We start from the raw sequence: 115,343 nt of genomic DNA, 5'->3' as shown, positions 1-115,343 counted from the left end.
GGTGCAGCCGGTGTTCCAGGACCCCTATTCGTCGCTCGATCCTCGCCAGAAGGTGCTCGACATCATCGCTGAGCCGCTGCAATCGCTGCGCATCGCCGGTCCACGCAAGGATGCGGTGGCGCAAGCCCTGGAGGCTGTGGGCCTGCCGCTCGATGCCATGCAACGCTACCCGCACGAATTTTCCGGCGGACAGCGCCAGCGCATCGCGATTGCGCGCGCAATCGTCGCCCGTCCACAGATCATTCTTGCCGACGAAGCCGTCAGCGCTCTCGACCTGTCGACCCGCATCCGGATCGTCGAACTGTTCAAGACGCTGTCGGCAACGCTGACGCTGGTGTTCGTTTCGCACGACCTTGGTGTCGTCGCATCGCTTTGCGAAGAGATGGTCATCCTCGAAAAGGGACAGGTGGTCGAGAGCGGCAAGACGCGCGATATCCTGACGGCGCCCCAGCATCCCTATACACAGCGGTTGCTTGCCAGCATTCCGCGCATGCCGGCCTGAGCGCTTCGGTCACTCACGAATCTACCGTTAGCGACCCCCTCACCAACGAACAAAGTACCTTGATCTAGAACAACCCCCCGTCGAGCGGAGTTGCCCATAGTGCCGCCGGCCGCAGATTCCCTGCCGCCGCATGCCCTGAATGGCAATTTTCAACTTCTTCTGGGGGTCCGGAATCATGTCTACTCGCTCCATCCTGCCAACCGCCGCCGCACTCGTTTTGCTGGCGGCCTCGGTCACTGCGGCTCAAGCCGCGGACCTTACCGCGCCGAGCGAGGCCGCCGCTCAGCTACCGGCTGCAAGCGAGCAGAGCCCATGGATGATCCGCGCCCGCGCGCTTGCCGTTTTACCCGAAGACAAGGCATCGCTGCAGTTGAATGGCACGTCACTTGACGGCGAAAAAGTCGGCGTCAGCAACTCGGTCGTGCCCGAACTCGATATCACCTACTTCTTCACCGACAATCTTGCGGCGGAACTGGTCCTGGGCACGACCCCGCACAGCGCAAGGGGCAGCGGTTCGATCGCCGGTCTCGGCGAGATCGGCAAGGCCTGGTTGCTGCCGCCGACACTGACGCTGCAGTACCACGTCAATCTCACCGACACGATCAAGCCCTATGTCGGCGCCGGCGTGAACTACACCATCTTCTACAATGAAAAAGCCCAGGGCGACTTCTCCAGCTTCAACCTCAAGAACACCTTCGGCGTGGCCCTGCAGGCCGGTGTCGACATCAAGCTCGACGATCACTGGGGTATCAACTTCGACGTGAAGAAACTGTTCCTCGAGCCAGAGGTCAACGCGACCCTGCCGGGCGCCGGCACGGTGACGGGCAAGGTCAAACTCGATCCCTGGCTGATCGGCACAGGCATCACCTACCGCTTCTGACGTTTTTCGCCAGCGGATGACACCGCTTCAGGTCTACAGCGCCGCGCGCCATATTAGACGCGCAAAGGTCGCTGTAGCGCTTTGAATGGCTGTATGTTTTTATCCTTGAATCGAATAGGATTTAAGGAAACATGCAGTGGAAAATCTCCGCCCTCGCCGTTACACGGCGAGGGCAGCAACCAAACGGACAGTCGTACGTCATGCGTGATGGGCGGTGACGGCCTTGACCAATCCGGTCGTCAATTCACGGCTGCTCGCATGCGAAATATCGCCGAGCGACAACATGCCGACCATTCGCTTTTCGTCATCGATCACCGGCAGGCGCCGTATCTTCTTGCTCTCCATCAGGCGAACAGCCTCCTCGATCGTTTCGCTGGTGCGGCAGTAGACGATATCCCTTGTCATGACATCGCGCGCAGTCAGCAACGCAGCGTCGTCGTGCCCGTTTGCCCATGCCCGCAACGCAATGTCCCTGTCCGTCACCATGCCGATGAGGCGATCGTTTTCGCCGACCGGCAGAGCGCCGATGTCTTCGTCACGCATAATCCTTGCCACGGTGCGCAAGTCCGTTTCAGGCGCTATCCAGCGCGCGCCGGGGTGCATCGCTTCCCACGTTCTCATTGCATCCTCCTACGGTTTGGAGGAATGACGATAGCCGAAGATCGTGGCCAATCATTGATCCTGACGGCCGACTTGTTCGCCGAACGTCGCTTATCGCAACTCCAGCAGGAAGTAGGTCGTCGGGCCGGACGGGCCGTCGTTGCTCAGGCGAAATTTAACCGCACCGGCGCCATCGACGACCGGTGGGTGAACTGTTCCGTCAAGACCCACCGGTGAAATGCGCCACTTGGCCGCCGTCTTCGACAGGGAGAGATCGACAGTCCCCTGCTGGATCAACACCGGCAACCGGCCAAAACTCTCGATGACCTTCTCTTCACTGTCACGGAACGTCATGTCCGTGTTCTGGGCGTCGGTTGCAAAGATCAACAGGAAACGCCGGCTGTCGGACAGGGTTGCCGGAGGATCGAGCGCCGAGAGAGCGACAAGACCGTTGCCGTCGGCGCGCTCCACCCGCAGCACACCGAGGTCGACCGGTTCGCGCAGGGACGCAAACGCCATCGCTTCCGTCGCCGGCGTCGCTACGCGCAGCTGCCTGGCGAAACGATCGAGAACGATTTCACCGGTGCTGCTTTGATAGATGCCGGCATCGACGGTCGTTGCGTTGTCCGGCTTCAACCTACTGCTCGCACGCAGCAGCGCCAGCACATTGTCGCTGCTTTCCCGCCGCGGCTGGGTAACCGCGATCGCATCACCCAATCGCTCGGCGCGTTCCAGACCGATACGACCGACCAGGGCAAGATCGGTCAGAGACTCCGGCTCGCGCGCCTGCATGTCGTCCGTCAGATCCTCCTCGCCGCGCACGGAAAATGGGATCGTCACATCCGAGGTCGCGACATCGCCGCGCCGATAGAGCAAGGCGGCCAGGGTTTCGCCCGCGCGCGCAACCGGATCGAGGGCGATCGCGTAGGGCAGCATCGCTTGCTTATGCGGAAACGGCTCACCATAGGCGAGCGCGATCGGTCCATGGCCGTGGCGGCAAAGGGCGTCCCAGCCCTGAAGGGCGGCATAGGCCGGCATGGCAAGACCACCCTCGTAGCGGTAGCGGTTCCAGAACAGGTGGTCGTATTCGCTGACGACAAACGGTTTTCCGAGCCAGCGCGATGCAGCGATCATCCTGATGTAGTTGACGCTATCGGCAATTGAGCTGGTTTGAAGGAGTTCGCTGCCCGGCGTGTAGCCGCCGACCCAATCGTGGTAGGTGTTCGCCGTGATGACTTGGAGGTCGCGCCTGCTGAGGGCCATCTGGCTCGACGGCCAGTTGTTGTAGTTGGTGATCAGGCCCGTGTAGCCAAGGTCGCGCAGAACCTTGCTCATGCGTGCGGTGGAGGCACGCTCGGTTTCGACAAAGAATGCCTGAAGATCGCGCAGACGCGGGCTGTCGTTATAGCGGTCCCGAGGCAACCTGATCCCGCCGGTTTCAAGCACTTCCCCGGAATCAAGCACGCCCCAGACCTTCGCCAGGCTCGCCGTCGTGCCGTAACGCTTCTTCAGCCAGAGATTGAACGGCTGAGCCAACCGGTCGTCATAGGGAGCCCGGCCGGGCCGATCATGAACCATCGCCTCAAACTCCAGGCCATTCTCATTGGCCAGAATGACCAGGGCCAGGGCCTCGTCGCGGATCGGAGCTTCGCCTGTGTAAGGGTTCACGCGCCCGAGGACCGCCTGCTGCAACCGCCTCCAATGCTCAAAGGTCCGATCGTCCAGATGTAGCATGAGTTTTACATCGCCGGCCGTGTCCCAGCGGTCATCGAAACCGCCATAGGCGCCACGCGGCGACGACAGGCCGTCGATAATCCAGTGGATGCCGTTGCGCTTCAGGGCCGCAAGCAGATACTGGATCCGATCGAGCGTTTCCGGGTCGAAATCGAGATCCCGATCACGCCCGAACATCAGACTTGCGTCGACGAAATGCAGGCGCGCGATGTTGTAGCCATGCATCGCCAGCTGGCGCGCATAACGGTCCGCGCCTTCATGATCGGGGAAGCCGCCGGACGCAGGGCTCCAGGCAAGCGAGGCGCACAACATCCTGACCGGCGTATCCGGCGCTTTCGCATAGGCGAGACGTCCCTCCTTGCCGACAACCAGTCTATGACCGCCATCGATCCGGCCGTTGGGCAGGATGGACGAGAAGTCGAGCGGGCTGCCTGGTCGCAATTCGAGGGAGATCTCCTTCACCGGAACCCATTGATCCGCGGCGCGCGCAGGCACGCACATCACCGCAAGCGCCAGCACCGTAGCCAGACATCTCTGGCGCATCAAGCTACCGCTCCAAGCAACTTGCTCTCGATCGGAACCTCCGGTCTTCGCCGCCGCCCGAAAAAACCGACAGGCAGTGCAGCGGCGTGGAAGAACCAGGCGACGACCGTGTACAGCCCCATGTTCAAGCTGCCTTTGCGAATGCTCATCAACACGATGACTGCGGCGAGGACAGCGAAGACGATGCCCAGGCCGACAGCCAGGCTCGGCGAGAACAAAAGCACACAGAGCGAGAGCGCCCACCACAGATAGACGAGACACCAGAGCTTCAGCTCGGGCAGCTCACGCAGCAGCTGGAAGAAATACGGCCGACCGAGCGACGCGCGCAGAAGTTCGCCGATACCGAAGAGATATTTGCTTTTCCAGCGTCGAACCAGCAGGCGATAGGAATTGACAGTATGTCCGAAGTGCTGGACGAAACGCCGGTCAAGGCGATGCAACCCCCATCCAGCGCTTCGCAGCCGGATGCCGAGATCGAATTCTTCGTATCCATGCAGGTTGCGATCGGAGAGGTAACCGACCGCTTCGATCGCATCGCGCCGGTAGAGCCCACCGCCGTTCATCCGGTCGATCGATCCGATCCGGTTTTCCGGCGAGTTGCGATTGACGCGACGCGAGAACTCGAGATTGGACGTCAGCATCTCCTGGACATGGCCGGTAACGCCGGCAACCTCAGGATTGTCGGCGAGAAACGCCACGGCGACGGCGAGAAAATCACGGTCGAGCAACATGTCTCCGTCAAGCAGACAGAGATGGTCGCCTTTGGAGTATTGAAAGCCAAGCTGCGGGCCAATGCCGCAGCTTGGCCGCGCCGGCGGGCTGATCTGGGCGATGACGACGGGATATTGCGCGGCAATCTCGACCGTTCGGTCGGATGAGCCGCTGTCGGCGACGATGACTTCGCCACCTGTCGCTCCGAGGGCAGCAAGCGCACTTTCAATCGTGGCCGCTATTCGCTTCTCTTCGTTCAGCGTCTTGATGATGACGGATACTGACAAGCGCGCCTCCAAAATCACCGGGGCGTCTACAGCGCCGCGCGTCAAATATGACGCGCGAAGGACGCTGTAACGCTTGAATCCTGCTGCATAATTTTCTCCTTAAATCGATTCCGATTTAAGGAATTATGCAGTAGCCAAGCGTCCCGGCGCAGCCAGTTCTACCCGCGATACTTTGAGTTTTGGTTTATTTGCACCAGCAATTGCAGCAGACGCGACCGATTGCGGATAAGGACCCAACCCGAAGCCACGCCGCATGCACCGCCAAGCAATTTGATGGCGAGGTCCCCGATCCGGGCGTGACGGTCTGCCGACACCACCTGCAGCAATTCGAACCCGATGGCGGTGGCCAAAACGAGCCCGAGGACAAGCAGGAGCCGCCGGGGATAGGCAATTGCAAAGAGCAGCCCCATCAGCCCGAACGCGCCGAACCGCTCGACATGCACGAACGTGCCCATACGCGGGCGCAGATCGAGTGGTGATAGGGTCGAATAGGCGATCACGGCGAATATGAGCCAGCCAAATAGGCCAGCGGCGCGTTTGATATTCATACTGTTCTTGTCTCTCCGCACCGCACACAACACGGCAAAAATCAGCCCGACGGCAACAGGGATGTCGCGTGCGATCGCGCGCGATCTACTTTGCCACCAACGCGCTATACACCGCGACGGTCTTTTCCGCCACGCTTGTCCAGCTATAGGCGGCTTCGGCGTGCGCCGCACGGGCGCGCATCTCGCTTTCACTGGGCGGATTGGCAAGCTTCGCCGTCATGGCCGATGCCAGCGCCTCGACATCGCCGAGCGGGAAATATTCGTCGCGTGCAAGGCCAAGCTCGACATTGGCAACGATATCGCTCGCAAGAACCGGCAAGCCGTAGGCCATGGCCTCCAACAGCGCGATCGGCATGCCCTCGTGGCTGGAAGGCAGAACGAACAGGGCCGCATTGCCGAAAAGCTCCGCAAGCCGGTCACCGGACTGAAAGCCCGTTAGAACGACACCTGCGATATCACCTGCCAGCCTTCTCACCTCCTCGGTGTAGGACGTCTCGAACTCCGCACCGCCGGCCAGAACCAACCGGAACTCCGGACTGGAACATTTGGCATAGGCGCGGATCAGATCGAGCTGGCGCTTCTCAGGCACGATCCGTGCGGCAAGCAGAATGTACCGCCGTGGCGCAAGGCCGAACTCGGCAAGAATGCCGGTCTCACCCCTGGACGGCGTGACCGACACCCCGTTGGGCACAAGGGCCATGGACACATTGTGCCGCGCGCCCATGGTCTCAGCGATATCCTTCGAAATGGCGATCCGCCCGCTTGCAAAGCGCATGCCCAGGCGTTCACCGAGCTTCAGCGTACCCTTGGCAAGAGCACCCCATTTTTGCCGGTCGTAGTCATAGCCATGATGGGTCACGACCACCTTCAGGCCGAGCATTCTCGCAAGCGGGACGAACAGTGCTGGCCCGATCGCATGGATATGCAGCACGTCGGGACGCTGCCAGCCCGCGTAGCAAACACCCATGAAAGTGTGAACGATGGCTTCCAGCGCCATCCGGCGCGGCGCCCAGAAAGGAACGACACGAATGCCATTCCAGCTGAAGGGGACAGATGCCGGAAGATATCGGCGCCGCCCGATCACGTCGACGTCCCAGCCGTGCTTCGTGAGCTTGCCGGCAAGGATCTCGACATGCTTTTCGATGCCGCCCTGCACATCCGGAATTCCGCGCAGGCCCAGCATCATCACGCGCCGCCGTCCGGTTCGCGCGCTCAGCCGACGATCTTTGCCTGTCAGCTCGCGATGATTGTGCACGAGGTGGACTCCACGCTGGGCAGTACCGCCCTTCCCGTCGACGCCTTCCAATATTCCAGATTGTACAATCTCAGTGGAAACCGACGGCTGTTGCCGACGATCAACTTGCGAGACTCGTAACTTCCTGCCCATGGCGTGGCCTCAAAGATTGCGCACCCAAGGCCATTTACGTTAACAATACTTAATAAGATCGTAATTAAATCGTTAAATATCTAATTGTTCGATCAATAAACGAACATATTTAATGCCGCGGTAAGTATATTCGCAAGCCTTGGTTAATGACGCAAGGATAAATCTGCCAACTAGGTCGCCCCGAGCGCAGCGTAGAGATCAAGCGTTCTGTCGCGATAAGCATTGGCGGAGAAATCTCTGGATATCCACGCCCTGCCGGCAGCGCCCATGCGGGCGCGCGCTGTCGGCCCAAGAGCCGTCATGTCGGCCAGCGCCCTTGCCAGATCATCAGCGTCTCCCGACGTTGCCGTCATGCCCGTTTCCCCGACCTGGATCATTTCCGGAATGCCTCCGACGGCTGAACCGACCACCGGCCGTCCCAGAGCATAGGCTTCCAGCAAGCTGATGGGCGCATTTTCGTACCATTCCGACGGCAGTACGAGTGCCCTGGATGATCCGATCAATTTGTGCAGGCTCTCGCCTGAGAGATATCCGGTGAACGTCGCGTCTGCATTAAGCTCGCTCGCGAGCCGACGAAGCGATGCCTCTTCGGGGCCTGTACCGGCGACGACCAACCGCTGTTTCGAAAGTGCCGCCGCCTTGATCAGCGTGGCGATGCCCTTTTCGGGTGCAAGCCGGCCTGCGAAAACGAAATAGTCGCCCTCGTCCCAGGCGCTGCTGTAATCGTCCACATCCACGAAGTTCGGAATGTGCACCATCTGCTCACGCGGCCAGCCCCATTCGACAAGCTTCTCCACGTAGAACCGGCTCGGAACGACGATCCGGTCGACCTTGTTGCGATAGAGGCCCAGCGTACGATGCAGCACCGTTTCTGCCAGCACGACACCGCTCAAGATCGCCGAGCCCTTGACGCAGCGGTGACGCAGGACGTTGTAGACCCGTCCGCCGCGACAGTCCTCGCAGATCTTGCCGTCGCGCAGCATCTTGTAGGAAGGACAGGCAAGTTTGAGGTCGTGAGCCGTCATGACAACCGGCACGCCCGCTGCCTTCAACGTCGAAAAGATCGCCGGCGACAGGTGGTGATAGACGTTGTGTGCATGGGCAACCGACGGACGCGCGCGGTCAATCAGCCTGGCGATGTTGCGCTGGCCTTCGCGCGAATAGATCACGCTTGCCGCCTGCTCTATTTTCCGCAGAAAGCTCGTTTGCCGACCAAATTCGATTTCGGAGACGAAATACTTGGACCATTCAGAGCGCTCGTTGTCCTCGTGCTCCATGGCAAAGGGCACGACATCCCAGCCAATATCGGCGAACATCTTCATATGGTCGAAGAACACCGCTTCGGCGCCGCCGCGTCGATAGAAGTAGTTGTTGATGGCGAGAAGTCGCTTGCCGGCGGCTATCGTGTTGAGCACATCGTTCTCCTCATCCGCCAAGCCGATCGAGTGCCTTGTCGACCGGCAGGACGGTGCATCCCTTCTCGACCGCATAGCGGACCAGATGCTCGAACGTCTCCGGCGTGCAGCCATAAGGCGTCGGTCGTGGCGCGATGTCGTGCGTGAAAAAGACCAGCCATCCCGGCTGCGCGACGAGGTCATCGATCCAGCGGGTCAGCGCAAGAGCGTGCGCCTCGGGCTGGCGGATCTCGACCGCCTTCAACATCATTGGATCGACTGCACCGCGGTTGATCGCCTCCCCTGCGGCCCGGCACGTTCGGTAGCGCCGCCCCAATTCCCTGCGTGCCATCGGCCAGGCGGCGTTGTAGGGAAACGCAAAGTTCCTTGCCGGCTCAGCGACGCCACTGGCTGCCAGATAGTCCGCATTTCGGTCGAGGTCGCGCGCAAGCGCCCCCCCGGTGAGACGTCTTATCTTGCTGTGGCTGAAGGTGTGGCAGCCGACTTCGTGTTCGCGCTTGGAGAGAGCCTCACAACCCGCAGCGGTGATCAAGGTTCGATCCGGCTCAACCCGCCCTTCGAGCCCCCCGGCAATGTAGAATGTGCCGCGGACGCCGTGCCGTTCAAGGATTTCGGCACCCTGGTGCAAGGCGCTGTCAGGCACATCGTCGAAGGTGAACGAGACGAGCGGAACGTCGGTCGCAACGGCGAGCTTCTTCTGAGCAAGGCGCCAGATCAGACGATTTGCCAGCCGGTCGACAAGGCCGTCAACCTTTTGCAAAAACTCAGGCATAGGCCACGCCCCTTTTTTCGGCAGATTGAGACGGCAAGGCAAGGACCGCGCGGGCCTGCAAATGCAGACCGTAGAGCGAAAACAGGAAGGTGAACCACAGCAGGTTGCCGCCCTCGTAGAACAAGCTCTCAAGGCCGGCGTTGAAGATCGTATAGAGCCAGACGCGCGTAAAGAGCCGCGTGAGATGTGAATGCTGCTCGGCGGACGCCATGCGGGCAATATTGCGCAGCGGCAGGATGAGGATCCACAACACCGTGAGCAGCAGCCCGGGAAAGCCCGTCATCAAGGCGATGTCGAGATAGGAATTGTGGCCGTTGGCAGCCGCCACCGCCCAGGTCTCGATCGCTCCGCCGCTGTGGACCAGCTCTTCCGTTTGCCAGAATGCCTTGAAACCGTAGCCGGTGATAGGCTGCTCGGCGAGCGCGGTGAACGCGAAGCGCCAGATATCCGCCCGGTTGGTGAACGTCGCGTCGATGCCAAGTTCGGTGATGAACTCGCTGAGCGGCATGAATACGGCTGATCCGACGGCAAACAGATTGAACAGCCCGACGCCACCGATGACGATCGGGATGCGCAGGAGACGGATCTTCTCGAATATCCAGGCAAGCAACAGGATCGCCGGCAGCATCGCGGTCGAGGTCTTGCCGCCGGTATGGATGAGGAAGTTGAACGACAGCAGCACGATGGCGATCCCGGCCAATCGCGACCAGCTATTCATGACGAAAAGCCCGAAGAAGGCCGCGATCACCATCGCGGCGGCCGCACTGTTCTTGTGCGGGAAATGGCCGCGCCATAGACCCGCATTCATGGGCTCGCGCAGTTCTGACGCCTGATGAATAGAGAGCATCGGCTTAAAGGCGATGCCGTAATAGGCAACGCCGAGCATGATGAGCGTACCGATGCCCAGCATTTTGGCAAAATGCCGTTCGCTGGCGGGCAACAGCAGGTAGATGCTGGCATTGACCGTGACCATGATGGCAAGAACGGTGCCCTTGATCCCAAGCATTGGGTGGGCTGAGATCACCGATACGAAAAGGAACCAGGTAAACAGCACTGCAAGCAGCGGCCGCGGCTGCAGGATGATATTTCGCATCGGATGGCATAGGCCGTAACCGAGCATGCCCGTAAACAACAAAAGAGAAACGATCTGGTTCAATCGGTTCGAATTACCGGCCGACGGATCAAGCACTGCTGCTCCCGTCAGGTCGACGAACGGGGTGATCGATATCCAGAAGAACAGAAACGTCGTCATGAACAGGACGGTGCCGACACGCAGCCGCAGCGTTTCGGCGGCATTGGTTTCGGCGTAGGCGGCGCTCGTCATTGGCGCGCTCCCGTCAGGCAGTCGCCGGCTGCGGGCGGCGAATATATCTCCACAGGCCGAGGGCGATCGCTGCCGACACACCAAGGAAAAGGCCGAGCATAGCGCCGGCGACCAGCAGGGTCACCGTACGTGGCGGCCACGTGCGTGCGTTGGGCGGCAACGCCCGCGAGATCACCCGCACATTGGTCGTATCGATCTGCTGCTGTTCGGTAATTTGCTGGGCGCGCGCAAGATGCGTCTCGTAAATCGCCGCTTTGGCACGGGCATCGCGCTCCAGATCGCGCAGTTGCACCTGAGACTCATTGTCGGTGAAGACATTCGACTTCTCGACGTTTGCCTTACCGCGCAAGGCTTCAAGCGCCTGCTGCTCGCGATCCATGTCCGCCTTGGCCCGCTCCAGAATGCGCCGGGCCTCGTCGGCAAGCGCACCCTCGATCGTCGCGCGCTCGGATCGAGCCGACACCAGACGGGGATGCCGTTCGCCGAACGTGCGCTGCATCGAGGCAATCTGCTGCTGGAGCAAGTTGTACTGCTCGCGCAGGTTCGTCATGTTTTCGGACTCGAACTCCGACGCGCTGGCGGTTCTCCCTTGAGCGATTGCCGCACTCATCTGGTTGTAGCGTGTCTCCGCCTGGATGAAGCGCTGCTGTGCGTCCAGGACCTGGGTGTTGAGTTCACCGGAAAGCTGGTTGCTGACCAATTGACCATTGGTCGACTGCAGGCCGTTGACCCTGCGGAAATCTTCCACCGCCCGCTCGGCATCGGTCACGTTGCGGCGCAATTCGTCCAGCCGGGCGTTGAGGTTCTTGGCGACACGCCCTGCACTTTCGGCCGCCGACTGAAACAGCTCCTGCTCGAAGGCATCGACGATCGCGTTCGAGAGGGTCACGGCCTTTGCCGGCTCCTCGCTCCAAACCTTCATGACGACGACGAAAGAACGCTCCTCGCGCCGCGCCTCCACGCGCTCCGAAAGCCCGCGCATGGCTGCAAGCTCGTTGTTGACCTCTTGTTCCTGCTTCGATGAAAACAGGTTGCGCAGCGATGCAAAGGATGCCGGCTTGACGAACTCGGGATCGCGCGTGAGCTGCAATTCGTCGATCACCCGCGCCAGCACATTGCGTGACGTCAGGATCCGGAGTTTGCTCTCCACCTCCAACAGCTGCGCGTCACGCTGCGGATTGCTTGTAAAAACATCGTCGCTGACAACGTTGAGATTGGACGGGTCGACGACGATATCCGTGTAGACGGTGTATCGAGGCGACGCAGTCATTGCATAGACAAGGGCCGCAAATGTGCAAATCGTCACTGCGGCGATGATCCAGAGCATACCGTCGCGCAGCCAGCGAATACCGTCGTCTACCCCGATCTGGCTGACGAGGTGAAGCCGCGGGAAGAACAGGCCACCGACATGCGGCGTCGGCTGCGTCTCGGTCTGTGCCCGCGCAACCACCTGGGAACGCCGGACTTCCGGCTCTCTTCGCGGCGCTTGCTTTTCTTCAAAAGGAGGGAGCGCGTCCTCGTCGTCTGTCGGCAGAAGGTTGAGCAACGAACCGCCGCCGACCATCGCACGTTGACCGTGCGCTGGCTGAGGCGACCTTTGTTGTCGGGGCTCGTTCGGCCTATACATCCGCATCCCTCACGCCCGCTTCAAGACGCAAAAATCGCCGGCTTGCGCGTCTCGTATCTCCAATGAAGGATTAGAGTTGTACGGTGAAAATTCCGTTAATCGGCCCGGCAGCCGTTTACCTTGACGCTTAGAAGTCCGTCAGCAACCGGCTCCAGCTTTCGGATGCCAGACCGCCGATATAGAGGTCGTTGCGCAATGCCGCGTCCTTGAGATCTCCATGGCGCGTTACCATGCAGAAATAGCCACGGTGGCGGAACGTCAGCCAGCGTTGGCGCGAGATCGCGTTCATCAGAAATGGTTGTGCGGCGCCTGTGGCCTGGGCGTAACCTTCGCGGTCGAGGCAGGCAAACATCTCGGCCGTCACCTCAAACTCCCGACCCGGTTGGCAAAGCACATTCAGAACCGTCGCAGTCCTGTTCGCCCTGCCAAGAAAGAGGAAAACGCCAATCGCTCTTCCATCCGCCGTTACTTGTCGGAAATGCACTTCACCGAGGCCTTGGTTCCTACCGGCGATCGCGACGAGCCAATCGAACTCCTCGGTTGACCAAACGGGCCTGACCGAAAACCGTTCCATCATCGGTCGGGCGCAACCGAGAAACTCGCCGGCCCCGATCACCTTCGTCATACATCCTGAAGCCGGGGTGGGTTTGACGGATGGTCTTCGCCAGCGCAACACCCTGTCGAATGCACCAAGGACACCGAGCACCAATTTCGAACCCAATGCCGGAAATTGACGGCTGGCACGAATGGCGCTGCTGGTAGCCGGTCGAAACGATCGCTGCCACTCCAGGCTTTGTATCGGAAGCACGACCCCGCCCCCGGCAACCCAATGGTCCGCACTCACCGGCGACGAATTATCCGAGAAGCACATGTCCTGGCGCGCGGAGCGCATCGTACGAGCGAGACATGCCGCACCAACGGCACCCGCCTTGCCGTCTGACATGAACGCGCAAAGAAGCTTGCCGACGGTATGGCGACCGTGGATCGAGAATTCCATCGGCAATGCCAGGATTGCGCTGGCGATGGTGCCGTCATCGTAGACGATACTGCCATGCTCGGGAGAGTAAAGCGGACTGCCGAAGAAGACCGCTTCAAGATACTGCCGGAGGTCACCACTTGGCTCAATGTCGCGCTTGCGGAAAATCTTGCTGAAGAGCGAGCTAACTGCAGGGATATCGCCCAGCTCCATCGGTCTCACGCGGCCCGGGTGCTGCATGCGATGCCCGATGGCTGTGGCAGTTTCCAGTTCCCTCAGCTCAGCCTTCATGCGCCATCCTCGCCGGGACGACGTGCTCAACCGCTCCCTCCCTGTCGCGCCGGACGAAGCGCAGGAAGACACTCCAGGAAACGATGACCATCGCGATCTCGATCACATAGAAGGAGATGAACGTGCCCGCAGGTGGCGCATACCAAGTCGCCCACGCTGTCAACGCAGCGCCAAGGACGCTGCCGAGACCCATAACAGAGGCACGCGCAGGGTGATGCCCGGATGCTCCGAGCGCTTCCATTGCGACCGACCACATGGCAATCGGCACGACGACCCAGCAGAGAATTCGAACGAAGGACACCAACGAGACATAGTCCTTGCCGAAGAGGTAAGGCAGGACCGGCGCAAGCACGAAGACCGCGATCGCCGCCGCAATACTGATCGAAGTGGCAGCAACGAGCACCTTGCGTACCCGCTCGAAGGCATGGTGCAGGCCGGAGGCCGTTGCCTTGGCCGAACCGGGATAAATCAACCGGTTCAGCGCCTCGACCGAGAGATAGCTGCTCTCCAGCATGCGCCGCGCGACGCTATAGCTCGACATCACTTCTGCGGAGGCAACGAGGCTCAGGACGAGCAGGTCGGCATTCTGGCGCACCGCGCGCAGAATGAAGGGGATGCTGAAGTAGAGCCCCTGCGGCAGCTCTTCGCGCACGATCCCATAGACGGGCCGGCCAAGGCCCTTTACGGCATACCAGCAACCGATGGCGACAAGCACATGGCATACGAACTGCCAGACCGCCCAGGAGGCAACGGTCGCCACGCCAAAGACGATACAGGCGAGCGCCGCGGCGATGGTGCGGGCGATGGCGAAGCCGACGACAACCTTGTTGGCAGATGCGAAATTCGAGTGAGCGAGAAAGATCTGCTCCGTCAGCACGATGACGCGAACGAAGATGATGTTGGTGATCAGCATCAGCGTAATCACGGCAATGTTGGTAGCCGGGTCAGCTGACAGCGTGAAGAAGAACGGCAGCGCAATCGCGCCAAGCAAAACCAGAACGATGCCGCTGATGGCGGTCAAGATGACGTTGTGACCGAGCATGCGAGAGTACATGCTCCGATCGCGTGCGACGCGGCGCACGAGGCACTCCATCGCCCCCAGCCCGCAGAGATGCACGGCAATATTGGCAACCGCCGTGATCGCCACGAAGACACTGAACTCATGAACGCCGAGCCAACGTGCGAGGATCGCGAACGTCAGAAGCTGGGCAGCGGATCCAATGATGAGGCTGCCGCCCGAGGCGGCATAGGACATGATCATCGACAGGAACGGTCTGTGCGCGCCCGGTTCTCTGAGACCTTCCGATGCCATCCCGATCTGCCTTTGACAACAATCCGACGAAATGTGCGTCCGATGCCGGATGGGCGTTGCCGCAACAGCCGAGCACACGCTTCCGATCATCGCAAAGAATAGCACTTAGAAATGATTGCGCGGTTAACACTCCCGCATCAATTGCATTTTAGCTTCCGTTTACCTGATTGCAGTAGTGTGGATCGTGCAGCCATCGATCGACGCATGAAGGAGAGGCCGTGCCGCAAAACAACAATCCCCTTCAGGATGATCAGGCAAGCGGCGAGGCGCCGCGTCTGCACCGTTTCATGGACGTCGAACTCGAACTGGCACCCGATGTCTTGGTGCCACGAGAAGAAACGGAGCTGCTCGGACGCACGGCTTCAAGGATCCTGCATGACCGGCCATCCGGCGCAACCGTCATCGACATGTGCTGCGGCTCCGGAAACCTGGCGCTCGGGCTTGCGGCCGATGTCGTTTCCGCCCGCGTCTGGGGTGCGGACTTGACCGATAGCACCGTTGCGCTGGCCCGCAGAAACGTCACTCGCCTGAACGTCGCCGATCGCGTCACCATACGACAGGGCGATCTGTTTGGTGCGCTGGCCGACGACAATCTCGAGGGCTCGGTCGATATGATCGTCTGCAACCCGCCCTATATTTCGACATCTCGGCTCGAAGGTGACAGCGCCCACCTGCTTGAAGCCGAACCGCGGGAAGCTTTCGATGGCGGCCCATACGGCATCTCGATCCATCAGCGCCTCATCCGCGATGCTGTGGCTTTCCTGAAACCGGGCGGCTGGCTGCTCTTCGAGTTCGGCGCTGGCCAGGATCGACAGGCATCCGCCCTTCTCGCCCGCACCAAGGCCTATGAGGCCGTCACCTTCGCCACCGATGTGGAAGGCCGGCCACGCGTCGCCATCGTCAGGAAACTTGTTGCTCAAGCATCCGTTGCGGCGGGTGCCGGGGACGAGGAACGATGAGTAACATCCGGCCGCTTGAACCCGCAGACATTCCTGCGATCGCTGGAATGTTCCAGAGGGTTTTCTGCAAGGATCAGACGGAGCCGCCAGCTGCGCTCGTCGACTATATGCGGCAGCTCTACCTGGACGCACCTGGCTGCGATCGCGAGATTCGGCCCCTCGTCCACGTCAACGGCGACGGCCGCATCTCCGGTTTCGTTGGCGTTAACGCGCTGCCGATGACGTTTAACGGTCGGCCGTTGCGAGCCGCCATATGCGGCTCCCTTATGGCCGAGGATCGTGAAAGCGATCCGATGGCGGGTGCACGGTTGCTGAAGGCCTTCCTCGCGGGTCCACAGGATCTGTCGTTCAGCGAGACCGCAAGCGAAGTATCGACTCAGATGTGGACGAAACTGCGCGGTATCGTACTGCCGCAATACAGTCTTGATTGGGTGCGTGTCATCCGGCCATCGGCATTCACGCTCAGCGTCGCCGAGCACCGGATCAAGCTCGCTCGGCTGGTCAATCCGCTCGCGCATGCGTTTGATCGTTTCTATCGCAACAGGATGGGTCGCGGGGAGCGGCGCTGGTCGGCCGTCCCCGAAAGCGGAACGGGACAGGCAAATTTTCGCGTTGGTGAAATCGACAGAAGCGGTTTCGCCGATCTCGTCGGTCCGCTCACTGCCCAATTCCCTTTGCGCCCGGATTGGGCGGAAGGGCAGCTCAACAACATCCTCGCAGACGCGGTGCAAAAACCTGATCAGGGTAGCGCAATCTTCGCATCCGTCACCGCGCGCACCGGAACCGTCGTCGGCGCCTTTGCCTATCACGCTCGCTCCGGCGATATCGGCCGCGTGCTGCAGATCCTCGCCCTTCCCGGACAGGCCGGCCCCGTCATCGATTGTTTGATCGACCACGCAGCCGCGCGCGGTGTCGCGGGTCTGCGTGGTCGGACGCAGCCAGCTCTCCTTGAGGCCATGCTCGGTCGTCGCATCGCCTTTGTGCACATGGCGTCAACCGTGATCCACTCGCGCGACGACGAACTCGTTCAGGCGTTCCGCCATTCGCAAGGATTTATAAACGGGTTGGCCGGCGAACATTGGAGCCGACTTATGGGCGGCCGCTTCGACTGACCGATGCGGCCGGATTGGCCATCGCACCCTATGCCAATCAGTCAGCAATCTCCTCAACGGTCTGGACGAGTCGCGGCCCGAGATGAAGGTAGCGCGTCGCCTTGCGTTTGGCGGCAATATCCGCCCAGACGCGATCGACCTGCGTTGCCGTCAAGCCCGCAGCCTGCGCAACCGCCTCGATCGCCAGTCCGTTGTTGAGGCCATAAAGGCATAGATCCATGCGGTCGTAGGGCAGCGAGAAATAGAACTCTTCCTGCGTCTGCTCCAACGAATAGGTATCCGTCGTCGGCGGGCGGCGGCGGATTTCCTCGGGAATGCCGAGAGAGGCCGCCAACGCGTAGACCTGCGATTTGTAGAGATGCGCTATCGGCTTGACGTCGGCGGCGCCATCGCCGTTCTTCACGAAGAAGCCTTGGTCGTATTCCAGCCGGTTCGGCGTGCCGAGGACGGCGAAATTCAGCCGGTCGGCATGGTAATATTCGATCTGCTTGCGCGTGCGCTGCTTCATGTTGGTGGCGGCAACGATACCGAGATAGACAGGCGGCGGCATGCGCAGCTTGGTCTGTTTGCCCTGTGGATCCTGGACCACCAGCGACGAGATGTTGTAGCCCTCACCTTCGAGCGCGTTGGCGATCACGATCTTCGATGCCCAGCCTTCGCCGTAGGCAGGAACAAGTTGGCGGATGAAGGCGTCGCGACGCTCGTAGCAGCCCATTGCCTGCAAGATCGGCCCGATATCCTCAACCACGGCATCGACGCCAAAGGTTTCGGCGACCAGACGGCCGAGCCTCAGGCTTTCCGGGTCGCTGTCGTTCTCGGGCATGAACAGACAAAAGACGTTCTTCGCACCCACAGCTCGCACAGCCAGGGCGACAGACACGCTGGAATCGATGCCGCCGGAAAGACCTAGCACGAGGCCGCGCTTCTTCATTCCACGCAGCTGCTCACGCAGCCCTGCCACGATGCGGTCGGTTTCAGCCGCATGGTCGATATCAAGCGTTTCGGCCGAAAACGCAGCCGTGTCCTGGGTCGGGCGAATGTTCATTCTGCAGGCTCCATCGTCTCGGCCGCAAGTCGGCGGCTAACCTTACCCGTGTCCGTCTTCGGCAACTCGATGCGAAATTCGACAACCTTCGGGACCATGAAGTCCTCCAGATGGCGCGAGCAATGACGGATGATGTCCTTGTCGCTGAGCGTCTGGTCCGAGCGCACGACAAGTGCCGCGATCGCGTGGCCGAGAACCGGGTCGGGCACACCAAGCACGACGGCTTCCGCAATGCCTGGATGGGAATGCAGGACCGTCTCGACTTCCTTCGGCGCAACTTTCTCGCCGCGGGTCTTGATGATATCGTCCTTGCGCCCGACGAAATAGAGGAAGCCCTCCGCATCGGCCTGAAACAGATCGCCGGTGTAGAGCACCTTCTCCCAAGGGTGCGGTCCCGGCCGAAGCATGCGTTCGGTCGAGGCATCGTTGCGCCAATAGCCCTGCATGACGTGCGGGCCACGGATGACGAGTTCGCCGGGCACGCCCGGCGGAACGCGCTTACCCTCATCGTCGACCACAAAGGCCTCGGTGTTGGGGATGGCGATGCCGACGGAGCCCGGCCGACGATCAAGTTCTTCGGGCGGCAGATAAGTGCAGCGCTTGCATTCCGTCAGCCCGTACATCGAGTAGAGCCGCGCGCCGGGAAAGAGTTCTCTTAGCCGGGCAATATGTGCCGGCGGCAGCGCCGCGGCAGTGTTGGAAAGATAGCGAAGGCTGGGTAGAAAACCCGGCTCCAGATCGCGCATCTGCAAGATCATCGCCGCCATCGTCGGCACGAGCGGAAATCCGGTGACACCCTCCTCGCGAATGCGCTCGAAGATCGCATGCGGAAACGCGAAGGACTTTTCGAGAACCAGCGTCGCTCCGAGCCGGACCGCCATCAGCAGCTGATAGAGGCCGTAGTCGAAGGCGAGCGGCAGGACGTTGAGGATGATGTCGTCGTGCTGGTTGCGCAGATAGGTGGTGATCGATCCGGACGCCGCATCGATATTGCGATGTGTCATCATCACGCCCTTCGGGCGCCCAGTGGAGCCGGAGGTATAGATCAGCATCGCCAGGTCAACATCGATCCCGCCGTGGACAACCGGCTGCGGCTCGCCTTCCAGGCATGTGTCGAATGCGGTGGCACCCGCAGGCACCTGGCCGTTGGGCGCCGCCGTGGAAGCAACGAACAGCATCGCATCGCCGGCAAGCGCACGGGCATCGCCCACGACCGGCATCAGTTTTGCCTGTGTGAGGATGGCGGCTGCCTCGCAATCGCCGATGATGTAGGCCAGCTTGTCTGCCTTGGTCGACGAATTGATCGGACTGAAGGTCGCGCCTGCCTTCAGCACGGCAAAGATCGAAACAGCGGCTTCCCAGCAATTGTCCATGAACACCAGCACGCGGTCATTGCGCTTGACACCGTTCCTGGAAAGCGAGGCCGCCAGTTGGCTCGAAAGCCGATCGAACTCGTCATACCGCAGCCGCTTGCGGTCGGTGATCAATGCTGTTTTCGCCGCATGCGCCGCGGCGTTGTCGATAAGGAATTGCTCGAACCGCATCTGCGTGGACCTCACCCGTTGTCGCTTACGCCGCTACCGTCGCGCCAGATTTGGCTTCGATGAAAGCCGAGATGCGCGCGAGCGAATCCAGGTTCGCCGGTACGATATCGGCGTCCGCCATGGCGATGCCGTAGTGATCCTCGATGAATGCGACCAGCTCCAGCACGCCGGTGGAGTCAATGATATCGTTCTCGATCAGCGATGCCGTGTCGGCAAGGTCGTAGGACGTGTCGCCGAACAAGAAGTTCTCGATGACAAAGGCCCTGACCTTGTCCTTGATCGTCTCCGTCATGTCTTTTCCTTTCCTTTCCTCAGTCGTTCAGGCCGCCTGGGCGGCGTGGATGCTCGTGCCAGTGAATGTCTTCAGCCATAGCTGTGTCGACAGGATTCCGACGAACGCTGCATTGTCGCGGAAGCCGGATACCGGTTGGGATTGGCACTTTTCGTAGAGTTTCGTGACCGCCTTCGGGTTGAAGAGACCACCCGCGGCAATTCTGTCTTGGCTCATTGCCTCGCGGACGTAATCGAGTTCACCGACGCCGGTGAACGAAAGGCTATCGGGTGCTCGATAGGGTTGCTTGGTGCGCTTGCCGATCGCTTCCGGCATCAGGTCCTTGGTTGCCTCGCGCAGGATGTGCTTTTCCACCAGCCCCTTGAGCTTCATCTCCGGCGGCAGACCGGACGCAAACTCGACCAGCCGATGATCGAGGAACGGGAAACGCCCTTCGATGCCATGCGCCATCGCCATGCGGTCGCCCTGGCTCGAAAGGATATAGCCGGGCAAAAGGAACCGACCCTCGAGATACTGAGCCTGATGCAAGGGATGCCAGCGGCCGAAATCCTGAGGCAGACGGCTCGCCAGCTCCTCTGCCGCGTCGTAGCCGGCAAGGCTGGCGCGCAGATCGGGCGAGAAGAAGATCTTCGTCGCCGCCGTGCTCTTGAAGCGGGGGCGATGGGAAAAGAGCGGATCGTCTAGCGCAACGTCTCCCGCCCCGAAGAACGCGGCGAGATATTCAGCCGACTGCTGCTGTAGGCCAGGGAGATAGGGATAAAGCTTGCGGAACAGATGCGGGCGGATGTGCGAGCCAGGCTGACGCCCGCAGAACCGACGCACGCGCGCTTCCTTGAAGATATCATAGCCGGCAAAGACCTCGTCGGCCCCCTCGCCGGTCAGTACGACCTTGAGCCCCTGTTCGCGCACCAGGCCCGAAAGCTGATAGAGCGGCGCCGGCGCCGTCCTGATGATCGGCCTTTCAGCAAAACGTACCACATCCGGGAACACCCTGGCGATATCGCCGGCACGGCAGGCAACGGTGCTGTGCTGCGTGCCGAGGGCCGCGGCCATCTGCATCTGGTAGGCGCTTTCGTCGTGCTCGACGCTGTCGAACGTGACGGAGAACGTGCGCAATCCTTGCGGCGCCATACCCGCCGCCAGCGCCGCGACGATGGAGGAATCAAGACCGCCCGACAGATAGGAGCCGACCGGCACATCGGCCCGCATGCGGATCCGCGTCGCGTCGCTCAACAGCGCCCGCAATTCGTCGGCGGCTTCGTCTTCATTGACGAAGCGTGAAGTGGCCTCGCGATCCGGATAGTCGAGACGCCAATAGGGCCTGATCGTCTGACGCCCCCGCTCGGCGATCATGAAATTTGCGGGTTCCAGCTCGTGGATATCACGAAAGCCTGTCCGCGGCGCGATCGGCGCCCAAAGCGTGAAGATCTGGTCGAGCGCGATCGGGTCGATCTCGGCTACGATGCCGGGCACCTGAAGCAGCGCCTTGATCTCGGATGCGAAGTAGAGTGTGCCGCCTCTGGTCGTATAGAAAAGTGGACGCACGCCCATGCGATCGCGAGCGAGCATCATTCGGTGGCGGCGGGCGTCCCAGATTGCAAAGGCAAAGTCGCCATTGAGGACGGACAGGCAGTCCTCGCCCATCTCATCGTAGAGATGGAGGATAACTTCGGTGTCGCTCGAAGTCCGGAAATGCCGGCCCTTGGCGCGCAGTTCCTCGCGTAGTTCGACATAATTGAAGATCTCGCCGTTGAAGGCGATTGTTAGCTCGCCCGTCGCATCTGACATTGGCTGCTGGCCGTCACCAAGCCCGACGATCGAGAGCCTGACATGACCGAGGCCGGCTTCCGGCGCCACGAATGTGCCATGCTCGTCCGGTCCGCGATGCGCGATCGCGGTCACCATCCTCTTGAGAAGGGTTTCTGCTTCCCGGACCGAACCGAAATAGCCGCCAAAACCGCACATGTTCAGAACTTTCACACGGGTCAATCACAACCGAAACATAATCCGCATGAAGAGTTCATGGGTTAACCGCCGGCGTTTTCTGGTTGTATGGTAAATTCTCCAGGAAGACAAAAATACGTCATCAAAACATCACAGAAATACCTTTACCCCTGCGGAATTTTTCTTTTCGTTACAATTTTAAACATTAGATAGAAAATGAGCACCGGCCAGAAAATACAGATCACAATGCCGGCGACACGATAGACATTCCAGGGCGCGTGCGCCTGCAGACCTTCCAGATAGGTCATCGCCAACAGGAAAAGCGCAGCGATACAATAGGTTGCGCCAACAAAATACATCCAGGACATCTGACCGCTCTCATGGCACAGCAGAAAAACCGAGGAATGAAAATAGAAACTAGCCGCTTATACCAGCAGAAGTAACATTCTTAAACCAAGAATTAACCTTGTTGCAGACGTGGTTAATTCGTGGACTCAGCGCCTTTCAGCTAAGTCCTGCTTCCACAAGGCATGTATTGGCTGCGGCCGTGGCTCAGAACGTCAGCGACTGTTTCTCTTCAGCGCGCATCGTTACGGGTCGCTGACCTTGCAACAAAGAGTAGATCGAACCCGCGGAATTCACGCCGGAAGGTGGATTTCTTGAGGGCAGTCCATATCGCTGATGGATTGTCGAGGCGGAAGCCGCGAAAGCTGCGCACGAGCCCGAGGGTGGCAACGACGGTGCGCAATGCCCTGACGATTGCCGGCCCGCTCAGTGACGCAAACAGGATCTGCGGATGAACGGCGAGCAAAACGCCCGTCGTCCGCGTGCGGTCGATATCCCGGAACTGGGCCAGGGAACGGTATTCGTAGCCTTCGATATCGATCTTGAAGCATAGCTTCTCGGTTCGCGCCAGCGACTGCAGTTCGGCAATCGTGATCGTTTTCGCCTTGATCGCCTGCCCCGTGTCGTCGGCGATCAGCGCTGAGGTCTCCGAGCTACCAAATCCGCCGACCGAGTTCAGCACCAGGACGTCATCCTCGGAAAGTGCAGCATTGATCAGCGCGACCTCCCCTTCGTTCTGCGGTTCCATTTCCTTGAGGATGCCGAAGCAGACGGGGTCGGGTTCGACCGTAATGACGTTGTCGGCTATCTGAGCTGCCCAATAGGGCGTCACGCCGATCCAGCCGCCGATATCGACAAAGGTCGTGTTGCCGTCGACCAGCCGCTCGATGTTTTGAAATGTGCACGGCTCCCACTCGCCGCTTTGAAGCCGCGCAAAGAAGCGCTTCTTCTCAGGCTTGTCAGGGAAATGGACGGTCTTGCAGAAGTAGGTGATCGCACGCATGGCGCTTCTCTAGCCCATATCCCGGTCAAGCGGAATCGTTTTTGCGAAGGTCTTCCATGCGGCCAGGACATGCCAACGACGGGCGCCGCCGGTTCGATTTCACGCTTCCATGCGCTCGTTTCGGCTGCGCGCTTCCGTAAGTTCGGCCGTCGTCTGGCTGAGGCGGTCAGCGAGCACGCGCATGATTTCCACCGCCATTTCGGGGAAGTCGGCCAGCAGCTTCAGGAAGTCGTCCTTGCGGATGCGCAGGGCTTCCAGCGGTGTCGTGGTGCGCACGGTCGCCGTGCGCGGGGTGTTACAGAGAATGGCGATTTCGCCGACGATCGAATTCTGTTCCACTTCCGCAAGCTTCAGCGGCCCGCTTGCAGTCGTCACCAGCACGTCGGCCTTGCCTGAGAGAATGACATAGGCGGCATCGCCAATATCGCCCTGATAGAAAAGGGCCTCCCCGGCGCTGTACATGACCCGGTCAGAGGTGAAGGCAAGGAGTTTCAATTTTGCAGGCGGCAATCCTGAAAACAGGGTTATCCGGCGCAGCATTTCGACTTCATCCTTGAGCAACATCACAATCCGTTTCTCCGAGTATCCAGCCGGGGCGACCTGCCTCCCGCGTTGCCGCGGGACCTTATGCTGGTGCCCTGACATTAATATTACATCAAGATGCCATTTCCTTATAGTCGGGTCCTTCGTTAGCCCCCACTTCCGTTTCGTTGTCGCGAACCAGTCGGCCATTTTCGAATACGGCGACACGATCGAACAGTTCCATCACCGCCGGATTTGCGACCACCCAGACGATTGCCGGATTGCGCCCGCCCTGCCGCAAGAGCGCAAAGACGTTTCGGACCACCTGCTCCTGGACCCGTTGGTCGAGCGCCAGCAGCGGTTGGTTGAAGATATAGAAGTCGCAGATGCGGATGAGCGCGCGGGCCAGGTCAAGCTTCTGGCGCTGGCCTGCGGTCAAGCGTTTGCCGCCGGCGCCGACATTGAATTCGAAGCCGAAGGCCAGCACCTCGTTATAGAGGCCAACGGCTTCGAAAAGATCGCGCACGATCGCCCGGATTTTCTCCGATCCATCGGCGTGCTTGTGACCGATGCGCCCGAAGAGCACGTTGTCGATGATGCTGCCGGACGCGATGTAGCGGTTCGGACGATAGTGCTCGATCATGCCGGCGAGGTCCGTCGGCAGGCCCTCGTCGAACTCGCGCCGGGCAGCTACGATCTTGGACATCAGTTCGTCGGTCAGGAGACCAAAGCGGTGTCGAGGCTCGATGTAGCCGAAGCACAGCCGAATGATCTTGACTTGGTCATCCTCGGCAACGTCCGCGCGTGGTCGCCCACGGACCTTTTGCAGCAACGCCTCATAAACAGGAATTTCTTCGGCCGTCATGAATGTCAACTGCTGGAAGAACGGGTGATCCGGCGGCAGGTCGCGGAACAGTTCGACGACGTTCTCGGCGATTTCCAGCCCCATTTCGTAGAAGACGTCACGCAAGCCGACGCGCTGAAGCACGGTCTTGAAGAACGGGTGTCCCTCGAGCGCACCGTCCCACATCACCTGATCGGTAATCGTGCCGAAGAGCAAGTTTTCGCCGATGGTCGCTTCGATGTTGTACGAGCCGGGCTCGAAGAACACCACGAGATCGCTGAGCTTTTCCTGTTCAAGGCGCTCCCGAAGCGCGCTGCGCATCTCGACGATACCAGAGGCAAAGGCCGCATTGCGGTTCGGGTCGATGGTGGAGCGCACGGCAAGCGCCAGAACGTCATTGGTCAGGAGGACAGCATCAAGGACAGGCCTGATCTTGATCAGAAGATCGTCTGGTCCGGTCGCCCCGGCTGCCTGATAATCGACCCAATCGCTGTTGACGTCGAAGGATGGATTGCCTGCAAGCTTGGCTTCGACCAGCTCCCACTTGCGATGGGCCGCCCTTTCGCCTTCATACCGGACCTCGGTCATTGGCGCGTGCTTCAAGCCGTAGAGCAGGTTGTCGCCAAGGCTGCCCTGAAACACATACACGTCTGAGGAGGCATAGGAAATCCGCCGGCCAGTGACCGACTCCGGCATCTCCAGTATATCCTGACCGCCGATGACAACACGACCGCCAGCCGGCCAGATCAGTCGAGCGAAGGCCTCTGCCAGAACTTCCCCGCCGGCCTTGAGTGCGACCGCCTCGCCGGGCTGCACCTGCAGCGAGACGTGGTCGAGGAGTGTCACACCACCATCATCGGTCACCGTCAGGTTGACGGCCGCGAGCGAGCCGTTCAGCGGCGCCGGACTTGCCGCTGCGAGGGCGTGGACCTTGGGATCGAGCAGCGGTTCGATGCTGAACTGCTCGACCACCTGGGCGTACTTCACCTGCACGTCCTGGCGCGCCTGGTCCCAATCGATGAGCTCTTTCAGCGGCCCGGGCAGGTCCTTGTAGGCGCCGATGACGGCGACAAGCTGGCCGATATCGAGGCGGCCCTGAAGCGCGAAATAGCCGCCGATCGAATAGAACATGAACGGCGTCACCTGGGCGAGAAAATTGTTGATGAACTTGACCAGGAATTTCCACTGATAGAGGTCGTAGCGGATCTTGAAGATGCGCGCGAGCCGCGACGCGATGTCGGCGCGCTCGAGATTGGAGGTGTCGTGGCCGCGGATCGTGCCGATGCCGTCAACGATTTCGCTCACCCGGCCAGACAATTCGCGCGCAGTCAGCTGGCGCTCGCGGCCAAGGACGAGCAACCGCTTGCGCATGCGCGGGATGATCACCGCCTGAACGGCGACGATAACAGAGGCGATCAGCCCGAGCCAGAAGCTCTGTAGCAGGATGAAGATCAGCGCCGTCAGCGCCTGACCGCCAAGCAGTGCGGGCGACACGAAGGCATCGCCGGTAAAGCCGCCGAGCGGCTCCACCTCGTCCTTGATCATCGTTGAGATCTCGGCCGGTTTCACCCGTTTGAAATGCGTCGGTGGAAACCTCAGAACGCGATCGACAAGCTCGAAGCGAATCCGCCGCAGGAGACGCTCGCCGAGCCGCCCCTTGAAGGTGTTGATATAGAATTTGAAGAGGCCGTTGACGACAACCAGCAGCAGGAACACGAGGCTCAGGGCCAGCAACATGCCTTCGCGACCGAGTTGGAAGCCGTCAAAAAGATTGATCGTCCCGAGATAGGGCAAGTCAAAGGAGATCGCCAGGAACGCCTGCGTCGCTTCCGGGCTGTCAAAACCGTCGCCCTGAATTGGTCCGTTGACGATCTGCTTGGGCAGATCGAAGGACAGGAAGTAGGGGACCATCGAGAACGCCACGACCAACAGGATCCAGAGCTGGTCCTTGCGCGTATGAGTCCAAATGTAGCGGGAGAGGCGTGGTTCCATGTTTCTGGCAACGAGACCTTATTGAACACTGCGTTGTTTGCGGCGCGGGCAGCCACCGATACCCGGCCACGATATGCTTGCTTGTGGTCCTTTCCGACTGAACTGCCACGGGCGGCCGGTCGCGAAGGCGTTTCGGCAAAAATCTGATCCGGTTTCGAATCCGGTTTATTAGATTATGCAGGAGCGCGAGAAAACCGCAATGGACGCCTGAACGCACCTTCAAGATCGGCGCTCATGCCTCCCTGCGGCGGATCAAGGCGTGGGGAACGAAAAATGCCCATATTGCACTCGATTGTCTGCCAGCTTACAACGAGTGCATGAAACACACCAGCCATCCCCCTACTCCTGCGAGCGACTGGTACGAAAACGCTTTCGACCTGACGCGCGGTATCGCCGCCTATACCGGAAGCCCGCTGATCGATGGCATCGCCAAGGTGATTGCCAGACACCCTGACGCCGATATAGCCAATGCCTTCAATCATAGGCAGGTTGCCTGCAAGCTCTGGGCTCGCGACACGCTGCTGCAAGCGGCGGGCAAGTCTTATAAGCGGATCGTCGTTCTCGGCGGGTGGTACGGCATCCTTTCGGCGATGTTGCTTGAGGATTGTCGCTTCGAAATCGCAATGGCTGAGAGCTACGACATTGACGCCTCCGTCGAGGCTGTCGCCCGCACCCTCAACGCGACCTTTGCCGATCGTTTCCGGGCCATCACGGCCGACATGTATGCGATCGACTACGCAAGCCTCGACGCCGACCTGATCGTCAACACGAGTTGCGAGCACATCGCCGATCTGCGGAGCTGGCTTGCGCTGATCCCATCAGGCACACGTGTTCTCCTGCAGTCGAACGATTACTTCAGCGAACCGACGCACATCAACTGCGTCGAGTCCGTCGATGCTTTCGCCGACCAGGCGAAACTCGCGACGCTCGATTTCGTCGGTGCGTTGCCGACGAAGAAATATACAAGGTTCATGCTGATCGGGACGGTTTGACCGCCACTTGCGAAAGCCGCTCACGCAGGATCGCCGCCGTGTGGGCGGCGCCTTCGAGGTCGAGCGGCGGCATCGTGGGCTTGGCCCGTGCGAGCTGCGTTTCAACGTCGCGCGCCAATCGGGCCGGCGTTACCTCGCTCTCCGGCAGGACACCGGCAAGCCCGAGCTTTTCCAGTCGAACCGCACGCGTTGATTGCTCCGTTTCCCCGCCCGCCGTGAACGGGATCAGCAGCGACGCACAACCGGCGCGAATGATGTCACACACCGTATTGTAGCCGGCCTGCGAGACGGAAAGCCGCGCACCCGAAAGCAGACTGGCAAAATCCTGCCGGAAACGGAACAGCTTCACATTGCCAGGCGCGGCGGCCTCGAATGCGTCATAGTCGACCTGCGGAAGGTTTGGCCCGGTAATCATGCACCATTGCAGCCCCGGCGGCAGGAGCTTCGCAGATTCCAGACCGGCGCCAATCAGCTCCTTGCCGACTGCGCCGCCACCGGCCGAGACCAGCACATCGAAACGCTCCAACGGCGGCGCCGGCGGATCGCCCGCGACCAGACCGGTATAGGCAACCTTGTCGGCGATCTCCTGCGCGTAAGGGAAGGTCTCTTCAAGCCGAGCGAAGGCGGGATCCCCATGCACGAGTACAAGGTCAAAATGCTCCTGTACCAGATCCAGCATCTCCTCGGCACGGCCGGGCTTCGTCCGCTCCTGCAGGATATCGCGAAGGGATGTCGCCACCAGTGGGCGCGGGCTCGATGCCTCGATGAGGTCGAGCAGCGGCATCAGTTCAAACCGCATCTGGCGGCGACCGAACGGAAACGCCTCGAAGATCACGACATCCGGGTCGCAGGTGCGAAAAGCGTCAAGCAACATCTTCCGTCGGCGGTCCTTGAAGTCATCATCGACCGGATTTCCGGTTTCGTCCGCCAGGCCGGAGAACCCCTTGTCGCCGGCAACAACCGGCGGCAGGGCTACGTGTTTGAGGTCGGCGCTTGGAAAGCCGGGAACGGCCGTGCCTCCGGTGACAACCGTGACGTCGAAACCATCGGCGGCAAGTGCGCTGGCAATGCGGCTTGCCCGCGCGAGGTGGCCGATCCCCAGCAGATGCTGGACATAAAAGAAGACCCGCCGCTGCCGCATCACGCCGCTTTCCATTCGTTTGCAAACAGGGTCGTCAGTTGTTCGATGCTGGAGTGGTGGTCAAAGTGCGCCCTCACCCGTTTCTCGGCGGCAGCGCCCAGCCGGCGGCGACCCTCTGGGTCGCGGATCAGCTGTTCCAAGGCGAGAGACAGTGCCTTCGCGTCCTCGGAGAGCACGATACGACCGTTTTCTCCGTCGACCAGGAGTTCCGGCACGCCCGAGATTGCCGTAGACACACAGGCGAGCCGCTGGCTCGACGCTTCGACCAACACGTTCGGCAGTCCGTCACGGTCGCCATCTGCCGTCACCCGGCAGGCGAGCGCAAAGATATCGCTGGTGCGATAGTGGGCGAGCACGTCGGTCTGATCGAGCGCACCCTTCCAGGCAATTCTGTCCGAGATACCGAGCTCGCTACCCAGGACCTTGAGCTTTGCTGTCAATTCGCCGGCGCCGATATGCTCGAAGCGCCAGTGAAGATCCTCAGGCAAGAGGGCTAGAGCTTGAAGGAGAACATCGTAGCCCTTCTTGCCCACCGCCCTGCCGACACTGACGATGCGCACCGGGTCTGCCTCATCGGAACCGTCGCGGCTCGAATGTTCGCCGTCGAAACGCGGGAAACGCTCGAGATCGAGGCCGTGATAGCTCAGATGCACTCTGGCCTTTTGCGAGGTCAGGCTCTGCAGATGCTCGTAGCCGGTCCGGGTGCAGGTCACCGTCCAGCGCGCGCGGCCGAGCTTTTCGGAAAGCTCCCAGTCGGGCGATGTCCAGATATCCTTCGCATGCGCCGAGCACGTCCAGGGCGTACCGGCGATGACGCTGGCATAAGCTGTGACGGAAGCCGGCGTGTGGATGAAGTGGGCATGCAGCCAGCGCGGATCGCCCGGCCATTCCGATGCCAGAACCAGCGCCTGCCCGAAACGGCGGAAGCGATTGCGCGTCAGGTCCCGGCCCAGATCTTTCACAAACAGCCCAAGCGCCTTCCAGAATCCGGGCTTCGGCAGCGAACGCACCAGACCCTTGAGGACACGCAATGGCTCCTCGTGCAGGTACTCCGGCAGATAGTGCACGTCGGCGCGGATCTCGTCATGCACGGGATGGCGCTTGCCGTCGGTCGGGCGCCTCAGCGCGATCAGGACCAGCTCATGCCCCGCTTTCTCAAGTCCGAGCAATTCCTGCGCAATGAAGGTTTCCGAAAGGCGCGGATATCCCTTCAGAATGACGGCAATCTTGCGGTCCGTTGGCAATGCTTCAGCTCGATTTCTTGACAATACTCAGGTGCTCACTCGACTGCTCGTCGAGCCACCCGCCTACGATTTCGGAGATATGCACCAGACCCTCGAGCCGCAGGCCGTTGGCACAACTTTTCGACGGCGGCGCGCGTTGCGGCAAAGCCTTCAACGCGGCGGCGAAACGCAAGGGATCCACCGCCTCGTCGGGCAGCAGCATGTCGATGAGACCCCACTCGGCGGCACGACGTGCACGGATCAGTTGCTCCTCGCGCGGCTGAATCCGCGGGACGATCAGCGCCGGTTTATCGAAAGACAGGATCTCGCAATAGGTGTTGTAACCGCCCATCGCCACCACGCCCTTGGCGCCGGCAATCAGCTCTTCCATGCGATTATCGAACTCGATGATCTTGATGAAAGGGATCTTGCTTCCTTTTTTGATCAGCTTTTCGCGCTTCTTGACCGGCATATAGGGGCCAAGGACCACAAGCGCCTTATGCGTCAACTCCGGATCCTGCTGGTAGGCGTGAATAAAATCGTGGATCAGGTCGGCACCATCGCCGCCACCGCCGGTGGTGACGAGAATATAGTCGCCTTCCGGCTTGTGACCGGGCAATTCCTCGCGCGGTACGCTCCTCTGCAGGAAGCCGACGAAGTTCATGCGCTCGCGCACGGCGGGCGGCACCTCGAGTTCCGTCAGCGGGTCGTAGAAGTCGGGCGGCCCATAAACCCAGATCGTATCGTAATACTGCTCGATCTTGCGCATGGTGTCGCGGCGTTTCCATTCCGCTTCGAGCAGATGCGGCGCATCCATCACCTCGCGCAGGCCGAGAACGAGCGTCGTGCCATGGGCCTTGAGATAGGTGAGCGTCTCCTCGACCTCGCCTCGCAACCCCATCGGCTCCTTGTCGACGATAAAGATGTCTGGCTTGAAGGTTTCCGCCGTGTGACGGATGATCGACTGGCGCATCTTCAACGTCTCGTCCAACTCGATATGGCGATCGAGAGACGTGTAGTCGCCGTTGTGCAGCTTGATGACGCTCGGAATCTTCACGAAATCGACGCGCGCGCGATAATCGAAGGCGCCGGCAATCGTCGCACCCGATATGATCAGGATATTCAAACCCCGATAATCTTCCACCAGCGAATGCGCAATCGTGCGGCATCGGCGCAGGTGGCCGAGCCCGAAAGTGTCATGGCTGTACATGAGTATCCGGGCATCTTCTAAGCGCCGCGTCATGCCAGAAACCTTTCGCTCAGGAAAAAACGAATCAAAACTCGCGACGCCGGCTTGCGGCCGGCGTCGAAACGAACCTCATTTGTAGGGATCGGCGGCATCGCGCAACCCGTCTCCCAAGAAGTTGAACGCCAAAATCACAAAAATGACCGGGATCGTTGGGAATAGCAGCCAGGGGTAGAAGGCGATGACGCTCACGCTTTTCGCCTCCGTCAGCAGGATGCCCCAGCTGGTGATCGGGGGGCGCAGCCCCAATCCGAGGAAGCTCAGCGCCGTTTCGCCGAGGATCATCCCTGGAATGGAAATGGTCGCAGTGGCGATGAGATGGGACATGAAGCCCGGAACCAGGTGTCGACCGATGATGCGGCCGCTCTTTGCGCCCATCAATTGCGCGGCAAGAACGTAGTCCTCCTCGCGCAGCGCAAGCAGTTTCGAACGCACCGCTCGGGCAAGCCCGGTCCAGTCGAGAAGCCCGAGGATGATCGTGATACCCAGATAAATCAGGATCGGGCTCCAGGTCGCAGGCATGATTGCGGCCAGCGACAGCCAGAGCGGAATGCTCGGGATCGATTGCAGCACTTCGATGATGCGCTGGACGATGAGATCGAAGACACCGCCGTGGTAGCCGGCGAGACCGCCGATGACGATGCCGAGCACGAAGCTCACCGTAATGCCGAGAAGGCCGATCGTCAGCGAAATGCGCGCACCATAGATGATGCGCGACAGGACATCGCGGCCGAGCCGGTCGGTGCCGAGCAGGAAGAGCTGACCGTCCTTTGCCGGGCATGCCAGGTGCACATTGCTTTCGAACAGGCCCCAGAAGCGGTAGCTGTCACCGCGGCAGAAGAAGCGGATCGGCTCGACGTCCTGCAGGTTGTCGGTGTAGTTGCGCTTCAGCGTCTCCATATCGAGTTCCATCGTCCGCCCGTAGACGAACGGGCCAACGAACTTCCCCTCGTGGAACAGGTGCACAGACTGCGGCGGCGCATAGATGTAATCCACATTGCGCGTGTGCAGATTGTAGGGTGCGAGGAACTCGCAGATCGCGATCATCAGGTAGAGCGCGACCAGGAAAATGCCTGATATCAGCGCCAGCTTGTGCCGGCGGAACTTCCACCACATTAGCCGCAGCTGCGAAGCCTGGTTAACCCGCACCTGTTCTTCCGTCATCGCTTCGACGGAATAGGGATCGAATGGTGCTGTCGATACGTAGTGCGGCAGCGGTTCGCCGGGCGCCGGAAGGAATGACGTCACTTGGTGCTCCTGCCTTGCAGCCGTATCCGAGGATCAAGAATGGCGAGCGCGAGATCGGAAATCAGCACGCCGATGACGGTCAGAAATGCGAGGAACATCAGGAACGAGCCGGCCAAGTACATGTCCTGGCTCTGCAACGCCTTGATCAACATCGGGCCGGTCGTTTCGAGAGACAGCACGATCGCGGTGATTTCCGCGCCGGAAATGATCGCCGGCAGGATGGAACCGATATCCGAGATGAAGAAGTTCAGCGCCATCCTGAGCGGATACTTGACCAGCGTACGCATTGGCGAAAGCCCCTTTGCGCGGGCGGTCACGACATACTGCTTCTGCAATTCGTCAAGCAGGTTGGCGCGCAGACGCCGGATCATGCCGGCGGTCCCCGCCGCACCAACGATGATGACCGGTATCCAGATATGTTCGAGGATCGATTTCGCCTTCGCCCAACTCATGGGCTCTGCCAGATATTTCTGGTCCATGAGATGGCCGATCGAGATGCCGAACCAGATATTGGCAAAGTACATCAGGATCAGCGCCAGCATGAAGTTCGGAATGGCGATGCCAATCAGCCCCACCAGCGACAGCCCATAATCGCCCCAGCTATACTGGTGAGTCGCGGAGTAGATGCCGATCGGGAAGGCGATCAGCCAGGTAAAGATGATGGTGACGAACGAGACGAGGATCGTCAGCCACATCCTGTCGCCGACGACGGCGCTGACCGGCAGTTCGTACTCGAAGGAGTAGCCGAAATCGCCCTGCAGCATGCCGCCGAGCCAATGAACATATCTCAGCAGCGGCGGCTGATCGAAGCCGTATTCCTTCCGGAGAGCCTCGATCTGCTCCATGTTGACGCCTTCGCCCTGCGCCCTGATCTCGGCGACGTAACTCTCGAAGTAGTCGCCGGGCGGCAGCTCAATGATGGTGAAGACGAGCGCTGAAATGATGAGCAAGGTCGGGACCATCGCCGCGATGCGCCAGAGGATGTATCGCAGCATGTCAGCCTTCCTGCTCGATCCAGAACGTATCGGGTTTGTAGACGCCGAAATAGCTCGTCGGATCGAATCCGTAGAGCCCTGCTTCCGGGACATTCTTGATCTTGTTGGCAACGAGAATTGGCTGCAGGGAGGCATTCACGATGCCGATCGAGAAGACCTGGTCGGTGTAGATCGACAGCATCCTCTCCCAGACCTCGGTGCGCTCGGCATCCTCGGCCGAGTGCCGCCAACGCTGCAGAAGCTCGGTTAGCTCAACGACGGCCGGAAGATCGGGCGCCTGCCCCATCTCACCATGCGAGAGATAGTTGAGCCCCCAAACCGGCCATTGCAGCTGATCGTCCGCAGTCGGCGCCAATTGGCCTGGGTTCATGTCCGCAGTCGGCACACCATTGTCGAGTCCGAACCACATGGACATGACGATCTCACCGCCGACGGCACGGCTGCGGAAGGTGTCGCGTTGCGACGTGCGGATGAAGAGCGAAATGCCGATCTTCTGCCAGTAGTCGGTGATCAACTGCAGGACATCGGTCTCCAGGGTGCTTTCGCCTGCGGTCTCAACGACGATCTGAGCGGCACGGCCGTCAGGGAGAATACGAATGCCATCGCTGCCGCGGTTCGTCAGGCCAGCCTCATCCAGCAACGCATTGGCCTGCACCGGGTCGTAGGCGATCCAGGCGGAGGCGAACTCCGGCCGGAACAGCGGGCTGTCCGGCAGGACAGTGTCGGCGCTCTCCTTGGTCAGTCCGTAGAAGACGGCCTTGTTGATTTCAGAACGATCGATCGCCAGCGACAGCGCCCGGCGGACGCGCACATCCTGCAGCAACGACCGCCAGACCGCATCGGAGCAATTGAGATTGGGAAGCAGCGCGACCCGTGAGCCTTGCGTCTTCTTCCAGAGGAGAACCTTTACCGGATAGCGCTTTTCCGCATCTTTCAGGAAGGTGTAGTCGATAAAGTCGATATTTGTCGCCTGCAGGTCGCTCTCGCCGGTGCCGGCCTTCGCCGGGATCAGCGCCGGAGAACTGACGTTGAGCACGAACTTGTCGATGTAGGGGAGCTGCAACCCGTTCTCATCGACCCGATGATAGAAGGCGTTACGCTCGAAGACAAACTGCTCGGCCGGCAAGGATGTTGTGTTGCGCCACGGGTCAAGCGTCGGCAGATCGGGATTTTCCGGGCGGTAGGAACGGGCCATGCGCATATGCAGCTGGTTCCACTTCTTGACCCTTTGCTCCTTCAGAAGCGCCTTGAGTTTGTCCTCATCCTGATATTTATCGTGGAACTGCTTGAGGTACGTCGCCGGCATCACCAGCACCAAGGGCTGTGGTGCGGCGAGCTTTTGCAGAAAATCGGGATTGGGCGTGGACCAGGTGTAGCGCACGGTCCGCTCGTCGAGCACCTCGAACTTTGCCGCCTCGCCGTCGATCACCAGCGCCATCGGCAGGCCCGCCGGGCTCAGTTTCTCGTTGAGCAGAACATCTTCCCAGCAGTAGCGGAAATCGTCCGTCGTAAGCGGGCTTCCGTCCGACCACTTGTGTCCCTCGCGCAGATGGAACGTGAAGATCCGGTCCTCGACCGTCTCGAAGCTTTCGAGCACGTCCGGCTGCAGTTCGAGTTCTTCGTCGTAGCCGACCAGGCGTGAGTAGCCGTAAACGGTCATCAACCGTATGTCTTTCGCGCTGCCAATCAGGCTCTGCACGGTGCCGCCGTGTTTGCCTGGCTGGCGTCCCATGGCCGCAACGTTGATGACGCGCGGGGTCTTCGGCAACCGTTCATTGACGGGTGGCAGCTTTCCCTCGGCGACAAGCGCCTCGAAAAATTTCGGCTCGCTTGCCGCTGCAAGAAGGTACTTGGGAAACGCCACTGTTGCGAGCAGGGCGAGCGCAGTTCGGCGAGTGATCATGGCCGTAACTCCCTTGCATCCACTGACTTGCGCGCGAGAACATAGTGGTCGCCACCGAGGTCAGCAGGAAAAAGCGCACCTTCCTCGCCGTCGTCGCTGAACTGCGGTCCCCAGCGCCGCATGTCCGACCCCTCAATGGCCTTGAGCAGATCGAAGTCCAGCGGACGATCGAGATCCGGATAGGGGACGGCAGCGAGCAGCGACTTCGTATAGGGGTGCACCGGTTTGCGCATCAGAACTTCGCGCGGCGCGAGTTCGACGATGCGCCCCGCACACATCACCGCGATCCGGTCGGCCATATAGTCGACCACCGCGAGATTGTGCGAGATGAACAGGCATGTAAGCCCAAGTTCCTTCTGCAGATCCTTGAGCAGATTGAGGATTTGGGCCTGGACGGAAACGTCGAGCGCCGATACCGGCTCGTCACAGATCAGCAGTTGCGGCACCAGAGCGAGCGCCCGCGCGATACCGATGCGCTGGCGCTGGCCGCCGGAAAAACTATGCGGATAGCGGTTGACGAACCGCTGGTCGAGCCCGACGGCCTGCAGCAGCGAGCGCACCGTCTCGACACGCGACTTCGCCGTTCCGCGCCCGTGGATTTCGAGCGGCTCGCTCAGGATATTCCTGACAGTCATGCGTGGCGAGAGCGACGACACCGGATCCTGAAAAACCATCTGGATCTTCGAGCGCAGCGTCTTCAGCTCATCACCTTCCGCCTTGAGCACGTCGATCGGACCTTCGCCGTCATCGAAGCTGACGCTGCCGCCATCAGGCGTGATGGCCCGCATCAAAATCTTGCTGACCGTCGTCTTGCCGCAGCCGCTCTCGCCGACCAGACCCAGACACTCGCCACGACGGATATCGAAGCTGACATCGTCCACCGCGCGATGGCGAGACGGGTCCTTCTTGCCGAACCACGAGGTCTTGCGCGTTCCATAGGTCTTGGAAAGGTTGCGTACGGACAGGAGAACGTCGGGGCCAACCGCCCTAGTGGAGGCCTTGGCACCCAGCAGTGTCCCAGCCTTGACCGGCACCTCCCGCAATGCCTTCAACCGCTCGCCCGGCTTCATGTCGAAATGCGGGACCGCGGCCATCAGGCCCTTGAGATAGGGATGCTGCGGATTGCGGAAGATCGCATCGACCGGACCTGCTTCGACAATCTGGCCGTGATAGATCACCACGACTTCGTCAGCCATATTGGCAACCACGCCGAGGTCGTGGGTGATCAACAGCATCGCCATGTTGAGCTTGACCTGCAGCTCGCGCAGCAACTGCAGGATTTGCGCCTGCACCGTCACATCGAGCGCAGTCGTCGGCTCGTCGGCGATCAGCAGCGCCGGTCGGCAGATCAGCGCCATGGCGATCATGGCACGCTGGCGCATGCCGCCGGAGAGCTCGAAAGGATACATATCATAGGCACGCTTCGGGTTCGAAAACCCGACATAACCAAGAAGCTCTTCCGTTCTGGCGCGCCTTTCAGCTTTTTCCGCATCCGTATGAATTTTCAAGACTTCGGAGATCTGGTTGCCGATCGTGTGAAGCGGCGACAGCGACGTCATCGGTTCTTGGAAGATCTTGCTGATGCGGGTGCCGCGCAAGGCACGTATTTCTTCACCTTCGCGCTCCAGCGAAAGCAGGTCGATCGGCTTGCCCTTGGCCGCCGGATCGTTGAACAGGACATGTCCACCGACCCGCGCGACATTCGGCAGGATACCCATGACGGCCTGACTGATGGCCGATTTCCCGGAACCGGACTCACCGACGAGGGCGGTCACCTTTCCTGGCAAAATTCTGAAATTCGCTTCCTTGACGGCTTCAACTTCACCGCCGAGCACCGAGAATGTGATCCGCAGACCTTCAACTCGAAGCAGGTCCGCCCCTGATGTCATCACAACACACTTCCCTCATTGCCCTTGTATCCGCCGCCTCTAAAAAAGACTATCGCAGCTTCAGGGGGCTGTCCAGCTTAGCCCCTTGCAACCACAGCATAGTTTACGGTCGCGTCGCAATCTCAGGGAAGAGGGCAAGTTTCTTGGGGCAGCACGTCGGCGCAGCGCGGCGATCGACGGAAATCGTCATAATAGAGCGTCCAGTCGGTCGCATCGGCCGCGCGATAGGGGCCGAACTTGAAATACTGATTATGGCCGAGCCCCTTGTCAGCATGCCCGACGTGGCCCTTGACCGTGATGATCGGCTTACCATTGGCAAAGAGCTCGATATGGCCGGTGCCGTCGGCGCCCGGCTTCGTATAAATCGCGAAATCGATCCAGCCCGACTTCGGATCGGGCAATGGATTGCCGTGGTTCGTCACCGTGATCGCATCTGTGCAGCCATTGAACAGATTGCCGTCATCCGCCTTCCACGCCGGATCAGCCGCCACGAGCATGCGCATCTGGTTGACGCCCGGGCGTCCCCATACCGGCACTTCACCCGGCTTGCAGGCGGCGGCGACCCCGTCCGGCCCGGTGGAAACCGGCGCGATATAATTGGTCTCGATAGTTGCGAACAACTTTCCGAAGTTCATGCGCAACGCCAGGAACGGGCTGAAATCGCCTTCAGCACCCGGGTCGATCTCGCGTTTCCATTGCGCCACGAGATAACGATGATCGCCTGAGGGGATCGGGTCGGCAAACTTCATGGAGAACCCGTACCAAATACCCTGGTCGTAGGGCACCCGCAGCGCCGTCTTCTCCCAGATTTCCGCTCTCTCACTGCAGCCGTCGAGCGAATCCGGACAGATCGGCACGACGCTCAGCTTCAGTCCGCCATTGCCGTTGCGCTTGACGATGCTCTGAAACTCGGCCGTCCCCGCGCTCTGCTCGAAATTCTCCCGGTAGTAGAGCCCGCCGTCCGGCGAGAAATCCTTTCCCTCGAACCCGTCGAAAAGCTTGGTTTCCCACGGCTGCGCTGCTGCAACGCCAGTGATGAAGAAGCTCGCGACGATGAGGGCTGCCCGGAACATTGAGGTCCTTACTGAAGCATCTTGTCGATAAGGCCACGCGGCGGTTGCAGCGGGCGTGTGTTGCGATGGAGCAGCATGACATGCTCTGCTTCCGAAAGTCCATCCTGCAAAACATCATCGAGGCGCTCATCCGGCTTTGGCAGAAGCGCTGCCTCATTCGGGTAGAGAATGGTGAATTTCTGGCGCACGCCGCGCAGCTTTTCCTGTCCGAGCGCGGTCCAGTCGCCGCCGCAATAATTGGCGAATGCCTCGCTGGCGACAACGCTGTGGGCGTATTTCTTCGTCAGGTTCTGCAGCCGCTGCACCTCATTGACCGCCGAGCCGAAGGCCGAGAACGTCAACCGGTCGCGAAGGCCGACATTGCCGAACATTACATTGCCGACATGAAGCCCGACGCCATAGCCGATCGGGTCACGCCCTTGCTTGCGCCGCTCGGAATTGAGCAATTCCATGCGCGCGGTTGCGGCGCGCACCGCGCCGAACGCCTCGCGCGCGGCAAATTCGGAAGGTTCCTTGTGCCGGCCGCAGGGATAGACTGCCAGGAAACCATCACCGACAAAGCTGAGGATATGGCCGCCGTTGCGGTTGAACGGCGCAGCAATCGCATCGAAGTAACCGTTCAGCGTTTCGATATAGGATTGGCGGCCCTCCTTTTCGGCAAGCATGGTCGAGCGGCGCATATCCGCCATGACAAGGATCGCACGCACCGTCTCGCCGTCGCCGCGCCGGACCTGCCCGCTCATCACGCGGCGGCCGGCGCTCGAGCCGAGATAGGTGGTCAGCATGTTGTCGGCGAGCTTGCCGAGAACGGCCATCTTGGCCGCAACAGCGAGATGGTTCTGCAGGCGCAACAGCGCGCCGATGACGTCATCGGTGAAGCCGCCGTGGCGGTCCGTCGTCCAGGAGCCGACCATACCGTGGCCGGAATCGGCGCCGAGCGACTGCATGAAGGCGATGTAGTCGGTCGCCCCCTGTTCCTTCAGCTCGTCGAAGATCGGGAACTCGGACGGCGTATCCTTGTAGAGGCGCCGACGGACATGATCGAGATTGTTGTTGAGCAGGTAATAGTAGGGGCTGCGCAGGAACCGCTCCGGATTGAGCGCGAGTTCCTCGTGCCGCAGGCCGCTGACCTCGACGCCCTTGCCGCGCGCCCAGGTGAAGCCGAGCGCGTCATAGAGCGGATGCAGCATGGAAAAGGAAAGGTGCACGCGCATTAACGGCAGGCCGGCAGCTGCCAGCCGCTCGCAGAAGCCCTTGACGATCGTCTCCAGCGACTCGTCGCTGAGCGACGTCCGCATGAGCCAGTCCGCGACCTTGTCGATCAGGATTTCAGATACGTTATCGTTTACCGGGCCCATTTCGCGTCCTCACCGTGACAGACAGTCCAGCACCATGCCCAATTGCGATGGGCGAACGGCCCGACGATGTGTCGGCGTTCGCTCGCGGCGGCTGATGATGATACGTGCCCGTTAAGAAAATGCTCCAACCGATTCCGGCGTCGATGACGTGCAGGCACCCGGAATGCGGCACTTATATACTGCAGATATTGATGGCCCTCTGCAATTTCCAGAGGCGCGCGAATTTTTTGTTTCGCGCCGCGGCCACACGAAGATTTGATGGCACGCCAATGCACCGCAGTCAGGGGAAGGCATCCGCGCCACGCTTGACTTGTACCTTGTTTCTATCCAACAAACCACGACATGTCGCCAGGCTGGCGCCTCCCGTTCACAAAAGCTGGAACCGAAAATTGACCTCACCCCATCACGAAAGGCTGCTGGCGTCGATTTCGGCTCGCACGGCCCATGTCGGCGTCATCGGACTTGGTTATGTCGGCCTGCCGCTCGCAGTTGCGGCGGCACGCGCGGGCTTTTCGGTGACCGGATTCGACATCGACCCGGCAAAGATCGTCGCGCTCGACGCGCACAAATCCTATATCGCAGCCGTACCGGACGCCGTGCTGGCCGAGCAGGCGACAGCCGGGCGCTTCAGCTCCACCACCAATTTCGGACAGCTGGGCAGTTGCGATGTCATCGTCATCTGCGTGCCAACGCCCCTGACGAAACACCGCGATCCCGACCTTTCCTTCGTTGAGAATACGGCACGTGCGATTGCAGCAACGCTCAGGGCCAGCCAGCTCGTGGTGCTCGAATCGACCACTTACCCGGGAACGACCGACGGCGTCGTGCGCACGATCCTCGAGGAGACCGGCCTCAGGTCGGGCGTTGATTTCTTTGTCGGCTTTTCACCCGAACGCGAAGACCCCGGCAACCCGGTCTACGAGACGACCAGCATTCCGAAAGTTGTGGCAGGCGACGGGCCGCTCGCCGCAAGCCTGATGGAACGCTTCTATGCCGCGGTGGTCAAAACGGTCGTACCGGTATCGTCCAACGCCACCGCCGAAGCGGTCAAGCTAACCGAGAACATCTTCCGCTCGGTCAACATCGCCCTCGTCAACGAGCTGAAGATTGTCTTCGAGGCGATGGGCATCGACGTCTGGGAAGTGATCGAGGCGGCGAAGACCAAGCCGTTCGGCTACATGCCGTTTTATCCTGGGCCAGGGCTCGGCGGGCATTGCATACCGATCGATCCCTTCTATCTCACCTGGAAGTCGCGCGAATACGAATTGCCCACCCGGTTCATCGAGTTGGCCGGAGAGATCAATTCGGCAATGCCACGCCACGTAGTCAGCCGGCTCGCCGAGGCGCTCGATCGCCATGCGGGCAAGGCGCTCAGCCGTTCGAAGGTCCTTGTCATCGGCCTCGCCTACAAGAAGAACGTGCCCGATATTCGCGAAAGCCCTTCGCTGAAATTGATCGAACTGATCGAGGAACGCGGCGGTCGGTGCGAGTACCACGACCCCTATGTCGCCGAGATCCCATCGACGCGCGAATACAGCGCTCTGAAGGGCAGACGGTCCGTGACGCTCGACGAGCAGTCGATCCGGCAGTTCGATGTCGTGCTGGTGGCAACCGACCACGACCAGGTCGACTACGCCGCCCTTGCTAGCGCCTCACCGCTTATCGTCGATACGCGCAACGTGTTTCACCGCCACGGCCTGACCGGCGCGCACATCGTCAAGGCCTAGCCAAGGCCGCCTTCAGCTTGCTGGCGGCAACCGCATAGCCGCCTGAGGCTCCGTCCACGAAATGCATGTGATCCCGGCTCATCGGGGTGGGCACGATGCAGGTCATCAGTGCAGAGTCCTGTTCGTGCAGGCCGTAGCGGCCGACGCCGGCCGCCTCGGCCCGACGCAGCCGCGCCTCGATCAAGGCGAGGCGCGCGGCGCTGATATCGATCGTCATCTTGAGGCCGTCATCGAATTTGCGGAAATCGGTGTTGTTGGCGAGATCGCGCCGATAACGGGTCGTATCGAACGTGCCGAGGTTCCAACCCATGCGAAAACAGACGAACAGCGCCAGTGTCTGTAGCGTGATCCAAAGGCGCGCCAGAAGCCGCCCTCCCCGCGGCGCCCTCGCCCGCGCCTCGGCTTTGATGCCTTGAGTGGAAAAGCGTGGTTCGGGCCCGAGCTCGGGAACCGGATGCGCGTGTCGCTCTTCCTCGTCGGCAAGAGCAACGATGTCGGCGATCAGCGCCTGAAATTCCGGTCCGCTGCCTTTTTCGCCGGGCACTGTAATGATCGAGGCGATCGAGCCGTGTCGTGACTGGATTGGGTTCCATCGGCACGACAGACCTGTGAGATCGGGCCGCGTGCCCGGCGGTGCTGCCTCCACCTGGTAACGCCCCGCCTTCATGGCCGCTTCCGCCCAGCTTGCACCGCCGCCAGCAAACATCGCGTAGGAAACCTCCTCGCTCGCCTTGAAGCGGGCGACGCGCATGTCGAGGCCATCCGCCCTGATATCTCTGACCGGCACCAGTGCCGCGCGCAACTCGAGCCCGAGTTCTTCAAGGACCCACGTTTTCACCGCGGCAAGCGCCGCTTTCGCGCGCTCCGCCATCGATGATGGCAGGACCGCCAGCGCCCCGTCGCCTCCGAAAACAAACGGCATGGATTTCTCGTCAAGCCCGTTCATCAGCGCGGAGATGACGCTAGCGCCGGCCATGTTCACGGTCTTGTAGCGGCCCTCGGCGATCGCACCGGTTGAATTGACGATATCGGCGAGCGCGAGCATCCAGTCGTCCGGTAAGGCACGGTAATTCGTTTCGTCGGCAACCCCTTCGAACGCGTCGAAGAGCGGCACGCTGTCGTAGAATCGTGTTCCACTCGTCTCTGCCATCGATGCTCCGAGCTTTTACCCACTGGCTATGTCGATAGATGTTCCACGCAAGACCGCAAGAAAAAGTTTCAAATCCCGATACCCGTGTTGAGGGAACCTGCGACGACCCCGGCAACGCAAGAGGCCCGCGAAGCGGGTTTCAGCATCAGCCGTCAAAGACCTTGGCAACTGGACGTAACGCCTTGGCAACAATCCTCGATTGTCCGAGTTTCCTCCTAAAATTTGACGGTTGTCAGGTCTCGGCACCCGTGGCCCTATCCATGTCGCTAGAACAATCGCCGATCATCAGCCTTGGATTGAAAACGGCGTATTGGAGCAGGGGGGGGGCCATCATGCATCTTGTAACGCAAGGCCGCCCAGACGGCATACCCCTCTCTTTGCTGCGCTTTCGGCGCCAACGAACGGAGGACTGTCCTTGCCGGCCCTGGCGTCGCGTCGCCCTAATGGCCTCAACCGCGCTCGGCCTCATTCTGATCCAGGACGTAACGGCTAACGCTGCTTGCACGTTCGCCCCTACCGCGGGCGACGACGTCTATGTCTGCGACAGCGGTACGTCGGGCAGCCTCAGCGACCTCGGCGGCAACAACAGCCTCACGCTTCCCGCCGGTGGCACCGGTACGATAAACGGCACCGTGACCTTCGGCCCCGGCGCCGACACCGTCGCGATTCACAGCGGCACCATCACGGGCAACCTGCAACAGGGTGACGGGATCGACGATTTCACCATATCCGCCGGCGTTCTCCAGTCGCTCAACCAAGGCGGTGGCTTCGACACATTCTTCATGTCCGGTGGCAGAATCGTGAATTTCTTCGACGACGGGGATCATGCGGTCATGACCGGCGGTCGGATCGGCCGCGTCAACATGCTTCTCGCAGATAACGTCTTCGACATGTCCGGCGGTGCGATCGACAACAACCTCGTCACCGGCTTCGGTAACGACACAATCATCCTTTCCGGTGGCACGATCGGCGGCAATATCAGCGTCAGCGGCGGCACGGACAACGTCACCGTGACGGGTGGATCCCTCGCTGGCGACGTGTTGATGAGTTTCGGGGCTGATACGTTTACCTGGGATGGCGGCGGCGTCATCCAGGGCACAGTCGAACTCGGCGCTGACAACGACACCGCGACGCTGCGCAACCTCACAAGTGCGAATCTTGGCGGCACGGACGCGATCACGGGCGGCCTTGGCATTGACAACCTGACACTCGCGAATGTCACGACAAACGGCGTCGCTCGTCTGCAGAACTGGGAAACCATCGCTGCCACCAATGGCACAGTACTGACTTTCGATGGAAATCTGACGCTTGGCGACAGCGGCACCGGAACGGGGACACTTGATGTCGATTCATCAAGCACCCTTCTGGCGGGCGGCACCAATGTCGCGATATCAGCTGCCACAGCCGGCCAATTCGCAAATCTCGTCAACAGCGGCAGCATCGACCTCACGAATGGCGCAGCAAGCACGAGCGACACTTTCACGGTCAACGGCAACTACACCGGCAATGGCGGCCTGCTCCTGCTCAACACCGTGCTCGGCAACGATTCTTCGCCGTCCGACCGACTGGTCGTCTCGGGGGGCACGGCTTCCGGCACCACCGGCATCGGTATCGCCAACACTGGCGGGCGCGGAGCATCGACGTTGCTGGACGGCATCATGGTGGTCGAGCTTACCAATGGTGCAACGGCGGCCGCCGGCGCGTTCGGGCTCAATGGGCGGGTTGCGGCCGGCGCCCGCGAATATTTTCTCTTCAAGGGCGGTGTTTCAGCCGGCACGGAGGAGAACTTTTACCTGCGCTCCACCCTCATTGCGCCTCCGGTTGTCACACCACCGGTGATCGTCCCGCCGGTAGAGATCGTCTCGCCGCCGGTGACGACCCCGCTGCCGGAGGTCGTGACGCCGGAAGTGGTCATCGTACCGCCTGGACCTGGCGTTACGCCCCCTTCAGAGGATGCCACGCCAGTACCCCCCGAGGTGGTGGTTGTGACGATAGACGGTACGCCGACAGCTGTGGAAGTCGTTCCACTCTACCGTGTCGAGGTGCCTACCTACGCGGCCGTGCCGCCCGTTGCCCAGTATCTTGCCCTCTCCAGCCTCGGCACGTTCCACGAACGTCGCGGCGAGCAGGCATTGCTTGACGGCGCAGGAGCGCTGCCGACAAGTTGGGCGCGTGTTTTCGGCCAGAACACCGAAATGGAGTGGGATGGAACTGTCGCGCCGGGATTCGATGGCAACCTGTTCGGCTTTCAGGCCGGTCAGGACCTTTTCGGATGGGAAACCGATACGGGCCATCATGACCGCGTCGGTCTTTTCCTCAGCCACGTCCGCGCCGACGGCGACATCACCGGCCAGGCGCTCGGCTGGAACAATCTGAGCGTCGGCGACATCGAGGTCGACGCAAACAGCCTCGGCGGATATTGGACCCATATCGGCCCCAATGACTGGTATCTCGATGCCGTTTTGATGGGTACCTGGTTCGACGGAGATGCGAACTCCAACGGCGGCACCGGCATCGGGGTTGACGGAACCGGCATTACGGCATCGCTGGAGGGCGGCTATCCGATAGCCTTGACCGAGAGCTGGACGCTCGAACCGCAGGCACAGTTGATTTGGCAACATCTCTCGCTGGACGAGCAACAGGATGCATTCTCGACGACGTCCTTCGACAGCGAGGACGCTGTTACCGGCCGTTTGGGCTTTCGGTTGCAAGGCGACATTCCGACAGAAACGGCAACGCTTCATCCCTACGTCAAAGCCAATATCTGGCACGGCTTCGATGCGGACCAGCGCATAAACTTCGGCTCAGACGCGATCGTCACCAAAGTCGGCGGCACCGCTTTGGAAATCGGCGGTGGTCTCGTTGCAAAAATATCGGAATCGACCAGTCTCTTCGCGACGGCGGACTACACGACCAACCTCGGCGGAGACAAAACGCAAGTGCTGGAGGGGAATATCGGCATCAGCATAAAATGGTGACATCGTGACCAGACGCTGCCGCAAACGTCATGAGTAGAGGCAGAAGCAACGCTTGGGATGTGCCGCTTCATATCCGCTGGCGATTGCAAGAATTCGCTGCATCAGCTCGAGGAGGAGCAACAGCTGCGATGGCCACGTCGCCGGATAAGCTCCCGAAAAGCCTGACGATTGTTGCAAAACGGCCGTTGGCCACTGCCCGCAACAAGGCTTCGGACCACCCGACACAACATCGAATATGCCATCGTCATTTGTGGGCATTGATAAGGTTAATGTCTAAACAATAACCCATGCCATTGCAGGGGGGTGGTCATATGTGCTTGTCTATCAGTTAAGCGCAGGCAACTAGGCTTGCGCGGACAGCGTGAAGCCGAAACAGGAATGCAAGAAGACAATTTTCGAGTGCGGTTCTGGGGCGTAAGAGGGAGTTTGCCGGTATCCGGCGAGCAGTTCCTGCGCTATGGGGGAAATACATCCTGCATCGAAATTCGATGCGGCAAGGAAGTGTTGCTCTTCGATGCAGGATCAGGATTGCGCGAAGCGGGCGCCTCTTTGATTGCCGAAGGCGTCGATAATTACGACCTCTTCTTTACGCACAGCCACTACGACCACATCATCGGCCTTCCGTATTTCAAGCCAATCTACAAGTGTCAGTCGTCGGTGCGGTTCTGGTCGGGGCATCTGCACGGCTTGACGACGACCAAGGAAATGATCCGCGATTTCATGCGGCCGCCATGGTTCCCCGTCGATCCGGATATCTGTCAGGCAAGCCTTGAAGGCGTCGACTTCAAGCCCGGAGACGTGCTGACCCCGCGCGAGAGCGTGACGATCCGCACGACGAGCCTTACCCATCCCGGCGGCTGCGTCGGCTATCGCGTCGAATGGAACGGCCGCGCAGTGGCGCTCGTCTACGACACCGAACACGAACCCGGCATCCTCGACCCGGCGGTCCTTGAGCTCATCGCCGGCGCCGAATTGGTGATCTACGACTGCACTTATCTCGAAAGCGAGATGACGCATTTTCGCGGTTTTGGTCATTCGACCGGGATGCATGGCGCGCGCCTTGCGATGGCCGCCGGCGTCAAGCGCTTGGCAATGTTCCATCACGACCCCGCGCGAACAGACGCACAGCTGGACGCGATGGAAATCGACGTACAGTCCATGTTTGCCGGTGCGTTCGCTGCCCGTGACGGTCAGATCATCGATCTATGAGGTCTTTCGCCTGACGCCACTGGCAACCGGGGTGCCCGGCCGTGACGGTGAAGAGCTTCTCGAGAAAATCCCAGACGGCCTCGTCGTGCACGAGGTGATGGGTCAAGAGACCGACCGTGCGGCCCGACTGATGCTCCTTGCCCTCTATGTCGCCGCTGACCTGCCGCGTGCGCGAGACGATATCGGCAATGATAAGCCCGTGGTCCCGACATCCGCGCGTACCGCGCCAATCCATGACGTCAACATGAGTGTTGACCAGCGGGAAAGGCGACGGCTTCTCCGGTCCGAAAACCGAAAGGGCGGCAAATCCAGCCTCGGGCAGTCGTTGCAGCAGGGCCGGATCGATCCGGTTCCACGGCGGGACGAGCATCGGAATGAAATGTTCGGGAAAGAGCGTTTGCAGACGCTCGACGCCGCATCGCAATTCATCGAGGATCAAGACGTGCGGCCGGTGGGCACCGAGTTCCTGCTTTTTCTCGCCAGGCGGCGCATGATTGCGGTGCGCCCAGCCATGCACCGTCACGCAGACATCGGCAAGGCCGGCGAGACGTCGCGCCAGCGCTTCGGTTGCCGGCGCAGGCGGCACGGCGAGCGTCACCGGCACCGCATGGCTTGCGGCAAGTAACAGAAGCCGGTCGAGCGGAACACTCGGCTCGATGGCATCGTCGTCCCTCAGCCAGAAGTCGACCTTTCGTCCCCGCACGTGCGCGCGATCGAGTTCATCGACGAGTAAGTGCCAGTTGGCATCAATGGTCACGCGGGCTCCTCCAGAAATTGATCGAAAATCTCGCCCAATCGCCGTGCTGCGGCGGGGAAGGACCGCTCTTCGTGGACGAAACGTCGGGCATTTTCGCCAAACCGTTGGCGGGTCTCTGGGGTGTTGATCAGACAGCGGATCGCTGCCGCATAGGCATCGACGTCGCCCTCGGGTGTCAACAGCCCGGTCTCGCCATCCCGCACCACCTCGGGCACGCCCGCTGTGCGCTGCGCAACGACAGGCAGTCCGGCAGCCTGTGCCTCGAGATAGGCCAGCCCATAGGCTTCACCGCAGCCCGGCCAAAGATAAAGCGCGCTTTCACCGAGGATGCCTGGGATGTCGCTCGCATCTTTTTCGCCAAGCCAAATCAATCGGTCTGCCGGCAAAGTGGAAAAAACGTCGTGGACATCCTGCCGGCACGGCCCATCACCCACAACGGTCATCGTCCACGGCCGATCGACAACCAGCGACAGGGATCTGGCAAGCATACGATAGCTCTCCATCTTGTCGCCGCTGCGCATCATCGCCACGGTGACGAGGCGACAACCATCCGCAGCACTGCGGAATGCCCGTGTAAACGGAGCCGTATCGATGAAGGGGGGAAGCATCGCCTGCCGGCAGGTGGGTGCTGCCTCGACCAGGCCATCGCGATCCCGCTGCGTCAGGCAGATATTGACCGCGGCCTGTTCAATGGCGCGCAGTACATGCCGTTGAGCAACAGCGCGAACGCCTTCATTGCGGCGGAAGGAGTAGGAGGCCTCGGCTGTGACGTAGGGAATGGAAAACTCGGCAGCAAGCCCTGGCCCGATGAGATCCGGCGCCTTGTAATAGGGGTGATAGCAAAACCAGACATCAGGTGGCGTTAGGGACTGCCAAAGCGTGCGAAGACGCTCCGTTTCGCTGGCCGCGGCTGCCGCCAGCGACGCGAATTGTACCTCGCTGGCATCCGCCATGAAGCTGCGCAAATCGCTGGCAATCCACACTTCATGTCCCGCCTGCCGCAGCGCGTCGATCAACAGGCGCGCCATCAGCCGGTCACCGGATGGAACGGGGTGGCTGGGGGATTTCAGCGGTGCGTAGAAGGCGATTTTCATGCAGATCGAGCTATCGCGTCTTCGTTTGACACTGTCAACGGCAGCGGCAGTGCAAGCCGGCCTTCGGGCCGCACACGGACCTTAACCGGATCAATTGACAGGTATGTCGAAATAGTCCCTTCGAACAAGCCTGAGCGATCGATCCGGCTGGATAATGTATGTCTCTTTGACAAAGCTGTTCCCGCTCACGAAAGTATGCGGCACCATGCTGCCCACCGGCGCCTTCGTCAGCTTCGTCCTCGGCTGGCCGCCATAGGTGATGCTTCCCGGTATCGGCTCCAGATCCGGAGTGGTGCAGCCGGCCAGAGCCAGGCCCAACACTGCAAGCAGCACCAATGGCCCGCAGGGACGGAACGCGCGTCTCGATACAACCATCACCAAAACCTCCTTCGGGCCGGCCCCGGACGAGGCGCTCGTGACCCAGTATCCAGCGCCTCAAAAACGTACGTCATGGTCGCCGCAACATTTCACACTCGCCCAAAAATGCCTTCATCCGATTGATTGAAGGCATCATTCAATAGGCCGGTCGGCACCATCAGGTCCAGTTGGCTTTCGGGTCTCTGTCATCAGGAACGCCTCGGGCCACTCAAGACGACGTGATGCAAATCTACTGCGCACTGGCATTGGCAGCGGCCGAGGATTTTATTGTGGTGGCTTCCTGAGCCTGCTCCGCCAGCAACCCGTAGGCAACGTAGTACTTGTAGATATTGCTGACATATTGAACCGTCTCGCGCCCAACGATCGCGGCCGCGGCATTTTCGACATTGCCGAACCACAAATTCGGATCGAGGCCCATGTCCTTTGCCTTTGCACGGAACTTGTGCAAATTGCCGGGGCCGGCGTTATAGGCCGCGAAGGCGAAGAGCATGCGGTTGCGCGGCGTGACCGCCGGGTCATCGAGATAGGTATCGATCAGGTACCTCAGATACTTCGATCCGGCCTCGACATTCAGGTTCTGGTCCTTGTCGATGCCATGGATGCCGACAGCCTTGTCGGCGGCGGTAGACGGCAGAAGCTGCATGATGCCGACTGCACCGCGCGGGCTGCGCCGGGACTGGTCAAGCTGCGATTCCTGATAGCCCTGCGCCATCAGCATCAGGTAGTCGAAGGAATAGGTACCGCCGTGCTTGCGGAAAATCTCGACCAGCTGCTGGAAGCGCTCCATGTCCTCAGGCGCATAGGCACGCTTCAGCATCTTGTCGCTCTTGTAGTAGGTGTTCTTCAGGATGTTGCCGAAGGTGGTGCCGACCCGGTGGGTCTTGACGAAGGCATCGAGCGCGGTCTTGAGCCGAGGACTATCCTTGCGGATCGCCCAGGCAATCTGTCCGTGATCGGACACAACGATATCGTCACGCATCTTGATATCCGTGAACACCGTAGCCCAGATGCTGCCTTTGTATCTGTCGACCACCGCCCAGGGCAAAAGGCCGGCATTCACCATCTCGAGAATGTCCTCGTCTTCGAGATTGTCGTCCATCTCCTTGATCGTGATCGGCGCGCGCCCAGCCTTGACGAAACCATCGCTCAGCGCGACCAGATGCTCGTGGTAGCTGCTGGACGTACGAACCCGGACTTCCCGGCCGCTCAGATCGTCCAGATTGGCGATCGCCGGCGCCGACGGTCCCGTAACCAGTACTTCCTTGGCCTCGTTGAACAACGGATCGGTGAAGTCAACCTTGGCCAGCCGTGCCTCGGTGATCGTGAGATTTCCCATGACGATGTCGCCAAGGCCTTCCTCGAGCGCCGTCAACAGGTGCCCACGTGCCATCGGCACGAATGCGACCCTTATCTTTTCGATCTCCTTCTTTCGCCCGGCATTCAGCTCTTTTTCGAGCGCCGTTCCGAACTCGACTGCCGTGCCGAGCTGCCGACCGCGATCGATGAAGTAGATGGTCTTGCTGAAGGGCACGATGATCCGCACCAGCCGCCGCTTCTCCATGACGTCGAGATCACCCATATGCGGGGCGATGATCGGCTGGAATGTGCTTTCGTCCGATTGAGCCCATAGATGACCGGTCCCCGCCACGGCGAAGAACAGCAGAAACAATGCGAGGCGTCTCATTGATGGCCTCCCCAGCCAGAGAAAACCCTATTCCGGTGGTGCACCCTCGGCGAGCGCTGCCGCTGCATTCTTCTTGGCGATCGCATCGCGCGTCGCGGCTGCCGCAGCCGCGTTCTGTTCGTCGCCGGCCACGTGCATTGTCGGCGAAGCGAAGGAGATGCCGTTCTTGTCAAAGGCCTCCTTGATCATCGCCTGTGCCCGGCGCCGGACCTGTGTCTGATGTCCCGGCTTGGTCGTCATCGCAAAACTCAAGGTGATGCCATAGTCACCGAAGCTCTCGACGCCCTTCATCTTCACCGTCTCGATAATCGTCGGCCCCAAGTCGGGATCATCGAGAAGCGCCGCGCCAATGCCCTTCACCACCTTCTTCACCTTGGCGATGTCGGCCTCGTAGGACACATTGATCATAAACTTGTCGATCACCCAGTCGCGACTCATGTTCTGAACCGCACCAAGAGACCCGAACGGCACGGTGAAGACCGGACCGCGATGATGCCGCAGCTTCACCGAGCGTATGCTGAAGGATTCCACCGTCCCCTTGTAGCTGCCGCTTTGAATGTACTCGCCAATGCGGAAAGCGTCATCCATCATGTAGAAGATCCCGCTGATCACATCCTTGACCAGGGTTTGAGAACCAAAGCCGATGGCGACGCCAAAAACGCCGGCGCCGGCAATCAGCGGGCCGATCTGAACGCCAAGGCCGGAAAGCACCATCAGCAGCGCCACCACGAGGATGAAGGCCGCAAGGAAATTGCGCAGGATCGGCATCAGCGTCAGCAAGCGGGTGTTGCGTGCGCGTTCGGAGGGGTCAGTCGTTTCGACGGTAGCGTGCTTGACGCGCAGGCTGATCAGGCTCTTCGTCAACTGCCATATCAAGTCAGCCGCGAGCAGAATGACGACACCGGCAAGCGCACCACGGAAAATCCGATTGAAAACGTCGTCCTGGACCATCATCGCTGCGTTGACGCGGAAGACAAGCGCGAGCCATCCGGCCGCCAAGGCAATGATCGCCAATCTGGCGCCGCGTTCGATCAGCACATTGCGCATGACGCGCATATCGTCGTCCGCCGATACATCCAGCATCGTGCGGGCAAAGGCACTGGTGAAGCGCAGGAGCGGCGGCAAGCCGATGAAGTAAAGGCCGATCCAGAACAGAACCCTCATGTCGGCCACCCACAGCACCCAAAGCAGCACCAGGAAGGAGACCAGCAGAATGTTGCCGACCACACGGCGCGATCCTGTGGTTGCGGCTGGTCTCCTCAGCACGGTGAGGATTGCAAGTGCAAGCACGATAAGACCGAGCGCGGCAGCCACAAGGTTGCGAACGTCGGGGGCGACAGAAAGGGCCTGCATGGCGTCGCCGATACCCCAGATGGCGGCGGCGGCACAAATGATTGCCACTGACGAGCGGTACCAAAAACGCGCATCCTCAGCCGTCAGCGAGAGATAGCCGGCTCGACCGGATGGATCGGTCGCATCGACCGCTCCACCAGACATTACTGCGGCCCCATTGGTGATCAGCAAGCGGGCTCCGATCCAGGCAACCAGGAGCGGCGCGATGGTTTCTTCAAGCCGCGATGGCCACTCAGCGACGGCGAGCACGGCGGTCGTGGCAATAGCGAACACCAGGAGCGGCAGCACCTTGACCAGAATCGTGCGCGCCGCCCCGGTCAAGGCCGCCGAACGCAACGTCCGCCTCAAAAGATAGCGTAGCGCGTATTCGGCGCCGTACCCGACCAGCAAAATCAAGAGGAATCCCTTGAGGATCGGGGCGGAGCCATGGTTTTCCATGTCTCCAGCGAGGCGGATGCGCGCCGCGTCGAACTCGGGGCCAATGCGCGGCACGGCGTTGGTGATGCCGGTCAGATGGTGGCGGATCTCAGCCGTCCAGCGGGCCGCAAATCCGGGCTCCGGCTTGGCATCGGCCGATGTCGTTGCCGCCGGCGCGGTCGCACCGGGCGCCGCCGGCTGCTTGGTGGCCAACCATTGCCGCACTTCCGGATCATCGAGCAGCTCGATCAGTTGCTGAACCTTGGCCTGCTCCGCAGCGGACGTGGAGCCTTGGCTCTGCGCGTGGCTTGCGGACGCAAGTCCTAGGAACACCATCAAGAAAGCGAGAACGCGGGCCATCGGCCCCCAGAATCCACGCAACGAACTGACACCGACCATGCTGACCATACCCCCAACGACCGGCGAGAGCCGATCGATTCCTGTTCTCATTTGCACAAACGCTAACACAGTCCCCGACGTTTATACCAACTTCCGTTTTCGGTGCACATTTCTGCGGTCAACGGCGCCGGAAACCACCACCACCGTGGAAGCCACCACCTCCGTGAAAACCACCGCCGCCGGAGAATCCGCCGCCGCCGCCGTGGAAGCCACCGCCACCAAATCCGCCGCCACCACCGCCAAATCCGCCGGGGCGATCGAACCCGCCCCCTCCGAAGCCGCCGCCGCTCGGGAAATTCAACGGCCGCTGGTCGAAGGACTGATGTTCGAATGAACGCTGATTGCCGATCTGGCGGCCCGCACGGTCGATTGCCAGATGGTCGGGTGCACGGTCACCAATCGCGCTGCCGTCGCCGATCTGACCGCGATTGTCTATGCGCTTGTTCAGGTTCTGCGCCGCATCCGGGTGCTGGGTCGCGAACTGCTGGCCGGCTTTCTTCGCATCCTGAATCGATGGCTTTTGAACCGGTTGCCATCCGTCGGGCGTATGCTTCTGCCATTGGCCATCGTCGCGGCGATAGACATTGCCGTCGCGTCCGGCATAGACGTCGCCGCCCTTGCCTCCTGCGACAAATCCGTGGCTGCCATCGGACGTGCGCCAATGCGCACCGGCGCCGCCAGCGGTCGACCCGCCGCTGATACGGGCGAAGTCCGAGCCATGCTTGACGGCGGCCGTCCCCCAGCTGCCGTAAACATTGTTCCCGCCGCGAGCAATTGCAGCGTTGCCGGTACGGGGATTATAGGCTGCGACAAAGCCGCGTTCACCCGCAGGTCCATAGCCTGCCGCACCGCGGATATAGGTGCCGGTGCGTGGATTGTAGGCAGCGCCGGCAGCGATGCCGCGATAGGGGCCATAGGCGTAGCCGTAACGACCGAATGTGCCTACCGCCGGATTGTAGAATGCGCCGACGCCATAGGTTACCGGGCGCGGATAATATGGCCAATAGCCGCCACCGGCCCAGCCGTAGTCCCAGTAGTCGTCATAGTACCAGCCGGTGCCGTAGACGAACGTGTCCCAGGCAAGATACGCGCCGAGATACCCCATGGTATATCCGAACCAGACTGCGTCCGGCTCGGTCTCGTAGATCCGGACATAGGTGGCATTGTAGACAGGCGACGACGGCGGGATCGTGTAGACTTCGTCCGGAACGGCCTTCGCAACGGTGAACGGCCCGGTCGGCGTATCGCCGACAAACCACACTCCATCCTTCAACACGAAATACTTGTCGGCAACCTTGATGACCGTCTCATTGGTGTTGACGGCGTAGGTGAGCGACGTTCCGTCGATTTTCTCGAATTTCGGGTCTCCGCTATAGGCGACGTCAACCTTGACCGAGCCGTCCAACGAAACGCGAGCCTTTTCGGGGATGCTCGCCTTCAGTCGCGCTTCCGCATTCTCCGAGGTGCCGGGAACCGAAGAGCGGACCGTATAATAGGAGGCATCCTCCGGAATATTCTGGAAATCCTGTGGAAGGTTAGGCGTGGCGAAGGTCCAGGGACCATCAAGCGACGCGGCAGAGAACCAGCGGCCGGAGACAAGAACGTACCAGTTCGAATCCGCGGGCAGATAGAAGACATCGCTCTCGGTGTTCGTCGCGATCTTCAGGCCGATCCCGGGCACCGCCTCGAGCTTCGGTTCACCGTTGAAGACGAGCAATTCTGACGGCTTGTCGGAATAGATGACCTTTGGCGTCACGCCCTCACCGGTGGCAAGCGGGATTGCCGCCCTGGCGTCCTTCCAGTTGTCATCATCCGGCAACTTGCCGAAGATATTCGGCAGCGACGTTGCGGCCTGCCAGCCGCTCGACAGGTCTTTCGACTGCAGCCACGCCTTTTCGTTGCGAAGGTAGTAGGTGCTGTCGGCGTCGAGCTTGAACAAGTCCCAATTGGTATTGACGGCGAAGGAAAGACCCTCGACGGCCTTGACCGGCGCAAACACCGCCTTGCCGTCGGTCTGGACAAGCACCGCCGGCTCCTTGCTGACATAGATCGGCGGTGGATCTGCTTTCAGCCCTTCGACATTGCCGAGCCGCTCATAGTCGGCAAGGCTCGCGGTCAGCTTGTCCTCCGACAGCGTTATCGTGCCTACAGGCATCAACTTGCCGACTTCCAGTGCCAGGTCGGCGAGTTCCGGACGATCGAGAACCGAGAAGTTGATCTCGTTGACCTTGATATCGGAGACGACGACCTCGTCCGAGCCACTGTCCGTCACGGTCTTGCCGGTGACGCCGATGACGCCGAAAATCGGCTTGGCATCGTCGGACTGCTTGTATTCGGCGGCGATCAGGGCGTCGAGATCGACGAAATTCTTCCAGGCGTTCACCTGTGGCTGGTAGAGTGTGATCGTCGCTCCCTTGTCGGTCTTGTAGGCGCGTGGCCAGCCAAGGGCTTTCGGATCGGCAGCGTTCAGATACTTGCCGCTGACGAAACCGTCCTTCCCCTCAAAGCTGACGGCGCACCAGGTGCCGGAATCGTCACATTCCTTGACGTCGACCTGTCCGCCCTCGTCTATCTTCCCCATGCTGTCGAAGCCGGTGCCGGGGCCTGCCCGAAAATTGACCGATGCAGTCGTCGTGGCCGGACCAGCCAACGCCGGCGCAGCGGCTATGGAAAGTAGCGTCAAGGTCAAGGTTATTCCGCGCATCTCGCATCTCCGACGTTGCCGAAATGGACTTCGTTGCAGGCGGGCATGGCCCACATTGCTCAACAGCAACCCGCTGCCCCGGCCGGGCGCAAGTACGTAACAGTAACAACGGCCGTAACGCCTGCCATCCAATGGGGAATGAGTCGTGCCATACAGCGCAATTATCCGTGTTTTGGCGCGTAGTGATTGCATCGAGTCATTTATTCGAGCAAACTCATATGTATGATTTGGTCACGCCTACATGCGGAGGAAACACACGTGAACACAAAAGCACCCAGCCAGATTGATGTCTTTGTCGGTTCCCGCGTCAGGATGCGTCGGTTGATGGCCGGGTTGAGCCAGGAAAAGCTCGCAGACGGCCTCGGAATTACGTTCCAGCAGGTCCAGAAGTACGAAAAGGGCACGAATCGCATCGGTGCCAGCCGGCTGCAAGCCATCGCCGACGTTCTCGGCGTTAATCCGAGCTTCTTCTTCCAGGAAGGCGAAGAGGGTGCATCCCCGAGGGCAGGCCTCGGCGATGTCCGCGAGCCGAACGAGATCTCGTCCTTCGTCTCGTCAAAGGAGGGCATTGCGCTCAATCGGGCCTTCCTGAAGATTACCGATCCGGTCCTGCGCAAGAAAATCATCTCGCTGGTGGCTGCCGTCGCACAGACACCCGAGGCGGAAACAGTCGCAGCCCACGGCAGCACTGCGCCCGCCCCAGACCTGCATGGATAGCCGCCACCGGTTGCCGATGAGATAGCCAGATGAAATTTAGATTGCAGACCCTCGGGCGATTACGTCTCGTTGACGAAGACGACTGCGATGTCGCTTTCCCTGAGAAGGGTCTGCTCATTCTCGCTCAGGCGATCGCCGGCGGCCATCGCGAGCAATCCCGAAACGAAGTCGCCAAGCTCTTGTGGAACGAAGTCGTTCCGAGCCAGGCCTTGGTCAATCTGCGCAAGACAATCTCCCGCATCACGTCGCGTCAGGAAGAACTCGGCCACACGTTCCTCAGTTTTTCGCCATCGACTGTTCGGATGCAGCCGGATTCGATTGCGAGCGACCTCGACGACATCGGCCGGAACGCCGAGCAGGACGCGCTATCGCGCTTCCAATGGGCCGGGGAGAAATTCCGTGACGATTTTCTCAAGGATTTGAAGTCGCAGGGCCGAGCGCTTCACGACTGGATCGAGCAACGGCGCGCCGATCACGCAGCCCTGCTGCGCGAGTGCCTGATCAATGCGGCCGAGATTGCGACCGGCCCGGATCGAAAGCTCGTCAGGTCCGCTGCCGTCAAGCTTCTGGAGAAGAACCCCGACGACGACGAGGTTCGCAAAATCCTCAAGACCGTCCTGACGCTGGAGGGCCGGCACTATGACACGCGCCTTCTTTCGGGCGGCGGACTGGTGGCCGCAACCGCCAAGGCGGCACCACCGTCTAGCTTGACCAACACCCAGCTGCTGGAGACCATGGGCGAAACCCGTCCGCCGCGTGTGGTACTGCTGCCGCCGGGTGCCGGCAATGCCGACGCTGCTGCCACGCTGTTTGCTCACTCCCTGATCGAGGACGTGACCATCGGCCTTTGCGCGCTCCGCTCGGTTTCGGTGATAGCGCCCTACACGGCAGCGCAGATCAGCCTGCAGGCGGACAAGGCCAGCACCTACGAACAACACGCCATCAGCTATATCCTCGATACGCGCCTGACGAACGAAGGCAGCCGACAGACACTGTTCACGCAGCTGATCTTCTTTGCCAACGACGAAGTGATCTGGGCCGATCGCTTTACGCTCGATGACGATGGCTTGATGAGGTCACGCCAGGAGATTGCGCGACAGATCGCGTTTGCCATTGCCAGTCAGGTCGAGCGCAACGAGACCATGCGCAAGACCTATGAAAGCAACGGCAGTTCCTATCGCAGCTACCTGCTCGGCCAGCGTTATCTCAAGCAACTCAACCTGCCGGAGGTTCGGCGTGCTCGAAAGAGCTTCCGCGAGGCACTCAGCCAGAATGCCGATCTGGCTCCGGCGATGAGTGGACTTGCGCGAAGCTATTTCGTCGAGTGGCTTCTGACTGCCCGCGGCGACAGCGAACTTCTGGCGCTTGCCGAACAGCACGCCCGTGATGCGATCGCCATCGACGATACACTTGCGGCGGGCTACCGCGAGCTCGGTGTCGTCAAACTCTACAGCCGGCAATTCGACGAAAGCATCGAATTCCATGAGAGGGCCGAAGCGCTCAGCCCGCAGCATGCCAATGTGATTGCCAGCTACGCCGATACGCTTGTACAGGCCTCGCGCCCGGATGGCGGCCTGCGCAAGATCGAAGCGGCAATCAATCTCAACCCGATGGCTCCGGACGAGTATTTCTGGACCGCCGCCGGCGCCTGCTACTCACTTTCTCAATACGATCAAGCACTTGACTATATCGAGCGCATGCGCGATCCCACCCCGGCCGATCGTCTCGCCGCGGCGAGTTGGGGTATGCTCGGCAATCGCAAGAAGGCAGGACAATACGTGCGCAAGACGTTTGAGGTCCACCCGGACTTCAACCTGGACAAATGGATTGCAATCGTTCCGTTCCGCGAGGAATGGCAGCGAACCCATTACTGCGAAGGCCTGCGCAAGGCCGGATTCTAAGTATCATCACCACATGAGGGACAAGGGGAAAGATGATGACGACGACTCAGGTAGTTGTATTTGGCGTTGAGGGCGACGATGGCCTGTGGCTGGCCGATCTCGGGACGGGAACTGTCACACGCATTGTAGATCCGCTCACGGGCGCCCTGGCTTCGGCCAATGAGCACAGAAATGCCGGCGCCACGGTGGTCAAGGGCGTCAACTTGGCCGTGCGTGCAAACTCCGCGGGCTCCGTGTCCGGCGGGTTCATGGACGGCTGAGTCTCAGCGCGCTTGCGCATGGTTTCGGCCACACATCCAGATCGGGCGAGCGAAAGCCGCCCGATTTCAGACAGTCCCTGCATTGCAGATCATTACTCCGACCGCGTCTGCGCGCCCGAAGAGACCTTCGCGCGCGTCGCTCGTCTGTTGCCCTCATTCGGCATCAGCAGGCTTGCCCGTCTGACCGGGCTCGATAGCATCGGCATACCCGTCTGGAACGCGGTTTCGCCGAATGCGAAGTCGATCGTCATCAACCAGGGCAAAGGCATCACCGATATCGACGCGAAGGTATCGGCGGCGATGGAAGCGCTGGAGCGCGCGGTCGCCTGCAACCCGTCAGCACCAACAACGCACGCGACGCGGCGTGCATTGCTGGAAAAGGGCGAAAGAGCGCTCACCCTTCCGGGCCTTGTAGCGGCCGGCGAAGCCGATCTTGACGATGACGAAGCAACGGCGTGGCTGCGCGGCTTCGACCTTCTCGATCAACAGGCGACCTTCGTTCCACTTCAGGCGGTACTGCTCGATCGCACGCTCGAGCGCTGCCGCTACTGGCAGTCGTCGGACGGGCTTGCCTCCGGCAACACCGAAAGCGAGGCAGTTCTGCACGGCCTGCTGGAGCGGATCGAACGCGATGCCGAGACCCTGTGGCGGCTGCTGTCCCTGACGGCGCGACTGCGCACCTGCATCGACGCCGATCTGCTCGACGATCCCATCATTAACGACATGACGCGCCGCATTGCTGCAGCGGGCCTGACGTTCCGCCTGTTCGACATGACCAGTGACATCGGCATCCCATGCCTGACCGCCGTTATCGCGGATGCGGGCATTCTGGCGGCGAAAGAGCCGCGTTACCATGACGTCACCGTCGGGCATGGCGCCCATCCCGATCCGCGACGTGCCGCAATCCGCGCCATCACAGAGGCGGCGCAATCGCGTCTCACATATATTAGTGGCGCACGCGACGATGTTTTTCCGGAAACCTTCACACGCAGGCTGCCGCGCGAGACGCAGCAACTGTTCGAGGCAGCGCCGGGCGCACACAACCCCCTCGCCTCGGTCGCTGGCAACGGAGCCAACTCGCTGCTCAAGCACGTGCTCGAAGCGCTGAAGCACGCCGGTATCGGGACTGTCGTTGCGGTTCCACTACTCGCCGCGCCGCTACCGTTCTCCGTGATAAAAATCTTCGTACCGGAACTCGAAAATCCGGACGGAGCACGCAAGCGCCGTTTTGGCGCAAGGGCACTGTCGCGCGCGCTGGAGGTCGCATGAAGATCCTCTTTGCCGGCCCGACCTTGCCGGACGCGCAAGCGCTCATCGACACCGACATCGTGTTGCGCCCGCCAGCCGTACAGGGCGACATCCTGCGCGCCACGCAGGACGGCGCCACTGTCATCGGGCTCGTCGACGGTCACTTCGAACAGGTCGCACCCGTGTGGCACAAGGAGATCCTGTTCGCGTTATCCGAGGGTGTGCGCATCTACGGCGCCGCCAGTATGGGCGCGCTTCGCGCCGCCGAATGCGCGACCTTCGGCATGATCGGCGTCGGCAGGATCTATCAGCAATATGCGACGGGCGAGCTTGAGGACGATGCCGATGTCGCCCTTCTCCATGGCCCGGCGGAACTGGGCTATCTGCCCTTGACCCTGCCGCTGGTCAATGTCGTGGCGACCCTTGAAGATTTGCGCGCACGCCAACAGATCGACGCGGCGTCTGCCGCGCAACTGCGGATGGCGTCCGCCGAGATCTTTTACAAGCACCGCAACTGGTCGGCGATCGTGGCGCGTGCCAACCTTCCACCCACCACGGATTTGAAACGGATAGAGGCGCTTCTCACAACCGGCTCGGTAGACCAAAAGCGCCTCGATGCCCTCGATCTGCTCGACATTATGCGCTCCGCCCCCGCCCAAAAGACGAAGGCCCCGGGAGGCTGGGCATTCAATTCTACAAGCCTTTGGAAGCGGTTGCTCAATCAACTTGTCGCTTCATCCTAAGAATGCAGATTTCCCATGCAACGTGTGTCACGCTGATGTCACGCGCATCAATAAAAAGTCACGCTATGATTTGCCATGTTGAAGCGGATCGGGCCGATCCGTAGGGAACTGGGGAAAATCATGCAATCTTCGATCGCCATGTCCTTTGAACCTGAAGACAAGGAGAAGGAGCTGCTCGCGCTGGCCCGCCTTGTCACCTACGCGCGCGATTCTTCGCGCACACTGAATGTCGAAGGTGTTCAATATTGCCTCGAGCTGGCGCTCGCCGCGCTGCTTAAGGAAGTCGAGGAATGCGGCGACAAGACCGCACTGCTGACCAACGAACTCATGAGCCGCGCCAGCCTCGGAAACTGCTGAGCAGACGAGGTCGACTTCAATTTCGCTGGTGGCACAGAAAAGGGCCCTGCTTCGCGCTCCCGCAAAGCAGGGCTTTTCATTTTAATCGGCCTGGCAATCCCACCAGAAGCGCGAAAAGTTCAGGTCCCAGCTCTGCATCGGGATATAGGCGTAACCCTGCAGGCATTTGCTTGCTGCATAACGCTGAGACTCCACCGTCAGGAATACATCGGTCTGTGCATCGGCGACCTTGCGCTGTATCTCCTTATAAAGATCGTTTTGCGTGGCGGGGTCCAGCGTCTCGCGTGACTTGTCAATCAGGGCGTCGATCTCAGGATCCTGCAGCCATTCCATCGAGGCCCAAGTGCCTTTCGCCTTGGAGTGATACTGCACATAGAAGACGCTGTCGGGTGACGGATAGGTCGGGCCGTAGAAGACCTGCGTGGTCGCCGGCGTCGTCTCGACCTTGGCCGCCAGTTCGGTGATGCGGTTCCACGGTTCCGGCTTGATGTCGAGTTCGATGCCGATCTGCTCCAGATTGGCCTGCATCAGCAGCGCCATATCTTCTTCGAAGGCCAAGCCCGTGACATAGGTATGGCTGAGCTTGATCGGCCCCTTGCCGGCATATTTCGACTTGGCGAGTTCTTCCTTCGCCTTCTCCAGGTTGTACTCCGGTGCAGGAAGGTCGTTGAGATAGGCGTCCTTGAACACGGATGCCAGCGGTCCGTTCATCGGTTCGCCGGGATGAATGACGTTGCGCACCGTTTCATAGTCGGTTGCGAGCGCAATCGCACGCCTGACGTGAATATCATCTGTCGGCGGCACCTTGGTGTTCATCTTGATGTAGAAGCCGGTTGCCGTCGTGCCGCGCAGGATCTTGTAGCCCGGCATCTTCTCGATCGCCTCGAAGGTCTCGTTTGCCTGGGCGCGCGCCGACATGCCGAGTTCGCCCTTGGCCGCGAGCGCCTTCACCGTTGCTTCGTCATGGGTGATGACGAAACGGATCTCGTCGATCGGCTTACCCTTGCTCCAGCCGCCGTGATAGCCCTCGTAGCGATTGACGACCATCTGCGAAGAACGCTGCCAGGATGAGAGCATGTAAGGCCCGGCGCCGGCCGGGTGATCGGCCAGATAGCCCGTCCCCCACTCTTCCTTGCTGTTTTCCCTGATCAGCTTTTCGTTGAGAACAAGGATCAGTGGCGTGTTGCTGATGAACGGCGCGTAGACTTTCTTCAGCCCGATCTCGACGGTCCGGTCGTCGACGACCTTCAGCTTGGCCGGGTCGACGATATCGGTGAAAAGGTAGGACGGGCCTTCGTTGATCGCCAGCAGGCGCTTGACGGTGTAGACGACATCGGAGGCCTTGACCGGCGTGCCATCCTGGAATGTCGCACCTTCCTTCAGCTTGAAGGTATAGGTCTTGTCGTCGTCTGAAACGCTCCAGCTTTCGGCAAGCTCCGGCACCACGGAGCCATCAGGGTTGACTGTCGTCAGGCCCGAATAGAGGTTCACGGCGGCCATGTATTCCGTGTAGTCGTTGATCTTGCCGGGATCGATGGTGCCGAATTCCTGCGTCGCATTGACGACGATCGACACCTTCTCCTGAGCCGCGGCCGGGGCGGTGAGTGCCGTTGTCTGCACCAGCCCCAGAAGCAGCCCTGTGATCAGTGTTCTCTTCATGTCTCAGTTCCCTTTTCGTTGATTGTCGTTGTTTTCGAATCAGTCGCCCTTAGGCGGCCGGATTGAGCGCCTCGACCGGCTCGTAGGCATGGTCGTAGCCAAAGTAGCCGGGGCCGGCGAGTTCGAGCCCCTTGGCCGTCCGCCACTGGCGATCGCAGGGAAGTCCGGTGAACTCGACCGTCAGGCCATAGCGCAACTGCTCGGTGGTAACGGGCAGCCCGCCATCGGCGTCGAGCGCGCAGATGAGGTCCGGCGTCGAGGCGATGACCTGTCCCCCATCGCCGCGGGCAACCAGGAACTCGTTCTGAAACGCGACTTCGAAGGTGCGGCCGGCAAAACCGTCGATGCCCTTGAGCAGGGCCCTCCCCCGCGCAAAACCGCCGGTCGTCGCCCGGTCGACATCGACGACGCGGCCGGTAAACAGATGCCGACCGTCGAACTGCTCGCGAAGCGCAATGCCGGGATGGCGCTTGGCGGCGCGCTCGGCCGCGATCGTCTCGCCGATACCCTTGATGAGACTGAGCGTGCCGCGCAGGATCCCGGCCTTCATCTGCGCGCCTGTCATCGGATAGGCGGCGACAAGGCTGGCGCCGCCCATCTGGATCGCCTGGACGCGGGCCAGCCGTTCGGTCCACAGGTTCGAGACCGCATTGATGATCGAGCTGTTGCCCTTGTCATCGGCATGAACCAGCGGCGTGGCGCTGATGTCATGCATGGTAAAGCTCACCATTTGCAGCTCGGGAAAGGCGCGGCCCATGCCGTCCCCGTCAATCAGCGGCAAGCCGGTTGCGGCGGCCACGGCAAACGGGATGGTCGAGTTCAATCCGCCGGCTTCCACGCAGATCAGGGCATCGGCCTTGCGTCCGAGAAACCTTTCGAGCTGGCGCAGCGCCTCCAGCGCCTCGTCGCCGCGTGGCAGTTTTTCCACCATTACCGTCGGCGCACCCATCATGAAGACGGGGACGCAGAGCGCATCATCGGCGATGGCATCGGGCTGAACCACGCGAACCGGACCGTTCGCCTCGATTGCAGTTCGGGCCATCAGCTTGCCGATATAGGGATCGCCGCCGCCGCCGGTGCCGAGATAGGCACCGCCGATGGCGATCGCTTCCATGTCGGCAGCGGTAATGAGCCGCTCGCTCATGGCTGCATCTCCTCGATCGGCTTGAAGGTGATGTCGTCGAAGCCGAAGGCTTTCGGGCCGACCACCTCAAGCGCTGCAGCCGAGCGCAGCAGCGAATGGCAGGGCAATGCCACGATCGCGACGCGCTGGCCGTAGCGCAGCATTTCGGTGGTGATCGCGTTGCCGCTGTCGACATCCAGAACGATGATCAGATCCGGCACCGACACTTCGACTTCGCCGTTGCGGCTGAAAACGAGGTTTTCGTTCTGGATCATCACCGAGGCGGTGTCGCCGTTGAAGGCATCGATGCCGGCAAGCTTGGCTTCACCGATGACGAAACCGCCACGCAGATGGCGTTCGAGATCGACGATCTTGCCGGAGAAAACCTGTCGGCCGTTTTCCTGGGCGCAGATGGCCGCAACCGGATCGGCGTGCTCGCGCCGCGCCTTCAGCACTGCCCGCCCGAGCGAGACCGCCTGGGTGTAGGAATGCGGGATCGAGTACTTCTTGAGGAAGGCACCCGTCATCGGCGCCGAGGCGAGTGTCGATGCGCCCCCTTGCGAAACGACGCAGGCGCGCGCCATTCGCTCGTGCCAGAGTTCGGATGCCGCGTGCTGGAACAGGACGACATTGCCGTGCAGGTCGCACATGACGCTCGGGGTCGAGCGATGACCGTAGATCGAGAAGGTGGTCATCTGCATTTCCGGGAAGGCGCGCCCCATGCCGTCGCAATCAACGACCGGCAGGCCGGCAAAGGCGGCCGCGATCAGCGGCTCCATCGAATTGGCGCCGCCGATTTCTTCGCAGACGATCGCGTCGATGGCGATACCGAGATGCTCTTCGAGTGCGCGAACACAACGCAGGCCTTCGCGCCCTTCCTTCAGCCGCTCATAGGCAACGACCGGTGCGCCGATCCCGCCGAGCGAGATGCAGCGCGCATCGTCCGCCAGCCGGTCGAGCGGCAGGATCGACAGGCTATAGCCGCTTCGCATCGCCAGTCGCGCCCGCAGTTTGCCGATGTAAGGGTTGCCACCGCCGCCGGTGCCGAGAATACCGGCACCGATTTCCAGCGCCTCCAGGTCCTCTTCGTCGAGCACCCAGAGATCGGACGGATCGTAGTTCAGGGCCTTCAGTGCACGCTCAGCCATGGAAGCCTCCCATTTCGCCGACAACCTTGACGTGGATGCGGGTGGCATTCCCCGGCAGATAGGCAAGCGGCACGTCCTCCCGCTCGATGACCTGGATCGTTTCGGCGATGGCGCCGGCCGAAAGCGCACGTTCCGTCGCTTCCTGCTCCGCCTGCTTCAGGCAGATTTCGCGCGTCAAACCCTTTTCGAGCGCAAAGACGCGATCGACTTCGCCGCTGATCTGGGCGATGGCCGCACCGACCGCATTGGCGACGGCGAAATTCTCAGGTCGGATGACCTCCAGATCCCCAAGCCTGTCCGGCATCAGGATCGAACCACCGCCAACCGCGATGACCGGGATCGGATCGGACGAGACGCGGCTGCGCTCCACCGAGTTTGCCAGCATCGACACGATCCGGGCATGAGCCTTTTCGGCCAGCGCCCGGTCGAGATGCGCGACCTTGGACGCATCGCCGATATCGGCCTTGCCGAGTGCGACGGCGATATCCGTCGTCGTCAGGGTCTGGCCGCCGAAGACCAGCGCCTCCTTGGCGATGCGATAACCGACCGATTGCGGGCCGACCGTAACCTCGCCATTGGCAAGTTCGCGCACCAGCGAGCCGCCGCCAAGCCCGATCGAGAACACATCGGGCATGCGGAAGTTGGTGCGCACGCCGCCGACGTCGACAATTGTCGCCGCCTGGCGCGGGAAGCCGTGGTGCAACGCGCCGACGTCGGAGGTCGTGCCGCCAATGTCGACGACGATCGCCTCCTTGCGGCCGGTCAGGAAGGCTGCGCCGCGCATCGAATTGGTCGGGCCGGAGGCGAAGGTCAGGACAGGAAAGCTTCTGACCGTGGCAGCCGCCATCAGCGTGCCGTCGTTCTGGGTGATGAAGAACGGGCAGGAAAGCCCGGCATCCTTCAGCGCCTTGGCGAAGGCGTCCACCGTCTTGGCCGCAAGCGACAACAGGCTCGCGTTCATGATGGCGGCGCTTTCACGCTCGAGGAGCCCGATGCGGCCGATGTCGCCGGAGACGACGATCGGAAGGCCAGGGCAATGTTTTTCGATGACAGCCTTGGCCCGCTGCTCCATCTCGGCATTGATGGGGCTGAAGACGCAAGTGATGGCGGCGGCCTTGACATTCTTGAGGCGAATGTCGGCGGCGATGCGGATCAGTTCCTCTTCGTCGAGCGGCGCGATGGCACGGCCGTCGAATTCATAGCCGCCGCGCACGAGATAGGTGTGATGGCCAACGGCCTCGGCGAGATCGTTCGGCCAGTCGACCATCGGCGGCAGGCAGGCGGTTGCCGGGAGGCCGAGCCGGATGGCGGCGACATGGTTGATGTGCTTGCGCTCGATCACCGCATTGGTGAAATGCGTCGTGCCGATCATCACGGTGCTGATCTTGGAGCGATCGATGCCGGCCTTGGCGATCGCACCTTCCAGCGCTTCGATGACGCCTGACGTCACGTCTTCCGTCGTCGACGCCTTGACGCCCGACAGCACACTCCGTCCTTCCATGATGACGGCGTCGGTGTTCGTACCCCCGACATCTATTCCCAATCGATACACGGACAGTCTCCTTGTTGGCGGGCCTTCGGCCCTGTTTACTCGTTCGGCCTCAGGCCGTTGATCTCACCAGGAAGCGCGCTCTCTCCTCGACGCTTACCGTTGGTTTCAATGCTTCCTCCTCGTCGCTCATCACCGGAATCGCCGAGATGAGCGCGCGGGTATAGGGATGCTTGGGGTCGGCAAAGACATCCGCCGTGCGCCCCTCCTCGACGATCTCGCCCTTCAGCATGATGGCGATGCGGCTGCAGAAATTGCGCATCAGCGAAAGGTCATGGGAGATGAAGAAATACGTCAACCCAAGCTCGTCCCTGAGGCGTTGCAGCAGGGCGATGACCTGCTTCTGCACCGAGACGTCGAGCGCCGACGTCGGTTCGTCGAGAACGATGATCTTCGGCTCGGCCGCAAGCGCCCGGGCGATCGCCACGCGCTGCTTCTGCCCGCCCGAAAGCTCGTGCGGATATTTCGAGAGGTGGGCGGACGGCAGATTGACCAGCGCCATCAGTTCCTCCATCCGCACTGTCGCTGCCTTGCCGCGAAGACCGACATGGCTGAGCGGTACGGCCAAGGTCTGCGTCACGGTGCGTTTGGGGTTCAGCGACGTGCCGGGATTCTGATAGACGATCTGGGTCAGCCGTTGCGACGCGCTTGCCTGCGCAGGCGAGCCAACGCTGATCGTGCCGGAACTCGGCGCAATCAGCCCCATCACCATGCGGGCAATGGTGGTCTTTCCGGAACCGGATTCGCCGGCGAGGCCAAAGATCTCGCCCTCGGGCACCGACAGCGTCACCGGCTTGACCGCCTCGTGGCGCTTCATGCGGCCGAGGAAGGGCTTTTCGACATAGACCTTCCCGGCCCCTTCGAGCGTGATGATCGGCGCATTCGACGAAACCGGCTGATCAACCACCTTTGACCCGTAAAGCGGCGGGATCGCATCGATCAGATCGATCGTGTAGCGCTGCCGCGGCGCCTGGAAGATCTGGCGCAGATTGCCGCTTTCGACGATCTCGCCATGACGCATGACGAAGACGCGATCCGCCGTTTGCCGGACCACACCAAGATTGTGCGTGATCATCAGCAGGGAAAGGCCCTCGCTGTCGACCAGCCGGTTGATCAGCTTCAGGATTTCGTCCTGGGTGGTCACATCAAGCGCCGTGCCGGGTTCATCGGCGATCAGCAGTTGCGGTTGATGCAGGAGCGCAAGGCCGATCAGCACGCGCTGGCGCATGCCGCCGGAAAGCTGCGAGGGATAGGCGTCGAAGACCCGTTCCGGATCCTGGAGCTGCACGCGGCGAAGGACCTCGAAAATGCGCTGCTTGCGGTCTTTCGCCGAGCTTCGGACGCCATCGCGCCGATCGGCGTAATACATGACGTCGTCGAGGTGCCGGCCGATCCGGAATACCGGATTGAACGAAGACAACGGGTCCTGCATGATGATCGAGAACGCCGTGCCCTTCAGCGCTTCGCGCTCGCGGCCAGGCATATCGAGCACCCGTCTGCCGTCATATTCGATGTTGCCGCTTTCGATGCGGGCATTGTCCGGAAGCGTACCGAGGATCGCCTTTGAGGTGACCGACTTGCCCGAACCGGTCTCGCCGATCAGCGCCACGCGCTCGCCCCGGCCGATCGCGAAGGAAACATCCTTCAGGATATGCTGGCGGCGGCCATAGGTGGTGAAGGCGATATTGAGGTCTTCGACCTTGAGGAGAGGAGTGCTCATCGTCTCAGGCCTCCACATCGAACATGTCGCGCAGCCCGTCGCCGAGCAGGTTGAAGCCGAGCGTGGCGTAGAAGATCGCAAAGCCCGGGGCCAGAACCTCCCACCACTTCTCCGGCAGGAACTGCCGGCCGTCGGCAACCATCGAGCCGAGGTCCGGTGTCGGCGGTTTCACGCCGAGGCCGAGGAAGGAGAGCGTCGCGCCGAAGAGGATGACGAAGGCAGCATCAAGCGTCGTCTTCACCGAGATGACCGAGATGCAGTTCGGCAGGATCTCCTTGGCGAGGATGTGCAGGTGGCTGGCGCCGGCGAGCCGCGCTGCCTCGATATAGTCTTCCGCCGCGATCGACTTCGTGACGCGATAGACAAGGCGGGCATGCCAGGTCCACCAGAGCAGGGTGATCGCCAGCATGGCATTGACCAGATTGGGCTCAAGCACGTTGCCGATCGCCAGGGCCATCACCAGCGGAGGGATCGCCAGCATGATATCGGTAAAGCCGGTTAAGAGCCGCTCCGTCAGGCCGCCGGCATAACCGGCGATCATGCCCAGCGCCGAGCCGATCGGCACTGCCACGCCAAGCACGCCGATGACGAGCAGCAGCGACACCCGGAAGCCGAAGACCGTGCGCGAAAAGATGTCGCGACCGGCCTTGTCGGTGCCGAACCAGTTGTCGACATCCGGCGGCATATGACGGTTGCGGAAGTCGACGACGGCGCCGACATGTTCGGGAAAGCGCGCAATCAGCGGCGCGAAGATGGCCATGGCGATGACCGAGAGCACGATCAGCGCGCCGATCACGGCGGCCGGATTTCGGCTGAACCGGTACCAGGTCATGTAGCCGGCGGACAGGCGGGTCGTATCCTGCATCAGCGGGCCTCCTTGAAGCGAAGCCGCGGATCAAGGATGCTGATGATCAGGTCGATGACGAGATTGGCGGCGATGAAGAAAATACCCGAGACGAGGACCACCGCCATGACGGCGTTGAGGTCTTTCTGCAGGATGGCGTCGAGACCGTAGGAGGCAAAGCCGCCCCAGGAGAAGACCATTTCGACGACGAAGGCGTTGCCGATCAGCGAGGCAAATTCGAGCCCCATGATCGTCAATGGCGCGATCGACGAAAGCTTCAGCAGATAGCGAAACACGATGACGCGGTCCGGCACGCCGAAGGACTTCAACGTCAGCACATGATCGCGACGCTGATGATCGATCATGGCCGAGCGGGTGATGCGGGTGATCTGGCCGATACCGGCCATTGCCAGCGCCAGCGCCGGGAAGACCAGATGCTGAAGCGCGCTCAGAAACACATCCGGGCGGCCGGCAAGCAGGCTGTCGACCAACAGGAAGCCTGTCGGGCCAGCGGGCGCGCCGAGCTGGAAATCGACCCGGCCGAGAGTGGGCCAGGAAGGGAAATGATCCGCGGCAATGATCTGCAGGGTAACCGCGAAGAGAAAGCTCGGAATGGTGACGCCGATGAGCGAGAAGAAGCGGCCGCTATTGTCGATCCAGCTGTTTCTGTAGCGCGCCGTCAATACGCCAAGTGGCACGGCCACTGCGAAGATGATGACGATGGTGGCGATCACAAGCTCCAGCGTCGCCGGCAGGAAGGTGGCGATATCGGCGCTGACTTCCCGATCGGATACGATCGAGCGCCCGAGATCGCCGGTCACCGCATGGCTGACATAGCTCACATACTGGGTGACCAGTGGCTCATCGAGCCCCATGCGCTGCCGGAGCTGGTCGACCTGCTCCTGGGTTGCGCTCGGACCGAGCGCCATGCGCGCCGGATCGCCCGGCACGATGCGGGCGAGGACGAAAATCATCAGCGACAACACGAACAGCACCATGAGGAAGCCGACCGCGCGCCGCGCAAACAATGCGACGTAATAATTGCCCATTGGCAACCCTTTCCCCTCGGCCGGTTATCGCCCGGCCTGTCTGCCGCTTTTTGCGGTCGAGGGCAGTTTCAAGCCGAAAGGGTCGTTTGCACAACGGCTTGAAAGGATAGGTTTTGACAAGAAAGGTATAGGTTTTGTTCTGGCCCACGAAGGAATGGCGCATATCATGCCGGCTGCAACCTGGTCAGGAAATGACGCCGAGTGCCTTTGCCGCGGTAATCGCTTCGCGCCGACGACCGCAGCCAAGCTTGCGATAGAGATTGCCGAGATGGAATTTCACCGTCGCTTCGCTCAAGCCCAAAGCATGGGCGATGAACTTGTTCGACGCTCCCTCCGCAATCATCAGCAGCAGACGCGTCTCGCGTCGAGTCAGGCCATTCTTTTCGCCGAGCGTCGTGTTGGGCAGGCCGGTATCGCGCAGGCGCCGCATGATCTGCTGCGCGGTGGGCGTCGTCTGCAGGAAATCGCTGATGCGCCGGTCGCCCGTCAGCTCGCGCAGGAATTGGCGCTCCTCCGAGAGTGGCGCGATGGTGCCGAGCCGGGCTGCATTCTCGAAGGTCTTCTGCAGGATGGAGCGCGCACTTGTCAGATTGCGCCGGCGGCGGGCGACATAGGCCTGCCAGACTTCGATGCACAATCGCTGACGGCCGGTCAGGTTGAGATTGCTGGCCATAGCGGAGAGCTGTCGGTCGAGATGGACGCGACCCGGCATTTCGAAGACGATGTGGCGCAGCCAGACGACGGCCAGCGCGATCTCGTCGCGGTCCTGCAGGCGGGTCAGTTCGTCGACGGCCGCCTCCACCCAGGTTCTGTTGATGCGAGCCTGCACGGAAGCGAGCTTTTCCGCAGCCTCCTGCCAGCGGTTGCCGTTTTGAAGAATGACGGCGTCCCGGACCTCGATCATCAGGCGGAACTGCCTGTTGTAGACCTGATAGGCACGCCAGCGATCGAGGAAGCCTCGTGCCGCAATCATCGAAAAATGCTCGCTCAGCGCCTGGCTGCCGTATTGAAGCGCGAATTCGATCAGGCTCGGCCAGATCTCCCCATGCGAGAAATCATCCATCTCGGAGGTCAGGAAGCGCGCCAGCGGCTCGGGCTTGCCGTCCTCATATTCCACACAGGCCTCCAGCAGTGCCAGCAGTCGTTTGTCCATGGGGCTGTCGAACGGTACGCGCGACATCTGTTCAGCGGCATCGACAGCATTCTTGCGCGCCCGCACCGCGTCACCGCTCATCAGATGCATCATCGCCTGGTGCAGGTTGATGTAGAAACACAGGAGCGGCACGCCAGCACGCTCATAGTGGAAGAGCGCACGGTCGGCGATGTCCTGCGCGACAGCGAACCGCCGTCGCCGGATGTAGAACTCCAGGATCGAATTGTAGATGCTGCCGCGCTCCAGATCGGCGTCGAGCGGAAATTCCGACAGAAGCGTGGTCGATTGCTCCAGCAGGTCGTCGCCAAGCACGACATCCTCGTAAATGAGCATCACCAGCCGGAAGGAGCGGAAGGCCGCCGAGAACGCTGCACGGTCGCTCAGCACCTTCAGCACATTGTTGGCGCGCGATCCGTAACAATCGGCAAGCAGCCGCTGCGCGCGCAGGACCTCGCCGCGCTTCAGCGCCTGCATGGCAAGCGCCGTCACGATGCCTTCGTTCTGCGCCGCCAGCTCGGCCGGAAACCCGGCGAGAACCCGGTCGAACGCCTCGGAACCGTGGAAAAAGATGTAATACCGCCCGAAGGCCGCAACGAAGGCGCGAACTGCCAGTTCGTGAAGCCCGGCGCGCTGCAAGACAAGGATCGCTTCCGTCTGCATGCCGTGCGCGGAATAGGCCGCCGAGATCACTGGTACGCGGGCGCTATCCTTGAGCCGTTCGGCCAGCACCATGTCAAGGGCTGCGGCAAGCACACCGCCGATACCGGTTGCCTGCAGATAGGCAGGCACCGCTTCTTCCGCGCTGGCCAACGGCTTTGGCGCCTGCTGGGCAAGGCTGAGCTGGACGAGCTCGGAATCTGCCATTTCGCGCAGGACATCGTCTGCCAGAAAGCGAATGACCGCCGCCTCGTCTCGCGATTGCCGGCCCAGCAGCCCAACCAGAAACGGCCATCCTCCCGTTTCGGCCAGCAGCCGGGCCGCCTCGGTCTTACCATAAGACGTCTCGAGTTCGTCGAGCGAGAAGCAGAGGTCGTCAGTACCGAGGCAGAACGCCTTGCCATAGGCAATCGCCCGATCGAGGCCGAGAAGCCGGGTTCGCGGTCGTTTGGCAATCACGACACGTCGGCCCCCGTCCTGCCAGCCGGCAGCAACTTCGGCCTCATGGACGTCCGACGGCACGTCCCAGAGCAGCACCTCGCCGAAGGTGTCTTCGCCAGGCGGAAGCACCGATCGCCATATGGGACATTGAAGCTTCGACGCCAGCTGAGACAACAGCGTCGATTTCCCCATGCCCGCAACGGCGTCCAGAACAACGATCGGCTCCGCTGCCGTTGCGATGCGCCGCAGGAGGTCATCTCGCCGGATGTCGATCGCTTCGTGGGACGTATCAGCCATTCATTATCTGCCCGTCGGGATCTGGGCCCGGTTATCGCCGAAACCTAGTCAATGATGCTCGGGTTAGAAAGACCGAATGGACCGGGCGACTTGCGTCGCGACCGCTTTATCCGCCACGCCGTTTCAGAAATCGCGAAAACAATCGACCAATGCGTCGACCGCGATGCGCAAGCGCGGGGTCGTGCCGAGCCGGTGCGGCCAGAGCGCGTAGACGGGAAGAGGTGTCGGCGCAGAGGCTTCGAGGACGGGAGCCAGACGACCATCTGAGATCGCGTCGGCAACGATCCAGCCCGGCAATTGCACCAACCCGTGTCCACGGCAGGCGGCGTCCGCCATCAATGCGTGATCAGCGATGCTGAGGGTGCTGCGCACGTTGATGTGCCTCGTCTGCCCGGACTCAGTAAACCGCCAGCTCTCGGCTACAGGCCCTCGGGATTGTGTTACGCAGAGATGCGCAGCGAGCTCCGAGGGGCGCGACGGCGTCCCGTGCCTTGCCAGATAGTCCGGCGCGCCGCAAACCGTCAGGCGTTGCTGGCCGAGCTTCCTGACCATCAGGTCACCCCCACCAGCGAGCTCGCCGACGCGCACGCATAGATCGATATTCTCCTCGACCAGATCCACAAGCCGGTTGGTAAAGGCAATATCGAGTTCCAGCTTCGGATAGTCGACTGCCAACGCGATCAGACTAGGCGCGGCAATGCGCCGACCGAGCAGCTCCGGCAAGCTCACTTTGAGCCGGCCGGCCGGCTCCTCCATGCGCGAGGCGAGCGCCGCCTCGACGGCGGCCAGTTCCGCCGCGGCGCGTTCGCAACCCTCCAGGAACACCCTGCCCTCTTCGGTCAGCGCAAGGTGACGTGTGCTGCGCTGGAAGAGCCGCACGCCCAACCGCCCCTCGAGCCGCGAAACCGCCTTGCCCACCGTAGAGGTGGAAAGGCCGAGCCGCTCCGCAGCTTCTGAAAAGCTCGAGGACCGCGAGGCCTGCATGAAGGCCCTGACAGCACTGAGATGATCGCCGGGAAGCATGGCACACTCCAGAATTTAAATCTCAGGTACTGCGAGAAGTGTTCTCATAAGCGATTTTTGATCGCGGATATAGTGCCACCCAGTCATTCACATCTCAGGGATCCGACAGAATGAGAAAGCAGAGAGTATCAATCATCGGCGGCAGTTCCGGTATCGGCCTGCGTGTTGCCGAGCGCGCCATCGACCTTGGCGCAGAGGTGGTCATTGGCGGGCGCGATCCGGAAAGGTTGCAGCGCGCAACGATCAAGCTCGGTCCGAAGAGCCGCGCCATCGTTGTCGACAATATCGATCAGGACTCCTTGCGCCGTTTCTTCGAACAATCCGGCCCGATCAATCATCTCTTCACACCCGGCGCATCCTATTCGCGCGGCCGAATCGACAAGGCGTCCGACGACGTCGCCGAAAGCTCCTTCCGATCGAAGTTCTGGGGCCAGTATTACGCGGTGAAGCACGCCCTGCCCTATCTCGACAAGAACGGGTCCGTCACCTTGATGGCGGGCGCCTATAGCGTCAGGCCGGCGGCAGAAGGTGCCGCCTATGGCGCCTGCAATGCCGCGATCGAAGGTCTCGGGCGGGCGCTCGCCGTCGAGTTGGCGCCGATCCGGGTGAACGTCATTTCACCAGGGACGATCGATAGCGACCTATGGCGCCGCCAGCCCGACGCCATCAGGGAGGCCTCGTTCTCGAGCTACGCCGAGGCCGCGCTGCTGAAACGGGTCGGCACCACCGACGAGGTGGCGCATACCGTCATCTACCTCATGGAGAATGGTTTCATGAACGGCTCGACACTCTATCCCGACGGTGGCTTTGCGTTGCGTTGACGAAGCCGCCGGGAGCAGCCGCTGATTGGCTGCTCCCAGCACGCCAACACCATTCCCACAATGATGCGACTGAAGAGAACTGCCGCCCACTCCACACTCCACCACGGCCGAGGTCGCATTTTTCGCTTGTCCACCACCGCGCCCGGCGCATGGCGATCGCAGTGATCAATGCCGGTCATGAGGCATCAATGCGACGGCCGGCGATCCCCCAGCGATCCGGAGCAGAATAGAAATTCTCGCAAATGGGATTGTTGCCCAAATGCTTCTGCGCCTGCGGCTCCGTATTTAGTCTATATTTTCAATAGACAATATTGAATAACCGGCGCCGACAGGTAAGCTTCCCTCAGCATCTGCGGCCTGCCATTTCAGCGCCGTGTCGGCTTCACACAGGAGAGGACGGCATCGCCACCCGCCGCAGCCTAGAAAATGAAGGGAGCCACCATTGACTGACGCCAACTCATCCTTGCCCATTCTCGATCTGCAACGCTTTGCGGCGGACCATCCCGAGCGGGCGACGGCGCTTGAAGACTTGCGCAGCGTCGCCCGCTCGGTGGGCTTCTTCTACCTTGAGGGACACGGCATCCCGCAGGAACAGATCGATGGCGTCCTCGATCTCTCGCGCCGTTTCTTCGCACTGTCGGAACAGGACAAGCTGGCGATCGAAATGCGCAAGTCGCCGCACTTTCGCGGCTACAATCGCGCAGGTCTCGAATATACCCGCGGGACGCAGGATTGGCGCGAGCAGGTGGATTTCGGACCCGAGCGCGCGCCCCTCGCGATCCACGCAAACGATGCACCGTGGAAGCGCTTGGTCGGCCCCAACCAGTTTCCGGACGGCTTGCCCGAACTGAAGCCGGCGATCCTCGCCTGGATCGAGGCGGTGACCCGACTTGGCATCCGCCTGATCGAGGTTTTCGCCGAGGCGCTCGGACAGCGCGCCGACGTGTTCGAGCCGATCTATCGCGACGGCCCCAACCAGCTGTTGAAGATCATCCGCTATCCCGGCCGCGACGAGACCGAAAGCGACCAGGGCGTCGGCGCACACAAGGACGGCGGTTTCGTAACCATCCTGCTTCAGGATGAAGTCGGCGGCCTTCAGGTCGATGACGGCAAGGGTGGCTGGATCGATGCGCCGCCGAAGCGCGGCACCTTCGTCATCAATGTCGGTGAACTGCTGGAACTGGCATCGAACGGCTACCTGCTCGCCAATATCCACCGCGTCATCACGCCGCCCGCCGGCGGCGATCGCCGCTCGGTCGCCTTCTTCCTTGGCGCCAACCTCGCCTCGACCATCCCGGTGCTCGATCTGCCGCCCGAACTTGCGGCCGAGGTTCGCGGCGTGACGCAGGACCCGCTCAACCCGCTGTTCCACGAGGTCGGGCGCAACGTCCTGAAATCACGCCTCAGGTCGCACCCCGACGTCGCCGCTGCCCACCATGCCGATCTTGTCGAGCAGCTGAAGGCGCCGGTGCCGGCCTGATCCATCCCACTGCAACCACTCGAACGCTGAAGGAAGCAATCCATGACGATCCATCAAAAGCCTGAGGAGCCTGCAGTCGAAATCAAGGCTCCGAGCGGCCTGCGCGATACGTCGCGACCGCTTCAGCCCGAAACGCTGGCGCTTCATGGCGGCAGCTACCGTTTCGATCCGGTGAGCGGCGCCGTCGCCGTGCCGATCTACCAGACGACGTCCTATCAGCTGCCGGGCACCGATGGCGCAGACAAGCTGTTTGCGCTTGAGGCGGCCGGCCATCTCTACACCCGCGTGTCCAATCCGACGCAGGACGCATTCGAACAGCGCCTCGCCGAAATCGAGGGTGGTGCCGCCGCCCTCGCGCTTGGCTCCGGCCAGGCGGCGTCGGCCTTCGCCGTGCTCAATCTTGCTCGATCCGGCGACAATATCGTCAGCGCCGCCGGGCTCTACGGCGGCACCTGGGCGCTCTTTGCCTCAACGCTGAAGAGTTTCGGCATCGAGGTGCGTTTCGTCGATGCGTCCGATCCGGAGGCATTTGCGAAGGCGACCGACGAGAGGACACGGGCCTATTACGCGGAGTCGCTTCCCAATCCGAGCCTCGAAGTCTTCCCGATCGGCGAAGTCGCCGAGATCGGCCGTCGGTTCGGCATTCCGCTGATTATCGACAACACGGCGGCGCCCCTGACCATCCGCCCCTTCGATCACGGGGCCGCTATCGTCGTCTATTCCACCACGAAATATATCGGCGGACACGGCACCTCCATCGGCGGCGCCATCATCGATGGCGGCACTTTTCCGTGGCACGAACACGCCGAGCGCCATCCCAATCTGCACGAGCCGGATGCGAGCTATCAGGGCAAGACCTGGCTGGAAAAAGCCGCCGCCATCGACTTTCACCCCTATATCTTGCGTGCCCGCGCCGTTCTCCTGCGCGACCTCGGCGCTGCCATCAGCCCGCAGAATGTGTTCCAGTTCATTCAGGGGCTGGAAACCTTGCCGCTGCGCATCCGCCAGCACAGCGAAAACGCCATCAAGGTCGCGGATTTCCTCCGCGCGCACCCAAAAGTGGCGCGTGTGATCTTTCCGAAGTTTCAGGACGGCGACGCCAAGGCACGCGGCGAGAAATACCTGCGCAACGGCCACTATGGTGCACTGGTCGGTTTCGAGTTGAAGGAGGGACGCGAGGCCGGACGCCGCTTCATCGACGGACTACAATTGCTCTACCACGTCGCCAACATCGGTGACGCGCGGTCGCTGGCGATCCACCCGGCTACGACCACCCACTCGCAGCTCTCCGAGGTGGACCAGCTCAGAACCGGTGTCACCCCCGGCTATGTCAGACTGTCTGTTGGCATCGAGCATCCTGACGACATTATCGCCGACCTGAAGCAGGCGATCGACGCGGCGTAACCCGGCGAAATCAACAATGGGTTCAATGGCCCAACCGTCGGCAACGGTTGGGCCATTGTCATATTCGATTATCGGCCAAAGCTTCGAAAGTTCGGCACCGAGCCTAGGGCCAGAAGTCGCGGCTTGCCGTCTTGAGTGACGCCCGCGAAGGTAGCCAACCAGAAACATCTTACCCGCTACGCTGCCACAGAGCGCATGCGCCAGCGGCGAAAGGAAATGCCATGACCTCCGAAAACACCCAGATCCTTCTTGCTTCCCGCCCGGACGGCAAGCCGACACAAGACAATTTCAGGATCGGTCATTCCGCCATCCCGGAACCTGCCGATGGCCAGGTCCTGCTGAAGATCGTCTACCTGTCGCTCGATCCCTATATGCGCGGTCGCATGAATGCCGGGAAATCCTATGCCAGGCCCGTCGAGATCGGCGATGTGATGGAGGGTGGGACGGTAGCCCGCGTCGTGCGCTCGCGTCACCCGGATTTCGCCGAGGGCGATTTCGTGCTTTCTCATTCCGGCTGGCAGGCTTACGCCGTTTCCGATGGCGCAGCCCTGCGCAAGCTCGACCCATCGGCGGCCCCGCTGTCAACCGCTCTCGGGGTCCTGGGCATGCCCGGCTTTACCGCCTTTTCCGGCCTGCTGACGATCGGCAAGCCGAAGCCGGGCGAAACAGTCGTGGTTGCGGCGGCAAGCGGCGCTGTGGGTTCGGTGGTCGGGCAGATCGCCCGCATCAAAGGCGCGCGAGCCGTCGGGATCGCAGGGGGTGCCGCAAAATGCGCTTTCGTTCGCGACGAACTCGGCTTTGACGCGGTGATCGATCACCACGCAGCCGATTTTCCCGAGCAACTGGCAGCCGCCTGCCCTGGCGGGATCGACGTCTATTTCGAGAATGTCGGCGGACATGTTTGGGATGCGGTATTTCCGCTGCTGAATGATTTCGCCCGCATTCCCGTCTGCGGATTGATCGCACAATACAACAGCCGCCCCGGCGAACAGACGGGCGGCGACCGCCTGCCCCTCGTCATGCGTGACGTCTTGAGCAAGAGCCTGCAAATTCGCGGCTTTATCCAAAGGGAATTTGTCGACCAGCGCCCCGACTTCTATCGTGAAATGGCCGGTTGGATTACATCGGGCCAGATCCGCTACCGGGAAGACATAGTCGACGGCCTCGATAATGCGCCGACAGCCTTCATCGGGCTGCTGGAGGGCCACAACTTCGGCAAGCTCGTCATTCGCGTCGCCGACGAGAACTAACGCCTGGCGCGGCGGCCAGGCTTTGTCGCCGCCAACAGCGCCGCGCGTCTTTTCAGACGCGCAAAGGTCGCTGTAGCGCTTTGAATTGCTGCATGTTTTTGTCCATAAATCGGGTACGATTTAAGGAAACATGCAGTGGAGCATGTCGCGCAAAAGTGTGCCCCGGTTTTGCGATAACGACATGCGTAGAAACAAGAACTTAAAGCGCAGCAAGCGAATCTGAAAGATCGCGACGCGCTTTAGGGATTTTCGGCCGGTCGGATACCGGCCTTGCCGAGGCCGTCTTCGATCATCGCTGCCAGTTCCGGCGCATAGCTCCTTGTCACCGGTTTCGCCAAAAGCGAAATATCCGCAGGTCCCGTCGGCGCGCGCACCTCGTCAAGAGCGCTGGCCGCCTCCTGCGTCAATCCGAGCTGGCCGGCGACGGCCAGCCGCAGCAGGTTGACGGCCAGGTCCGATGTGTTTGCAAGCTGGCGCACACGAAGCAGGGCCTCCTCGTAACGGCGCCCGCGATAGGCGTCGAGCGCCAGCGTCAGCGCTGCATCGTGATGCACATACTCCCCATTCGCCTCCGCCAGCCGCGCCAATCTTACACCTTCGGACCAGTGGCCGGAGATGTACTGCAACAGCCCCAACCTCGCCGGAATGGCCTCGTCCAGCGGATTGAGCGCGCTGGCGCGCTGCCCTGAAAGAAAGGCTGCCTCCGTATCCCCCGCCGCAAAGCGCGCCATCATCTGCGCCACATAGCTCTGGCTTGCCTGGGGGGCGAGCGCGACTGCCTTGTCTGCCAGCTTCAACGCCCTGTTGCCAGCGATCGGCGAAGTATCCGCTTCGCCCGTCACCACCAGGATCATTGCCAGGCTTGCCGATACATCCGCGTCGTTTGCATTGTAGGCAAGCGACCGCTCGAGGCAGGCAAGCGCGCTTGCGAGATTTTCGGGGTCGGTTCGTGCCAAAGCCATATCGGCCTGCAACACGCAGCCATAACCGAGGGATGGCGCACTGACCTGGCGTGCAGCCTCCAGGCTGGTGATGACGCCGTCTTCGCCCGCAAGTGCGCGCGCAAGTCTCACCAGAAGCGTCTGTTGAATCTGGTGGGCATCACCGCTCTCTAGTGGCAGCTTCGAGACACCGGAGCGCAAAGCCTCGCTACTCTGTGGGTCCACCACCTGCCAGGCGAGCTCGTGAGCATCGTTCGCCATGCTGTAGCTGATCGACAGTCTATATTCCTTGCTGCCGGCAAGGCGGACAGCCGGTCTGGGTGCAACCCAACCTGTCACCGATGCGACGTCGATGCCGGCAGGCTGCTCCTGCGCCAGCGTCCGTACCGACGAGAACTGCGACAGGGCATGCACCAGATAGTCGCCAATCTTCCTCTGCTCTTCGCCGTCTTTCACCCGTTGCGGCAGCACGTCGACAACGACGGTCGGCTTTTCGGACAGGATCGGTTTCCACGGGAAATGGTCGGCCATCGAAACGTAGAACGCTGCAGCCATCGCCAAAACCCCGGCGCTCGCAATGGCAACATTCGCCATGGAGATGCGGCGTCCGACGGCGACGGCCGAAGGCGATGGCGGGGGTGGCTCGGCGGCATCAGGCGCTATCGTCGGTGGAGCGAGGGCGGCTTGCGACGGCTTTCCGTCAGCCCTGACGAAGAGCGGGACGTAGTTGCCCTTGGGCAGTTCGATGCGCAAGGCGGCTTCATCGCCAAGCGCCTCGTAATATTGTGCCAGGGCCGCTCGAAGCCGCGACGCCTCGACGCGCACGATCGGATCGGTCGCCGGGTCGAAGGAACTCGGCCGGGCGAAGACATCGATCGCGATTGTATAGGCCTTCACCGAGGCTGAACGACCGGCGAAGAACTCGTCAACCAGGTATCGCAAGAGCTTGCGGTGTCGCTCTGTCCCATGAAAGCGCGGGTCGCCCAACATACGGTCGAGTTCGGCTCGCGCCGGGCGCTCGGCAACTGGGCAGTAAGCCGCTCGGTCCGCGTCTTCTCTTGTGTTCATAGCGCGCCCCCATTTACCTACAACCCGAGAGAGAGTGCAAATGCGAGGTGAACTCTAGATCACAGAGCCGGGAGCGGAAAGAGAAATGTCGGGCAGTCACAAAACATTTTTCTAACAAATGCCGCAGCCCCAAAATGAAACGGCCAGTGAACTGGAAATCCAATAAGATTATAGGGGCTGCGTGATAGAAACCGAAAATTCCAGACCAACGAACAACTGATCACTATGGATTAGATTCACTGCTTGCACTGGAGAGGCAGATGGAAATCACTTCTTCTTCGATCTCTAGACAGATCAGCTCGTACTCCGCCACCATCGACGCATCCTGCGGATCACGCCGACGCTGTCGATCCAGCATGGAGGTTGCCTCGTCATATGCCTCGCAAAGGCTGGCGAGCGGCATGTTCTTGGCGCTCAGCAGTTGCAACTGGCCGCGCAACACCGGAAGCTTGAGCATCAGCTTCAAAAGTCCCCGTTGCTTGGCTTCGTTGGGCATAGCGCTCTATCCGCTTGAACGACGATCGATGCTTCATGCCACGCCTGCGCGCGAAAATAGCGTTCGCGCGCCTCAGTACAGATCCGGAATGCCACCGGTACTCTGATTGCCAGCGTCTCGTTGAGATATGCCTACCTGACGGATGCAACCTCGGGTCAGGCAGACGACCAACTTCTGCCTATCCCTCTCCTGCCCCCGCAAAATCGCAGGAACCGTCCGTTTCCGGAAGTACGTAACAGTAACATTGCCGCCGCGGGCTTGACGGCGAAGCGATCCAGACCCCGAAAACGCACCGATGACACCTCGTCGGATCCGGCATTGATAGCCAGGCCAGGGCACGTTAATCGCAACCGCCACTCCACAGGCCAACGACGTGCAGCTTACCGTAATCGCGACGGCTTGCTTGGCATGGGCATTGCGCTACAGTTGGCTTCCACGGGGTGACACAGCTGACATATTGCGCTTCTCCACAGCGGTTCATCGCCGATTGTAACTGTTACGTACTTCGATGCGGAATACTGCGATGCTTAGAATGCCCGCGATGACATTCGGCGACAGGCCGTATCGCGTGCTGAGTACAACGGAGAGATTTCCATGCGATCCTTGGACAAGACATCTCATTGCGGACGTTTGGTAGCGTTCCTTTCTGCAGGGATCGCCGCGACCGGCCTGACGCTGCTGAGCACCGAGCTTGCGGCAAGCGACGACAAATTGAGCGGCCTGCCCTCACTCGTCCTTGGTGGGCTGACGGCGACAGCGCAGACACTCCAGTTCGAGACGCCTTTCAACAATCTCATCAATGCCGGCTCGCTTGCGATCACGCTCGAGAAGACGACACTCGACGAGGTCAAGGCCACGTTCGGAGGCAATATCCGCAGCCGGACGGTGGAGGGCATAACGGTCGGCTGGCTGTGCTACGAGCTTGCGACCGGAGATCTGCCGCGGCGGATCTGGTTCGTCGCGAACGACAGATCTGACGCAGCCACGCCCGCCCAGAAACCGGTGACATTCATCTCCACCGAAGAAGTTGCCGACGAAGCCGATAAATGTGACACCCCAACCGTTGCGCTCGCGCCGCTGTTGCTGCCGGTTCCGACCTTGATGGACGGCACGGAAGCCCTGGAGGAACGCTTCGGCGCAGCTCCGAAGCAAGGCATGGTGCGTTACACCCACCAGCAACAGGGCGAACAGAACACGACGGTCATGCAAATGCTTGTCTATCGGCTGAAAGGCGGCCACATCGATGGCATCGCCTTCACGCAGCTTACATCGAAATAGCGGGTATAATTGACATCCCTCGCGGCCGTGCTGGCGGCGAGTGATGTCCCCGGCACACTGTCTATTTCTCGAACGCGTAGATCCTGTTCCAGTCGGCTTTCATGTCGATGAGAAGCCATTTCCGCTGCTCCGCCTCGTTCATCGCCTTGTCGAGCTTGCCGACATGCGACTGGCGGTCATAGGCCCATTCCCGCTCGTCGTCGGTGTGGTGCACGATCATCCCGAAGCTCGGCCCTGCGCCAGAGGTAACCCACCGCAGCATCTCGTAGTCGCCGTCGGAATTGCCGGCGACAAAGATCGGGCGGCGACCAATGAACTTGTTGATGCCGACCGGCTTGCCGGGGCCATCGTCGATGAAATCCACCTTCGGTTCGCGCATGAGCACCGGGGTGTCACCTTGAAGTTCATACTTGGTGGTTATGGTGCTGCCGACAACCTGTTCCGGCGGTATCCCGTACATCTGCTCGGTCATCGGCCGCATGAATTCGATGCCGCCGCCCGAAACGATATAGGTCTTGAAGCCGTTTTCCCGCAGATAATCCAATACCTCCCTCATCGGCAGGTAGGTAATCTCGTTATAGGGCCGGTCGAAACGCGGGTGTTTCGCGGTTGCGAACCAATCCTTGACGATCTTCGTGAATTCGTCCGTCGTCATCCCTGCATGTGTCGCCATCGCGAGCTCGACAAGACCTTTCTCGCCGGCCGCAGCCACGCCGGCAATGTCGCCCTTCAGCAGCGATGCGAACGGCTCCTTGTCCTTCCATTCCGGGTGATCCGGGGCCATAGCCTTGATGCGATCGTTGATGAACATGCCCTGGAAATACATCGGCTGCTCGGTCCAGAGCGTACCGTCGTTGTCAAACACGGCGATACGGTCCACTTCAGTGACATAATCAGGGCCGCCTTCGGTCGTCACCCGCGTCACGAAGTCGATGATTGCCGATTTCGCCTCACCGTCGTTCCAGGAAGGAAGGCCAGCCGGAGGTGCATCAGCGGCCACCACAAGCGCCGGCGCGGCCAGCATCAATGCGAATGATGCCGCAACTCCCATAAAGGTCCGCCACCAGCCCTTCCGATGCGTATCCACATCAATCGACGCGAACTCTCCTGCCCTCAAAATCATCGGGTGTCCTCCTCAACTGAAACAAGACTGTCGGTGTTAGACGTCTACGGCCGGCGAATGCAGCGAAAGCCGATATGGGTCGTTGCCGCATTTTCCTCATGCGCGTGACGGGCCGCGGGGCGGTAGCGACGGCAATAGTTCGGCGCGCAGAGATGCGATCCGCCCTTCACCACCCGCCGCGCGATCAGGATCTCCGGCTGCCGTGGGTCGTAGCTTGCCTCAGCGCCGCCGCCGCGCGGATTGGAGGGGATGCAGCAGCTTTTTTGCGCAGGCTCCGGGTGGTTGCTCGACCAGTAGTCGCTTGTCCATTCCCAGACATTGCCGATCATGTCGTAAAGGCCATAGCCGCTGGGCGGGAAGCTGGCGACCGGCGACGTGCGCTCGAAGCCGTCAGGGCGCAGGTTCTCGGTCGGGAAGGCACCGTGCCAGGTGTTGGCCATGAAGCGGCCCTCCGGAACAAGTTCGGCGCCCCACGCATATTCCGCGTCATTCAGGCCGCCCTTGGCGGCGAACTCCCACTCGGCTTCCGTCGGCAGATCCTTGCCGGCCCATTTCGCATAGGCCATGGCATCGACATAGGAAATCTGCACGGCGGGATGGTCGAGCTTGCCGCGAATGTTGCTCTGCCGGCCATATGGCCTTTTCCAGTCGGCACCGAACTTGAAGTTCCACCATTGCGAGGGGTCACGGCTGGTGACGCGCTTCGGCGGATCGAAAATCACCGACCCCGGCCGCATCATTTCCGGCAGTGCACCCGGGTATTCCTTCGGGTCAGGCGCCTTCTCGGCAACGGTGACGTAGCCGGTCGCCTCGACGAATGCACCAAACTGCCGGTTGGTGACAGGCGTGACGTCGATCCAGAATCCGTCGACCTTCACCGGGTGAGCCGGTTTCTCTTCGGGGTAATGATGGTCGGACCCCATCGTGAAGGTGCCGCCTTCGATCCAGATCGGCTCGCGCGCGCTGATCGCCATTGGCGTTTCGTCGAGGGTCGGCCTTGTGGATAGTGTTTGCATGCGGCTTCGATCTCCCGGGCGGATGTCGCGTCCATCCTGATAGCCCGAAGTCTAGACGCAAACTTTCCGACTCCAAAGTACGTAACTGTTACGACGGCGCACGAATCGAATTCGGGCCCGTTTGCCCCGCCCGTGGATTGATCGAGAACCACAATCGCCCGCTTCGTTACTGTTACGTTCTTTCCAACGGGCCGCATGTAACCTTAATCTCCCTCAGAGTTCACAAATGAGAGTTCACAAGGGTTGGCGCCGCCGGGCCGGCGGGAGGGGCTAAATCTCAATGGGTACACGTGACGACATCGAACAGCTCGGCAAGCGGATCGGCGAAGCCATCGTTGGTCAACAGGGCATGATCGAACGCCTGCTACTCGGTCTCCTGAGCAACGGCCATCTGCTGGTCGAAGGCCTGCCCGGGCTTGCCAAGACGCGGGCCATCAAGAGCATGGCGAAGAACCTCGACGCCGAGCTGTCACGCATCCAGTTCACACCGGACCTTTTGCCCTCCGACATCACCGGCTCGGAGGTCTATTTCACCGAAGGCGGCAAGGGCGAGTTCCGCTTTCAGCAAGGCCCGATCTTCGCCAATCTCATCCTTGCCGACGAAGTCAACCGCGCACCGGCGAAAGTGCAGTCCGCCCTGCTCGAGGCGATGGAGGAGCGGCAAGTGACTGTCGGTGGCGACAGTCACGAGCTTCCCGACCTCTTCATGGTGATGGCAACGCAAAACCCGATCGAGCAGGAAGGCACCTACCCCTTGCCTGAGGCGCAGCTCGATCGTTTCCTCATGCACATCCAGGTCGATTATCCCGACGCCAAATCGGAGGCCGAGATCATGCGGCTGGTGCGGTCGGAAGAAACGGCTGCCGCCTCGAAAGTGAAGTCCAACGAAAAGCTGGCTCAGGATGCGGTGTTTACGGCACGCAAGGAAATCTCGGCAGTGACCGTCTCGAGCGCGATCGAGGACTATATCGTAGCCCTGGTTATGGCGACACGTTACCCGGACAAGCTCGACAAGGACGTGGCCAAATGGATCCAGGTGGGCATCAGTCCGCGCGGCGTCATCGGTCTCGACAAGGTCTCGCGCGCCCATGCCTGGCTGAAGGGAAGAGACTTCGTGACGCCGGATGACGTGCAGGCGACTGTGCACGACGTCTTCCGCCACCGGCTCGTCCTCTCCTATGAAGCCCATGCGGGCGGCACGACGGCCAACCAGGTCATAGACCGGATCGTGCAGCAGGTCGCTGTCGCCTGAGAGATGGAGAGGCCCGATGGCAATATCCCTGTCCGCATTCGCCCGGTCGAAAGGCATTGCCCATCCTCCGAAGGTGGAGGCATCGGGCGCTTACACCTCCGTCGACGAACTGGTCGGCCTTGAGGCGACAGCCCGTGACCTGACCTTCCTGCGTAAGGCGCCGGTCCGGCGATTGCTGGCAGGACGCCATGAATCGCGCATGCGTGGTCGTGGGCTTTCCTTCGAGGAGCTTCGCGAATACCTGCCTGGCGACGATATCCGCACCATCGATTGGAGGGTGACGGCGCGGACCGGCAAACCGGTCGTGCGGGTTTATGACGAGGAGAAGGATCGGCCGGCGCTTGTGATCGTCGACCAGCGCATCAACATGTTCTTCGGCAGCCGTCGCGCCATGAAGTCGGTTGCCGCGGCGGAAGTGGCCGCCCTTTGCGCCTGGCGCATCACGGCGCTTGGCGATCGGGTCGGCGGCTTTGTATTCGGAGATGAGACCGTCGACGAGATCAGGCCCTATCGCAGCCGCGAGGCCGTCATTCGGTTTGCCGACGTCATCGTTCGCCACAACACCGCACTCACCGCAACCTCCAAGGTTGCAAGAGGCGACGAGCAACTGGACCTCGTGCTTTCGGCCGTTGCCAACATCGCCAAACATGACCATCTGATCATCGTCATCAGCGATTTCGACGGGCATGGTCTGGAAACGCGCGACATGCTGCTCAAGCTCTCTGCCCATAATGACGTGATCGCCATCCTGATCTACGACCCCTTCATGCTGGAATTGCCGCGCAAGGGCGACATCGTCGTCAGCGGCGGCGCGCAACAGGCAGAGCTTCAATTCGGTCATGCAAACGTCCGCGAGGCGATCGACAGCTTCGCGCGCAAGCGCGGCCGCGCGCTTCAGGCATGGCAGGAGGACCTGGGGCTGCCGATGCTGCCGATTTCCTCGGCGGAAGAGATTGCACCGCAATTGCGCACCATGCTCGGCCAGTTGGCCTGGCGTCAGCGGAGACGGTAGCGATGGAAGGGACCACGCCAGCGGTCGATCCCGGCCTCGCTGCCGCGCTCCGCGGCCTTGCCGATATCGCCTTGCCACCGCCCGTCTCGATGCTGCCGCAGACCTGGGCCTGGGCGGTACTCGCCGGACTTGTTCTGCTGGCAATCGCCTTCGCGCTCCGGCGCTGGTATCGCCACCGCGAGCTCAATCGTTACCGCCGCGAGGCGCTTGGCGAGCTTCGCCAGATAGAACAGCGCATTGGTGCTGCTCAAACACGTGGCGATGCGCTCGCTGCCCTGCCCGCCCTTCTCAAGCGCACCGCGCTTGCGGTCTGGCCACGCGAGACGATCGCCAATCTGAGCGGCAAGGGCTGGACCGGCTTCCTCGACGCCCATTCCGGTGGCCCAGTCTTTCCCACAACCGCGGCGCATTTCTTCGAAGAGGCTGAGTACCGCGGGCCGGTGGTTTTGGCATCTGTTCCCGAGGCCGAAGCGAAAGCCCATGTTGCGGCGGCACGATATTGGATCGAGGCGCACCATGTACGTCCTTGATCATTCCTGGCTGCTCGTCCTGCTGCCACTTCCGGCCGTCATCTGGTGGCTGCTTCCGGCCTATCGCGAGCAATCGGCGGCGGTCCGGATCCCATTTTTCAAGGACATCACCGCAGCGGCGGGCATCGGCGCGACCGAAGGATCGGTCGTGCCCAAGTCGAACTTTGGGCAGAAGCTGATTGCGCCGATCTGCTGGGGCCTGATCGTACTGGCACTGGCGCGGCCGCAATATATCGAGCCGCCGATCGAAAAGACCGAACCGCAACGCGATCTCATGCTGGCAATCGACCTGTCGCAATCGATGGACACGCGCGACTTTCACGATCCGGCCGGCAATCTGCAGGCCCGGGTCGATGCCGTGCACACGGTCGTCGCCGATTTTATCGACAAGCGCCCCGAAGACCGTCTCGGCCTCATCGCCTTTGGCGATGCCCCCTACCCGCTCGTGCCGTTCACGCTCGACCACAAGACGGTCAAGGCGATGCTGGCCGACAGCCTGCCGGGAATGGCGGGTCCACGCACCGCGATCGGCGATGCGATCGGCCTTGCGATCAAGATGTTCGACCAAAGCACGGCACCGGACAAGGTGCTGATCCTACTGACCGATGGCAACGACACCGCGAGCAAGATGCCGCCCGACAAGGCCGCCGGCATTGCCGCCGAAAAACACATCGTCATCCACACGGTCGGCATCGGCGATCCCAATGCGCAAGGGGAACAGAAGCTCGACACGTCAGTCCTGCAACAGATCGCGACGGCGACACATGGACGATATTTCTTCGGCCAGGACCAGGCCTCGCTGCAGAATATCTACGAGCTTCTCGATCAGTTGACGCCGGAAAACCAGAAGACCCTGTCCTGGCGGCCGCGCATCGAACTGTTCCACTATCCGCTGGGCGCGGCGTTGATCCTCGTCCTCGTCTATCACGCAATCATGTGGCTGCTGTCGGCCCGCGCAGACCGGCGTCGCGAAAGGGAGGCGGGAGCATGATCGCCGACTTCCATTTCCTCAGGCCGCTCTGGCTGCTGGCGCTGCTGGCGGCGCCCCTGCTTGTGATGTTGATCGGCCGTCGCACCGACGTGCGCTCACAATGGCAGGGCATGATCGCGCCACATCTTCTCGACCACCTGCTGATCGAGAAAGGCGGAAGGCGACGGCTGCAACCTGTTCACCTGACGGCCGTGCTGATCGCGATCGCCGCGATTGCGGCTGCCGGGCCGACATGGCAGCGTGAAAAGCCGCCCTTCGTCGAGGATACGGCGCCGCTGGCGATCGCGATCGACCTGACCGAAACGATGAACGCCACTGATGTCTCGCCGACGCGGCTCGAGCGAGCCAAGTTGAAGGTGCAGGATATCCTTTCTCTGCGAAAGGGCGCGCGTACTGCCCTATTTGCCTATGCCGGCACAGCACACATGGTGCTGCCGCTCACCGACGATGCAAACCTCATCAAGACCTATCTGGCCGCCCTCTCGCCGAGCATCATGCCGGTAACCGGCCGAGACACCGGCAGGGCGCTGCAGGTCGCCGAGGATGCGCTTTCCAGCGAGACCGTACCGGGCACGATCCTGTTCATGACCGATGGCGTCGAGCGCACGGCATTCGACGCCTTTGCGCGATATCAGGGCCGCAACGACCTGATGGTGCTCGGCATCGGCACCGCCGATGGCGGCCCGGTGAAGACGGCCGATGGCCAGTTCCTCACCGACGCGACGGGTGCGCGGGTCCGTGCCAAACTCGACGTCGATGCGCTGAAAGCATTGCAGGCGGCGTCGAAAGCGCAGGTCGCAACAGTCACGCCCGACGATAGCGACGTGCGCTGGATCATCAGGCGGATCCAGAGCAGCTTCGCGCAAAAGACCGCCGAAGGCCTGACGCGCTGGTACGATGCCGGCTGGTGGCTGACCATCCCGATCGCACTCCTTGCCGCGTTGTGGTTCCGCCGCGGCTGGACAGTCCGTTGGGCGGTCTATCTGATAGCCGTCGGCACGGTGCTGCCAGGGGTAAAGGCCGAGGCAGCCGATCGCAGCTTTGCCGATCTCTGGTTCACCCCGGACCAGCAGGGCCAGCGGGCCATCGATCGCGGCGATTTCCAGGGAGCGGCCGGCGATTTCCAGGACCCGGCCTGGCAGGGCGTCGCCCTCTTTCGTATCGGACGCTATCAGGATGCCATCGATGCCTTTGCGCAGGGCGATACGGCCGAAAGCTACTATAACCAGGGCAACGCCCTGATGCATCTCGACAAGGCTGAGGAGGCGATTGCCGCCTACCAGCAGGCGCTCAAACGCCGCCCAGACTGGCCCGAAGCCAGGCAGAACCTGGCAGTGGCCGAGAAACGCAAGGCAGACAAGCACAAGCAGGATCAGGATGCCCAGCAGGAGGCGGCCGGGCTCGATCCGGATCAGATCCAGTTCGACGACAAGGGCAAGAAGGGCAAGGAGGGCACGGTGGCGGGAGCGCCGCAAACCGCCGAGATGTGGATGCGTAATATCCAGGTTTCCCCGGCCGATCTGCTGGCAAGGAAGTTCGCGATCGAAGCGAAGGATGCGAAACCATGAAGCTTCGCATCTACGCGATTCTCCTGGGGATTTTCGCGCTCTGGCTGTCGCTGGCGAACGTCGCGCTGGCAGCCGATCCATTCGCCCGCGCCACGCTCGCCACCAAGGGAACGATCTACGCCGGACAGCAGGTTGAGGTCGACGTCGACGTTTTCGCGCCGAACTACTTTCTGTCGCCGCCACAGTTTCCGCTGTTCGACCTTCCCGGCACGATCGTGACGATGCCAGACGATCGCGGTCTGAACCTCAACGAGACAATCGATGGTGTCGATTTCTCCGGTATCCGCAAGACCTACGTCATCGCCCCGCAGGCGGCGGGAGACTACACTTTGCCGCCTGTCGATATCCCGTTCGGTTATGCGGCCGTTCCCGGCGAAACCACGCAAGGACGGGTGAAATTGCCGACGCTGCGGCTGACAGTGACGGCGGTACCCGGCGGCGCTGACGGCAAGGCCGGCGTCACCGCCGCGAAAGTGACGATCACGCAGGTCTTTGATCGTGATCCGGCAAGCCTGCGTGCCGGCGACGCTCTGGTTCGCACCGTTACCGTCGAAGCGGATGGACTGGCGGCGATGATGATCCCGGAGCCGTCCTTCGAAGCACCGGCGGGTGTCAAAGTCTATGTCCACGACCCCTTGCTCTCCGAGCATAGGTCGGATCGCGGCGTGTTCCTGGGCGGCGTCCGCAAGGACACGGCCACCTATGTCTTCGCGAAAGCCGGGACCTACACGATCCCCGCAATCAGCCTGCAGTGGTTCAATCCGTCGCGCGGCAAGACGCAAACGGCCGAAGCGCCGTTGGCCAAGGTTTCGGTTGTGGCAGCACCTGCAGATGCGACCGCCCTTGCCCCGCCGCACCCGCCGCCGGAGAATGCGCCATTCGACTGGCAGTGGTGGGTCGGCGCAGGCCTGGTGGTGGTGGCACTGGCGCTCCTGATCCACTTTGCCGCCGTTATGGCCGGCCGTATCCAGGCATGGTTTGACGAAATACGGACGCGCAAGGCGCAGTCCGAGGCAACGGCTTTCCATCGCGTCGACGAGGGATGCCGCAGCGGCGACGCAGAGCGGTTCGAGGCGGCGATCGACGCATGGTCGCGCAAGACGGGGAATGTTCCAATGACCCAGTGGCTCGATCGCTTCGCCGACCCGGAGACAAGGGCCGCCTTCGCCAACCACCAGCAGTCGCTTTATCGAGACCAGCAGGACGCGGCGCAGAAGCCGAATCTCCTGCCGCTTAGAGCCGGCCTTGGCAAAGCCAGAAGCCGCTGGCTCGAGCAAATCTTCGACGACGAGCCGGTGCCGGCCAATGAACTCCCCGATCTCAATCCGGCGTTCGACGCCGATTTACCAACCAGTCGCTAGCGCTGCCGGACCGGGCGTTACGATCCTTCGTAACTGTTACGTACTTGCCCGTAACACCCGCTTCAACCCAAAGTTCAACGGTACATTCCGAGACTTTGCCTACCTGACTAAAAGCAATCCATCGTGCCTCGAGGAGACATGAGATGCCCATTGATATGAAGAATGCCATCGGACTGCTGGCTGCTTCAGCAGTTCGAAGGTCCATCAAGCCGAAAGCGCTTGCGCTTGCGGGCACCGTGCTGATGTCGACGCTATCGGCATCGGTAATGCCAGCAATGGCCCAGGATGCGGCCAAGCCCAATATCCTCGTCATCTTCGGCGACGATATCGGCCAGACCAACATCAGCGCCTATTCCATGGGTGTCATGGGCTACAAGACGCCCAATATCGACCGGCTTGCCTCTGAAGGCATGATGTTTACGGACTACTACGCCGAGAACAGCTGCACCGCCGGCCGCTCCACTTTCATCACCGGCCAGTCGGTGCTTCGTACCGGCATGTCGAAGGTCGGCGTTCCCGGAGCGCCCGTCGGCATCCAGGACCGAGACGTAACGATCGCCCAGGCGCTGAAGCCGCTCGGCTATGCGACGGGCCAGTTCGGCAAGAACCACCTGGGCGACCAGGATCGTTTCCTCCCGACAGCGCACGGTTTCGACGAATTCTTCGGCAACCTCTATCACCTCAATGCCGAGGAAGAGCCGGAGCGCCCCTACTGGCCGAAGGATCCCAATGATCCTTTCGTCAAGGCGGCCACGCCCCGCGGCGTGCTGCATTCGTTCGCCGACGGCAAGATTGAGGATACCGGCGCACTCAACACCAAGCGCATGGAAACGATCGACGACGAGACCACGGCAGCAGCCATCGGCTTCATGGAAAAGCAGGTCAAGGAAGGCAAGCCCTTCTTCACCTGGATGAACACGACGCGCATGCATCTGTTCACCCATATCCGGCCGGAATATAAGGGACAGAGCGGCATGCCGGGCAACGACTATGCCGACGGCATGATCGAGCACGACAACGATGTCGGCAAGCTGTTGAAGGCACTCGACGACCTGAAGATCGCCGAGAACACCATCGTCGTTTACGCCACCGACAACGGGCCCAATCAGTTCTCCTGGCCGGACGCGGCGACAACCCCGTTCCGCAGCGAGAAGGACACCAACTGGGAAGGCGCCTTCCGCGTGCCGGCGATGGTGCGCTGGCCGGGCAAGATCAAGCCCGGTGTTTCCAACGAGATGGTTTCCGGTCTCGACTGGTTCCCGACCTTGCTTGCCGCTGCCGGTGACAAGGACGTCAAGGACCGGCTGTTGACGGGCACCAAGCTCGGCGACAAGGACTTCAAGGTTCACCTCGACGGCTACAACCAGCTTCCCTACCTTCTAGGCGAGCAGCCGAAGGGCGCGCGCAACGAGTTCTTCTACTTCAACGACGACGCCAAGCTCGTGGCCATTCGCTGGGACAACTGGAAAGCGGTCTTCTGCGAAATGCGCAAGCCCGGTGGCTTCGACGTCTGGCAGGATCCGTTCACCTGCCTGCGTGTGCCGAAGATCTTCAACCTGCGCATGGACCCCTATGAGCGGGCCGACATCGTCTCCGACCAGTACGACGACTGGAGGACGAAGAACGTCTATCTTGCAGGGATAGCCACCATGAAGGCCGCAACCTTCCTGGAAACCTTCATCGAGTATCCGCCGAGCCAGAAGCCAGCGAGCTTCTCGGTCGACCAGGTCGAGGAAGGCGTGCATGCCAAGATCGACGAAATCATGAAAAAGGCCCCGGCCGCCCAATAAGCTGACGAAGGCGGCGCTCACCCGAGCGCCGCCTTTTCTTTCTTTGCATTTAGAATCTATGGTGAGCCGGATTGACCGCAAAGAGTTCCGCGCCCGTACGCTCGGTCGATGTCGACGGGGCTAACGAGAGACAGGGCATGCAGCAACGGGCCTTTGCCATCAGCCCCGCAGTGGCCGGGTTCATGCTTTTCCTTTCCGGCGCGGCCGCGCTGATCTTTCAGGTTCTCTGGATCAAGCAACTCTCGCTCGTCACCGGTGTCGATGTCCATGCGGTCAGCGCCGGCGTCAGCGCCTTCTTTCTCGGCCTTGCCCTCGGCAGCTTCGCCATTGGTCGCTTCGGTGATCGTGCCCACCGTCCCTTGCGCCTCTATGCGCTGCTTGAGACCGGCGTCGCCCTGCTCGGCGTTGTCGCCACATTTGCACTGGCGCGGATCGCGCCTCTCTTCGTCTCGATCGAGTCGAGCTTGCCTGTTGTCGCGTGGGGGATGCTGATCCTGCTCGTCGCCACACCAGCCTTTCTGATGGGCGGCACGCTGCCTGTTCTTCTGCGCGGCCTGCAGTCGGCTCCCGGCGGGATCGGGACCAAAGGCGGACGCCTCTACGCTGCCAATACGCTTGGCGCGATCGTCGGCTGCCTCGCCGTCTCCTTCGTCATCATTCCAGCGCTTGGGGTCCAGGCCACCGGCCTTGCCGCCGCCGCTCTCGGGCTAACCGCCGCTGCTATCGGCTTCTTGCGCAGTTCGGCTTTCGCCGTCTCCGCGCCGGACGCATCGCCGGCATCGTCCACTGGCGAAGGTGGGTCTCGCCTGGCGCTTGTTCTCTACGCGCTCGCCGGCGGCGTCGCGCTCGGCTACGAGGTCGCCTGGTCGCAGGCGATCGTGCAATTTATCTCCACCCGCTCCTTTGCCTTCTCCGTTGTGCTTGCCACCTACCTTGCCGGCCTTGCGCTGGGCGCAGCACTCTTTGCGCGGCGGACCGATCGGCTTGCCGATCCCTGGACCGCGTTCGGCCTGCTGATTACCGCCGCCGGCCTCGTCGCCCTTTTCGAACTGGCTGTGCTCGGCACCTGGCTCACCGCCTGGCAGACGAATGCCGAAGCTACGGTCGCAGCCATGACGGGCAGCATCTTTGCCGGCATGAGCGCGCGGTTTGTCGTGGCGGCGCTGAGCATCGTTTTCGTTCCGACGCTGATCCTCGGTGCTGCCTTTCCAGTCGCGTTGCGCCTTGCGGTCAACCCCGCCCATGTCGGGCGCGATACCGGCCGTGTGCTGGCGTTCAACACGCTCGGCGGCATCGCAGGAACCCTGGTCACGGGCTTTCTGCTGATCCCGGCACTCGGCATCATCCGCAGCTTTGCCATATTGGCGGTCGTCGCCGCCGTGATCGGCCTTGTCGCAATCTTCAGGGGCAAAGGCAGCGTGCTTGCCGGCTCTCGCCTGGTCGTGCCCGTGCTCGGCGCCCTCACGCTTTTGCTTGCGGTCCTCGTGCCATCGGACCGGCTCGCCACTCTGCTGACGAAGTCGCGCAGCGACGGTAGAATCATTTCCTACGAAGAGGGCCTCGGCGCCACGGTCGCGGTTATCGAGCAGGGGCAAGCCGACCGCCGCTTCCGCCGGCTCTATATCCAGGGTGTTTCCAACACCGGCGATGCCATGCCGTCGCTGCGCTACATGCGGCTGCAGGCTTTGTTGCCGCTCCTCATCCACCAGGGCGAACCGAAGTCGGCGCTGGTGATCGGGCTTGGAACCGGCATTACCGCCGGCTCGCTGCTCGCCTATCCCGGGCTGGAACGCCGCGTGGCAGCGGAGCTATTGCCCTCCGTTGCGCGTGCAACAAGCCTGTTCAAGGGCAATTATGACGCAGCCAAGGATCCCCGACTTGAGGTCCGGCTGCGCGACGGGCGCCGCGAACTGCTGCGCAGCCAGGAACGCTACGACCTCATCACCCTGGAGCCGCCGCCGCCATCGGCGGCCGGCGTCGTCAATCTCTACTCGTCGGACTTCTACCGCCTCGCGCGCGACCGCCTGGCTGAGAATGGCATGGTCGCGCAATGGCTGCCGATCGCAACCCAGAACGACGAAGACACCCGCTCCCTCGTCAGGAGCTTCCTCGACACCTTCCCCGAAGCTACGCTCTGGTCGACGGAACTGCACGAGATGCTGCTCATCGGCTCGCTCGAACCGCAACAGCTCGACGCGACACGAATTGCCGACCGGATGAAAGAGCGCTCGATTGCCGCAGCCCTCGGCGAGGTCGGCATTTCCAGCCCCGCGGATCTGCTGGCGACCTGGATGATGGACCGCACGGGGCTGGAACGTTACGCGGGTTCTGCACTTCCGGTGACCGACGACCAGCCTCGGATCGAATATGCAAGCTGGGTGCGCCCCGACGAGTTGCAGCGCACCCTTCCGGCGCTGATCGCCCTGCGGACGGAACTCCCGCTCCTTGCCGCCGACCCCGCAGCGAAAGCATCGATTGCCGAGGCGCACAACCGGCTGCTGCTCTTCTACCAGGCCTCGCTCAATGCCTATGCCGGCTACCGCGCCGAATGGGCTCGCGACATGGAGCTGCTGATGCAGGTCGAGCCGGCCAATCCCTATTACAAATGGTTCGTTTCAAACAGTCAGCGATGACCGATTGGCTGAGGTGATCGATGCGGCTCCAAGCCCTGCGTCGGCACCTGCAAGCCGCGCTGCCAACCGCAACCGACCAAGAATAATTCCGCGAGAAATGCAGCTGGGCGCGAAATATTTGCGCAACAGCCCTTGTGAATGGGACGGATTTGCAACCCTGTCTCCGCGGTCACGGTATACTCTGTCGCTCAATCGAACCAACCATCTGTTGGACAGGGAGGCAGGGTATCTTCATGACAAACGAGGACAAGACCGGGGACGCGGCGACATCACGCGCCGCGATGGAAGGCGAGTTGGGCATTCTCGCACGGCGACGCATAGAGGCGGGCATTATCGCGCCGATCTATGAGGCAATGCGCGAAGAGATCGGCGAGGAGCGCGCCCAGGCTATTCTCGACAAGGCCGTCAGCCGCGCCGCGATCGAGGCCGGCAAGGCGTTTGCGGCGAAAACGCCTGGCGGTACCAACCTGCGGACATTCCAGGAGTTGCAGGATCTCTGGACGCAGGATGATGCCCTGACGATCGAGGTGACGAAGGCGACCGACGACGAATTCCACTACAACGTCAAGCGCTGTCGCTACGCCGAGACCTATCGCGAGATGGGGCTCGGCCATATCGGCCACCTGCTTTCCTGCAACCGCGACGGCGTGTTCTGCACCGGCTACGATCCGCGCATCACGCTCGAGCGCACGCAAACGGTGATGCAGGGCGCGTCCCATTGCGATTTCCGCTACCGCCTGAATGCTGAAGCAACCGGAGAGCAGAAATGACCACGGCGGGACAGCCAAGCAAAACCCCGGCCGCCGGCACCAACATGCCCCGGATCAACGGCGACCGGCTATGGGCTGATATCGTCACGACCGCTCGCTTCGGTGGCACCGACAAGGGCGGCGTCACCCGGCTGACACTGACGGAAGAGGACCGGCAGGTCCGCGACTGGTTCGTCGGCGAATGCCGCTCGCTTGGTTGCACGATCGACGTCGACGGGATCGGCAATATCTTCGCCACCTACCCCGGCGAAGATCCATCACTGCCGCCTATCGCCGTCGGCAGCCACCTTGATACCCAGCCGCAGGGCGGCAGGTTCGATGGCGTCCTCGGCGTTCTTGCCGGGGTTGAACTGATCCGCACGCTGAAGGAGACCGGCACAGTGCTGCGGCATGGCCTGACCGTCGTCAACTGGACGAACGAGGAAGGCTCGCGCTTCTCGCCGGCGATGATGGGGTCCGGCGTCTTTTCCGGCGCATCCTGCCTGGAAGCGATCGAGGCCCTGACTGACCGGGACGGGACGACCGTGAAGACGGCGCTCGAAACGATCGGCTATCGCGGCGAAATCCCTGTCGGACATGTGGGCTTTGCCGCCTATGTCGAACTCCACATCGAGCAGGGCCCGCTCCTGGAAGCGGCGGCGACGGAAATCGGCATCGTCACAGGCGTGCAGGGCGTGCGCTGGTTCGACGTCTCCATTACCGGGACGGAGGCGCATTCGGGCAGCACCCCGATGGCGCAGCGCGACGACGCGCTGGTCGCGGCCTCAGAGATCGTGCTTGCCGTGCGCGACATCGCCCGCCGTCATTCGCCCGGTGTCGGGACAACAGGCTTTGCCACGGTCGGCCCCAATTCCCGCAATGTCGTGCCGGGCACAGTGCAATTGCAGATCGATATGCGTCACCCTTCGGAAGCAGGCCTGAACCAAATGCAGGCCGCGCTGGAGCAGGCTGTCGCAGCGATCGATGCCGAGATCGGGCTCAAACACATCTGGTCGAAGCAGCCGGTTGTCTTCGATCCCGATATCGTCGATGCAGTGCGTGCCAGCGCCGAGGCACTCAGCTATTCCGCAACCGAAGTGGTCTCCGGTGCCGGTCACGATGCAGCCCATATCGCCGGCATCTGCCCGACGGCCATGATCTTCGTGCCTTCCAAGGACGGGCTGTCGCACAACGAGGCGGAATATTCCTCGCCTGAGGAATGCGCGCGCGGTACCGACGTCCTGCTGCAGACGGTACTGCAGATCGACCTGAAATAACGACAGATGTCGCCGGCAGGGATTTTCCCGCCGGCGACGTTTTCTCAGTGCGTGCTGGTTCAGCCGCGGGCTGAATCCAATTGCTCGTGCTCTTTCTCGACCTGCTGTGCCTTCAGGTAGCTTTCGATCAGCAACTGATATTCCGGGAAGATCTTGGTGTAGATCTCGGCCCATTGCTGCGCGTCGTCACGATGCCAGGTGCGCTGCAGCTCGGATGCGACGGCCGCCGTGTCCATCGGGACAACGCCCGCCTGGACGACGCGGGCAAGCGTGATCTCCTGCGCCATTTTCGAGTAGGTACCCGAAGCATCGACGACGGCGAAGACCTTGTAGCCTTCATGGACGGCGCTGATGGCCGGGAATGCCATGCAGACGCTGGTGATGGTGCCGGCAATGATCAGCGTCTTGCGGCCCGTCGCCTTTACGGCGGCCACGAAGTCCGGATTGTCCCAGGCGTTGATCTCGCCGCGACGCGCAATGTACGTGGCATGCGGCGCATTCGCATGGATTTCCGGGATCAACGGACCGTTCGGCCCCTGCGGCACCGACGCCGTGGTGATCACAGGCATCTTCGTCAGCGTCGCCATGCTGGCAAGGGCTGCCGCATGGGCGCGCAGCTTCGGCATCGGCATGTCGTTGACGGTCTGGAACAGCCCGCTCTGGTGATCGATCAGAAGCATGACCGCATCATCGGGATCGATGACCGGGCGAGCGCCGTTGAAGTTGGCGACATTGTTGACGTTCGTCATGGGTATTCTCCTGTTGCCAGACCGCAATTAGCGGGAAGCCTTGGTGGTGGTGTAGCTGCTGATCAGGTTGCGGTAGTCGGGGATATGGTTGGAGAACAGCGTTCCCAGCCCCTCGACGTCGTTGCGCCAATCGCGATGCAGCTCGCAGGCGAGACCAAACCAGGTCATCAGCTGGGCACCGGCCTGCGACATGCGATCCCAGGCCGAATGGCGGGTGATCTCGTTGAACGTGCCTGACGCGTCAGTGACGACGAAGACGTCAAAACCTTCCTCGAGGGCGGACAGGGCCGGGAATGCAACGCAGACCTCGGTGACGACGCCGGCAATGATCAGCTGCTTCTTGCCGGTGGCCTTGATCGCCTTGACGAAGTCTTCATTGTCCCAAGCATTGATCTGTCCGGGGCGGGGGATGAACGGTGCATCCGGGAACATTTCCTTCAGTTCCGGCACGATCGGGCCGTTCGGGCCATCCTCGAAGCTGGTCGTCAGAACCGTCGGCAGCTTGAAGTATTTCGCGAGGTCCGCGAGTGCCAGGACGTTGTTCTTGAACTTGTCGGGATCGATATCCCTGACCAGCGAGAGCAGGCCCGCCTGGTGGTCGACGAGCAGAACCGCAGCCTGATCCTTGTCGAGACGCTTGTAGGTTTTTGCCATAGTGAAGACTCCTTCATCTTTCGTCATGTCCGCGTGCTCTGGCCGTTGATCGGCCGTCATGGGCTCGGCGCGGAGTTCCGAGCCCCCGAGAACTCAAAGTGCCGGTTCGGACACAGCGCCGAAGCGCCCGTTCTGGAAGTCGGCGAAGGCCTGGCGGATTTCGTCGACCGTGTTCATCACGAAGGGGCCGTGCATGACCACGGGTTCATCGATCGGCTCGCCGCTCAAGACGAGAACGGTCGCATCGGAGCTGGCGTCGAGCGTAATGGCGCCGCCTTCGCGGCCGAGGAGGCCGAACTGGGCTTCGCCGATCAGATCGCTGCCGTTCACCAGCACGGTGCCGTGTAGCACCGCCAGGCCGACCGAATGGCTCTCAGGCAGGTCGAGTGCAAGAGAGCCACCCCGTTTCAGGCGGAGGTCCCAAAGATTGATCGGGGTAAATGTCTTCGCAGGTCCATTGCGACCGTCGAACGCGCCGGCGATCACCCGCAACGTCCCGGCATCCTCCGGCAGCGTCACCGTCGGAATGTCGCCGTTGACCAGCGTCTGGTAACCAGGCTTTGCGGATTTGGCGCGCGCCGGCAGGTTGACCCAGAGCTGGACCATCTCCAGCGTCCCGCCCTGTTTGGTGAAGGCGTCGGAATGGTATTCTTCGTGCAGGATGCCGCCGCCGGCCGTCATCCATTGCACGTCGCCGGGACCGATATGGCCGCCATTGCCTGCCGAGTCGCGATGATCCACTTCGCCGCGATAGACGATGGTCACCGTCTCGAAGCCGCGATGCGGATGCACGCCGACGCCACGCGGCCGGCTGTCCGGTGCAAATTCTGTCGGGCCTGCATAGTCGAGCAGCAGGAACGGGCTTGCATGTTCGCCGACGCTGTCATGGGACAGCAGCGAACGGACCGGAAAACCATCGCCAACCCAGTGCTGCCGGGCGTTTCCAAAAATGCCGAGTATCTTGCGCATTGGTGTTTCTCCTTGTGCATCGCCTTGCAAGCGATGACGTTGGGAGGAACATATTCTCGCGACAAATCTGGCGGTAGACACCCAAATCGGACTATAGTGTCCTATCAATAGGACAATCATCCGCCATGCAGGACCTGAACGATCTTAAGCTTTTCGTCGATGTCGTCGAGCAGAACGGTTTTGCTGCGGCCGCGCGCAAGCTCAATATGCCGCGTTCGCGGCTGAGCCGCCGCATCGGCTTGCTGGAAGAACAGCTTGGCGTCCGCCTTGTTCAGCGTTCGACGCGCCACTTCGTCGTGACGGATATCGGCAGGGAGTACTATCGCCATTGTGTGGCGATGCTGGTCGAGGCGGAAGCCGCGCAGGAGGTGATCGACCGTATGCGCTCCGAACCGCAGGGCGTCGTGCATGTCAGTTGTCCCTCCTCGGTCCTCTATTTCCAGGTCGGCGAGATGATTGCCCGCTTCATGGCCGGCTGCCCGAAGGTCGAGGTGGTGCTCGAAAGCACCAATAGGCAAGTGGATGTGCTGCGCGAAGGCATAGACGTGGCCATCCGCGTTCGTTTTCCACCGCTCGAGGAGAGCGATCTCGTGATCAAGAGGCTGGCTGAAAGCGGGCAGCGCCTGGTCGCCAGCCCCGGACTGCTCGGTCAGGATGCACGACCGCTGAAGCCCGCCGATCTCACGGCCCTTCCGAGCCTGGCATGGAATTCCAACCGGCAGGAGCATGAGTGGTGTCTGGACGGTCCTGATGGTGCCAATGCCATTGTCCGCCATCACCCGCGGCTTGTCACCGAAGATATGGTGGCCCTGCGCCTCGTCGCCCTGAAAGGCGTCGGCGTCACCCAGCTGCCGACCATGGTCGTCAGGCAGGACCTGAAGGACGGAACGCTGGTCGACGTGCTGCCCGACTGGGCGCCCCGATCAGGCATCATTCACGCAGCCTTTCCATCGCGGCGCGGCCTGCTTCCCTCGGTCAGGGCTCTGCTCGACTTTCTCGCGGCCGAATATGCCGAACTTGCACGCCTTGACGAGCCGGGGACCTGATCGGCGCCGATGACGCGCCGCAAGCCGCAGCCTCAGGAATGGTCGGCGGCGCGGGTCTTCAGGATTGCCGAAAAGCGCGGGTCAAATGTGCGGCTGATCGGCTCGGCGGCAGCGCCGATCGCGACCGCCCAGGGATCGGTGAAGCCGACCTGCAGGCGCGGCAGACTGCGATCACGGCGATCGGCGAGTGACGGAAGCAGCGGTTGCATCGCATCCGTGACCAGCCGCGCCAGGCCGGGCGGAAGCCCGCCGCACAGGATCACCGTCTGCGGGTCGAAGATGGTTTCGAGTGCCTGGACAGCCGCGCGCAGTTCGTAGACGGCCGCATCCAGCCAACCGGGCAACCTGATATCTTCACTCTCCACGGCCGCATCAATGTGGGCATAGAGGTCCGGATCGGCAGGATCGAGCGCGAGTAGCTTGCACAGAGAGGCGATCGACGCGCGGTATTCAAGCGGGGTGCGCTCATGCTCGGCAGCACCGCGCGGCAGGCTGAGAATCATGCCGATCTCGCCGGCATTGCCATTGGCACCGCGATAAAGCTCGCCGTTGAGGATCAGCCCCGCGCCAAGGCCGTAGCCGAGATAGATGCAGATCGCGTGATCGACGCCATGGGCGGCGCCGACCAGGCGCTCGGCCGTCGCTGCAGCGGCCGAGTCGTTCTGCAGGCCGACATCGAGACCTGTGCCTGCAGCAAGCGTTTCGAGCAGCGGGAAATTCTGCCACGCCGCCATCATCCAGGGATCGTCAGCGTCGGCGTCGATACCGAAGGGACCGGGCATCGCCGCACCGAGCCCGACGAGGCGATCCTCCGATTGCGGCGCGATCGACGCCAGGTCGCTTCGGGTCTTTTCGATCAGGTCGAGAATGGTTTTCACGCCGGTCGCCGGCCCGCCCGCCGGAAGGTTGGCCTCCCGGCGCGCCAGGACCGTCCCCACCAGGTCGACGGCGATGGTGCGTGTGACGTGCCTGTCGATCTGCAGGCCGATCGCGAAGGCGCCCTCGGCAACCAGACGATAGGGCGTTGACGGCTGTCCCCGGCCGCTGCGAACGACTGCCAGCGACTGAACCAGCCCGTCACGCTCAAGCTCTTCGATGATGTTTGAAACCGTCTGCTTCGTCAGCGCCGTCGCACGGGCAAGATCGGCGCGGGACAGCTGCCCGTTCAACCGCAACGCGTCGATCATGACACGACGGTTGTGGGCGCTCGCCCCTTCCTGGTTGGTGCCGCTCTTTGCCCGGATCGGGCGTAAATCATTCATCCTCAAAACCCTCTTGACACTGTTAGAATATTGAACAAGAAATAAGTCAAGACAATTGACTTAATTGAGAGCCGCAAAGAGCTCCAGGGGAACGAAGGTCATGGCCAAAGGTCGTCACCAGCGCTCCGATAGATATGTCGACGGCCGTCCGCAAGCGGGCGGATTTCTTATATTCGGTGCACCGGGGAGGTGTATCGGCAAAACTGAACCGCTCAGTTATTGGAGGCAGGAATGTTGAAATCCATTAAAACCACGTTGCTCAGCGCAACCTTGCTCGGCTTGTCCTTTGCCGGCCACGCCTATGCTGAAACCACACTCAATGCGCTGTTCATGGCGCAGGCGGCCTATAGCGAAGCCGACGTGCGTGCGATGACCGAGGCCTTCACCAAGGCCAACCCGGATGTGAAGGTGAACCTCGAATTCGTTCCTTACGAAGGCTTGCATGACAAGACCGTGCTGGCCCAAGGCTCCGGCGGCGGTTACGACGTCGTGCTCTTCGACGTGATCTGGCCGGCCGAATACGCCGCCAACAAGGTGCTGGTCGATGTCTCCGACCGGATCACCGACGAGATGAAATCCGGCGTGCTGCCGGGCGCCTGGACCACGGTCGAATATGACGCCAAGCGCTACGGCATGCCGTGGATCCTCGATACCAAATACCTGTTCTACAACAAGGAAATCCTCGAGAAGGCCGGCATCAAGGCGCCGCCGAAAACCTGGGACGAACTGACGGAACAGGCCAAGATCATCAAGGACAAGGGGTTGCTCGCAACGCCTATCGCCTGGAGCTGGTCGCAGGCCGAAGCCGCTATCTGCGACTACACCACGCTTGTTAGCGCCTATGGCGGCAAGTTCATCGACGGCGGCAAGCCTGCCTTCACGTCCGGCGGCGGTCTCGACGCGCTCAACTACATGGTCACGAGCTATTCTTCGGGCCTGACAAATCCGAACTCGAAGGAATTCCTCGAGGAAGACGTTCGCAAGGTCTTCCAGAACGGTGAAGCAGCCTTCGCGCTCAACTGGACCTACATGTACAACCTCGCCAACGACCCGAAGGAAAGCAAGGTTGCCGGCAAGGTCGGCGTCGTGCCGGCACCGGGTGTTGCGGGCAAGAGCGAGGTGTCGGCCGTCAACGGGTCGATGGGCCTCGGCATCACCTCGACCAGCAAGCACCCGGACGAAGCGTGGAAGTACATCGTCCACATGACATCGCAGCCGACGCAGAATGCCTATGCCAAGCTGAGCCTGCCGATCTGGGCCTCGTCCTATGAAGACGCCAATGTCACCAAGGGCCAGGAAGAGCTGATCGCCGCCGCCAAGCTCGGCCTTGCCGCCATGTATCCGCGCCCGACGACGCCGAAGTACCAGGAGCTTTCGACAGCCCTGCAGCAGGCGATCCAGGAAGCGTTGCTTGGACAGGCCTCCGCCGAGGATGCACTCAAGACCGCCGCCGAAAACAGCGGTCTCTGATCCCACGGCTTCGACCTCCCGGGTGGCCCTGCCGCCCGGGACTTGCCGGAACGGTTTCACCGGCAATAGCATGAGCCCACGGCATAATTCCTTAAATCGGAATCGACTTAAGGAATTATGCGGCAGGTTTAAAGCGCTACAGCGTGCTTTGCGCGTCATATCTGATGCGCGGCGCTGTAGATGGCCTAAAAGGTTTCCATCCCATGTCCGGTACCTGGATAACAACACGCGCGTGGCTGCTGATGCTGCCGCTGCTCGCAGTCATGATCGCTGTCATCGGTTGGCCGTTGGTCGACACCGTCAGGCTTTCGTTCACTGACGCAAAGCTCGTCGGCACCGAAGGCAGCTTCGTCGGCCTCGACAACTATGCCAAGGTGCTCGGCGGTTCGAACTTCCTGCGGGCCTTGGTCACGACCACATGGTTTGCGGTTGTCTCGGTGACCGCCGAAATGGTGATCGGCGTGCTGGCGGCCCTGCTGCTCAATCAGCAATTCCGCGGCCGCACGGCATTGCGCGCCTTGATGATCCTGCCCTGGGCGCTGCCGACGGTCGTCAACGCGACGCTGTGGCGGCTGATCTACAATCCGGAATATGGTGCACTGAACGCGGCCCTGACGCAGATCGGCCTGATCGACAGCTATCGCTCCTGGCTCGGCGAGCCTGGCTCGGCGCTGACAGCCCTGATCGTCGCCGACTGCTGGAAGAACTTTCCGCTCGTTGCCCTGATCGCGCTTGCAGCTCTCCAGGCGGTGCCGCGCGACATCACGGCCGCCTCGCTCGTCGATGGCGCAGGCCCGTTCAACCGCTTCCGCTATGTCATCATGCCCTATCTCGCCGGCCCGTTGCTCGTGGCGCTGGTGCTGCGCACGATCGAAGCCTTCAAGGTCTTCGACCTCATCTGGGTCATGACACGCGGCGGCCCGGCCAACAGCACGCGCACGCTGTCGATCCTCGTCTATCAGGAAGCTTTCTCGTTTCAGCGGGCAGGGTCCGGCGCCTCGCTGGCGCTGATCGTCACACTGCTGGTGACCGTACTTGCGGTCGCCTATGCCGCACTTGTGCGCAAAGCCGCGGGAGCCACCTGATGGAACGCCAGAGCCCACTGTTCACTGCCTTCATCTACGCCTGCGCCCTGTTGCTGACGGCCGTCATCCTGGCGCCTGTTGTGTGGCTCTTCGTCATGAGCATCTCGTCTGCGGCCGACCTTTCGGCAAAGCCGCTCAACTGGTGGCCTGATGAGATCGATCTGTCGCGCTATGGGCTGCTGCTGACCACGCTCGAAAACACCGCCGGCGCGGCCTTCGTCGCTTCGCTCTTCAACAGCCTGAAGGTCGCCGGCATGGCGACGCTTGCCGCCATCGCCGTTGCCATTCCCTCGGCCTGGGCCGTGTCGCGCACGCCCACCGTCTCCTGGTCGCTTTACGCGGTGATCGCCACCTACATGCTGCCGCCGGTGGCGCTTGCGGTGCCGCTCTATATGGGCCTTGCCACTCTCGGCCTGTTGAATTCGGTCTTCGGCCTTGCACTCGTCTATCTCACCATCCTTGCGCCCTTCACCACCTGGCTGCTGAAGTCCGGCTTCGATTCCATTCCCAAGGAGATCGAGAGCGCTGCCATGATCGACGGCGCCAGGCTGGATCAGATCCTCAGGCTGATCACCCTGCCGCTCGCCGCCCCCGTGATGGCGACCTCGGCACTCTTTGCCTTTCTGCTTGCCTGGGACGAATTCTTCTATGCGCTGCTGTTCACCTCGGACCTGCGCGCAAAAACCCTGACGGTCGCCATCGCCGATCTCGCCGGCGGCCGCGTTTCCGACTACGGACTGATTGCGACCGCCGGCGTGCTAGCCGCCCTGCCTCCGGTGCTGATCGGCCTCATCATGCAAAAAGCCCTGATCTCCGGGCTCACCAGTGGCGGCGTCAAGGGATGACCATGAGCGATACCAGAAACCGCCCGGCCGGGCTCATTGCAATCGACCGTGAAATGGCCCGTCAGGCTTCAGACGCCGTCGCCTCGTTCCACGCCGCACAGGCGCTCACCGGCAGGATCGCTGCATCGCTCAGATCGACCGGCAAGCTGCTACTGCTCGGAATGGGCGGCTCGCATGCGGTTGGTCGCGCGCTCGAACCGCTCTACCGGGCCCACGGCATCGATGCTATCGCGCTGCCGCTGTCCGAACAGCTGGGCCAGCCGCTGGCGATCGAAGGCAAGACGATCCTCGTCACATCGCAGTCCGGTGAAAGTGCGGAAGTTCTGCGCTGGTTCGCCGAGACCAATGGGGCGACCGGCGACACCTTCGGCCTGACCCTCGAAGAGGGTTCCTTCTTGGCCCGCAGCGCCCCATCGCTGGTCGGGGTCGGTGGCACCGAAAAGGCATTTGCCGCGACACGCAGCCTGACGATCAGCTTCGCGCTGCACCTCTCGATCCTTGCCGCCCTCGGAGACGACGCATCCGCGGCACTGCAGGCGATCGAAGCACCGCAGACGCCCGACACAACGTCGGCGCTCGCAGCGCTTGCGGATGTCCGCGCCGTGGTAACGTCCGGCCGCCAACTTCAGGGACTTGCCGAAGCGATCGGGCTCGGTCTGACCGAGTTGTCCCGGCTGCCCTGCTTCTCGCTCGAAGGCGGGCAGCTGCGGCACGGGCCAATGGAAATGCTCGGCCCGTCGGTCGGCGTCGTCTTGTTTCGCGCCGCCGATGCAACTGCCGGCCTCGTCAGCGTCATGGCGGTTTCCGCAGCCGAAGCCGGTTCTCCGGTTGTCGTCTTTGATGCCTCCGGCGAGGCACCAATCGCTGGCGTGACCACGCTTTCCTTCAAACCGGCCGCCGGCATGGCCGCGATCTTTGCGATGCTGCCGGTGGCGCAGTTGTTCATGATCGCCTTTGCCGAGGCGCGTGTCGTCGATGCCGGAACGCCGGTCCGATCGACCAAGATTACCCGGAGCGAATGAAGCATGCGTCCTCTTGTCGTCATCGGCAACGTCAACGTCGATCTGATCCTCGGGCCGGCCGCACCCTGGCCAAAGGCCGGCACCGAAGTCATCGTCGATCACGATGAGCTGCGCGTCGGCGGCTGCGCCGGCAACAGCGCGCTTGCCTGGGATTCGCTCGGTGTCGATTATGCGATCGCCGCCAACATCGGTAACGACCAGTTCGGCACCTGGCTGAAAGACGCCTTTGCCGAGCGGGCCAGTGGCTGGCCGGTCGAAAACGTCGGCACGACGCTGTCGGTCGGCATTACCCATCCGGACGGCGAGCGCACCTTCTTCACCACCCGTGGACACCTACCGCTCTTAAATTTCGACGAAATCCGGACAATGCTCGACGGCGAGCACCTGCGTGGCGGTCTGGCGCTGCTTGCCGGCTCCTTCCTCACCGACGCGCTGACCGCCGCCTATGACGATGTCTTCGACTGGGCCGAGGCGCATGACATCGCCGTGGCACTCGACACCGGCTGGCCGCTCGACGGCTGGACGGATGCCAACTGCGCGGCGACGATCGGCTGGCTGAAACGCTGTCGGCTCGCGCTCTTCAACGAGGTCGAGACGACGACGCTGACGGGCCTTGTCGATGCGGCAGAGGCAGCGCGCGCGCTCAAGTCCCACATGCCGGCCGACGCGATCGTCGTCGTCAAGCGCGGGCCGAACGGCGCCCTTGCCCTCGGCCCGACCGGAGACATCGTCTCCATCGTCGCGCCCACGGTCAAAGTGATCGACACGATCGGCGCGGGCGACGTGTTCAACGCCGGGTTCCTTGCAGCCCTTGCCGCCGGAATGCCGCTGGAAAACTGCCTTCGCACCGGCGTCACCATCGCCTCTGAGGCAATCTCGACGCTGCCGCGCAGCTATGGAAAACCCTTGTCCGCCTTTCTTCAGGAGACGATCGCATGAGCGCGCTTGAGATCCACAACATCCACAAGCGCTACGGCGAAGTCGAAACGCTGAAGGGCATCGACATCGCGCTGGAAAGCGGCGAGTTTCTCGTGCTGCTCGGCTCTTCGGGCTGCGGCAAGTCGACCCTGCTCAATATCATCGCCGGCCTTGCCGAGCCGAGCGGTGGCGATATCCGCATCGGGCCTCGGTCGATCATCGGGATGCACCCAAAGGATCGCGACATCGCCATGGTGTTCCAATCCTATGCGCTCTACCCAAACATGAGCGTTGCCCGCAACATCGGTTTCGGCCTCGAAATGCGTAAAGTTCCGGCGCCGGAACGGGAAAAGGCGGTCATTGAGACAGCGAAGCTGCTGCAGATCGAAAACCTGCTTGAGCGCAAGCCGAGCCAGCTCTCTGGCGGCCAGCGACAGCGCGTCGCCATCGGCCGGGCGCTCGTGCGAAACCCGCAGGTTTTCCTCTTCGACGAGCCGCTGTCGAACCTCGATGCCAAGCTGCGGATGGAGATGCGCACCGAGCTGAAGCGCCTGCACCAATTGCTGAAGACGACGGTTGTTTATGTCACCCATGACCAGATCGAGGCGATGACGCTTGCTACGCGCATCGCCGTCATGCGCGACGGCCGCATCGAACAGCTCGGCACGCCGGAAGAGATCTACGATCGCCCGGCCACGCTTTATGTCGCGGGCTTCGTCGGCTCGCCGCCGATGAACATTTTTGAGGCTGAAGTATCAGACAGCAGTTTGCGCGTGGAAGGCGGCGACCAGCCGATCGCCCTGCCGGCGCGTTTTCATGGCAAGGTGCAGAATGGCCAACGCGTCAAGGTCGGCATCCGCCCGGAGGCGCTGCGGCTGGCAACAGCCGAGTCCAATGCACTGCGGCTGACGGCGCGCGTCGAGGTTGTCGAGCTGACCGGCCCGGAACTGGTGGTGACGGCGCGCATCGGCGACCAGCGCATCACCGCCTGCCTGCCGCCGCGCACGCAGCTGGCCATCGATGCGGAGCGAACATTCGCTTTCGACGAGGGCGCCTTGCATCTGTTCGACCCGGAAACCGGTCGGTCCTTGCTTTCCGGTTGATGCGGAAAGGGGCTCGCTCGGTCCCGGCGCCTATCGCGTACCCAAAGCGAGTGGCGAAGTGACGTTCGATATGTCGACCTGCGGCGGAGGCGCCGCAAGCACTGTTCCGCGGCCCTCATGCCCGGATGCCACGACCGCCCCTGCCAACGGTATTTGTGCATCAGTTGAACGACGAGGTTTTCAGGAATTCGGCCAGGCGCTCAGTCTGCGGCTTCAGGAACATCTCCCGCGGATTGCCCTCTTCGCCGATGCGCCCCTGGTTCATGAAGATCACCCGGGAAGACACCTCGTAGGCAAACCGCATCTCGTGCGTCACGAGCAACATGCTCATCCCGTCCTCCGCCAGCCCCTTGATCACCTGCAGCACCTCGTTGACAAGCTCCGGATCGAGCGCAGAGGTCACCTCGTCGAACAGCATCAGCTTCGGGTTCATGGCAATCGCCCGGGCGATCGCTACGCGCTGCTGCTGACCGCCCGAAAGCTGGCCGGGATAATGATCCCTGTGCGAGAGCAACCCCACCCGGTCGAGCCATTTCTCGGCCACCGACAGTGCTTCGTCCCGCCCCATGCCGCGCACCTTGATAAGGCCGAGCATGACGTTCTTCGCCGCGCTCATGTGCGGAAAGAGGTTGAACTGCTGGAACGCCATGCCGGTCATTGCCCGCTGGCGGGCGATTTCCTTTTCCCGCTTGCGCCGCCTGACGCCGGCGACGGTGTCATAGCCGATCTCCTGGCCGTCAATGCGGATCGACCCGCCCTGGAACTCCTCCAGCATGTTGATGCAGCGCAGCATCGTCGTCTTGCCCGAGCCGCTGGAGCCGATGATCGAAATGACCTCGCCCTGCGCCATGGTGCAATCGACGCCTTTCAGCACTTCGACTGGGCCATAGCGCTTGTGGAGGTCGCGGATTTCAAGAAGTGCCTGGGTCATCGGATCCGGGGCCTCACGATGGGACGGCTGTCTTGCGCTCGACGTAACGGCCGAAGCGCTCGATGCTGTAGTTGATGACAAAATAGAGGAAGCCGGCGAAGAAATAGAACTCGAGGCTCATGAAAGTGCGCGAGATCAGCTCCTGCGTGCGCAGCAAAAGCTCGGCGACGCCGATGATCGACAGCAGCGTCGAAGCCTTGACCATTTCGGCGGCGGTATTCACCCAGGCCGGCAAGGCCTGCCGCAAAGCCTGAGGACCAAGGATATAGGCAAAAGTCTGCGGGAATGTCAGGCCGATCGCCTTGGCCGCCTCCGTCTGTCCCTTGGGGATCGCCTGAAGCGCGCCGCGGACCAGTTCACCCACATGCGAGCTGCAGAAAACCGAAAGGGCAAGGATGCCGGCCTGGAACGGCCCGAGATCAATGCCGATGGTGCTGAGCACGTAGTAGCTGGCGAGAACCAGCACCAGTACCGGCGTGCCGCGGATGAAGTCGGTATAGCCGCGCACGATGAAGCGCACGGGTTTGTAGCCGTAGGTCAGGGCGAGACCGACGAAGACGCCGAGCACCGTCCCGACAACGATGGACAGGAAAGAAATGGAAACCGATACGCCGAGACCCTTGAGAAGGGGGATGCGGGCGATCCAGAGCTGGTCGAGGAATGCGGAAAGATCCATGGCGATCACCTCGGCACGGCAAGTCGGCGCTCGACCGCGCGCATCAATGCGGCGAGAAGCGAACAGGTGGCGACATAGAGGCAGCTTGCGACGATCCACGTCTCAATCACCCGGAAGCTTTCGACATTGATCTTGCGCGCCTCGAAGGTCAGTTCGGGAACGGCGATCGCGGCTGCAAGCGAGGTATCCTTGAACAGGGAGATCATCGTGCTGCCGAGCGAGGGAAGTACATTGCGCAGCATCAGCGGCAGGATAATCGAGGTGCGGATCTGCATTTCCGTGAGCCCGATCGCCAGTCCCGCCTCCCTTTGGCCAGGAGGCACGGAAAGCAACCCGCCGCGGAACACCTCGGCGAGATAGGCGCCGGAATAGATCGCCAGCGTCAGCACGAAACTCTCGATCTTACCTAGCCTGACGCCAAGCTGCGGCAGGGCAAAGTAGCTGAACAGCACCAGCACCAGGATCGGCGTGTTGCGGATCGCGGTCACATAGAAGCCGGCCGGCTTGCGTAGAACCATGGACTTCGACACCAGCCCGAAGGCGGTGACGAGGCCGATGAGACAACCGGCGAGGATCGCCGCGAAGGCGAGGCCGAGACTGAGAGCCAGACCTTCGAGCAGAAGGTCGAAAGACCGCCAGACTGCGGCGAAATTCAACTGATAACCCATGTCTTCAGCCATCCATGCCGACAGGACAGGCGTCGATCCCGCACGAGTACGGGATCGACCGAACGGAAGCGCCTACTTGAATTCGACCGGAAAGCCGATCTGCGGCGGCGTCAGGTCCTTGCCGAACCAGGTCTTGAACGACTTCGCATAGAAATCGAAATCCACCCCGGTCATGGCTTCGTGCAGCGCGGTGTTGACGAAGTTCAGCCAGTCCTGATCCCCGCGCTTGACGCCGCAGGCATAGGTCTGCGGGTTCCAGCCATAGCCGGCGTCCTTGTAGCGATCGGGGTTCTGGGTCATGTACCAGGCAAGCGACGACTGGTCGGTGGCCACAGTATCGGCCCGGCCGGATTCGAGCGCCTGATAGATGAGGTCGACAGATTCATACTGATCGACGGTCGCTTCCGGCAATGCCGCATGAACCATCGCCTCGGCATAGACGTTCTGCAGAACCGACACGGTCACCGATGAACCCGCCGCCTTCAGCGCCGCATAGTCGGCATATTTGCCGTCCGACTTCAGCATCAGGCCGACGCCTTCGCGATAATAGGGGATGGTGAAGGCGATCTGCTGGGCGCGCTCGCCGGTCACCGTCATGAACTGGCAGGTGATGTCCACCTTGTTGGTGGTGATGTTCGGGATACGGGCGTCTGATGACTGGTTGACGTATTCGATCTTTTCCGGGTCGCCGAACAGCGCCTTGGCGATGATCCGGCCCATGTCGACATCGAAGCCCTGCAGCTTGTCTTCGGCGCTCTTGAAGTGCCACGGTGCATTGGTGCTGCCGGTGCCGAGCACTAGATGACCGCGCGCGAGAATTTCGTCGAGTTTGCTCGCTGGCTGCTGCGCCTGTGCCGGCAAGGTAATGGAGGCGGCTGCGATGGCGGCAGCCGCGAGAACTGTCTTGATCATCTGCATTCTCCCATTTTTGGGTTCCCGTCATTATTCCATTATACAGTATTACAATCCTGAATAATGGATTGACGTATGAAATGCCGACGGTCATAACTTGTCAAGGGTGGATGATGTAGCTTCCCCGTGTGCCGCGCCCGACAAAAGGAAGTGATGAGCGATGCCCCTGCCGATCGAAACGCCCGCCGTGCTGGTCGATATCGAGATCGCCAAGCGCAACATCCGCACGTTCCAGGACTACGCGGACATCAACGGCATCCGCGTTCGGCCGCATATCAAGACCCACAAGTTGCCGCAGATGGCCGAGCTGCAGCTCGACGCCGGCGCCATCGGCATCACCTGCCAGAAGGTGACCGAAGCTGAAGCGATGGTGGACGGTAGTGCGCGGATCAACGATGTCCTCATCACCTACAACATTCTCGGAACGCCCAAGCTCGACCGGCTCGAGCGCCTTAATGGACGCATCGCGCTGGCAGTCGTCGCCGACAACGAGACGGTCATCAATGGACTTTCCCGTCACTTCTCGACCAAGGGCAAGCCGCTTCGGGTGTTCGTCGAATGCAACACCGGCGCGGACCGTTGTGGCGTCGCTTCGCCCGTGGAAGCCGCCCGTCTGGCCCGCCTGATCAATGATGCCAAGGGTATCGAATTCGCCGGCCTGATGACCTATCCGCCAATCGCCGGCGAGGCAAAGGTTCAGGCCTTCATGAGCGAGGCCAAGCGCCTGATCGAGGCGGACGGCCTGACCGTGCCTGCGATCACCTCGGGCGGCACGCCGAGCATGATGCATTCGGCCGGCGCGCCGATTGCATCCGAATATCGGCCCGGCACCTATATCTACAACGACCGCTCCCTCGTTTCGCGCGGCGTCGCAACCTGGGACGACTGCGCCCTCACCGTACTGGCGACCGTCGTCTCGGTGCCTTCTGAGCACCGTGCGATCATCGATGCGGGCAGCAAGGTTCTGACCGCCGACCTCCTAGGCCTCACCGGCTATGGCCATGTGCTTGGCCGCGACGACATCCGCATAGACCAGCTCTCGGAGGAACACGGCCGACTTGTGACCGACGGACCGATCGGCCTGACGGTCGGGCAGCAGCTGCGCATCGTTCCCAATCATGCCTGCGTCGTGACCAACATGGTCGACGCCGTGCATATCGTCGAGGGCGACGAGCCGAAGGCCATCTGGCCGATCGTCGCCCGTGGCCACGTGCTCTAGCGGGTTTGTTGCTGCGGCAACCGTTCTTTGGCTGAGTTTTCCTAGGCCCCGCTTCGTCCCAGAAGGGTCGCATCCCTAGCAGTCCCGTGCCCAAACCGCGTCCATACGGCCGCCCGATCACATAGCCCATCCGGAATTTTGATGTGCGCGTCAAAGGGCTCATGCTATTCTCCGCCCGGTTCGCCACTGACAGGAGATCGGCGACCAGACGGGCGTTGGGCAAACCGTTCCTTAAAAAGGCACAACAACGATAGGACTTTTCCCGATAGCCACCTCCCGCATCATCAGTTTGCGTTGAAGCAGTCAATTAAATTGATAGTTTTATCTGGTAACCGATGGAGGTCGAGATGGGCTTTGGACGAATTACCGGAATTGTGGGACTGGCAATTGTAGTCGGAGGCCTGCAGCTTGGTGCTGCAAGTGTGGCTTTTGCCGACACGACGATCCTGAACGTGTCCTATGACCCGACACGTGAACTTTACAAGGACTTCAACGCTGCCTTCGCTGAAAAGTGGAAGGCGGACACCGGCGAAACCGTGACGATCCAGACATCGCATGGCGGCTCCGGCAAGCAGGCCCGCTCCGTGATCGACGGACTGCAGGCCGACGTCGTGACGCTGGCGCTTGAGGCGGACATCGACGCGATCGCCAAGGAAACCGGAAAGATCCCGGCAGACTGGAAGACCAAGTTCGAAAATAACAGCGCACCCTACACGTCGACGATCGTCTTCCTGGTGCGCAAGGGCAACCCGAAAGGCATCAAGGACTGGGGCGATCTCGTCAAGGACGACATCCAGGTGATCACGCCGAACCCGAAGACCTCGGGCGGCGCGCGCTGGAACTTCCTGGCAGCCTGGGCCTACGCACGTGCGGCCAATGGCGGCGACGATGCCAAGGCACAGGCATTCGTTACCGATCTGTTCAAGCATGTGCCGGTGCTCGATACCGGTGCGCGCGGCTCGACCACGACCTTCGTCCAGCGCGGCCTTGGCGACGTGCTGCTCGCCTGGGAAAACGAAGCCTATCTTTCGCTCGAGGAACTCGGCCCGGATAATTTCGACATCATCACGCCGTCGATCTCGATCAAGGCCGAGCCGCCGGTCGCGCTGGTTGACGGCAATGTCGATGCCAAGGGTACGCGCAAGGTCGCCGAGGCCTATCTCGGTTACCTCTACAGCGACGCCGGCCAGAAAATCGCTGCGAAGCATTACTATCGCCCGTTCAAGCCGGCGGCTGCCGACCCCAAGGATGTCGCTCGCTTCGGTGATCTCAAGCTGGTGACGATCGAGGACTTTGGCGGCTGGAAGGAAGCGCAACCGAAGTTCTTCGGCGACGGTGGTGTGTTCGACCAGATCTACAAGCCGGGGCAATAATCGACCCTGTTCATGACATGAGAAGATCGGCCGGACCATTCGATCCGGCCGATCCCGTGCTACAGCGCCGCGCGTCAAATATGACGCGTAAAGGGACGCTGTAGCGCTTTGAACTTGCTGCAAATTTCCTCGTAAAACCGTTTCCGATTTGAGGAGGAAATTGTGCAGTGGGCCCACATGGGGATTGCGGGCATCATTGAGGACCGCTTGGGTTTTTTGCCTTGGGCATGAGAGGTGAGTTGGATTTGAGAGAGCATGGCCACAACAGGCGCTGGCGGTTTCGTCAGCCGAGCGTGCTTCCGGGGTTCGGTCTGGCGCTCGGCGTCACGCTATTCTGGCTGGTGCTGATCATCCTCATTCCGCTGTCGGGCCTGATCTGGCGCTCGAGCGGCCTCGGCTGGTCGCAGTTCATGACGCTGGCGCTCGATACCCGCACGCTCAATGCACTCAGGATCAGTTTCGGCACGGCCTTTGTCGCCGCCATCGTCAATCTGATCTTCGGCGTCATCCTCGCCTGGGTGCTGGTGCGCTATCGCTTTCCCGGCAAGCGAGTGATCGACGCCATGGTCGACCTGCCGTTTGCGCTGCCGACGGCGGTCGCCGGCATTGCGCTGGCGACGCTCTATGCCCCGAACGGCTGGATCGGCACGCTGCTGGCCCCGCTTGGCATCAAGATCGCCTTCACCCCCATCGGCATCGTCATCGCGCTGATCTTCGTCGGCCTGCCCTTCGTCGTCAGGACCGTGCAGCCGATCATGGAGGAGATCGACAAGGAAGTGGAGGAGGCCGCCGCCACGCTCGGCGCCAGCCGCTTCCAGACGATCCGCCGGGTGCTGTTGCCGGGGCTGCTGCCAGCTGGGCTGACCGGCTTTGCGCTCGCCTTTGCCCGCGGCGTCGGCGAATACGGCTCGGTGATCTTCATCGCCGGCAACCTGCCCTACGTCTCCGAGATCGCTCCGCTCTTGATCGTCATCCGGCTGGAAGAGTTTAATTATCCCGCCGCCACCGCCATTGCCGCGGTGATGCTGGTGATCTCCTTTGCCATGCTGCTCGTCATCAACTCGATCCAGGCCTGGAGCCGGC

95 protein-coding genes (1 of these 95 running past the window's edge) are annotated in these 115,343 nt (G+C 61.5%); 39 read left to right on the top strand and 56 right to left on the bottom strand.

Annotated features, from left to right (window positions below):
* Both IB264_RS15830 and IB264_RS15825 read left to right on the top strand, forming a co-directional pair.
* A protein-coding gene (locus IB264_RS15830) for an ABC transporter ATP-binding protein (RefSeq protein ID WP_025428559.1) crosses the window boundary here: on the top strand, nt 1-502 show its 3' portion. It extends 245 nt beyond the left edge of the window; 502 of the gene's 747 nt are visible here — the last part of the coding sequence; the start codon falls outside the window, past its left edge; it ends in the stop codon at nt 500-502.
* 175 nt (nt 503-677) lie between these two features.
* Nucleotides 678-1,382 carry an OmpW family protein gene (locus IB264_RS15825; RefSeq protein WP_025428558.1) on the top strand — a complete coding sequence of 235 codons (705 nt, stop codon included), beginning with the start codon at nt 678-680 and terminating at the stop codon, nt 1,380-1,382.
* A gap of 198 nt (nt 1,383-1,580) precedes the next feature.
* On the opposite strand, the gene IB264_RS15820 is transcribed toward IB264_RS15825, so the two are convergent.
* The 11 genes from IB264_RS15820 to IB264_RS15770 form a co-directional block, all read right to left on the bottom strand.
* Nucleotides 1,581-2,003, bottom strand: a complete 423-nt coding sequence (locus tag IB264_RS15820) for a CBS domain-containing protein (RefSeq protein ID WP_025428557.1) — start codon at nt 2,001-2,003, stop codon at nt 1,581-1,583.
* Between the two features lie 90 nt (nt 2,004-2,093).
* On the bottom strand, nt 2,094-4,259 hold the full coding sequence (locus IB264_RS15815) for a glycoside hydrolase (RefSeq protein WP_192433747.1): 2,166 nt from the start codon (nt 4,257-4,259) through the stop codon (nt 2,094-2,096).
* The gene (locus tag IB264_RS15810) at nt 4,259-5,257 is read right to left on the bottom strand and encodes a glycosyltransferase family 2 protein (protein ID WP_025428555.1); all 999 of its coding nucleotides are present in this window, start codon (nt 5,255-5,257) and stop codon (nt 4,259-4,261) included. The genes IB264_RS15815 and IB264_RS15810 overlap by 1 nt, the downstream gene beginning before the upstream one ends.
* A gap of 158 nt (nt 5,258-5,415) precedes the next feature.
* A complete protein-coding gene (locus IB264_RS15805; protein WP_025428554.1) occupies nt 5,416-5,805 on the bottom strand; it encodes a VanZ family protein in 390 nt (129 codons plus the stop codon).
* Between the two features lie 85 nt (nt 5,806-5,890).
* Nucleotides 5,891-6,991, bottom strand: coding sequence for a glycosyltransferase family 4 protein (locus tag IB264_RS15800; RefSeq protein WP_225906306.1), 1,101 nt, complete (start codon nt 6,989-6,991; stop codon nt 5,891-5,893).
* A 371-nt stretch (nt 6,992-7,362) separates the two neighbouring features.
* Nucleotides 7,363-8,607 carry a glycosyltransferase family 4 protein gene (locus IB264_RS15795; RefSeq protein ID WP_244496179.1) on the bottom strand — a complete coding sequence of 415 codons (1,245 nt, stop codon included), beginning with the start codon at nt 8,605-8,607 and terminating at the stop codon, nt 7,363-7,365.
* Between the two features lie 10 nt (nt 8,608-8,617).
* Nucleotides 8,618-9,379, bottom strand: coding sequence for a polysaccharide deacetylase family protein (locus IB264_RS15790; protein ID WP_057226709.1), 762 nt, complete (start codon nt 9,377-9,379; stop codon nt 8,618-8,620).
* Nucleotides 9,372-10,703 (bottom strand): O-antigen ligase, encoded by a 1,332-nt coding sequence (locus IB264_RS15785; protein ID WP_057226712.1) that lies wholly within the window; start codon nt 10,701-10,703, stop codon nt 9,372-9,374. The genes IB264_RS15790 and IB264_RS15785 overlap by 8 nt, the downstream gene beginning before the upstream one ends.
* Nucleotides 10,704-10,716: 13 nt before the next feature.
* Nucleotides 10,717-12,330 carry a GumC family protein gene (locus IB264_RS15780; RefSeq protein ID WP_057211299.1) on the bottom strand — a complete coding sequence of 538 codons (1,614 nt, stop codon included), beginning with the start codon at nt 12,328-12,330 and terminating at the stop codon, nt 10,717-10,719.
* 127 nt (nt 12,331-12,457) lie between these two features.
* A complete protein-coding gene (locus tag IB264_RS15775) occupies nt 12,458-13,597 on the bottom strand; it encodes a GNAT family N-acetyltransferase (protein WP_375154967.1) in 1,140 nt (379 codons plus the stop codon).
* A complete protein-coding gene (locus tag IB264_RS15770) occupies nt 13,587-14,909 on the bottom strand; it encodes a lipopolysaccharide biosynthesis protein (protein WP_057226718.1) in 1,323 nt (440 codons plus the stop codon). Before IB264_RS15770 ends, IB264_RS15775 begins: the two co-directional genes overlap by 11 nt.
* 287 nt (nt 14,910-15,196) lie before the next feature.
* Here IB264_RS15770 and IB264_RS15765 point away from each other — a divergent pair, with 287 nt between their 5' ends.
* Nucleotides 15,197-15,868 carry a HemK/PrmC family methyltransferase gene (locus tag IB264_RS15765; protein ID WP_081789000.1) on the top strand — a complete coding sequence of 224 codons (672 nt, stop codon included), beginning with the start codon at nt 15,197-15,199 and terminating at the stop codon, nt 15,866-15,868.
* Entirely contained in the window at nt 15,865-16,980 is a 1,116-nt protein-coding gene (locus tag IB264_RS15760) for a hypothetical protein (RefSeq protein ID WP_025428545.1), read from the top strand. Before IB264_RS15765 ends, IB264_RS15760 begins: the two co-directional genes overlap by 4 nt.
* Before the next feature lie 37 nt (nt 16,981-17,017).
* Here the strand turns inward: IB264_RS15760 and nadE are convergent, their stop codons facing one another.
* From nadE to IB264_RS15720, 8 genes are all read right to left on the bottom strand, one after another.
* Nucleotides 17,018-18,025: an NAD(+) synthase gene (gene nadE / locus IB264_RS15755; protein ID WP_057211307.1), complete on the bottom strand. Its 1,008-nt coding sequence runs from the start codon at nt 18,023-18,025 to the stop codon at nt 17,018-17,020.
* Nucleotides 18,022-19,569, bottom strand: coding sequence for a class I adenylate-forming enzyme family protein (locus IB264_RS15750; RefSeq protein WP_025428543.1), 1,548 nt, complete (start codon nt 19,567-19,569; stop codon nt 18,022-18,024). The genes nadE and IB264_RS15750 overlap by 4 nt, the downstream gene beginning before the upstream one ends.
* 25 nt (nt 19,570-19,594) lie before the next feature.
* Nucleotides 19,595-19,861: an acyl carrier protein gene (locus tag IB264_RS15745; RefSeq protein WP_025428542.1), complete on the bottom strand. Its 267-nt coding sequence runs from the start codon at nt 19,859-19,861 to the stop codon at nt 19,595-19,597.
* A gap of 27 nt (nt 19,862-19,888) precedes the next feature.
* Nucleotides 19,889-21,826: an asparagine synthase (glutamine-hydrolyzing) gene (gene asnB, locus IB264_RS15740; RefSeq protein ID WP_025428541.1), complete on the bottom strand. Its 1,938-nt coding sequence runs from the start codon at nt 21,824-21,826 to the stop codon at nt 19,889-19,891.
* Between the two features lie 143 nt (nt 21,827-21,969).
* On the bottom strand, nt 21,970-22,173 hold the full coding sequence (locus IB264_RS15735) for a hypothetical protein (protein ID WP_025428540.1): 204 nt from the start codon (nt 22,171-22,173) through the stop codon (nt 21,970-21,972).
* A 209-nt stretch (nt 22,174-22,382) separates the two neighbouring features.
* Nucleotides 22,383-23,153 carry an FkbM family methyltransferase gene (locus tag IB264_RS15730; protein ID WP_057211309.1) on the bottom strand — a complete coding sequence of 257 codons (771 nt, stop codon included), beginning with the start codon at nt 23,151-23,153 and terminating at the stop codon, nt 22,383-22,385.
* A gap of 99 nt (nt 23,154-23,252) precedes the next feature.
* Entirely contained in the window at nt 23,253-23,717 is a 465-nt protein-coding gene (locus IB264_RS15725; RefSeq protein WP_025428538.1) for a cyclic nucleotide-binding domain-containing protein, read from the bottom strand.
* Nucleotides 23,718-23,808: 91 nt separating this feature from the next.
* A complete protein-coding gene (locus tag IB264_RS15720; RefSeq protein ID WP_057211311.1) occupies nt 23,809-26,511 on the bottom strand; it encodes an ABC transporter ATP-binding protein in 2,703 nt (900 codons plus the stop codon).
* A 317-nt stretch (nt 26,512-26,828) separates the two neighbouring features.
* Here IB264_RS15720 and IB264_RS15715 point away from each other — a divergent pair, with 317 nt between their 5' ends.
* Nucleotides 26,829-27,503, top strand: a complete 675-nt coding sequence (locus IB264_RS15715) for a hypothetical protein (protein ID WP_025428536.1) — start codon at nt 26,829-26,831, stop codon at nt 27,501-27,503.
* On the opposite strand, the gene IB264_RS15710 is transcribed toward IB264_RS15715, so the two are convergent.
* From IB264_RS15710 to IB264_RS15670, 9 genes are all read right to left on the bottom strand, one after another.
* A complete protein-coding gene (locus IB264_RS15710) occupies nt 27,481-28,644 on the bottom strand; it encodes a glycosyltransferase family protein (protein WP_128090385.1) in 1,164 nt (387 codons plus the stop codon). The two genes, IB264_RS15715 and IB264_RS15710, sit on opposite strands and share 23 nt — an antisense overlap.
* Nucleotides 28,644-29,888: a glycosyltransferase family 4 protein gene (locus IB264_RS15705; RefSeq protein WP_025428534.1), complete on the bottom strand. Its 1,245-nt coding sequence runs from the start codon at nt 29,886-29,888 to the stop codon at nt 28,644-28,646. The genes IB264_RS15710 and IB264_RS15705 overlap by 1 nt, the downstream gene beginning before the upstream one ends.
* A 4-nt stretch (nt 29,889-29,892) precedes the next feature.
* The gene (locus tag IB264_RS15700; RefSeq protein ID WP_025428533.1) at nt 29,893-31,110 is read right to left on the bottom strand and encodes a glycosyltransferase family protein; all 1,218 of its coding nucleotides are present in this window, start codon (nt 31,108-31,110) and stop codon (nt 29,893-29,895) included.
* Nucleotides 31,111-31,185: 75 nt separating this feature from the next.
* A complete protein-coding gene (locus IB264_RS15695) occupies nt 31,186-32,361 on the bottom strand; it encodes an ABC transporter permease (protein ID WP_025428532.1) in 1,176 nt (391 codons plus the stop codon).
* Complete coding sequence (locus IB264_RS15690; RefSeq protein ID WP_025428531.1) at nt 32,358-33,356, bottom strand: ABC transporter permease; 999 nt, start codon at nt 33,354-33,356, stop codon at nt 32,358-32,360. The genes IB264_RS15695 and IB264_RS15690 overlap by 4 nt, the downstream gene beginning before the upstream one ends.
* A gap of 1 nt (nt 33,357) precedes the next feature.
* The gene (locus IB264_RS15685) at nt 33,358-35,259 is read right to left on the bottom strand and encodes an ABC transporter substrate-binding protein (RefSeq protein WP_057218195.1); all 1,902 of its coding nucleotides are present in this window, start codon (nt 35,257-35,259) and stop codon (nt 33,358-33,360) included.
* The gene (locus tag IB264_RS15680; RefSeq protein ID WP_025428529.1) at nt 35,256-37,148 is read right to left on the bottom strand and encodes an ABC transporter ATP-binding protein; all 1,893 of its coding nucleotides are present in this window, start codon (nt 37,146-37,148) and stop codon (nt 35,256-35,258) included. Before IB264_RS15680 ends, IB264_RS15685 begins: the two co-directional genes overlap by 4 nt.
* Nucleotides 37,149-37,270: 122 nt before the next feature.
* The gene (locus IB264_RS15675; protein ID WP_082571921.1) at nt 37,271-38,221 is read right to left on the bottom strand and encodes a polysaccharide lyase; all 951 of its coding nucleotides are present in this window, start codon (nt 38,219-38,221) and stop codon (nt 37,271-37,273) included.
* A gap of 8 nt (nt 38,222-38,229) precedes the next feature.
* On the bottom strand, nt 38,230-39,579 hold the full coding sequence (locus tag IB264_RS15670; protein WP_057226726.1) for an adenylate/guanylate cyclase domain-containing protein: 1,350 nt from the start codon (nt 39,577-39,579) through the stop codon (nt 38,230-38,232).
* Nucleotides 39,580-39,968: 389 nt separating this feature from the next.
* On the opposite strand from IB264_RS15670, the gene IB264_RS15665 reads away from it, so the two are divergent.
* Nucleotides 39,969-41,306 carry a nucleotide sugar dehydrogenase gene (locus IB264_RS15665; protein ID WP_025428526.1) on the top strand — a complete coding sequence of 446 codons (1,338 nt, stop codon included), beginning with the start codon at nt 39,969-39,971 and terminating at the stop codon, nt 41,304-41,306.
* Here IB264_RS15665 and IB264_RS15660 read toward each other — a convergent pair.
* Entirely contained in the window at nt 41,296-42,456 is a 1,161-nt protein-coding gene (locus IB264_RS15660) for a DUF3095 domain-containing protein (protein ID WP_192433745.1), read from the bottom strand. The two genes, IB264_RS15665 and IB264_RS15660, sit on opposite strands and share 11 nt — an antisense overlap.
* 443 nt (nt 42,457-42,899) lie before the next feature.
* Between IB264_RS15660 and IB264_RS15655 the strand changes: the two genes are divergently transcribed.
* Together IB264_RS15655 and IB264_RS15650 are read left to right on the top strand one after the other, a co-directional pair.
* Nucleotides 42,900-45,434 carry an autotransporter outer membrane beta-barrel domain-containing protein gene (locus IB264_RS15655; RefSeq protein WP_025428524.1) on the top strand — a complete coding sequence of 845 codons (2,535 nt, stop codon included), beginning with the start codon at nt 42,900-42,902 and terminating at the stop codon, nt 45,432-45,434.
* A 378-nt stretch (nt 45,435-45,812) separates the two neighbouring features.
* Nucleotides 45,813-46,643 carry an MBL fold metallo-hydrolase gene (locus IB264_RS15650; RefSeq protein WP_025428523.1) on the top strand — a complete coding sequence of 277 codons (831 nt, stop codon included), beginning with the start codon at nt 45,813-45,815 and terminating at the stop codon, nt 46,641-46,643.
* Here the strand turns inward: IB264_RS15650 and IB264_RS15645 are convergent.
* The 6 genes from IB264_RS15645 to IB264_RS15620 form a co-directional block, all read right to left on the bottom strand.
* The gene (locus IB264_RS15645) at nt 46,630-47,400 is read right to left on the bottom strand and encodes a polysaccharide deacetylase family protein (protein WP_057211321.1); all 771 of its coding nucleotides are present in this window, start codon (nt 47,398-47,400) and stop codon (nt 46,630-46,632) included. The two genes, IB264_RS15650 and IB264_RS15645, sit on opposite strands and share 14 nt — an antisense overlap.
* Entirely contained in the window at nt 47,397-48,494 is a 1,098-nt protein-coding gene (locus tag IB264_RS15640) for a glycosyltransferase family 4 protein (RefSeq protein WP_057211323.1), read from the bottom strand. Before IB264_RS15640 ends, IB264_RS15645 begins: the two co-directional genes overlap by 4 nt.
* 90 nt (nt 48,495-48,584) lie before the next feature.
* Nucleotides 48,585-48,869 carry a hypothetical protein gene (locus IB264_RS15635; protein ID WP_051509226.1) on the bottom strand — a complete coding sequence of 95 codons (285 nt, stop codon included), beginning with the start codon at nt 48,867-48,869 and terminating at the stop codon, nt 48,585-48,587.
* 232 nt (nt 48,870-49,101) lie between these two features.
* Nucleotides 49,102-50,556, bottom strand: a complete 1,455-nt coding sequence (locus IB264_RS15630; RefSeq protein ID WP_057211325.1) for a lytic transglycosylase F — start codon at nt 50,554-50,556, stop codon at nt 49,102-49,104.
* Between the two features lie 27 nt (nt 50,557-50,583).
* Complete coding sequence (locus tag IB264_RS15625) at nt 50,584-52,725, bottom strand: mechanosensitive ion channel family protein (RefSeq protein ID WP_375154969.1); 2,142 nt, start codon at nt 52,723-52,725, stop codon at nt 50,584-50,586.
* Nucleotides 52,726-52,843: 118 nt separating this feature from the next.
* Complete coding sequence (locus tag IB264_RS15620; protein ID WP_057211327.1) at nt 52,844-55,429, bottom strand: SH3 domain-containing protein; 2,586 nt, start codon at nt 55,427-55,429, stop codon at nt 52,844-52,846.
* A gap of 258 nt (nt 55,430-55,687) precedes the next feature.
* Here IB264_RS15620 and IB264_RS15615 point away from each other — a divergent pair, with 258 nt between their 5' ends.
* The 6 genes from IB264_RS15615 to IB264_RS15590 all read left to right on the top strand — a co-directional run bounded on the left by IB264_RS15615 (nt 55,688) and on the right by IB264_RS15590 (nt 60,655).
* Nucleotides 55,688-56,146: a helix-turn-helix domain-containing protein gene (locus IB264_RS15615; protein WP_025428516.1), complete on the top strand. Its 459-nt coding sequence runs from the start codon at nt 55,688-55,690 to the stop codon at nt 56,144-56,146.
* A 29-nt stretch (nt 56,147-56,175) separates the two neighbouring features.
* Nucleotides 56,176-58,047, top strand: coding sequence for a hypothetical protein (locus IB264_RS15610; protein ID WP_063963375.1), 1,872 nt, complete (start codon nt 56,176-56,178; stop codon nt 58,045-58,047).
* Between the two features lie 35 nt (nt 58,048-58,082).
* Nucleotides 58,083-58,307, top strand: a complete 225-nt coding sequence (locus IB264_RS15605) for a hypothetical protein (protein ID WP_025428514.1) — start codon at nt 58,083-58,085, stop codon at nt 58,305-58,307.
* An 18-nt stretch (nt 58,308-58,325) separates the two neighbouring features.
* Complete coding sequence (locus IB264_RS15600) at nt 58,326-59,576, top strand: YcaO-like family protein (protein ID WP_082523808.1); 1,251 nt, start codon at nt 58,326-58,328, stop codon at nt 59,574-59,576.
* Nucleotides 59,573-60,298: a TfuA-like protein gene (locus IB264_RS15595; protein WP_025428512.1), complete on the top strand. Its 726-nt coding sequence runs from the start codon at nt 59,573-59,575 to the stop codon at nt 60,296-60,298. Before IB264_RS15600 ends, IB264_RS15595 begins: the two co-directional genes overlap by 4 nt.
* Nucleotides 60,299-60,373: 75 nt before the next feature.
* Complete coding sequence (locus tag IB264_RS15590) at nt 60,374-60,655, top strand: hypothetical protein (protein ID WP_128090383.1); 282 nt, start codon at nt 60,374-60,376, stop codon at nt 60,653-60,655.
* A gap of 81 nt (nt 60,656-60,736) precedes the next feature.
* On the opposite strand, the gene IB264_RS15585 is transcribed toward IB264_RS15590, so the two are convergent.
* The 9 genes from IB264_RS15585 to IB264_RS15545 form a co-directional block, all read right to left on the bottom strand.
* On the bottom strand, nt 60,737-62,314 hold the full coding sequence (locus tag IB264_RS15585; protein WP_192433743.1) for an ABC transporter substrate-binding protein: 1,578 nt from the start codon (nt 62,312-62,314) through the stop codon (nt 60,737-60,739).
* 49 nt (nt 62,315-62,363) lie between these two features.
* On the bottom strand, nt 62,364-63,458 hold the full coding sequence (locus IB264_RS15580; RefSeq protein WP_025428509.1) for a DUF917 domain-containing protein: 1,095 nt from the start codon (nt 63,456-63,458) through the stop codon (nt 62,364-62,366).
* Entirely contained in the window at nt 63,455-64,585 is a 1,131-nt protein-coding gene (locus IB264_RS15575) for a DUF917 domain-containing protein (protein WP_025428508.1), read from the bottom strand. The genes IB264_RS15580 and IB264_RS15575 overlap by 4 nt, the downstream gene beginning before the upstream one ends.
* Nucleotides 64,578-66,137: a hydantoinase/oxoprolinase N-terminal domain-containing protein gene (locus IB264_RS15570; RefSeq protein WP_107027192.1), complete on the bottom strand. Its 1,560-nt coding sequence runs from the start codon at nt 66,135-66,137 to the stop codon at nt 64,578-64,580. The genes IB264_RS15575 and IB264_RS15570 overlap by 8 nt, the downstream gene beginning before the upstream one ends.
* Nucleotides 66,138-66,186: 49 nt before the next feature.
* Complete coding sequence (nikE, locus tag IB264_RS15565) at nt 66,187-67,854, bottom strand: ABC transporter ATP-binding protein (RefSeq protein WP_025428506.1); 1,668 nt, start codon at nt 67,852-67,854, stop codon at nt 66,187-66,189.
* A gap of 4 nt (nt 67,855-67,858) precedes the next feature.
* Nucleotides 67,859-68,719, bottom strand: a complete 861-nt coding sequence (locus IB264_RS15560) for an ABC transporter permease (RefSeq protein ID WP_025428505.1) — start codon at nt 68,717-68,719, stop codon at nt 67,859-67,861.
* A complete protein-coding gene (locus IB264_RS15555) occupies nt 68,719-69,747 on the bottom strand; it encodes an ABC transporter permease (RefSeq protein WP_025428504.1) in 1,029 nt (342 codons plus the stop codon). The genes IB264_RS15560 and IB264_RS15555 overlap by 1 nt, the downstream gene beginning before the upstream one ends.
* A 184-nt stretch (nt 69,748-69,931) precedes the next feature.
* A complete protein-coding gene (locus IB264_RS15550) occupies nt 69,932-72,295 on the bottom strand; it encodes a LuxR family transcriptional regulator (protein WP_192433741.1) in 2,364 nt (787 codons plus the stop codon).
* A 123-nt stretch (nt 72,296-72,418) separates the two neighbouring features.
* A complete protein-coding gene (locus tag IB264_RS15545) occupies nt 72,419-73,318 on the bottom strand; it encodes a LysR family transcriptional regulator (protein ID WP_192433739.1) in 900 nt (299 codons plus the stop codon).
* Nucleotides 73,319-73,428: 110 nt separating this feature from the next.
* Between IB264_RS15545 and IB264_RS15540 the strand changes: the two genes are divergently transcribed.
* The 4 genes from IB264_RS15540 (at nt 73,429) to IB264_RS15525 (ending at nt 78,273) form a co-directional block, all read left to right on the top strand.
* Nucleotides 73,429-74,139 carry an SDR family oxidoreductase gene (locus tag IB264_RS15540; protein WP_057211337.1) on the top strand — a complete coding sequence of 237 codons (711 nt, stop codon included), beginning with the start codon at nt 73,429-73,431 and terminating at the stop codon, nt 74,137-74,139.
* Nucleotides 74,140-74,581: 442 nt separating this feature from the next.
* Nucleotides 74,582-75,619, top strand: coding sequence for an isopenicillin N synthase family oxygenase (locus IB264_RS15535; protein ID WP_192433737.1), 1,038 nt, complete (start codon nt 74,582-74,584; stop codon nt 75,617-75,619).
* Nucleotides 75,620-75,661: 42 nt separating this feature from the next.
* Nucleotides 75,662-77,023, top strand: coding sequence for an O-acetylhomoserine aminocarboxypropyltransferase/cysteine synthase family protein (locus IB264_RS15530; RefSeq protein ID WP_081788924.1), 1,362 nt, complete (start codon nt 75,662-75,664; stop codon nt 77,021-77,023).
* Nucleotides 77,024-77,244: 221 nt separating this feature from the next.
* Nucleotides 77,245-78,273: an NADP-dependent oxidoreductase gene (locus IB264_RS15525; protein ID WP_192433735.1), complete on the top strand. Its 1,029-nt coding sequence runs from the start codon at nt 77,245-77,247 to the stop codon at nt 78,271-78,273.
* A 239-nt stretch (nt 78,274-78,512) separates the two neighbouring features.
* Here the strand turns inward: IB264_RS15525 and IB264_RS15520 are convergent, their stop codons facing one another.
* A complete protein-coding gene (locus tag IB264_RS15520) occupies nt 78,513-80,282 on the bottom strand; it encodes a hypothetical protein (protein WP_192433733.1) in 1,770 nt (589 codons plus the stop codon).
* Nucleotides 80,283-80,505: 223 nt separating this feature from the next.
* Nucleotides 80,506-80,778: a hypothetical protein gene (locus IB264_RS15515; protein ID WP_057211345.1), complete on the bottom strand. Its 273-nt coding sequence runs from the start codon at nt 80,776-80,778 to the stop codon at nt 80,506-80,508.
* Between the two features lie 594 nt (nt 80,779-81,372).
* Here IB264_RS15515 and IB264_RS15510 point away from each other — a divergent pair.
* Nucleotides 81,373-82,056 (top strand): hypothetical protein, encoded by a 684-nt coding sequence (locus tag IB264_RS15510; protein WP_057211346.1) that lies wholly within the window; start codon nt 81,373-81,375, stop codon nt 82,054-82,056.
* Between the two features lie 61 nt (nt 82,057-82,117).
* Here IB264_RS15510 and IB264_RS15505 read toward each other — a convergent pair whose 3' ends face one another.
* On the bottom strand, nt 82,118-83,080 hold the full coding sequence (locus IB264_RS15505; RefSeq protein WP_057211405.1) for an HAD family phosphatase: 963 nt from the start codon (nt 83,078-83,080) through the stop codon (nt 82,118-82,120).
* Nucleotides 83,081-83,223: 143 nt separating this feature from the next.
* On the bottom strand, nt 83,224-84,153 hold the full coding sequence (locus IB264_RS15500) for a formylglycine-generating enzyme family protein (protein ID WP_057211348.1): 930 nt from the start codon (nt 84,151-84,153) through the stop codon (nt 83,224-83,226).
* Nucleotides 84,154-84,475: 322 nt separating this feature from the next.
* Between IB264_RS15500 and IB264_RS15495 the strand changes: the two genes are divergently transcribed.
* The 10 genes from IB264_RS15495 to IB264_RS15450 all read left to right on the top strand — a co-directional run bounded on the left by IB264_RS15495 (nt 84,476) and on the right by IB264_RS15450 (nt 97,358).
* Entirely contained in the window at nt 84,476-85,447 is a 972-nt protein-coding gene (locus IB264_RS15495) for a MoxR family ATPase (RefSeq protein WP_057211349.1), read from the top strand.
* Nucleotides 85,448-85,463: 16 nt separating this feature from the next.
* Nucleotides 85,464-86,459: a DUF58 domain-containing protein gene (locus IB264_RS15490; RefSeq protein WP_084814332.1), complete on the top strand. Its 996-nt coding sequence runs from the start codon at nt 85,464-85,466 to the stop codon at nt 86,457-86,459.
* 2 nt (nt 86,460-86,461) lie between these two features.
* Nucleotides 86,462-86,989 carry a DUF4381 domain-containing protein gene (locus IB264_RS15485; protein ID WP_057211353.1) on the top strand — a complete coding sequence of 176 codons (528 nt, stop codon included), beginning with the start codon at nt 86,462-86,464 and terminating at the stop codon, nt 86,987-86,989.
* On the top strand, nt 86,976-87,980 hold the full coding sequence (locus IB264_RS15480) for a VWA domain-containing protein (protein WP_057211354.1): 1,005 nt from the start codon (nt 86,976-86,978) through the stop codon (nt 87,978-87,980). Before IB264_RS15485 ends, IB264_RS15480 begins: the two co-directional genes overlap by 14 nt.
* Nucleotides 87,977-89,548, top strand: coding sequence for a VWA domain-containing protein (locus tag IB264_RS15475; RefSeq protein WP_057211356.1), 1,572 nt, complete (start codon nt 87,977-87,979; stop codon nt 89,546-89,548). Before IB264_RS15480 ends, IB264_RS15475 begins: the two co-directional genes overlap by 4 nt.
* Entirely contained in the window at nt 89,545-90,909 is a 1,365-nt protein-coding gene (locus IB264_RS15470) for a BatD family protein (RefSeq protein WP_107027185.1), read from the top strand. Before IB264_RS15475 ends, IB264_RS15470 begins: the two co-directional genes overlap by 4 nt.
* Before the next feature lie 155 nt (nt 90,910-91,064).
* Nucleotides 91,065-92,699: an arylsulfatase gene (locus tag IB264_RS15465; RefSeq protein ID WP_371412254.1), complete on the top strand. Its 1,635-nt coding sequence runs from the start codon at nt 91,065-91,067 to the stop codon at nt 92,697-92,699.
* Nucleotides 92,700-92,836: 137 nt separating this feature from the next.
* Nucleotides 92,837-95,332, top strand: coding sequence for a fused MFS/spermidine synthase (locus IB264_RS15460; RefSeq protein ID WP_192433731.1), 2,496 nt, complete (start codon nt 92,837-92,839; stop codon nt 95,330-95,332).
* A gap of 233 nt (nt 95,333-95,565) precedes the next feature.
* Entirely contained in the window at nt 95,566-96,102 is a 537-nt protein-coding gene (locus IB264_RS15455; protein WP_025428485.1) for an L-2-amino-thiazoline-4-carboxylic acid hydrolase, read from the top strand.
* A complete protein-coding gene (locus IB264_RS15450; protein WP_038577813.1) occupies nt 96,099-97,358 on the top strand; it encodes a Zn-dependent hydrolase in 1,260 nt (419 codons plus the stop codon). Before IB264_RS15455 ends, IB264_RS15450 begins: the two co-directional genes overlap by 4 nt.
* 59 nt (nt 97,359-97,417) lie before the next feature.
* On the opposite strand, the gene IB264_RS15445 is transcribed toward IB264_RS15450, so the two are convergent.
* From IB264_RS15445 to IB264_RS15435, 3 genes are all read right to left on the bottom strand, one after another.
* Nucleotides 97,418-98,107, bottom strand: coding sequence for an isochorismatase family protein (locus IB264_RS15445; RefSeq protein ID WP_025428484.1), 690 nt, complete (start codon nt 98,105-98,107; stop codon nt 97,418-97,420).
* 27 nt (nt 98,108-98,134) lie between these two features.
* Nucleotides 98,135-98,761 carry an isochorismate family cysteine hydrolase YcaC gene (gene ycaC / locus IB264_RS15440; protein WP_025428483.1) on the bottom strand — a complete coding sequence of 209 codons (627 nt, stop codon included), beginning with the start codon at nt 98,759-98,761 and terminating at the stop codon, nt 98,135-98,137.
* A 93-nt stretch (nt 98,762-98,854) separates the two neighbouring features.
* A complete protein-coding gene (locus IB264_RS15435) occupies nt 98,855-99,730 on the bottom strand; it encodes a pirin family protein (RefSeq protein WP_057211359.1) in 876 nt (291 codons plus the stop codon).
* Between the two features lie 125 nt (nt 99,731-99,855).
* Between IB264_RS15435 and IB264_RS15430 the strand changes: the two genes are divergently transcribed.
* Nucleotides 99,856-100,776, top strand: a complete 921-nt coding sequence (locus IB264_RS15430; RefSeq protein WP_192433729.1) for a LysR family transcriptional regulator — start codon at nt 99,856-99,858, stop codon at nt 100,774-100,776.
* 32 nt (nt 100,777-100,808) lie between these two features.
* Here IB264_RS15430 and IB264_RS15425 read toward each other — a convergent pair whose 3' ends face one another.
* The gene (locus IB264_RS15425) at nt 100,809-102,038 is read right to left on the bottom strand and encodes an ROK family transcriptional regulator (protein WP_025428480.1); all 1,230 of its coding nucleotides are present in this window, start codon (nt 102,036-102,038) and stop codon (nt 100,809-100,811) included.
* 231 nt (nt 102,039-102,269) lie between these two features.
* Here IB264_RS15425 and IB264_RS15420 point away from each other — a divergent pair, with 231 nt between their 5' ends.
* The 6 genes from IB264_RS15420 (at nt 102,270) to IB264_RS15395 (ending at nt 108,481) form a co-directional block, all read left to right on the top strand.
* A complete protein-coding gene (locus IB264_RS15420) occupies nt 102,270-103,508 on the top strand; it encodes an extracellular solute-binding protein (RefSeq protein ID WP_025428479.1) in 1,239 nt (412 codons plus the stop codon).
* 203 nt (nt 103,509-103,711) lie between these two features.
* Nucleotides 103,712-104,593, top strand: a complete 882-nt coding sequence (locus IB264_RS15415; RefSeq protein ID WP_025428478.1) for a carbohydrate ABC transporter permease — start codon at nt 103,712-103,714, stop codon at nt 104,591-104,593.
* Nucleotides 104,593-105,438, top strand: coding sequence for a carbohydrate ABC transporter permease (locus IB264_RS15410; RefSeq protein WP_025428477.1), 846 nt, complete (start codon nt 104,593-104,595; stop codon nt 105,436-105,438). Before IB264_RS15415 ends, IB264_RS15410 begins: the two co-directional genes overlap by 1 nt.
* Nucleotides 105,435-106,460, top strand: coding sequence for an SIS domain-containing protein (locus IB264_RS15405; RefSeq protein ID WP_025428476.1), 1,026 nt, complete (start codon nt 105,435-105,437; stop codon nt 106,458-106,460). Before IB264_RS15410 ends, IB264_RS15405 begins: the two co-directional genes overlap by 4 nt.
* Before the next feature lie 3 nt (nt 106,461-106,463).
* Nucleotides 106,464-107,399 carry a PfkB family carbohydrate kinase gene (locus IB264_RS15400; RefSeq protein ID WP_025428475.1) on the top strand — a complete coding sequence of 312 codons (936 nt, stop codon included), beginning with the start codon at nt 106,464-106,466 and terminating at the stop codon, nt 107,397-107,399.
* Nucleotides 107,396-108,481, top strand: coding sequence for an ABC transporter ATP-binding protein (locus IB264_RS15395; protein ID WP_025428474.1), 1,086 nt, complete (start codon nt 107,396-107,398; stop codon nt 108,479-108,481). Before IB264_RS15400 ends, IB264_RS15395 begins: the two co-directional genes overlap by 4 nt.
* A gap of 160 nt (nt 108,482-108,641) precedes the next feature.
* Here the strand turns inward: IB264_RS15395 and IB264_RS15390 are convergent, their stop codons facing one another.
* The 4 genes from IB264_RS15390 to IB264_RS15375 all read right to left on the bottom strand — a co-directional run bounded on the left by IB264_RS15390 (nt 108,642) and on the right by IB264_RS15375 (nt 111,668).
* Entirely contained in the window at nt 108,642-109,412 is a 771-nt protein-coding gene (locus IB264_RS15390) for an amino acid ABC transporter ATP-binding protein (protein WP_057211363.1), read from the bottom strand.
* A gap of 13 nt (nt 109,413-109,425) precedes the next feature.
* Nucleotides 109,426-110,088, bottom strand: coding sequence for an amino acid ABC transporter permease (locus tag IB264_RS15385; RefSeq protein ID WP_057211365.1), 663 nt, complete (start codon nt 110,086-110,088; stop codon nt 109,426-109,428).
* A 5-nt stretch (nt 110,089-110,093) separates the two neighbouring features.
* Complete coding sequence (locus IB264_RS15380; protein WP_025428472.1) at nt 110,094-110,756, bottom strand: amino acid ABC transporter permease; 663 nt, start codon at nt 110,754-110,756, stop codon at nt 110,094-110,096.
* Between the two features lie 72 nt (nt 110,757-110,828).
* Nucleotides 110,829-111,668: a transporter substrate-binding domain-containing protein gene (locus IB264_RS15375; RefSeq protein ID WP_025428471.1), complete on the bottom strand. Its 840-nt coding sequence runs from the start codon at nt 111,666-111,668 to the stop codon at nt 110,829-110,831.
* A gap of 160 nt (nt 111,669-111,828) precedes the next feature.
* Between IB264_RS15375 and IB264_RS15370 the strand changes: the two genes are divergently transcribed.
* From IB264_RS15370 to cysT, 3 genes are all read left to right on the top strand, one after another.
* Nucleotides 111,829-112,887, top strand: a complete 1,059-nt coding sequence (locus tag IB264_RS15370; protein ID WP_057211367.1) for a D-TA family PLP-dependent enzyme — start codon at nt 111,829-111,831, stop codon at nt 112,885-112,887.
* A 335-nt stretch (nt 112,888-113,222) separates the two neighbouring features.
* Nucleotides 113,223-114,260 (top strand): sulfate ABC transporter substrate-binding protein, encoded by a 1,038-nt coding sequence (locus tag IB264_RS15365; protein WP_371412252.1) that lies wholly within the window; start codon nt 113,223-113,225, stop codon nt 114,258-114,260.
* A 239-nt stretch (nt 114,261-114,499) separates the two neighbouring features.
* The coding region (gene cysT / locus IB264_RS15360; protein WP_246811772.1) for a sulfate ABC transporter permease subunit CysT at nt 114,500-115,343 on the top strand (844 nt) is incomplete at its 3' end.

The organism is Ensifer sp. ENS11, assembly GCF_014851895.1.
Classification (GTDB): domain Bacteria; phylum Pseudomonadota; class Alphaproteobacteria; order Rhizobiales; family Rhizobiaceae; genus Ensifer; species Ensifer canadensis.
This window is presented reverse-complemented; position numbering and strand designations above follow the sequence as displayed.

Coding starts and splice junctions, on each gene's coding strand:
- IB264_RS15825 (WP_025428558.1), top strand. CDS start 678: ATGTCTACTCGCTCCATCCTGCCAACCGCCGCCGCACTCGTTTTGCTG.
- IB264_RS15820 (WP_025428557.1), bottom strand. CDS start 2,003: ATGAGAACGTGGGAAGCGATGCACCCCGGCGCGCGCTGGATAGCGCCT.
- IB264_RS15815 (WP_192433747.1), bottom strand. CDS start 4,259: ATGCGCCAGAGATGTCTGGCTACGGTGCTGGCGCTTGCGGTGATGTGC.
- IB264_RS15805 (WP_025428554.1), bottom strand. CDS start 5,805: ATGAATATCAAACGCGCCGCTGGCCTATTTGGCTGGCTCATATTCGCC.
- IB264_RS15800 (WP_225906306.1), bottom strand. CDS start 6,991: ATGATGCTGGGCCTGCGCGGAATTCCGGATGTGCAGGGCGGCATCGAA.
- IB264_RS15790 (WP_057226709.1), bottom strand. CDS start 9,379: ATGCCTGAGTTTTTGCAAAAGGTTGACGGCCTTGTCGACCGGCTGGCA.
- IB264_RS15785 (WP_057226712.1), bottom strand. CDS start 10,703: ATGACGAGCGCCGCCTACGCCGAAACCAATGCCGCCGAAACGCTGCGG.
- IB264_RS15780 (WP_057211299.1), bottom strand. CDS start 12,330: ATGTATAGGCCGAACGAGCCCCGACAACAAAGGTCGCCTCAGCCAGCG.
- IB264_RS15775 (WP_375154967.1), bottom strand. CDS start 13,597: ATGAAGGCTGAGCTGAGGGAACTGGAAACTGCCACAGCCATCGGGCAT.
- IB264_RS15770 (WP_057226718.1), bottom strand. CDS start 14,909: ATGGCATCGGAAGGTCTCAGAGAACCGGGCGCGCACAGACCGTTCCTG.
- IB264_RS15765 (WP_081789000.1), top strand. CDS start 15,197: ATGGACGTCGAACTCGAACTGGCACCCGATGTCTTGGTGCCACGAGAA.
- IB264_RS15760 (WP_025428545.1), top strand. CDS start 15,865: ATGAGTAACATCCGGCCGCTTGAACCCGCAGACATTCCTGCGATCGCT.
- nadE (WP_057211307.1), bottom strand. CDS start 18,025: ATGAACATTCGCCCGACCCAGGACACGGCTGCGTTTTCGGCCGAAACG.
- IB264_RS15750 (WP_025428543.1), bottom strand. CDS start 19,569: ATGCGGTTCGAGCAATTCCTTATCGACAACGCCGCGGCGCATGCGGCG.
- IB264_RS15745 (WP_025428542.1), bottom strand. CDS start 19,861: ATGACGGAGACGATCAAGGACAAGGTCAGGGCCTTTGTCATCGAGAAC.
- asnB (WP_025428541.1), bottom strand. CDS start 21,826: ATGTGCGGTTTTGGCGGCTATTTCGGTTCGGTCCGGGAAGCAGAAACC.
- IB264_RS15735 (WP_025428540.1), bottom strand. CDS start 22,173: ATGTCCTGGATGTATTTTGTTGGCGCAACCTATTGTATCGCTGCGCTT.
- IB264_RS15730 (WP_057211309.1), bottom strand. CDS start 23,153: ATGCGTGCGATCACCTACTTCTGCAAGACCGTCCATTTCCCTGACAAG.
- IB264_RS15725 (WP_025428538.1), bottom strand. CDS start 23,717: ATGTTGCTCAAGGATGAAGTCGAAATGCTGCGCCGGATAACCCTGTTT.
- IB264_RS15720 (WP_057211311.1), bottom strand. CDS start 26,511: ATGGAACCACGCCTCTCCCGCTACATTTGGACTCATACGCGCAAGGAC.
- IB264_RS15715 (WP_025428536.1), top strand. CDS start 26,829: ATGAAACACACCAGCCATCCCCCTACTCCTGCGAGCGACTGGTACGAA.
- IB264_RS15710 (WP_128090385.1), bottom strand. CDS start 28,644: ATGCGGCAGCGGCGGGTCTTCTTTTATGTCCAGCATCTGCTGGGGATC.
- IB264_RS15700 (WP_025428533.1), bottom strand. CDS start 31,110: ATGACGCGGCGCTTAGAAGATGCCCGGATACTCATGTACAGCCATGAC.
- IB264_RS15690 (WP_025428531.1), bottom strand. CDS start 33,356: ATGCTGCGATACATCCTCTGGCGCATCGCGGCGATGGTCCCGACCTTG.
- IB264_RS15685 (WP_057218195.1), bottom strand. CDS start 35,259: ATGATCACTCGCCGAACTGCGCTCGCCCTGCTCGCAACAGTGGCGTTT.
- IB264_RS15680 (WP_025428529.1), bottom strand. CDS start 37,148: ATGACATCAGGGGCGGACCTGCTTCGAGTTGAAGGTCTGCGGATCACA.
- IB264_RS15675 (WP_082571921.1), bottom strand. CDS start 38,221: ATGTTCCGGGCAGCCCTCATCGTCGCGAGCTTCTTCATCACTGGCGTT.
- IB264_RS15670 (WP_057226726.1), bottom strand. CDS start 39,579: ATGGGCCCGGTAAACGATAACGTATCTGAAATCCTGATCGACAAGGTC.
- IB264_RS15660 (WP_192433745.1), bottom strand. CDS start 42,456: ATGGCAGAGACGAGTGGAACACGATTCTACGACAGCGTGCCGCTCTTC.
- IB264_RS15655 (WP_025428524.1), top strand. CDS start 42,900: ATGGCCTCAACCGCGCTCGGCCTCATTCTGATCCAGGACGTAACGGCT.
- IB264_RS15650 (WP_025428523.1), top strand. CDS start 45,813: ATGCAAGAAGACAATTTTCGAGTGCGGTTCTGGGGCGTAAGAGGGAGT.
- IB264_RS15640 (WP_057211323.1), bottom strand. CDS start 48,494: ATGAAAATCGCCTTCTACGCACCGCTGAAATCCCCCAGCCACCCCGTT.
- IB264_RS15635 (WP_051509226.1), bottom strand. CDS start 48,869: ATGGTTGTATCGAGACGCGCGTTCCGTCCCTGCGGGCCATTGGTGCTG.
- IB264_RS15630 (WP_057211325.1), bottom strand. CDS start 50,556: ATGAGACGCCTCGCATTGTTTCTGCTGTTCTTCGCCGTGGCGGGGACC.
- IB264_RS15625 (WP_375154969.1), bottom strand. CDS start 52,725: ATGGTCGGTGTCAGTTCGTTGCGTGGATTCTGGGGGCCGATGGCCCGC.
- IB264_RS15620 (WP_057211327.1), bottom strand. CDS start 55,429: ATGCGCGGAATAACCTTGACCTTGACGCTACTTTCCATAGCCGCTGCG.
- IB264_RS15610 (WP_063963375.1), top strand. CDS start 56,176: ATGAAATTTAGATTGCAGACCCTCGGGCGATTACGTCTCGTTGACGAA.
- IB264_RS15605 (WP_025428514.1), top strand. CDS start 58,083: ATGACGACGACTCAGGTAGTTGTATTTGGCGTTGAGGGCGACGATGGC.
- IB264_RS15600 (WP_082523808.1), top strand. CDS start 58,326: ATGGTTTCGGCCACACATCCAGATCGGGCGAGCGAAAGCCGCCCGATT.
- IB264_RS15595 (WP_025428512.1), top strand. CDS start 59,573: ATGAAGATCCTCTTTGCCGGCCCGACCTTGCCGGACGCGCAAGCGCTC.
- IB264_RS15590 (WP_128090383.1), top strand. CDS start 60,374: ATGTTGAAGCGGATCGGGCCGATCCGTAGGGAACTGGGGAAAATCATG.
- IB264_RS15585 (WP_192433743.1), bottom strand. CDS start 62,314: ATGAAGAGAACACTGATCACAGGGCTGCTTCTGGGGCTGGTGCAGACA.
- IB264_RS15580 (WP_025428509.1), bottom strand. CDS start 63,458: ATGAGCGAGCGGCTCATTACCGCTGCCGACATGGAAGCGATCGCCATC.
- IB264_RS15575 (WP_025428508.1), bottom strand. CDS start 64,585: ATGGCTGAGCGTGCACTGAAGGCCCTGAACTACGATCCGTCCGATCTC.
- nikE (WP_025428506.1), bottom strand. CDS start 67,854: ATGAGCACTCCTCTCCTCAAGGTCGAAGACCTCAATATCGCCTTCACC.
- IB264_RS15560 (WP_025428505.1), bottom strand. CDS start 68,719: ATGCAGGATACGACCCGCCTGTCCGCCGGCTACATGACCTGGTACCGG.
- IB264_RS15555 (WP_025428504.1), bottom strand. CDS start 69,747: ATGGGCAATTATTACGTCGCATTGTTTGCGCGGCGCGCGGTCGGCTTC.
- IB264_RS15550 (WP_192433741.1), bottom strand. CDS start 72,295: ATGGCTGATACGTCCCACGAAGCGATCGACATCCGGCGAGATGACCTC.
- IB264_RS15545 (WP_192433739.1), bottom strand. CDS start 73,318: ATGCTTCCCGGCGATCATCTCAGTGCTGTCAGGGCCTTCATGCAGGCC.
- IB264_RS15540 (WP_057211337.1), top strand. CDS start 73,429: ATGAGAAAGCAGAGAGTATCAATCATCGGCGGCAGTTCCGGTATCGGC.
- IB264_RS15530 (WP_081788924.1), top strand. CDS start 75,662: ATGACGATCCATCAAAAGCCTGAGGAGCCTGCAGTCGAAATCAAGGCT.
- IB264_RS15525 (WP_192433735.1), top strand. CDS start 77,245: ATGACCTCCGAAAACACCCAGATCCTTCTTGCTTCCCGCCCGGACGGC.
- IB264_RS15520 (WP_192433733.1), bottom strand. CDS start 80,282: ATGAACACAAGAGAAGACGCGGACCGAGCGGCTTACTGCCCAGTTGCC.
- IB264_RS15515 (WP_057211345.1), bottom strand. CDS start 80,778: ATGCCCAACGAAGCCAAGCAACGGGGACTTTTGAAGCTGATGCTCAAG.
- IB264_RS15510 (WP_057211346.1), top strand. CDS start 81,373: ATGCGATCCTTGGACAAGACATCTCATTGCGGACGTTTGGTAGCGTTC.
- IB264_RS15505 (WP_057211405.1), bottom strand. CDS start 83,080: ATGCTGGCCGCGCCGGCGCTTGTGGTGGCCGCTGATGCACCTCCGGCT.
- IB264_RS15500 (WP_057211348.1), bottom strand. CDS start 84,153: ATGGCGATCAGCGCGCGCGAGCCGATCTGGATCGAAGGCGGCACCTTC.
- IB264_RS15495 (WP_057211349.1), top strand. CDS start 84,476: ATGGGTACACGTGACGACATCGAACAGCTCGGCAAGCGGATCGGCGAA.
- IB264_RS15490 (WP_084814332.1), top strand. CDS start 85,464: ATGGCAATATCCCTGTCCGCATTCGCCCGGTCGAAAGGCATTGCCCAT.
- IB264_RS15485 (WP_057211353.1), top strand. CDS start 86,462: ATGGAAGGGACCACGCCAGCGGTCGATCCCGGCCTCGCTGCCGCGCTC.
- IB264_RS15480 (WP_057211354.1), top strand. CDS start 86,976: ATGTACGTCCTTGATCATTCCTGGCTGCTCGTCCTGCTGCCACTTCCG.
- IB264_RS15475 (WP_057211356.1), top strand. CDS start 87,977: ATGATCGCCGACTTCCATTTCCTCAGGCCGCTCTGGCTGCTGGCGCTG.
- IB264_RS15470 (WP_107027185.1), top strand. CDS start 89,545: ATGAAGCTTCGCATCTACGCGATTCTCCTGGGGATTTTCGCGCTCTGG.
- IB264_RS15465 (WP_371412254.1), top strand. CDS start 91,065: ATGAAGAATGCCATCGGACTGCTGGCTGCTTCAGCAGTTCGAAGGTCC.
- IB264_RS15460 (WP_192433731.1), top strand. CDS start 92,837: ATGCAGCAACGGGCCTTTGCCATCAGCCCCGCAGTGGCCGGGTTCATG.
- IB264_RS15455 (WP_025428485.1), top strand. CDS start 95,566: ATGACAAACGAGGACAAGACCGGGGACGCGGCGACATCACGCGCCGCG.
- IB264_RS15450 (WP_038577813.1), top strand. CDS start 96,099: ATGACCACGGCGGGACAGCCAAGCAAAACCCCGGCCGCCGGCACCAAC.
- IB264_RS15445 (WP_025428484.1), bottom strand. CDS start 98,107: ATGACGAACGTCAACAATGTCGCCAACTTCAACGGCGCTCGCCCGGTC.
- ycaC (WP_025428483.1), bottom strand. CDS start 98,761: ATGGCAAAAACCTACAAGCGTCTCGACAAGGATCAGGCTGCGGTTCTG.
- IB264_RS15435 (WP_057211359.1), bottom strand. CDS start 99,730: ATGCGCAAGATACTCGGCATTTTTGGAAACGCCCGGCAGCACTGGGTT.
- IB264_RS15430 (WP_192433729.1), top strand. CDS start 99,856: ATGCAGGACCTGAACGATCTTAAGCTTTTCGTCGATGTCGTCGAGCAG.
- IB264_RS15425 (WP_025428480.1), bottom strand. CDS start 102,038: ATGAATGATTTACGCCCGATCCGGGCAAAGAGCGGCACCAACCAGGAA.
- IB264_RS15420 (WP_025428479.1), top strand. CDS start 102,270: ATGTTGAAATCCATTAAAACCACGTTGCTCAGCGCAACCTTGCTCGGC.
- IB264_RS15415 (WP_025428478.1), top strand. CDS start 103,712: ATGTCCGGTACCTGGATAACAACACGCGCGTGGCTGCTGATGCTGCCG.
- IB264_RS15410 (WP_025428477.1), top strand. CDS start 104,593: ATGGAACGCCAGAGCCCACTGTTCACTGCCTTCATCTACGCCTGCGCC.
- IB264_RS15405 (WP_025428476.1), top strand. CDS start 105,435: ATGACCATGAGCGATACCAGAAACCGCCCGGCCGGGCTCATTGCAATC.
- IB264_RS15400 (WP_025428475.1), top strand. CDS start 106,464: ATGCGTCCTCTTGTCGTCATCGGCAACGTCAACGTCGATCTGATCCTC.
- IB264_RS15395 (WP_025428474.1), top strand. CDS start 107,396: ATGAGCGCGCTTGAGATCCACAACATCCACAAGCGCTACGGCGAAGTC.
- IB264_RS15390 (WP_057211363.1), bottom strand. CDS start 109,412: ATGACCCAGGCACTTCTTGAAATCCGCGACCTCCACAAGCGCTATGGC.
- IB264_RS15385 (WP_057211365.1), bottom strand. CDS start 110,088: ATGGATCTTTCCGCATTCCTCGACCAGCTCTGGATCGCCCGCATCCCC.
- IB264_RS15380 (WP_025428472.1), bottom strand. CDS start 110,756: ATGGGTTATCAGTTGAATTTCGCCGCAGTCTGGCGGTCTTTCGACCTT.
- IB264_RS15375 (WP_025428471.1), bottom strand. CDS start 111,668: ATGATCAAGACAGTTCTCGCGGCTGCCGCCATCGCAGCCGCCTCCATT.
- IB264_RS15370 (WP_057211367.1), top strand. CDS start 111,829: ATGCCCCTGCCGATCGAAACGCCCGCCGTGCTGGTCGATATCGAGATC.
- IB264_RS15365 (WP_371412252.1), top strand. CDS start 113,223: ATGGAGGTCGAGATGGGCTTTGGACGAATTACCGGAATTGTGGGACTG.